A 115,343-nucleotide genomic window follows, 5' to 3' on the forward strand; every position below is an offset into this window, starting at 1 on the left:
TGGATTTATAGCCATTGATAAACAGGTCCACCGAAGACGGCACCGCCGCCTCCCCGGCAAACTGCGGCAGCGGGTAGGTGACCAGGTCCGGGCGCACGCCAAAGTCCCGCGACAGCTGCACACCGCCCAGGCGCACCGAGGTGCTCCAGGGCAAGGCGCCGCTGATCACATCGCCGGCTTCATAGGTCAACAGGCGCTCATCGTCGGAGAACCGCCAGGTGGTGTCATAGCGCCGATAGCCGTTGTCGAGCGAACTGCCAGCGGTTTCCCGGCCAATGGTGGTGCGGTATTGGCCAGTGTTGGACAACGTGCCCCAGGTATCGAATAGCCGCACTTCGTTGAAGATACCGAGGTAGGTGCCCGCATCGTCCGTGTTGTTCAGGTAGGCGTCATAGTTGAGCAACGCGCCGAAGCTGGTCAGCGCCTGGGTGCGTGGGTAGTTGTTGCGGCTGCCGATAAATTGCTCCGGCAGCCAGGCCGGCGGCACGCTCAGTACCAGGCGCTGGCCCTGGCTGTCGTAATCGGTGTGCAGGCCGGGAAAGCTTTCCAGCGCGACTTCGCCAGGCACGGCACCAGGCAGCTTCACACCGACTTCCTGCAACACCGACGCAGGCAAAAATAACTGCCCGGCACGCTGATTGACGGCGACCACACGGCCGGTGTCCATCTGGTTGACCACCAGTTCCAGGAACAACTGCGCATCGGCAACAGCCTCCATACTGCTGGGCGGGGGCGGCAACGGCGCAGCGAAGCCCGGCGGCGCCAGCACCCAGCCAGACAAGCCGCCCACCACCCACACCGATCGCCATAGACATCGAGCCCGATCCTGGCTCACCAAGGCTTTGTGCCCATCAATGGACATCTCCATCCGTTTTTAACACCAGGGCCTACTCCATGCCCTGCCACACTGAGTTAGCGTCCTGGCGCGAGATTCTCCACTTGCGTTGCCCCATTGATGCGCACCTGCAGCGGCTGATCGGCCGGCAAACCATCCGGCACCGGCCAGCGCATGGTCGCGCCCGGCAGCACATAGCCCATCAAGCCCTCTACCAAGGGCCGCGGCTGGCCGCCCTGCTTGAAGGTGGCATCGGTGAGGCGCGCATGCACGGCGCCCTGGTTGCGCATCTCGACGTAGTTGCGCCCGCCCACGGTGACTTTTTTCCAGCTTAAATCCGGCTTGCCGGCGGTTTTCGGGTCACGGTCACGGGTGCCGTCGACCTTGCTCCACAGGCCTGGACCGTAGGCAAACAATGGCACCGAATAACGCATCTGGAAGCGGATAGCAGCGGCGGTCTTGCCATCCGCCGGAGCCGGCGGTGGTGTGGCCGAAGGGATCTCATCGATGATGATGCGATAGGCCAGCTCCTGGCCGGGCGGCACTTCTTTGGTTCGAGTCAGGCGCACCAATTGCTTTTGCCCAGGCTCGATTTTCGCCACCGGCGGGCTGCCAATCACATCGCGCTGGTTCTGGTATTGCTCATCAAAACCGCTCTGGGTCCAGGCAAACACGCGGATCTGCAGGTTGGCGGTCTCGGTGCCGCGGTTCTCCAGCCACAGCGCGCTGGCCTGTTGATCGGCTTCCAGCACCGGGTCAATCGGCCAGATCAGCACCGAGCTGGCCGCCTGGGCCTGCCCCGCCGCCAACATCAACAACCCGCTCAAACCCGCCGCCCACCCGTGCCGGGAAGCTGCACACATAGATCTCACTCCTTATACCGATCGCCTTACCACGACAGCTGCACCTGCAACGTGTCGCTGTACGTCCCCCCAGGCTGGTTACCCGGTAATTGCACTCGCCCATAAATCGGCAAGGTGATGTTGTTGGCGTCGCTGTAGGCCACGCTCACGCTTTGGCTGATCCCCAGGCTCTGGCTGAACGCCGCGTCCCGAAACAACTGATAAACCACCTGGGCGGTGCCGCTATTGAGCTGCATCCGCCGTCCGCTGTTGTTATGCAACCCGCCATCGACACTCATGCTCAGCGCCACCCCCGGCGTGCATTGCAGGGTCACGCCGCCCGTCAGCGCGACAGACGCCGTGCTGGTGGCCAACGCCGAATAGGTGCCGAACGCCAGGCTGCCGTAATTGGTACCGCCGCCGACCACCAGGCAACCTGGCGTGATCGTCGCGCTGACCTGGAACGACTGGCTGGTCACCGCCAACAGCGACAACGGCATTCCCCAGCCGATGCACACCGCCAACGCCGCACACCCTGCCCGGCCCATGGCACTTAGAACGTCAGGGTCACGTTAACCGTGTCGGTGTAAGTACCGGCCGGTAAGCCCGCCTTGCCATTGGCCTTGCCGTAGATATTCACGGCCTGGGCCACGCCAGTGCTCGGCGCCAGGTTGATCACCCCGCCGATGGCCAGCAGCGTCGAGTGGCCGCTGTCGGTGTACAGGTCATACGGCACGTAATTGGCCACCCCGTCATACAGCGCGCGACCACCGCCCACGGACTGGCCGTCGTGGGCACCGGCAGACACCGTCAACGTCGGTGAAGTACCCGCCGAACACAGGATCGACAACGCCCCGCCACCGCCGCCCAGCACCTGGCCGTCGGCTTCGGTGAACAGGCTGTTGGCGGTACCGAAGTTCAAGTTACCGAAGCTCATCCCGCCGGTGGCTGCGGCGCCGTTGACCTGGCAGCTGCTGGTGAGCACCAGGGTGGCGCTGACCGTACCGGCCACCGTCGCCGCCTGTGCGCCCGACACCCACGCCAACGCCATCAATGGAAAAACCGCCTTTGCTATAAGTGCATGCATGATGTCCATCCTCATCGTTTACCAATCCAGAGTCACCGTCAGGGTGTCTGTGTAGATGCCGGCCGGTAAGGCCCTGGTATTCGCCACCACCGAGCCGAATACCGGGATCGGTACTTGTGTGCCCTTGGTCACGACGAAATTGCGTTGCTCGCCAATGCTGTAGCTGCGCCGGCCGAGCGAGTCAGCCGACAGTTGATAGGGAATGGTCTGGCGCCCGTTACTCAGGCGCCTTGTGGTGCCATCACCATGAGCGCCGCCGTCGATGGTCACGGTGAAGCTGCTGACCACCGAGGGGTTGCAGGACACCGACAGCGGCGCCTTGCTGCCATCGGTAACACCCGCACCCAACGGGTGGCTCCATGTAGGCCCCTGGGTGCCGAAATCCAGTAGCGCACTACCGCCGGCGGGGCTCACCGGCGCGCTCTCGATGTCTTTGCTCACCTGGCAACTGGCGGTGATGACCAGCCGAGCGTGGATCTGCCCGGCGACCGCCGCTTGGGCGTCATCGGCCAGCAGCAACAGGCCGCCCATGGCCGCCAGGACCAAGCTGCGGCTTACCATGTGACGGTGACCTTGAGCAGGTCGGTGTAGCGACCGACCGCCGGGATGTCCTTGAGCGGCTCAATGCGCCCATACAGCGGCAGGTCGACACTGCCGGAGTCGGGCACACGCCCGCTCAGCGGTTCATTGACCGGCAAGGCGATACGCCGCGCGGCATCGGCATAGATACGATAGGGAATCGGTTTGCTCGAGGGCGTCGCAGCACTCAGGTAGCGCACTTCGCCGCTGCCGCCATGCAGGCCGCCGTCAACGCGCAGTTGGTAAGGGGTGTCGGGGTTGCACTCCAGGCGCGGTTGGCGCTGGCTGATAAGCGCCGCACTCAGAGGCCCGGCCGGGTCATCCAGACGCGGGCCGCTGCCAAAATCCAATACGCCAAGTTGCTCGATGCCCGCACTGCGGGTAGTGCCCACCAACTGGCAGCCCCGTTGCACGTCGATGCGCACCTCCACCTGGAGTTGCGCAGCGTAAACCGTGCTGCAGAGCATCGTGCCCATGACTGCCAAAACGCCTCGTCCCTTCACGGCCCCAAATCCTTGTACAGGGGTGATTGCTCTGTAAGAGGTTAGCCTCAAAGGGCGAAACTGCCAGTCTGGGCCGGGTGGCGGGCGTTACATGCCTTTTCGAGATAGCGGGGGGCGCCGTTCTGTATTGGTCAAATCGACGCGAGCGCCCTAAAGTGGGCAACCACCGACATACAGAGTGACGTGCATTGGTTGTGTTTTCCCTGATTCAGCGTCTGCTGGGTAAAAAAAACGCGCTGACAGGCGCCTCGCCTATCCCGGCGTTCTTTGAAAACAAGGCCCGAGACCAGGGCTATACCCTCAGCGCCGGCCAAACCCAGGCAATTACCGCCCTCGCCCGCGAAACCCGGCATCTGCTCGCCGGCCAGCCGACGCGCAGCCTGTACCTGCACGGCCCAGTGGGGCGTGGCAAAAGCTGGCTGCTCGATGGGTTCTTCCAGGCGCTGCCGATTGCACAAAAGCAACGCGTGCACTTCCATGCATTTTTCACCCGCCTGCACCAAGGCATGTTCCAGCACCGCGAACAGGACGACGCCCTGGGCGTGACGTTGGACGAGCTGCTGGCCGATTGCCGGGTGCTGTGTTTCGACGAATTCCACGTCCACGATATCGGCGATGCCATGCTCATCAGCCGCCTGTTCCAGGCCTTGTTCCAGCGTGGCGTGCTGGTGCTGGTGACCTCAAACTACGCCCCCGACGGCCTGCTGCCCAACCCGCTGTACCACCAGCGCTTCAAGCCGGTGATCGACTTGATCGCCACGCGCATGCAGGTGCTGGAAGTCAGCTCGCCCGAGGATTTTCGCAGCTTGCCCCAGGCCCATGCCGAACAGCGTTTCACCGGCGGCCAGTATGTATGGCCCGGTAGCGCCGCCCAGCGCGAAGTCCTCGGGCTGCCCGCCACACCTGGCGCGGCGCAAACCCTGAAGGTCGGCAACCGCCGATTGCTCTGCCGCAGCCATCAGGCGCGCAGCATCGTGTTCACCTTCAACGACCTGTGTGAACAGCTCACCGCCGTGATGGATTACCTGTTGCTGTGCGAGGATTTCGACCACTGGGTCATCGACGGCCTGCCCTCCCTGGCTGACTGCCCGATCGCCGTGCAACAGCGTTTTATCAACCTGGTGGACGTACTCTACGACCAGGACAAACGCCTGACCCTGATCGGCCAGCAACCCCTGGCGCGTGCCCTGGAAGGCCAGGCCATCGACCTCGCCCGCACCGCCAGCCGGCTGAACCAATTACAAACGGTGTGCCCGCAACCCGCGCCCGACCCGGTATCATGAGCGCCTTTCACGCCCACCTTGCCGAGTGACCGCGCCGTTCATGAATACCCTCGCCCAACTCAAGGCTGGCCAATTGGCCGGTATCAAACGCCTGGACCTGTCTTGCGGGCTGACCGAATTTCCGCCGGAAATCTTCGAACTGGCCGACAGCCTGGAAATCCTCAACCTCACCGGCAACGCCCTGAGCAGCCTGCCCGACGACCTGTATCGGCTGGCGCACCTGCGCGTGCTGTTCTGCTCGGATAACGCCTTCACTGAGCTGCCCGCCTGCCTGGGCCAGTGCGCCAACCTGAGCATGATCGGCTTTAAAGCCAACCAGATCAGCCACGTACCCGCCGCCGCGCTGCCACCACAGTTACGCTGGCTGATCCTCACCGACAACTGCATCAGCCAGTTACCCGGCGAGCTGGGCGAGCGCCCACTCCTGCAAAAGCTGATGCTGGCCGGCAACCACCTGACGGACCTGCCGCATAGTCTGCTCAACTGCAAAAACCTCGAGCTGCTGCGTATCGCCTCCAACCGCTTCACCCAACTGCCGCCATGGCTGCTGACGCTGCCGAGCCTGACCTGGCTGGCCTATGCCGGTAACCCGGTGGAAATCGCCGTTGAAGTGGCGAGCGATGATGCAACGCCGAATATCCCTTGGGCTGAACTGGAACTGGGCGAGGTGTTGGGCGAAGGCGCTTCGGGGATCATCCGCAAGGCGTTGTGGAAGCCGCCAGCGTTGCCGGTCGCGGTCAAACTCTACAAAGGCACGATCACCAGCGACGGCTCGCCGCTGCATGAAATGCAGGCCTGCATCGCCGCCGGGCTGCACCCGAATCTGATCAAGGTGGAGGGGCGCGTGGTCGGCCACCCGGAGGACCAGGCAGCCCTGGTGATGGACCTGATCGACCCGAGTTACCGCAACCTCGCGGCCTTGCCGAGCCTGGCGTCATGCACCCGCGATATCTACGCACCGGGTACGCGTTTCAGTGCCGAAGTGGTTTTGCGCATGGCACGCGGCATCGCCTCGGTGGCGTCGCATCTGCACCGGCATGGCATTACCCATGGCGACCTGTACGGCCACAATATTCTGTGGAACGCCGCGGGTGATTGTTTGCTTGGGGATTTTGGCGCGGCGTCGTTCCATGTCACGGCAGACACGCAGGAAACCAGGGCGTTGCAACGCATTGAAGTGCGTGCATTCGGGGTGTTGCTGGGGGAGTTGTTGGAGCGGGTAGAAGAAGGCTTCAATAATGAAGCACTGGTGGCGCTGCAACAAAGCTGCTGCCAGCCCGATGTATTGGCGCGCCCGAGCTTCGAAGAAATCGAAGCATTGCTGCACGCTCTGCCACACCACTAAACCAATGTGGGAACTGGCTTGCCTGCGATAGCCATAGGTATCTACTCAACTTTTGAAGGCAGCCAATTTCTCCTGTGGCGAGCAGGCTTGTCGAATCGTCGCACCGCCTGCGTTGGGCTGCGAAGCAGCCCCAAACCCAGTCGCTGAGTTCTTTCAGGAAAATTGCAGTGCCTTTACTGGGGCCGCTTCGCAGCCCAACGCAGGGCAAGCCTGCTCGCCACAACAGCCCACCTGCCACAGACTTCGTGTTAACCGGTTGTGTAGAGACCTATGCTGCGATAGCGGTGGATCAGTCACTGAGTAGGTGAATGTTCCACCGCTATCGCAGCATAGGTCTCTACACAACTTTTGAAGCAGCCAACTTCTCCTGTGGCGAGCAGGCTTGTCGAATCGTCGCACCGCCTGCGTTGGGCTGCGAAGCAGCCCCAAAAACAGACGCTGAGTACTTTCAGCAAAATTGCCGTGCCTTTACTGGGGCCGCTTCGCAGCCCAACGCAGGGCAAGCCTGCTCGCCACAACAGCCCACCTGCCACAGACTTCGTGTTAACCGGTTGTGTAGAGACCTATGCTGCGATAGCGGTGGATCAGTCACTGAGTAGGTGAATGTTCCTCCGCTATCGCAGCATAGGAATCTACACAACTTTTAAAAGCAGCCTATTTCTCCTGTGGCGAGCAGGCTTGTCCTGCGTTGGGCTGCGAAGCAGCCCCAAACCCAGTCGCTGAGTTCTTTCAGGAGAATTGCAGTGCCTTTACTGGGGCCGCTTCGCAGCCCAACGCAGGGCAAGCCTGCTCGCCACAACAGCCCACCTGCCACAGACTTCGTGTTAACCGGTTGTGTAGATGCCTATGGCTATCGCAGGCAAGCCAGCTCCCACATTTTTTGCCGGCATTTATTCAGCGATAAATCAGCCAGCCAACCCGACGAACATATCCTGCACGTCATCATGGTTGTCCAAGCCTTCCAGGAAGGCTTCGACTTCAGCCATCTGCTCATCGGTCAAACCGCTGACCGGGTTCTTCGAGATGTAGCCCAGCTTGGCCGACAACACGGTGAAACCCTGCTCTGGCAGTGCTTTTTGCACCGCATCAAGATCGGTGGTTTCGGTGATGAACAAGGTGCTGCCTTCTTCTTCGCCGTCTTCAAAATCCTGTGCGCCGGCTTCAATGGCGGCCATTTCCGGGTCGGCGTCCGGGCTGTCCGGCGAGGCTTCGATCAGGCCGACGTGGTTGAAGTCCCACGCCACGGAACCCGAAGCGCCCAGTTGGCCCTTACGGAAGGCCACGCGGATTTCTGCCACGGTACGGTTGATGTTGTCGGTCACGCATTCAACGATCAGCGGCACCTGGTGCGGGGCAAAACCTTCGTAGGTCACGCGGTGGTACTGCACGGTTTCGCCGAGCAGACCGGCGCCCTTCTTGATCGCGCGTTCCAGGGTTTCCTTGGGCATCGAGGCCTTTTTGGCCTGTTCTACCACCAAACGCAGGTGGGCGTTGGTCGCGGTGTCCGCGCCGTTGCGGGCGGCGATGGTGATTTCTTTCACCAGCTTGCCGAAGATCTTGCCCTTGGCATTGGATGCCGCTTCTTTATGTTTGACTTTCCACTGTGCGCCCATGACTCACTCTCTTTTCGTCCATCGCGCCGAAACGTCTACTGGCCGGCGCTTTGGGGGCAGAGTTTATAGCGCAAAAACACTCTAATCCACCAAAAAACCGGCCAAGTGCCTCAGGTGCGCAAGGGTTTGATCGTGACGTTGCGGTCGGGCACAAAGTCGCCAACCTGCGCCAGCGCGGCGGGCCTGGCGTTCCAGTAAGGCATCAGCACCAGTGAAGAAAACAACGCCGCGCCGGCAAATACGATAAACACCGTGACCGTATCGAAGTAGCCCGGCAGCAGGCCGCCAAGGATCGCCCCCACCGAACCGCAACCGTTCACAAAGCCTGCGGCCGTGGCGCCGGCCTTGGCGGTGCCGAAGTCGATGGCCGCCGTGCTGCTGATCATCGAGTCAGGCCCATACAGCGTCAGGCCCATCACAAACAGCAGGGCCATCACCAGCATCACGCTACCGGTGTGCAGCGCGCCCATGAACAACGCCAGGGCCACGGTCAGCGCCAGCAGGCTGAGCACACAGGCCGGCATGCGCCGGGCGCCGAAGAGTTTGTCGGACGCCAGCCCGATCATGATCGGCCCCAGCAACCCGGCCAACTCGAACGCCGTGGGCACGATGGCCGCACCCACCTTGCCCACCGAGGGCATTTGCTCATAAACGATCACCGGCCCCCACAACAGGATCGCGTAACGCGCCGGTTTCAACAGAAAGTACGCCAGGCCCAAGACCAGCACCGTACGGTTACGCAGGATCGCGCGCAGCGGTTCCAGCACGCTGACTCGCTGTGTGTCGGCCGCCACGACCGGCTCCGGCTCAACAGCCGGCAAGCCGACATCCTGCGGTGTATTGCGCTGGAAGATAAAGAACAGCACAGCCACCACCGCCACCACCGCCGCGCTGGAAATAAACGCCGCATGCCACGTGCCGATCAGCGTGTAAGCCCACCAGCCGGCAAAGGGCGATGCCACCAGGCCACCAAAGGCGTAGCACGAACTCCACAACCCCAACACCCGCCCGCGTTGCTGCGCCGGGAAGAAACTGCCGAGGTTTTTGCACAGCCCCGACCAGCCGGTGGACTGCGCCAGCCCCTGGATCAACATGCAACTGATAAAAATCGGCAAGGTGGCAAAGGTGCCCATCACCAACGCCGCTGCGGCAGAAATCAACAATCCGCCCAGCACCACCACCCGTGGCCCGAAGCGGTCCGCCAGCATGCCCCAGGTGAATTGCCCCACGGCATAGGCCGCCAGGTACAGGCCATCAAGGTTGGCCATCATCATTTTGTCGAGGGGGAAACTGGGGTCATCGACGATGCCCAGCTTGGCCACCGAAAACGCTTTGCGAGTGAAATAGAACGCGGCGTACGCCAGCCAGGTGATGGCGAAAATCTGCACGCGCCAACGCTTGATGCTACCCGTTTGGATATTCATTGTGGTTCTGACCTCAGGTGAGTGTGCCGGCAGGATCTAGAAGCAAATGCCTGTTGTTTTTATGGTTGAGCACTGCAATGCCAAGCCCTGGAGGGCGCGGCATTGGTCAGATGGGTCCGGTTTGCCAGAACCCATGGCCGCCGCGGTTGTAGGACTCAGCCGTCGGCGGTTGGCGTATCAAAGCAATGGCTGACTAATAGGTAAAATCGATTTATCGTATTTCACCTATAAGCTCAGCTTGTAAGAGGATCTGCGATGTCGGTTTCCCACGCCCAGCTCAAAGCCTTCCACGCCGTGGCCGTACACGGCAGTTTCACTCAGGCCGCTGAACGCCTGTTCCTGACGCAACCGGCGATTTCCGACCAGGTGCGCAAGCTCGAAGAACGCTTCGGCGTGCTGCTGTTTCACCGCAACAAACGCGCCGTGCGCCTCACCGACCTGGGCGAGCGTCTGCTCGGCATCACCCAGCGCCTGTTTGTGATCGAGGCCGAAGCCGAAGAGCTGTTGCAAGACTCCCGCGCCCTGCTCACCGGCACCCTCACCCTGGCCGTGGACGCGCCCGTGCACGTGTTGCCGCAGATCGCACGCTTCTGCCAGTTGTATCCGGGGATCAGCGTGAAGATCGAAACCGGCAACACGGATGAATCGCTGTTTCGCCTGTACAACTACCAGGCCGACCTGGCCCTGCTGGGGCGCGATGTCGACGATGAACGCCTGCTGTCGTTGCCGCTGCCCGATGAGCAGCTACTCGCCTTTGTGGCGCGCAACCACCCGTGGGCCGGGCGTGAATCCATCTGCCTCGCCGACCTGGATGACACGCCGCTGGTACTGCGGGAAATCGGCTCGGTCACCCGTCAGCCCCTGGAGCAGGAAATGCGTCAGGCCGGGCTGCGCATCCGCCCGGCGATCCAGGTGGAAGGCCGCGAAGCCGCGCGGGAGGCGGTGGTGGTGGGGATTGGTGTGGGCGTGGTGTCGGCAGCGGAACTCGGCGCCGACTCGCGGGTGTATGCCCTGCCGATCCGCGATTGCAGCCAGCGCATGAAGGAAACGCTGGTGTGCCTCAAGGAGCAGAGTTCGCGGCGGGTGGTGGCGACGTTTCTCGATATTGTGCGGGACAGTTTGCGCTGAGTTTCAGGGCCTCATCGCGGGCAAGCCCGGCTCCCACAGTTGACCGAGTAGTACCTGAGTAACCGGACCAATGTGGGAGCCGGGCTTGCCCGCGATGGCCTCGACTCGGTCTTCAACTCAAGACGCCAACTCAAAGAACGCCTGAATCAGCCGCAACGAGCGGCGCCGCTCCATACAGCCGAGCATATGCCGGTTCAACAACCCATCGCCCTGAATCGTCACGGCCTGCACACGCGGGTCCTGGCTGACTTCCATTGACGACACCACGCCTACGCCCAACTCGGCCGCCACGGCTTCGGTCACCGCCTCGCGGCTGTCCAGTTCCAGCAGCACCTTGGGCTGCACACCCGCAGCTCCACACGCATCATCGAAGGTTCGCCGCGTGATGGAGCTGGGCTCGCGCAATACCATGATCACCTCGTTGAGCTGTTCCAGGCGAATGCCCTTGGGCAGTGCCGCCCACGGGTGGCTGGCCGGGACAAGCGCGCAAATCCGCGACTCACTCAACGGCTGCAGGTGCAGGCCATTGCGCGGCTCCACCTCCGTCAGCACCGCCACATCCGCATGCTCGGAGAGCAGCGCCGCCAGGGTTTCCTGGGCATTGCCCAGACGCAGGTTCACGGTGATGCCGGGGTAACGGGCACGCAGGCTGGCGATCATCGGCATCACCAGATGCGGGCCGTCCGCGGCCACTTCCAGGCGTCCGCTGAGCAACTGCCGATTGGCTTCGAGCAACGCCTGCGCTTCATCCACCAGGCCGAAAATTGCCCGGGTGATCGCGGCCAGACGCGTGCCCTCCTCGGTCAATTCCACCCGCCGGGCGGTACGGCGCAACAGCGCGATCTGGTAGTGCTCTTCCAGGGCCTTGATGTGCCCGGTCACCGCCGGCTGGCTGATGAACAGCCGTGCGGCGGCACGGGTAAAGCTGCCCTCGCGGGCCACGGCATCGAATGCACGCAGTTGAAACAAATTCATAGCTATCGGCCTCACTGATAGCTCGCATAACAACAAACAATTTGATTGATGACAAGCCAAACTGCAATTTAGGCGCCGTAGCTTCACCCCCCAATGACCTTGCGAGGACTTGAGATGAGCACTGCCGCGCCGATCCTGCTAACCCCTGGCCCCTTGACGACTTCGAACCGCACCCGTCAGGCAATGATGGTGGATTGGGGGTCATGGGATGACCGCTTCAACCAACTGACCGCCAGCGTCTGCACTCAATTGCTGGCGATCCTGCACGCCACCGACAGCCACCACTGCGTGCCCCTGCAAGGCAGCGGCACCTTTGCCGTCGAAGCGGCCATTGGCACCCTCGTGCCGCGCAACGGCAAGGTACTGGTGCTGATCAACGGCGCCTACGGCAAGCGCCTGGCGAAGATCTGCGAAGTGCTCGGCCTCGACTTCAGCACCTTCGAAACCGCTGAAGACGAACCCACTACCGCCGCCGACGTCGACCGCCTGCTGCACGCCGACTCGGCGATCACTCACGTCGCGTTGATCCACTGCGAAACCAGCACCGGCATTCTCAACCCGCTGCCGGACATCGCGCAGGTGGTTAAACAGCACGATAAACGCCTGATCATCGACGCCATGAGTTCCTTCGGCGCTCTGGCGATCGACGCCCGCGAAGTGCCGTTTGACGCGCTGATCGCCGCCTCGGGCAAGTGCCTGGAAGGCGTGCCGGGCATGGGCTTTGTCTTCGCCGACAAACAGGCACTGTCGGGCGCCCAAGGCAACTGCCATTCCCTGGCAATGGACTTGTTCGACCAGCACAGCTACATGGCCAAGACCGGCCAATGGCGCTTCACCCCGCCGACCCACGTGGTCGCCGCGCTGCACGAAGCCTTGCTGCAATACCAGGAAGAAGGCGGCCTGCCCGCACGCCATCAACGCTATGCCGACAACTGCCGGACGCTGCTCGACGGCATGGCCGCACTGGGCCTGCGCAGCTTCCTGCCAGCGGCCATCCAGGCGCCGATCATCGTCACCTTCCATGCGCCAAAAGACCCGCGCTACCAGTTCAAGGACTTCTACGAGCGGGTCAAGGCCAAGGGTTTCATTCTCTACCCCGGCAAATTGACCCAAGTAGAAACCTTCCGCGTCGGCTGCATCGGCCACGTTGACGCGCAGGGCATGCAGGCGGCGGTCGAGGCGATCGGCCAGGTGCTGCAAGAAATGGAAGTGCTGGACATCTGATTGCCCCCATTACCCACAGGATTTGAACCATGAACTATCAAAACCCCAACACCCTCCAGGCCGTGATCCTCGACTGGGCCGGCACCGTGGTCGACTTCGGCTCTTTCGCGCCCACGCAGATCTTTGTCGAGGCGTTTGCCGAGTTCGACGTGCAAGTCTCCATCGAAGAAGCCCGTGGCCCGATGGGCATGGGCAAGTGGGACCATATCCGCACGCTCTGCGACCAACCGCAGGTCGCCGAACGCTACCGCAAAGCCTTTGGCCGCACGCCGACCGATGACGACGTGACCTCGATCTACCAGCGTTTCATGCCCTTGCAGATCGAGAAAATCGCCGAGCACTCGGCCTTGATCCCCGGTGCCCTCGACACCATCGCCCGCCTGCGTGTGCAAGGCATCAAGATAGGCTCCTGCTCCGGCTACCCCAAACAGGTGATGGACAAGGTGGTCGCCCTGGCCGCCACCAACGGCTACATCGCCGACCACGTGGTCGCCACCGACGAAGTGCCCAACGGCCGCCCGTGGCCCGCCCAGGCACTGGCCAACGTGATCGCGCTGGGCATTGACGATGTGGCGGCGTGCGTGAAGGTCGACGATACCGTACCGGGCATCCTCGAAGGCCGTCGCGCCGGCATGTGGACCGTGGCACTGACCTGCTCCGGCAATGCGCTGGGCCTGACCTACGAGCAATTTCGTGACCTGGACGCCACCGCCCTGGCCAGCGAGCGCACACGCATCGAGAAGTTGTTCGAGGGTTCGCGACCGCACTACCTGATCGACACCATCAACGACCTGCCTGCGGTGATCACCGATATCAACCAGCGCCTGGCCCGCGGTGAAATGCCGCAAAGCGACTGATTGAGATCAAAACAACAGCATTTACGTCAGGCGCACCGCTCAAAACCGGCATACAGTTATAGGATTCCGTCGCGAAAGAACGGAAGTATGCCCTGATGAGTGAGGAACCAAGCGATGCCGTGGAAAAACTCCGATACCCGCTACAGCACCATGTCGATTGCGCTGCACTGGTTGATGGTGGTGCTGCTGGCGGTGGTTTACGCCTGCATTGAGTTTCGCGGGATCTTTCCCAAAGGCAGTGGCGGGCGGGCCCTGATTGTAGAAATGCACTACATGTTCGGCCTGACAGTGTTTGTGCTGGTATGGCTGCGCCTGTTTGCCCGCACCTTGGGCGTTGCACCAAAGATCGTGCCGGCACCGCCGCAATGGCAATCGGCACTGGCAACACTGATGCATCTGGCGCTGTACCTGTTCATGATCGGCATGCCGATTTTCGGCTGGCTGATCGTCAGTGCCCAGGGCCATTCCGTGATGTTTTACGGGATCGAGTTGCCGCCCTTGATTGGCGAAAACAAAGACCTGTCCAAACAGATCAAAGAATGGCACGAGCTGGGCGGCACCGTCGGTTATTGGCTGATCGGCCTGCATGCCGTGGCCGGCCTGTATCACCATTACTTCATGCGCGATAACACCGTGTTACGCATGATGCCCAAGCGCTAGCTCTCCATGCTCCGGCGGCCTTGCAGGCCGCCGGTGTGCACGAAGATCAAGCGAGTGCCGGGGGCGAAGCGTCCGGCCTCGATCTGTTGCTTCAACGCCAGCAAGGCCTTGCCAGTATAGAGCGGCTCCAACGGTAAGCCGCCTGCCTGTTCCGTCGCCTGGATAAAATCGAGCAATAACGGGTCGACCTTGGCGAAGCCGCCTCGGCTCGCGTCCAGTAATTCATAGCCGTGCTGCACGATGGCCTGCACGTTCTGGGCAACCCCGTGATCATCCGGCACCGCCAAGGCGCCGAACACCGGATGCACGCCCGCCTCTGCCAGCGCCAACCCGGCCAGTGTGGTGCCGGTGCCCGCCGCCAACCACCACGCGTCGTAATCAGCCCAGCCGAGCCTGTTCAGTTGAGCGCGCACCTGCTCAACCAACACCCCGCAACCCATTGCCCCGGCCCTTCCACCGCCGCCCTCGGGCACGGGATAAAGATGGGGATACTGTTCGCGCCATGGCCGCCAGAAACCTGCGTCGTGACGCGCACGATAACCGCCGTACCCCAGCCAATGCAGGTGCATGCCGAAGGCTTTCAGATCAAGGATGGTGGGCGTGTCTTGAGGGTGGCCGCGCAACAGGCCGACGGTGGGGAAATCAAAATGTTTGCCGGCTGCCGCCAACGCGTGCAGATGGTTGGAATGAGCGCCGCCCAGGCTGATGATCCCATCGGCACCGGCCTGTTGCGCATTGGCCAGGTGCTGGGTGAGCTTGAACCACTTGTTGCCGCTGATCAGTGGATCGATGCAGTCCAGGCGCAGCACGGCCAACTCGACCCCGTTCAGCCAGTCGAGGGGCAACGGTTCAAGCGGTGCCTGGGGAAACCAGTCGAAGGGACCCATCGGGGGATATCTGAATGAAAAAGGGGCGGTAGTCTAACACCGCCCCTTGGGTCGTTTTACAGCGCGGCAGCCAGACGCGAACCCTGGTTGATGGCGCGCTTGGCATCCAGTTCGGCCGCCACATCGGCGCCGCCGATCAGGTGCACATTCTGGCCGGCTGCGACCAGCCCATCCTGCAGTTCGCGCAGTGGGTCTTGCCCGGCGCAGATGACGATATTGTCCACTGCCAGCACCTGCGGTTCGCCCTCGGCGCCGATGCGGATATGCAGGCCATCGTCATCAATCTTCAGGTACTCAACGCTGTTGAGCATCTGCACCTGCTTGTTCTTCAAGCCAGTGCGGTGGATCCAGCCGGTGGTCTTGCCCAGGCCGTCGCCGACCTTGGAGGTCTTGCGTTGCAGCAGGAACACTTCACGTGCCGGTGCGTGGGGTTGCGGCTTGATGCCGGCCACACCGCCACGGGCTTGCAGTTGGGTGTCGATGCCCCACTCTTTCCAGAACGCCTCGCGGTCCAGGCTGGTGGACACGCCCTCGTGCACGAGGAACTCGCAGACGTCGAAGCCGATGCCGCCGGCGCCGATCACCGCCACGCGCTTGCCCACCCGCTTGCGCTCCAGAATCACATCCAGGTAGCTCAGCACCTTGGCGTTGTCGACGCCCGGAATCGCCGGCGTGCGCGGCGCAATGCCGGTGGCCAGGATGATCTCGTCGTAACCGCCCGCCGCCAGTTGCGCCACATCCACACGGGTGTTGAGGCACAGCTCGACGTGGGTGGTCTGCAATTTGCGCTTGAAGTAGCGCAGGGTTTCGAAGAACTCTTCTTTGCCCGGCACGCGCTTGGCGATATTGAACTGGCCGCCGATCTCGCTGGCCGAATCGAACAGGGTCACCTGGTGGCCGCGCTCAGCCGCCACGGTGGCCGCCGCCAGCCCCGCAGGCCCGGCACCGACCACCGCAATTTTCTTGATCTGCTTGACCGGCAGGTAGTTCAGCTCGGTCTCGTAGCAGGCACGCGGGTTGACCAGGCAGGTGGTCAGCTTGCCGCCAAAGGTGTGATCCAGGCAGGCCTGGTTGCAGCCGATGCAGGTGTTGATTTCATCCGCGCGGCCGGCAGCGGCCTTGTTGACGAACTCCGGGTCGGCCAGGAACGGGCGCGCCATCGAGACCATGTCCGCATCGCCTTCAGCCAGAATCTGCTCGGCTATTTCCGGGGTGTTGATGCGGTTGGTGGTGATCAACGGAATCTGCACCGCGCCACGCAGCTTGGCGGTGACCTTGCTGAACGCACCACGTGGCACCTTGGTGGCGATGGTGGGGATACGCGCTTCGTGCCAGCCGATACCGGTGTTGATAATGCTCGCACCCGCGCCTTCGATGGCCTTGGCCAGTTGCACGATCTCTTCCCAGGTGCTGCCGCCTTCCACCAGGTCGAGCATCGACAGGCGGAAGATAATGATGAAGTTCGGACCTACTGCTTCGCGTACCCGGCGCACGATGTCCACGGCCAGGCGCATGCGGTTTTCGTAGCTGCCACCCCAACGGTCGGTGCGATGGTTGGTGTGGGCGGCGAGGAACTGGTTAATGAAGTAGCCTTCGGACCCCATGATTTCCACGCCGTCGTACTCGGCCACCTGGGCCAGCAGCGAGCAGGTGACGAAATCCTGGATCTGCTTCTCGATGCCCTCCTCGTCCAGCTCCTTGGGCTTGAACGGGTTGATCGGCGCCTGGATCGCGCTCGGCGCCACCTGCTTGGGGCTGTAGGCATAACGACCGGCGTGGAGGATCTGCATGCAGATCTTGCCGCCCGCTGCGTGCACGGCCTGGGTCACAATCTTGTGCTTTTGCGCTTCTTCGTCGGTGGTCAGTTTGGCGGCACCGGCATATACGCCGCCTTCATCGTTCGGGCCGATGCCGCCGGTGACCATCAGGCCAACGCCGCCACGGGCGCGCTCGGCAAAATAGGCGGCCATGCGTTCGAAGCCGCCGGGCTTTTCTTCCAGGCCGGTGTGCATCGAGCCCATCAGGGTGCGGTTGCGCAAGGTGGTAAAACCCAGGTCCAACGGGGCCAGCAGGTGCGGGTAGGCAGCAGCGGTCATGGTACAGCTCCACAACGGATCATCACGGGACGTGGCAGGCTCGAACGGCTTGCCATCGGTTTATGTCCCACAGACTAAGAGGCGATGGACGACCGCTCAATGACCGTAACTGACAAGTTATTGATCCAAATGCACAGTGCCCCTTGGCAAGCCGGTGCATCAGCCCTACCCTAGTCGGCGAACCCTGCACACGGTCTGTTGTCTGTTGCCCCATGCGTAAACTTCTAGCGTTCACCGTCTCCATGGCCCTGGTTGCCGCCATCGCCGCGTATCTGGTCTGGACCCAGGAGCGCCCCGTGGCGCATTACCTGTCGGACCTGCGTATCACCCTGGCCGTCAATGAAGGCGAGCCCGCCGACCGTGGCAACCTGCTGGGCATCCAACCCGAGCTGTTCCCTGCTGATTACCAGAGCCTGGAACGCTTGCACCTGAAACTCTCGGCCTACCTGCAAAAGGCCCGCGACCAAGGTTTGATCAACGCCAAGACCGTCGTCGTGCTGCCGGAACATATCGGCACCTGGCTGATGCTCAGCGGCGAAAAGAATGAGCTGTACCAGGCCACTCACCTCAAGGACGCCATGAATTGGCTGTCCGCCAGCAACCCGTTGCAGTTTGCCCGCGCCTGGATCAGCGCCAAAGGCGATAACCGCATGGACGACGCCTACCTGCGTATGAAGGCACCGGCCATGGCACGCGACTATCAAGTGCTGTTCGGCGGCCTGGCCAAAGAATTCGGCGTGACCCTGGTGGCCGGCTCCATCGCGCTGCCCAACCCCAGTGTCAGCCAGGGCCAACTGCACATTGGCCATGGCGCGCTGTACAACGCCAGCGTGGTGTTTGCGGCCGATGGCCTGCCCATCGGCGAGCCACAGCGCCAGCTTTACCCGATTTACGATGAGCGCGGGTTTATCGCCCCGGGTGACGAAAATATCGTCAGCGTGGTCGACACCCCGGCCGGGCGCCTGGGCATCCTGATCGGCAGCGACAGCTGGTACCCGGACAATTACCGCAAGCTCAACGAGCAAGGTGCGCAACTGGTGGCCGTGCCGGCCTTCGTCACCGGCCGCGACACCTGGGACCGCCCATGGCGCGGCTTTAAAAGCGTGTCCACGCCGCCGGAAATCAGCCTCAAGCCCGAAGAACTCAGCGAAGGCGAAGCCTGGCGCCGCCTCACCCTGATCAGCCAGCAGCCCATCAGCCAGGCCAGCGCCGGCATGAGTGTGTTCCTGCGTGGGCAGTTCTGGGACTTGGGCACCGCCGGACACAGCTTCCTCAGCAACGACGGGCACGTCACGGCGGGCAACGACGCCCGTGGCGCGCGCCTGCTGAATATCTGGCTGTAACGCCGTGAAGCCGGTGCGCCTTGGGGACTTGTCGGTGGGCTTTGTTCAGTCCTTGGCCGACGCCGTCCACAGCCACGACCTGGACCCGCAGCCGCTGCTGCTGCAATACGGCCTGGACCCGGCGCGCCTTGCCGAAGCCGGGGCGCGCCTGTCGATCCCGCGCTATATGCGCCTGGGCCACGCCGCCATCCAACTGACCGGCGACCCCGGCCTGGGCTTGCGCATGGGTCAATTGAGCCGTCTGAGCCAGGCGGGATTGGCCGGCGTCACCGCCGCACAGGCGCCGAACGTACGCGAAGCAGCGCGCGCACTGACGCGGTTTGAAGCGCTGTACGGCTCCAACTATCGTGGCCAGTCGAGCTTTCATGAGGACGCCGAAGGCGCTTGGCTGCGCTTCTATTCCATCAGCCCATACAACGCCTACAACCGCTTTGTGGTGGACTCGATCATCGCCGGCTGGCTGCAGCAATTGTCGAGCCTGGCCCAACAACCGGTGCAGGCCCAGCGCATCGACATCGAGTTTGAAGCCCCTGAGTACAGCGACCAGTACCGCGTGCTGGGTGACAGCCCCGTGCATTTCGGTGCCGAGGCCAACCAACTGCGCCTCAACCAGCCAACCCTGAGTCTGCGTAACCCGCAGCATTGCCCCAGCACCTGGCATCTGTTGTTGAAGTTATGTGAACAGGAGTTGGAGCAGCTCACCCGCACCCGCAGCCTGCGCGAGCGCATCACAAGGTTGCTTGGGCCGATGCTCAATGGTGGCCGGGAACCCGACCTGGAAGAAGTGGCGGCACGCTTGAAGCTGCCTACCTGGACGCTGCGCCGCAAACTGGCCGACGAAGGCACGCAGTTTCGCGCAATTCTCAACGATACCCGCCGCGATCTGGCCATGACCTACATTCGCGACACGGAACTGGCGTTCGGCGAGATCGCCTACTTGCTCGGTTTTGCCTCAGCCCAAGCCTTTCAACGGGCATTCAGGCGGTGGAACAACCAGACCCCAGGGGAATTTCGCCGCAGTCAGCGGCATTCCGCCTGAAGTCGGTGTTACAGCTCGGTGGCGTCATCGGCCGGATCCAGCGGATCCAGTTCAAACGCGTGGTACTCCAGCAGTTCTTCCTGGTATTCGTCCATGGCGGACTCCTTCTTGGTTAAAAGCGCTTGCAGATAAATGACCTGCAAGCCCAGCCTAAAGTGCCGTGATGACGAAAAAATGTCGGCGCCATGACGTTCCTGCACTTCAAGATAAAACGTAGCAGGGTTGGATCGATTTAGCGCCGGAATCTTGAGGTGCTATTGCAATCATTGCATTTGCAATCAATAACAGATTTCCATTAGGGTACGAGACTTCGTAGCAAGGAGCCTCGACCATGCCTGTCTCTACCGCCCAAGCCGCGCAGCGCTGTATCGATGCGCTGAGCAGTGCCGCCCCGCCGCCCGGCTCGCCGCTGTACACGGTCATGAACATGGCCAATACCCTGGAATTCAGCCGACAGGCCTGGGTGATTCGTGGCCAGTCACGCAGCCGCCGTGTGGGCAACTGGCCCAGTTGGTTTGCGCGCAATACCGGCGAAAAACCCATGCTGTACCTGCACCGTGCAGCATCGTCGGCGCAGTTATGTGGGCTGTCGCAGGCCGCCACGCAGCGCGGCATCCTCTGCAACGACGTCGAGAACCAGCCCTCTGCCTGGCCCAGGGGCGCGCAACCGTCGCTGCCGTTGTGGCTGGCGACCAACCCGCACTGCACTCCGTATGACCCGGCGTCCGGCGAAGAAGCCCGGGCGATTGTGCTGGCCGGGATTCGCGCGCTGTATGTCGACGGCAAGCCGGGGTTTTATTACCTCGCGCTGCATGATCAACAGCGCACAGCGAGGCTGGATAAGCAGGATCGTGAAAACGCGCTCAAGGGCATGTACTCGCTCCAGCGTACTCACACTGGGGAGGTGCGCTTGCTGGGTGCAGGCCGAGCGCTCGAGGACGTGACCCACGCGGCGCAATTGCTTGAACAGGATTGGGGCGTGACGGCGCAGGTATGGAGCTGCCCAAGCTACACGCGGCTGGCCCGTGAGGCAGCGGCGGCCGAGCGCTGGAATCGCCTGCACCCGATGGCTGCCCGGCAAAGCTGCCATCTGCATGAGTGCCTGGCCGGGAGCAGCGCGCCGGTGATTGCCGTGACCGGCTATCCGCAGGCGATTGTCGATCAGTTGGCGGCGTATGTGCAGGCGCGGTTTGTCGGGTTGGGTGCGGGGTCGGTGCAGGTTTCTGCGCCCAGTCGGTATTGGATTGTGGTGTGTGCGCTGCGGGCGTTGGCCGATGAAGGCCGTATTGGTGTTGAGCAGGTCGAAACGGCGATGCGTCGGTATCCACTGTGATGCATGGGCACGCGGTCAAACATGTGGGAGCTGGCTTGCCTGCTCCCACATTGGATCTTCGTCAGCTATTAGATCTTGCGTCGACTGCGGGTTTGCACGCCCGCCTCCACCGCCAACCCCGCAGTGCGCTCCAAGGTATCGGCAAACAGCTGGCGCTGCTCAGGCTCGATTTGCGACAGGAACAGCTCATCCACCGTGCTTTCGTAGATTTTCCACATCTTTTTACGCAACACCCGGCCGGCCTCAGTGATCGAGGCAAACGCTGCGCGGCCATCGCCGTCGGAGCGTGAACGCACTACCAGGCCGTCCTTTTCCAGGCGGTCTACCAGGCGTGTGAGGTTGTAGCGCTCAATCGCCAGCACATCGGCCAATTCGTGCATGCGCCGTGTGCCGTCGGGGCCGCTTTCCAGGCCCCATAACGCGTCATACCAGGCATAGGGCGGCAGGTCTGCTGCAGCCAGGCGGCGTTCGATTTCTCGGATGACCGTCCTGTGGGCCCTGACAAAACGGAACCATACATCTGGCTCTTTCGACGACATGCAACACCATCCGGGGAGTTTCAAGAAGGTTGCAATAGTAGCTCATCCCGCGCTAGATTCAGTCATGTAGTTGCAATTGCAATTACATTTGCGCAACTCCCACAAGGAGCCCGCTGCTTGAAATCCGCCTACCCTGGAGCCTCACATGACCCCCAATAACGCAGTAAGACTGGACGACGATCCACAGGAAACCCGCGAGTGGCTGGAGTCCATCGAATCGGTGCTGTCCACCGAAGGCCGCCCGCGTGCCCACTACCTGATTGATCAGTTGCTGGATTTCGACGTTGCGCGCCATGGTGACTTCTACGGGCGGGTGACCACGCCTTACGTCAACACCATCGCGGTTGACCGCCAATTGCCCTACCCCGGCAACCTGGCCATCGAGCGGCGCACCAATGCGTTTATTCGCTGGAATGCCATGGCGATGGTGCTGCGTGCGGGTAAACACTCGGGTGTTGGTGGGCATATTGCGACCTACGCGTCGGCCGCCGTCCTGTACGACGTAGGCTTCGACCACTTCTTCCGTGGCCGAACCGATACCTTCGACGGCGACCTGGTGTACATCCAGGGCCACTCCTCCCCGGGCATTTACGGCCGCGCCTACCTCGAAGGCCGCATCAGCGAAGCGCAGCTGGACAACTTCCGCCGCGAGGCCGGTGGCGAGGGCTTGTCCTCTTACCCGCACCCACGGCTGATGCCGGACTTCTGGCAGTTCCCGACAGTATCGATGGGCCTGGGCCCGATTACCGCCGCCTACCAGGCGCGCTTTATGCGCTACCTGGAGTTCCGTGACCTCAAGCAACACCAAGGCCGCAAGGTGTGGGCGTTTCTGGGCGACGGCGAAATGGACCAGCCGGAATCCCTGGCGGCCATCTCCCTGGCCGGCCGCGAGAAGCTCGACAACCTGATCTTTGTGGTCAACTGCAACCTGCAGCGCCTGGATGGCCCGGTGCGTGGCAATGCCAAGGTGATCCAGGAGTTCGAAAGCCTGTACCGCGCCGCCGGCTGGAATGTGATCAAGGTGATCTGGGGCGGCGGCTGGGATGCGCTGCTGGAAAAGGACCAGAGCGGCCTGTTGCGACAACGCATGATGGAGTGCGTGGACGGCGACTACCAGAACTACAAATCCCAGAACGGCGCCTATGTGCGTGAACATTTCTTCGGCAAATACCCGCAATTACTGGCGCTGGTTGCCGACATGTCCGACGACGATATCTGGAAACTCTCACGCGGTGGCCACGACCCGGACAAGGTCTACAATGCCTACGCCGCTGCCGTGCGCCACAAGGGCCAACCGACGGTGATCCTGGCCAAAACCGTCAAGGGCTTTGGCATGGGCGAAGCGGGCGAAGGCCAGAACATCAATCACCAGTTGAAGAAGATGGGCGCTGATGCAGTAAAAGCCTTTCGCGACCGCTTCGGCCTGGAAGTGGCCGATGACCAGCTCGACGAAATCCCTTACCTCAAGCCCGCCGCCGACAGCGAAGAAGCCCGCTACTTCGCTGCCCGTCGCCAGGCGTTGGGCGGCTATGTGCCAGCACGACACACTGCAGTCGAGGCCTTGCAGATTCCCGAACTGAGCGCCTTTGCCACCCAACTCAAAGACACCGGCGAGCGTGCCATCTCCACCACCATGGCGTTTGTGCGCATCCTCGGCACGCTGCTGAAAGACCCGCACCTGGGCAAGCTGATCGTACCCATCGTGCCGGACGAGTCGCGCACCTTCGGCATGGAGAGCCTGTTCCGCCAGATCGGCATTCATTCCGCCGTCGGCCAGCTCTACACCCCACAAGACGCCGGGCAATTGAGCTACTACAAAGAGAGCAAAGACGGACAGATCATGCAGGAAGGCCTGAATGAATCCGGGGCTATTTCTTCGTGGATTGCGGCGAGTACGTCCTACAGCAATCACGGCTTGATGACCGTGCCGTTCTACATTTTCTATTCGATGTTCGGTTTCCAGCGCGTCGGCGACCTGGCCTGGGCCGCCGGCGATGCCCGCGCTCGCGGCTTTCTGCTGGGCGCCACGGCCGGCCGCACCACGCTGATGGGCGAAGGCTTGCAGCATGACGACGGCCACAGCCACATCCTGGCGTCGGTGATCCCCTGCTGCGTCGCCTATGACCCGACCTTTGCCTACGAGCTGGCTGTGATCATTCGCGAAGGCATGCGGCGCATGTACGTCGAACAAGAGGACATTTACTACTACATCACCCTGCTCAACGAGAACTACCCGCACCCGGCCATGCCCGAAGGCGTGGAGGACGGGATTCTCAAAGGCTTGTATCCGCTGAGCACGTCCCCCCAGGCGCAGGTGCAATTGATGGGCAGCGGCTCGATCCTGCGCGAAGTAATTGGCGCAGCGCAACTGCTCGACAAGGACTTTGGCGTAGCCAGTAATGTCTGGAGCGCCACCAGCCTGACCGAATTGCGCCGCGACGGGCACGCCGTGGAGCGCTGGAACCTGTTGCATCCGCAGGACGAACCGCGTGCGAGCTACGTGGAAACCAGCCTGGCCGGACACAGCGGGCCGGTGGTGGTGGCGACGGACCATATGAAGTTATTCGCCGACCAGATCCGCCCGTTTGTACACGGCCGCCGTTTTGTGGCGCTGGGCACCGATGGCTTTGGGCAATCGGACACCCGCGAAACCCTGCGCGAGTTCTTTGAGGTGGACCGCCACTTCATCGTGCTGGCGGCGCTGAAGGCGCTGGCCGATGACGGCGTGATCGGGCGTGACAAGGTGAGCGAGGCCATCAGCCGCTACGGGATAAACGTCGACAAGACGAACCCCGTAGCCGTCTGAGTTACCGCCCAGGCGTTGGCAGCGGTGGAATCGCCTCTGTCGGCGCCGGCAGGTTCGGGTTGGTCGGCGATGGGGCTGGTTCCGCAGCCGGTGCAGGTGTTGGCGCAGTGGTCGGCGCCGGCTCGGCCTGTGGCGCAATCGGTGCCGCCTCCGGCGGCGGTGCCAGCGGTTCCGACACGGCGGGCGCTACCGGAGCGTCTTTGGGCGCGTCTATCTTATCGGCGGGCGCTACCTTATCGGCAGGCGCTACCTTATCGGCAGGCGCAGGCTTATCGGCAGGCGCAGCCGCTTTCGGCTCCGGCATGCCCAGCTCAGCCTTGGGCTTCTCTGGAATATGCTCGGCCGCCTTCACGTCCTGGGGCAGGAACACATCCACCAGCGAGAAGTAGCGATCGTAAAACTTCGGTGCCGTCACTGTCTCGCTGGCCACCTTGACCATCGAATCATCGGTTGAGCCGATCGGCATCGACACCGAGCCCAACACACCCACGCCGAGGCTGGCGGAGTTGTTGACCTTCTTCAGCGCGTAGCGGTCCTGCAAGGCATTGGCAAACATGGTCGAATGCTTGGCGCCTTTGCCATCATCGGCACATACCACGTTGAAGCTGATTTGCAGATGGGTTTCGCCGGTTTGCTGGAAACTCTTGTTACCCACCACCAGCTTGGGGTCGCTGCTGGTGATGATGTAACCCTGGCTCAACAGCGCACGTCGCGCCGCTTCACAGGCCGCCACATCGCTGACCGGGTAATCACGGGAGAACGTACCGGAGTCGTCGAAATTCTCATGTTCATAAATAGCGGTCTTGGGTGACGAGCAGCCCGCAGCGCCCGCCAGCACGAGCGCCAACCCGAGGCTACGCAAGTGAAATGATGTCGACATCGAAAATCCTGAGGAAAACAGTCAGGGCGCTATTGTGCAACAGAACGCAGGGTTGGCGCGCACATTCCTGTCGGTAAAACGTCACAGCGTTATTACACCGCCTGCGCAGGGAAAAGCCCGGCAGACATATGGTCGATAAACACCCGCAGCTTGGCCGAGGCAAAGCGACTCGAGGGCCACAGCATCCAGAAACTGCCACGGTGGACCAGGTGCTCATCCAGCACCCGTTGCAGACGCCCCTGGCGCACCGCCTCCTTGACCATGAAGTCCGGCAGGCAGGCGATGCCCAAACCTTCGTGCACCACATAGTTGAGGGACTCGATGGTGGTGCTGATCAGCGGCGCACGTAACACCGGCTCCGCCACGCCGGGCACATGGCGCAGTGGCCAGGGTTCCAGCTTGCCGGTGGCGCAGAATTTGTGGCGCAGGCAGGCATGGTCGCTCAAGTCCTGCGGGTGTTGCGGGGTGCCGTATTGCGCCAGGTAGCCTGGCGAGGCCACCAACACCAGTTGGTAATGCCCCAGATGACGTGCCATCAGCCGCGAATCTTCCGGCTTGCCGGTACGAATCACCGCATCAAAACCTTCCTCGATCACGTCCACCATGCGGTCAGAAAAATCCACATCCAGCTCGATGTCCGGGTAGGCGCGCATAAAATCGCTGAGCACCGGCATCAACAGCCCACGCACCTGCGGCAAGCTGATGCGCAGCGTGCCTCGGGGCGTGGCGCCGGCCTCAGTCAGCTCCTGCTCGGCCGCCTCCACCTCGGCCAGAATCCGCCGCGAGCGCTCGAGGAACAACGCGCCTTCGCCGGTCAGGGTGACGCTGCGTGTGCTGCGATGAAACAGCCGCACGCCCAGGCGTTCTTCCATGCGCGCGATGCTTTTGCCCACCGCCGAAGATGACACCCCCAAAACGCGGCCAGCTGCGGTGAAGCTGCGGGTTTCCGCAACCTGCACGAACACCGAAAGGCCGCTCAGACTGTCCATTGCCCTACCCTTTTTTATTGCGGACGTTGACGTCCGATAAGTTCGGAACCTTAGCCTGTTTTTCCGCAACCCGCAGCCCCCTACTCTGCCTCCTGACCTTTTGCATGGAGACGCAACATGAGCGACTGCCCTTCGATTACCGGCCCGGCCGCCACGGCCGTAAAGGACGCACTGCCTCTCGCCGGCTTACTGGCGTTGGCGTGCGCAGGGTTTATCACGATTCTCACCGAGGCCATGCCGGCCGGGCTGCTGCCTCAGATGGGCGAAGGGCTGCAGGTTTCACAGGCGTTAGTCGGCCAACTGGTGACCCTGTATGCCCTTGGCTCGTTACTCGCGGCCATCCCCCTCACCCTACTGACCCGAGGCTGGCGGCGGCGCCCTTTGCTGCTGATTGCCATCGGCGGCTTTGCCTTGGTCAACAGCGTGACGGCACTGTCCACCCATTACGGGCTGACCCTGGCCGCGCGCTTTTTTGCCGGGGTGTTCGCCGGGTTGCTCTGGGCACTGCTGGCCGGGTACGCCAGCCGAATGGTGGCCCCGCACCTGCAAGGCCGGGCGATTGCGGTCGCCATGCTCGGCGCACCGCTGGCCTTGTCACTGGGTGTACCTGCCGGCACGTTCCTCGGCGCTGCGGTGGGCTGGCGCCTGAGCTTTGCAATCATGACCGGGCTGACGCTGTTGCTGTTGGTGTGGGCGCGCTGGCAACTGCCGGACTTCGCCGGCCAGCCGGAACAAAAGCGCCTGGGCTTGCGCCAGGTACTGAGCCTGCCAGGTATTCGTCCAGTGTTGTGGGTGACCTTTACCTACGTGCTGGCGCACAACATTCTCTACACCTACATCGCGCCGTTACTGGTGCCTGCCGGAATAGCCGCCGACATCGACCGGATACTGCTGGTATTCGGCTTGGCGGCCCTGTTGAGCATCTGGCTGACGGGCATGCTGATTGATCAACACTTGCGGCGCCTGCTGATCATCAGTTGCGTGATGTTCGCCGTATCGGCCCTGGCACTGGGCGTGTGGATGACCTCCACCCGTGCGGTGTATGCCAGCGTGGCGCTGTGGGGCCTGGCCTTTGGTGGCTTGCCGGCGCTGTTGCAAACGGCACTGGCCAAGTCTGCCGGCGACTCGGCTGACGCAGCGCAGTCAATGCTGGTGACGGTGTGGAACCTGGGAATTGCCGGCGGCGGGCTAGCAGGCGGTATGTTGCTACAAACATCGGGGGTGGCGTTGTTCCCGTGGGCGGTTGCCGGGTTGGTGCTTTTGGCATTGGCCGCGACACGGCGCATCGCGAGGACAAGCGCTTGATATACGGTTAATCTTGAAACACCCTGAAACTTATTCGGAATTCACCTGGGTGATCAAACCGTTCATTTCACTGCGCCGCCGCTTTACCTCGCTGCGTTGGCGCACCCGGATCACCCTGTGGGCCGGCGCCACCATCGCCGGGCTGATGGTGGTGATGTTTGCGCGCCTGGCTGACGTGGCGCTCACTCAGTTCGCCGAGCAATCCAGCGCCCATCCGTGGCTGCCCTTCCTCTACACACCGCTGGTGGGCATGCTGGTGGTGTGGCTGACCACACGTTTTTTTGCCGGAGCGCAAGGCAGTGGCATTCCCCAGGTCATCGCCGCTACTCGCCTGGCCAACAAAGGACAGGACGTCAGCAAGCTGGTGTCATTGCGCATCGCATTGGCCAAGATAGGCCTCGGAACACTGGCGTTGACCGGCGGTTTCTCTGCCGGGCGCGAAGGGCCGTCCGTGCAAGTGGCGGCATCGATCATGCATTTCTTTCATCGCTACCTGCCCAATGCACGCATCATCCGCAGCGAAGACTTGATCCTGGCCGGCGGCGCCGCCGGTATCGCCGCCGCGTTCAATACGCCGCTGGCCGGCGTCGCCTTCGCAGTAGAAGAATTGGGGCGCAAGCTAGAAACCCGCACCAGCGGGGTATTGCTCAGCACCATTATTTTGTCGGGGATGGTCGCCATCGCCCTGCAGGGCAATTACAACTATTTTGGCCACCTGGACGTTGAAGGGATCAAGCTCGACATCATTGTTCCGGTATTGGCGGCAGGCATCGGCTGTGGCGTGCTCGGCGGGCTGTTCAGTCGCATGCTGCTGTGGCCCCAGCGCTACCACAGGTTTGTGGTCTGGGAATGGCGGCGCGCCCACCCGGTTTGGTTCGCCGGGGCGTGTGGGCTGGTGGTCGCAATCCTGGGCTGGCTCAGCGGCGGGATGTCCTTCGGCAGCGGCTACGGGATTACTTCGCAGATCATTGCCGCCGATGTCGGCCTGCCGTGGCATGCGCCTGTCACGCGTTTTCTGGCGACGGTCGTGACGTATTTTTCCGGAATTCCGGGCGGCATTTTTGCCCCGTCGCTGGCCGTCGGCGCGGCCGTGGGCGCCAACGCAGCCGAGTTTTTCGCGCTGGCAGCGCAACCGATCATTGCGCTGTGCATGGTGGGCTTCCTGGCTGCCGTGACGCAATCGCCGATCACCTCGGCGATCATCGTAATGGAGATGATCGACAGCCACGGGATGGTGATCAGCCTGATGGCGGTGGCGCTGATTGCCAAAGCCGTCAGTTCGCGGATGGGGCCGGAGTTGTACCAGCAATTGGCGCGCGGGTTTCTGCACCCACCGACAAAAAGCCCTTAACCCTGACAACATTGTTTACAACTTATTCATCAACTTCCTATCATCACCCTGGGTGCGTGACTGCATAGGGCACAACGCAGGTTAAAGCAAAGCATTGGTCGGGCCGCCAATGGAGACTTGTCGTGCCCAAAAAACACCCTGCCATCCCTCGCCCCCAGGCATTGACCGAGGGCGCACTGTCGGCCCTTGAGCGGTTTTCACGCATCGAAGCCGTCAGCGGCATCGTCCTGTTGCTGGCGGCCATTGCAGCGTTGATCTGGGCCAACAGCCCGGCCGCCGCGTCCTACGAACACTTCTGGAACACCCCGATTACCCTCGGGCTGGGCGATTTCAGTGTGTCGCGCTCCCTGCACTTTCTGGTCAATGACGGCCTGATGACCATTTTCTTCCTGGTGGTAGGTGCGGAGATACGTCAGGAAATAAAGGACGGCGCACTCGCCAACCTGAAACTCGCGACCCTGCCGCTGGGCGCCGCACTGGGTGGCGTAGTGATGCCGGCCATTATCTACACCGCGCTCAACCATGGCACCGCCGCCGCGAGTGGCTGGGCCGTGCCCACCGCCACCGACATTGCCTTTGCCGTCGGCGTGCTGGCGCTGTTGGGCAAATCCATCCCCAGCGGTGTACGCGTCCTGCTGCTGGCACTGGCCATTATCGACGACATCGTTGCGATCCTGATCATTGCGGTGTTTTTCACTGCAAGCCTGGACTACATGGGTCTGGTGGTTGCCGCAGGTGGGTTAGCCCTGGTGTTGGTGTTCCAACGAATGGGCATCAGCAAGGCGGCGATCTATCTGCTGCCGGGGGCGATTGTCTGGTTCGGCCTGCTCAAGACCGGCGTGCACCCGACCCTCGCCGGGGTGATCCTGGGCCTGATGACGCCGGTCAGCTCCAAACCGACCACCGAACGCCCACTGGACACCATCGGCCGCACCTTCAACGAGCTGATGGATCGCCTCTCGCGACCGGCCGAAGACTCGCACCAGGTCGCCAAGCCGCTCAAGCAACTGCGCGAAGCCCAGCGCGAACTGATGCCGCCGGTGCAGCGCGTGCAGTCGGCGTTGCATCCGTGGGTCGCATTCGGTGTGATGCCGTTGTTCGCCCTGGCCAATGCCGGTGTCAGCTTGCAAGGCTTGAACCTTGAGCATCCGCTGCCCCATGGCGTGTTTATGGGCGTGATCTTCGCCCTGGTGATCGGCAAACCGTTGGGCGTGATGCTGGCGAGCATCACGCTGGTCAAACTCAATATCTGCAAGCTGCCCGACGGAGTCACCTGGAGCGGTGTCGGCCTGGTCGGCCTGCTGGCGGGGATTGGTTTTACCATGTCGATCTTTATCTCGTCCCTGGCCTTCTCCGACCCGGAACTGTTGGCAGCGGCCAAACTGAGTGTGCTGACGGCCTCGACCGTGGCAGCTGTGATTGGCTTGAGCTGGGGCAAACTGAAGTTCTGAGCCCGTCTGCGCGTCCCGCTTTCTGTACTTGCGTACGGGTGACGCAGAGAGTCACGGGATGCATTACCACGCAGAGTGTGGGAACGATCAGTTCTGAGCCGACAATTGCGCAAAAAAAAAGCCCCCGGTCCTTTCAGACCGGGGGCTTTTCTATTCAAACCAACATCAGAACTTCTTGATGTCAGCCTTGGTTTCCAACTGCTTGCGGTAGGCAGCAAAGTCCTGCTGGCCAATACGCGAGGCGAGGAAGCGGCGGTATTGCGCCTTTTCTTCGTCGGTAGGGGCTGCAGCTTCGTTGACGCCGTTCAAGCGCACGATCACCAGGCTACCGTCAGCCAGGGTCACGGTGGTGAAGGTCGGCTTGTCTTTGGCCGCAGGCTTAGGCATGCGGAACAGGGCTTGCAGCACGGCCGGCTCGATCGCTTCAGCGTTACGGGTCGCCGCTTCAGTGACCTTCCAGGCCTGGCCGTCGATCAGCTGGTTCAACGGGGTCTTGCCGTCACGCAGGCTGGCGATCAACTCGTCGGCATGGGTTTTGGCAGCCGCGATGGCGCGCTCTTTGGTCATCTGGGTGCGGATCGCAGCCGACACGCTTTCCAGCGGCAGTTGCGCAGGCTTCAGATGCTCTTTGGCACGCAGCACGATGATGGTTTCCGGGTCCAGCTCGATAGCGCTGCTGTTGGCACCTTCATCCAGCACTTCCGGGCTGAACGCTGCGGTGACCACGGCACGGTTGGCCGCAACACCTTCGCCACCTTCACGGCCAAACGGCGCGGACGTGTGCACGGTCAGCTTCAGGTCGGACGCCGGCTGAGCCAGGTCGGAGGCTTCGAATGCCGCGTCTTCCAATTGCTTGGTCGCTTCGACATAACGCTGCTCGACCTGCTGGGTCTTGAGCTCGCGGGTCAGCTTGTCTTTCAGGCTGGCAAACGATGGCACTTCAGGTGCTTCAACGCCCAACAGCTTGATCAAGTGCCAACCGAAAGTGGTGCGCACCGGCGCCGACACCTGGTCCTTGTTCAAGGCATACAGGGCGGTTTCGAAGTCCGGGTCGTAGACGCCAGGGCCGGCAAAGCCCAAGTCACCGCCATTGTTGGCCGAACCTGGATCCTGGGAGAACTCCTTGGCCAGGGCGTCGAACTTCTCGCCCTTGGCCAGGCGTGCCTGGATGTCTTCGATCTTGGCCTTGGCTTGCGCGTCGGTGGTCTTGTCGTTGACTTCGATCAGAATGTGCGCGGCACGACGCTGTTCAGCGAGGTTGGCGGTTTCTTTCTGATAGGCAGCCTGCAGCTCTTCGTCCTTGACGGTGACCTGGTCGAAGAAGGAAGACTTCTTCAGTTCCAGGTAATCGATGACCACTTGGTCCGGGGTCATGAACTCTTTGGCGTGCTTGTCGTAGTAAGCCTTGACCTCATCGTCGGTGAGCTTCACCGCCGCAGGGTCAGTCTTGATGTTGACGGTGGCAAAATCGCGGGTCTGTTTTTCCAGACGGGCGAAAGCCAGCACTTCGGCGTCGGTGACGAAACCGCTGCCGGCGATGCCTGCGCGAACCTGGCCGATCAGCATTTCCTGGGTCAGCATCTGACGGAATTGCATACGGGTGTAGCCCAGCTGACGGATCACCTGGTCAAAGCGTTCGGCACTGAACTTGCCGTCCACCTGGAATTCCGGCGTCTGCAGGATCACTTGGTCCAGCGCAGCTTCAGAGAAGCCGAACTTGGAATCAGCGGCGCCTTGCAGCAACAGCTTGCGATCGATCAGGCCCTTCAGAGCCGCTTCGCGCAGCAGTTTTTCGTCCAGCAGCGAAGCATCGAAATCCTTGCCCAGCTGTTGCATCAGCTGGCGACGTTGCATGTCAACGGCCTGGCCCAGTTCGGTCTGGGTGATTTCTTCACCGTTGACCTTGGCCACGTCCTGCTTGTTGTTACCCGAAGCCTGGAAAATGGCCTCGATACCGGTGAACGCCATCAATGCGACGATGATCCCGATAATGGTCTTGGCAATCCAGCCTTGTGAATTGTCCCTGATATTTTGCAGCATGCGTCCCCCAGAAACGGTTGATCTTCAAAAATTAGGCAACCGTGGAGCGTGGGTAGAGTCCGGATAGAAGAAAGGCGCATCCGAGGATGCGCCTTCTCGTAACTGGCGGAGCGGACGGGGTTTTGAACCAACACCCCAGGCCCTGGCGACCCGATGGATACGTGGGTCAGCTGCCGCTCCGCTGCCAGGCCAGACCTGCGTCTGACCCGGGTAGGCAAGGCTTGAACGAAGCTTAGTTAACCGCTTCTTTCAGGGCTTTACCGGCTTTGAAACCTGGTTTTTTGGCAGCAGCGATTTGCAGTGCTTTGCCAGTCTGTGGGTTACGGCCAGTGCGAGCTGGGCGGTCAGTCACAGAGAAAGTACCGAAGCCTACCAGTACCACGGAGTCGCCGGCCTTCAGAGCGCCAGTGACGGATTCGATTACTGCGTCCAGCGCACGGCCAGCAGCAGCTTTCGGGATATCAGCGGATGCGGCGATAGCATCAATCAGTTCCGACTTGTTCACTCTAAGTCCCCTTATATATCTATTGAGTATGATTCTAAGTTTTTTGGTGAAAGCAAAAACCAGTGCTGAATGGCCTACAGACACTTAAGAGCCGCTTTATAACAAGGGCTCTAAAAAGCTGTCAAGGAAGCCCCCAGGCTCATTCGCATTAATGCGTGCTAATTCTTTCCTTGGAATCGGACTCGCGTTTTTCGTCCTTCGCGACAATCTCCGGAGCCACATCCGGCAAGGGCTCCGGCGCGTATTGCAACGCAATTTGCAGGACCTCGTCAATCCATTTAACCGGTTTAATCTGAAGATCCTGCTTGATATTGTCAGGAATTTCCTTCAAGTCGCGAACATTCTCTTCCGGAATGATCACGGTCTTGATACCGCCTCGGTGTGCAGCGAGCAATTTCTCTTTCAGACCACCGATGGCCAATACCTGACCCCGCAGGGTAATTTCCCCGGTCATCGCCACATCGGCACGCACAGGAATGCCAGTCAGTGCCGACACCAGTGCCGTGCACATGCCTACACCGGCGCTAGGGCCGTCTTTGGGGGTCGCCCCTTCCGGCATGTGGATGTGGGTGTCGTGCTTCTCGTGGAAGTCCAGGGGGATCCCCAGGCTCTTGGCGCGGCTGCGCACCACGGTCTGCGCGGCGGTGATCGATTCGACCATCACATCACCCAACGAACCGGTCTTGATAAGCTGGCCTTTGCCCGGGATAACCGCCGCTTCGATGGTCAGCAGTTCGCCGCCCACCTGGGTCCACGCCAGGCCCGTCACCTGCCCTACCTGATCCTGCTGCTCAGCCAGGCCGTAACGGAATTTCTTCACGCCCAGGAAGTGCTCCAGGGAATCGGCAACCACCTTCACCGAGAAGCGTTTTTCCAGCGAGTGCTCCTTGACCGCTTTGCGGCAGATCTTCGCAATCTGACGCTCAAGGCCACGCACACCGGCTTCGCGGGTGTAGTAACGCACGATGTCGCGGATCGCTTCGACGTCAAATTCGATCTCGCCCTTTTTCAGGCCATTGGCCGAAATCTGCTTGGGCGCGAGGTATTTGACGGCGATGTTGATCTTCTCGTCTTCGGTGTAACCCGGCAGACGAATCACCTCCATCCGGTCCAGCAGGGCTGGCGGGATGTTCATGGAGTTGGAGGTGCACAGGAACATTACGTCGGACAAGTCGTAGTCGACTTCCAGGTAATGGTCGTTGAAATTGTGGTTCTGCTCGGGGTCGAGCACTTCGAGCAACGCCGAGGCCGGATCGCCACGCATGTCGCTGCCCATTTTGTCGATTTCATCGAGCAGGAACAGCGGGTTGCGCACACCCACCTTCGTCATCTTTTGAATCAATCTTCCTGGCATCGAACCGATGTACGTACGGCGATGGCCACGAATTTCCGCTTCATCACGCACACCGCCAAGGGCCATGCGCACAAATTTACGGTTGGTGGCACTGGCAATCGACTCGGCCAGGGAAGTTTTACCTACACCCGGAGGGCCGACCAGGCACAACACCGGGCCACGAATTTTCTTCACGCGCTTTTGCACGGCGAGGTATTCGAGGATGCGTTCTTTGACTTCTTCGAGGCCGTAGTGGTCGGCGTCAAGGATCTCTTCGGCACGGGCCAGGTCCAGGCGCACTTTGGTCTGAGCTTTCCACGGCACCTGCACCAGCCAGTCGATGTAGGAACGCACCACGGTGGCTTCGGCCGACATTGGCGACATTTGCTTGAGCTTGTTCAGCTCAGCCATGGCCTTGGTCAGGGCGTCTTTAGGCAGGCCGGCGGCGTCGATGCGCTTTTTCAGCTCTTCGACTTCGTTGTGGCCTTCTTCGCTGTCGCCGAGTTCTTTCTGAATGGCCTTCATCTGCTCATTCAGGTAGTACTCGCGCTGGCTGCGCTCCATTTGTTTCTTCACGCGACCACGGATGCGCTTCTCAACCTGCAGCAGGTCGATTTCACCATCCAGCAGCGCCAGCACGTGTTCAACACGGGCCGGCAGGTCGATGATTTCGAGGATGTCCTGCTTCTGCTCGATCTTGAGCGCCATGTGCGCGGCCATGGTGTCGACCAGGCGGCTTGGCTCATCGATGCTGTTGAGGGACGACAGCACTTCAGCCGGGACTTTCTTGCCCAGTTGCACATACTGCTCGAACTGCGAGAGCAGGCTGCGCACAAACACTTCGGATTCGCGCTCAGGGGCTTCGACTTCGTCGATCAGCGCCACTTCGGCGCGCAGGTGACCGTCCACCTCCATGAAGCGCTCGACCGCACCACGCTGCTCGCCTTCGACCAGCACCTTGACGGTGCCATCGGGCAACTTGAGCAATTGCAGAACAGTCGCAACGGTACCGACCCGATACAGGGCATCTTCGCCTGGATCATCATCAGCAGGATTCTTCTGGGCCAACAGCAGGATCTGCTTGTCGCCCGTCATCGCAGCCTCGAGGGCTTCGATAGACTTCTCGCGCCCCACGAACAGCGGGATAACCATGTGCGGATAGACGACGACATCACGCAACGGCAGGAGAGGCAATTCAATGGTTGTCTTCATGATTTCGCCTCTATGACAGTTGAAAAATTAGCTTGAAACCAAGATGGGGGCTGTACGCAAAAAAAACAAGCTCAATGCCAGCAGTTAAACGCATGAATAAACGCGAATTTAACCGCAAAACACAAACCGCCCCGAAAAACCGCCACATAAAAAGAAAGGGCCTCGAAAGGCCCTTGCTTGTACTGCGACGGCTTGACGCTTACGCGTCAGGTGCAACCTTGGCAGCCGGCTCACTGTTTTCGTAGATATACAGTGGCTTGGATTTGCCTTCGATAACGCTTTCGTCGATCACCACCTTGCTCACCTCGGATTGCGAGGGGATTTCGTACATGGTGTCGAGCAACACGCCTTCGAGGATCGAACGCAGGCCACGTGCACCGGTCTTGCGCTCCAGTGCCCGCTTGGCCACTGATTTGAGCGCGTCGGTACGGAACTCGAGGTCTACACCTTCCATCTCGAACAGCTTGGCGTATTGCTTGGTCAGGGCGTTTTTCGGCTCGGTGAGGATCTGAATCAGAGCAGCCTCATCCAGCTCGTCCAACGTGGCCAGGACCGGCAGACGGCCAACGAATTCCGGGATCAGACCGAACTTGACCAGATCGTCAGGCTCGACTTCACGCAGGGACTCGCCCACCTTCTTGCCTTCTTCCTTGCTGCGCACTTCTGCACCGAAGCCGATGCCGCCACGGGTGGAACGTTGCTGAATAACCTTTTCCAGCCCCGAGAAAGCACCGCCACAGATGAACAGGATGTTGCGCGTATCAACCTGAAGGAATTCCTGCTGCGGGTGCTTGCGGCCGCCTTGTGGCGGTACGGAAGCAACCGTGCCTTCGATCAGTTTCAACAGGGCTTGCTGCACGCCTTCACCGGAAACGTCCCGAGTGATCGACGGGTTGTCGGACTTGCGCGAAATCTTGTCGATTTCGTCGATGTAGACAATACCCATCTGGGCCTTCTCTACGTCGTAGTCGCACTTTTGCAGCAGCTTCTGAATGATGTTCTCGACATCTTCACCCACGTAGCCAGCCTCGGTGAGGGTGGTGGCGTCGGCGATGGTGAATGGAACGTTCAGCAGACGAGCGAGGGTTTCTGCAAGCAGGGTTTTACCCGAGCCTGTAGGACCGATCAGCAAGATGTTGCTCTTGCCGAGTTCGACTTCGTCGCCTTTCTTGTCACGCTGGTTCAAGCGCTTGTAGTGGTTGTACACCGCTACCGCCAAAACCTTTTTTGCACGCTCTTGACCAATCACATACTGATCAAGGATGCCGCTGATTTCTTTAGGCGAAGGCAATTTATGCGCGCTGCTCTCGGCCTGGGCTTCCTGCACCTCCTCGCGGATGATGTCATTGCACAGGTCGACGCACTCGTCGCAGATAAACACCGAGGGGCCGGCAATCAATTTGCGTACTTCATGCTGGCTTTTGCCGCAGAAGGAGCAATAGAGCAGCTTGCCGTTGTCCTCGCCGTTGCGGGTGTCAGTCATTCGTTCGATCCAAATCCGATAGGCTTGCAACACAAGATGAAGGCTTATGCGGGCTTTTTCAAGCCCGCCGGTGGTCGGACATGCCGACCAGCCTTATTTTGAGGTGCTTATATTAAGCGGGGCGCTTTTCGATCACTGCGTCGATCAACCCGTATTCACGAGCAGCTTCAGCGCTCATGAAATTGTCGCGGTTGGTATCACGCTCGATTTCTTCCAGGGTGTGCCCGCTGTGTTTGGCCATCAGCGTGTTCAGACGCTCACGAATAAACAGGATTTCCTTGGCGTGGATTTCGATGTCCGATGCCTGGCCCTGGAAACCGCCCAACGGCTGGTGAATCATCACGCGCGAGTTCGGCAGGCAGTAACGCTTGCCCTCGGCACCTGCGGTCAGCAGGAAAGCGCCCATGCTGCAGGCCTGGCCGATGCACGTGGTCGACACGTTTGGCTTGATGAACTGCATGGTGTCGTAGATCGACATGCCTGCAGTAACCGAGCCGCCCGGGGAGTTGATGTAAAGATGGATGTCCTTGTCCGGGTTTTCCGCTTCAAGGAACAGCAGTTGCGCGCAGATCAGGTTGGCCATGTAGTCCTCTACCGGGCCGACCAGAAAAATCACTCGCTCCTTGAGCAGGCGCGAGTAGATGTCATAGGCGCGTTCGCCACGAGCAGATTGCTCGACAACCATCGGGACCAAGCCGCCAGCGGCCTGGATATCAGAGTTCTGCTGAATATAGGAATTACGGAACATGCTCTGCAGTTACTCCCAAATAGTCATGTCTTGAAAACGCATAAGCCAGCGCGAGGCTGGCTTATGGTTATATTTCGAACGAGTTGGACAATCAGTCGGCTTGTGCTGCTTCCGCCGGTTTGACTGCTTCTTCGTAAGAGACCGCTTTGTCGGTCACCTTAGCCTTCTGCAGAACAGTATCCACAACTTGTTCTTCCAGCACAACCGAACGTACTTCGTTCAGTTGCTGGTCGTTCTTGTAGTACCAAGCCACGACCTGCTCAGGCTCCTGGTAGGCCGAAGCCATTTCCTGGATCATTTCGCGAACGCGATCTTCGTCAGGCTTGAGGTCGAATTGCTTGACCACTTCAGCCACGACCAGACCCAGCACAACGCGGCGCTTGGCTTGCTCTTCGAACAGCTCGGCCGGCAGCTGGTCAGGCTTGATGTTGCCACCGAACTGCTGAACCGCTTGAACGCGCAGGCGATCCACTTCGTTGGACAGCAGGGCCTTGGGCACTTCGATCGGGTTGGCGGCCAGCAGACCATCCATCACCTGGTTCTTGACCTTGGACTTGATGGCCTGACGCAGCTCACGCTCCATGTTCTTGCGAACTTCGGTACGGAAGCCGTCGATGCCGGTTTCCTTGATACCGAACTGGGCGAAGAATTCTTCGTTCAGCTCAGGCAGCTTAGGCTCGGAAACACTGTTGACGGTCACGGTGAACTCGGCGGCTTTGCCGGCCAGGTCCAGGTTCTGGTAGTCAGCAGGGAAAGTCAGGTTCAGAACGCGCTCTTCACCGGCCTTGGCGCCAACCAGGCCGTCTTCGAAGCCCGGGATCATGCGGTTGGAACCCAGCACCAGCTGGGTGCCCTTGGCGGAGCCGCCAGCGAATGCTTCGCCGTCAACCTTGCCAACGAAATCGATGTTCAGCTGGTCTTCGTTCTGGGCGGCACGGTCGGCCACTTCAAAACGGGTGTTCTGCTTGCGCAGGATTTCCAGCATGTTGTCCAGGTCGGCATCTGCCACGTCAGCGCTCAGGCGCTCAACGGCGATGTCTTCGAAACCGGCAACGGTGAATTCCGGGAACACTTCGAATACGGCAACGTATTCCAGGTCTTTACCGGCTTCCAGGGACTTAGGCTCGATCGAAGGCGAACCCGCTGGGTTCAGCTTGTGCTCGACAACGGCTTCGTAGAAGGAAGCCTGGATCACGTCACCAACAGCTTCCTGACGCGCATCGGCACCAAAACGACGCTTGATTTCACTCATTGGCACTTTGCCTGGACGGAAACCAGCGATCTTGGCCTTTTGGGCAGTCTGCTGCAGACGCTTGTTGACCGCAGTCTCAATACGCTCTGCCGGCACGGTGATGCTCAGGCGGCGCTCGATGGCAGTAGTATTTTCAACAGAAACTTGCATGGATATTCCTCGTTGCACAGACGTTAGCCGGCCGTTTCCGACCCCAGAATCAAGGGCATGCATTCTAGTGGGTCAAACTCAAGAAGTCACCCTACTGAAAACGGGTGGAAAAACAGCAGGCCATTTATAGGTTCAAGTGCACGCATGCACCTCATCCCGTTAGCAAATACAGCGCATCTCGCCAGGGCTCTAGCGCCAGCCCTTCTATATATATAGAAGAGGCTGGATGCACACCCCGGCGAGCGACCCTGCAAGCAAGGTCGAAGGGTGTGGCAGCAGCATCGAGAAACACAAATACGATGAAACGCCCTACCCTGGAAACTCAAAACACTCAAACAAAAACGGCACAGCCCTTTTTCAGGTACTGCGCCGTTATTCGCTATTAAATAGCTGTACCGACCCTTATATAGCCGCGGATCAGTTCTACACGCTCAAAACCGGCAACGATTCTAACGCCAAGGCATTGAGAATGCTTGTTTTTTCTTGACGTCAATCAACGCCACAGGCCTGATGCCGGTCGATGGCGGCAAAAACCCGACTGCGCGCCCGGTGCAGCAGCACCCGCGCATTGCACAGACTGACGCCCAGCAACTCGGCAATCTCCTCAAGCTCAAGCCCTACCCGCTCACGCAGCACAAGCGCAGCGCTCTGAAGCGTCGACAGTTCCTGCAACGCGCGCTCGATACAGGCGCGCAGTTCGTCTTCACTGACCAGCGCCTCGGGCGTATCTTCATGCCAGCCCGCCGGTGCCGACAGCCACTGGCCACTGGCGGCGCAAAAGCGCTCCTGACCCTGCGAGTCATCGAAAAACACTTCGCGCCGACTCCGACCATAGCGGCCCTTGGCTTTATTGGCCGTAATCGTCAGCACCCAGGTCTTGAGGCTGGAGCGCCCCTGAAAACCACTCAGCCCGCGCACAATCGCCAACCAGGCATCCTGCACCACATCATCGACATGCCGATGCCCGGCGATCGCCGAAGCCACCGCACGCATGGCGCCCTGATGAGTTTTGACCAGGTCGCAATAGGCCGATTGCTCCCCCAACAGCAGGCGCCCGAGCAAATGCGCCTCGCCAACCGCCATTCCCTGACTTTGATCCTGCTGTTGTGCCAACATTTTTCAGACCCTCCACGTAGCAGCGGATGAGGATCCAGGCCCATCCACGGCCATCCTCGTCAGTACATACGCGGCAGGGCATTTTTTGGATGCAAAAAAAAAGCGCCAGATCATTGATCTGGCGCTTTTTAAAATATGGGGTGGACGAAGGGGATCGAACCCTCGACAACGGGAGTCACAATCCCGTGCTCTACCAACTGAGCTACGCCCACCATATTGCTTCAACAAGGAACTCGAACACCTTCCTTGTCTGGCCTCACCCTGCCTGATGGCTGGGTGACGCTTAATTGGTGCGGATGAAGAGACTCGAACTCTTACGCCTCGCGGCGCTGGAACCTAAATCCAGTGTGTCTACCAATTCCACCACATCCGCGCTTGAAACTCTTAAAGCAAAGGCGCCAGATGATTAATCTGGCGCCTTTCTAAATATGGGGTGGACGAAGGGGATCGAACCCTCGACAACGGGAGTCACAATCCCGTGCTCTACCAACTGAGCTACGCCCACCATATAGCGCTACTTGTGCCAAAGCTGCCTAATGGCGCACCCGGCAGGACTCGAACCTGCGACCATCCGCTTAGAAGGCGGATGCTCTATCCAGCTGAGCTACGGGCGCCTTATTAATCTGTACTCGTTGAAGATTACAAACTAAGTGCTTCCAGCCTTGCAGAACAGCTCTATCTGCTCGACCTTCTTAACCAGTGCTAGGCTGTGCCCGACAAGTGCGACGAATAGTATAGACGGCCTTGATACCCGTCAAATCTTTTTTGAAAAAAACTGATTTTATTTAAGGGGTTAGGGCAATTTGCAGACCAAGCGCCTTTGCCCTCACGTCATGGCGTGCGAGAATGCGCGCACTTTTCTTCCCCCTCTCGATGGTTAATCACGCGTAATGACTGCACAACTTATCGACGGCAAATCAATCGCCGCCAGCCTGCGCCAGCAGATCGCCAAACGAGTCACCGAGCGCCGCCTGCAAGGTCTGCGCACGCCTGGCCTCGCGGTGATCCTGGTCGGCAGCGATCCTGCCTCTCAGGTTTATGTCTCGCACAAGCGTAAAGACTGTGAAGAGGTCGGCTTTATTTCCAAGGCCTACGACTTGCCTTCCGAGACCACCCAGCAGGCGCTTACCGACCTGATCGACGGCCTCAACGACGACCCGGCCATTGACGGTATCCTGCTGCAACTGCCACTGCCCGAGCACCTGGACGCCTCCAAACTGTTGGAGCGCATCCGCCCGGACAAAGACGTCGACGGCTTCCACCCCTATAACGTCGGCCGCCTGGCCCAACGCATCCCGCTGCTGCGCCCCTGCACCCCGAAGGGCATCATGACCCTGCTGGAGAGCACCGGCGTCGATCTGTACGGTCTGGATGCCGTAGTCGTTGGTGCCTCCAACATTGTTGGCCGCCCTATGGCCATGGAGCTGCTGCTGGCCGGCTGCACCGTGACTGTCACCCACCGTTTCACCAAAGACCTCGCCGGCCATGTTGGCCGTGCCGACCTGGTGGTGGTTGCCGCGGGCAAGCCGGGCCTGGTCAAGGGCGAGTGGATCAAGGAAGGCGCGATCGTGATCGATGTGGGCATCAACCGTCAGGACGACGGCAAGCTGGTCGGCGACGTGGTGTACGAAACCGCCCTGCCCCGTGCCGGCTGGATCACCCCGGTACCCGGCGGTGTCGGCCCGATGACCCGTGCGTGCCTGCTGGAAAACACCCTGTATGCCGCAGAAAGCCTGCACGGCTAATAACCTGCCGTACTGAAAAAGCCCTGCCTTATCGCAGGGCTTTTTATTGAATGGCTAAAAACCCTTTTTTCTTAGTTTTTAAGCACTTTCGTCTGGATCTAGAAGAACATTCGACAGTTCTTCGTCCATACTCCTAAAATGTAACGGCATTTATCAAAAAACCGTTCTCGAACGGCATTTTCCTTACTTTTTTAGCGAGTTCACCCGCGTGAAAATTCGTCTCTCTCTTGTCAGCCTATTTTTTGCATTTACAGGCACCTTCGCGCACGCCAGCGAAACCACCCTCGCCCCGCGTGATACTTCAAAACTGCAGATTGCTTCCGGCAGCGCCATCCTGGTCGACCTGCAGACCAACAAAGTCATCTATTCCAGCAACCCCGACGTGGTGGTGCCAATTGCCTCCGTCAGCAAGCTGATGACCGGCCTGATCGTGCTCGAAGCCAAACAGAACATGGATGAGTACATCGACATCAACATCAAGGACACGCCAGAAATGAAAGGCGTGTTCTCCCGGGTGAAAATCGGCAGCGAAATGCCGCGCAAGGAAATGCTGCTGATCGCCCTGATGTCCTCGGAAAACCGCGCCGCCGCCAGCCTGGCCCACCACTACCCGGGCGGCTACCCGGCGTTTATTGCAGCGATGAACGCCAAGGCCAAGGCACTGGGCATGACCAGCACGCACTACGTGGAGCCCACCGGCCTGTCGATTCACAACGTGTCCACCGCCCGCGACCTGAGCAAGCTGCTGGCCGCCGCGCGTAAATACCCGATGCTGAGCCAACTGAGCACCACCAAGGAAAAGACCGTGGCGTTCCGCAAGCCCAACTACACCTTGGGCTTCTCCAACACCGATCACCTGATCAACCGCGCCAACTGGGATATCAAGCTGACCAAGACCGGCTTCACCAACCAGGCCGGCCACTGCCTGGTGCTGGTGACCAGCATGGGCAACCGCCCGGTGTCGCTGGTGATCCTTGATGCGTTCGGCAAGTTCACCCACTTTGCCGATGCCACGCGTATCCGCAACTGGGTCGAAACGGGGCGCGGCGGTTCGGTGCCGGACGTGGCCTTGCGCTACAAGGCCGACAAGAACCTGAAGAATCGCCCGAACGCCGCTGAAGTACGCCGCTGAATAATGTGGGAGCTGGCTTGCCTGCGATAGCATCAACGCGGTGCAACAGATAAACCGAGTTGCCTGCATCGCAGGCAAGCCAGCTCCCACAGGCTATAGCCTTCAGCGTTTTTACTTTCTTTCCGCCAATACCTTGAGCGCCTGCGCAGCCGCCTGCTCCTGCCCGGCCTGCGCCGTGGCATTGGCAGAATCGCGCCAGCGCTGCACATCCACATTCGCCGGCAACTGGCTCGGGCGCTGGGTCAAAATCGCCCAGTGCCCCGCGCTCTTCCACGCCGACTCAAAATTACTGAAGCTCATCAACAGCCGTCGGTCCATGCCCGAGCGCAGCAGCACGGTGCTTTTCTGCTGATTGAACCCCACCACCACGACATAACGCGTGCCCGACCACATGCTCGGGTTGATCCGCGCCATCACCGGGTAACCCGCCGCCACTTGCGCCAGCACGGCCGTCAGCTGGCTGTCCAGCGGGTACACCATCAGCCCGTATTCACGCGCCAGCACCTGCATATTGCGCTCAAGGTTCGCCTCGCCACCCGGTAAGTGCAGCGGTTTGTCCAGCAAGCCGGGTGTCATGACAATGCCTTGTTGCGACAGCATGCTGGCTAAAGCTGAAGGACCGCTCTGATAGGCCTCGCTGCGATACGCCGGCACACCCGTGAGTTCAACGCGCTCCGGCAACCCCGCCAGTTTCGACGGGTGCCCGGAACACGCCGCCAGCCCGAGGGCGCACGCCAGCAGCAAGGAGGTTTTAACGTTCGAGCGTAAGCGCAATTTTTTACTCTCTTGATCAACGGCCGGTAAGGGCCCAGATCATAGCCCAATCGCGTTTAGGGAGTAGCGACAGGCTGCTGATATAGCCAACAAGTTGGACCGATTCGACCATTGGTCAATAGCACGCAACCGTCAGCTGGCTAGACTGTCCATTGAGAAGACTGTGTGTGCCCCCAGCGGGGCGAAAGGAGGCCAGAATGAGCCTTGCAACAACGATTTTCCTGTTGGTCTGCGGTTGGCTGTCAGTAGCCGCCGCCATGCTGTGGGGCGTGATGCGCGTAACGCGTCGGCATCACCACCCCCATGTCACACCGGCTGCACCCGCCAAGCCGCACAAGGCCGCGGTGCATCACGCCTAGCCAGGCATGCAACTGAAGTCTTGAGTCGCGGCCACTTCCTTGCCGCGACCGTCCTTGAGCACGGCACGCACGGTAGTGCCCAGGCTGGATTCCACCAGCGTGTAGTGCTCACCCGCCTTGAAGTTCTTGTACTCGACCCGGCCCTGGCAGTCTTGCTGGTTGTCGTCGCCCGGCTCTTCTTCAAACAGTGTCACATCCAAACGATGGCCCCCCGGCGTCACTTCAAAATAGCGACCGTCATCCACGCGGTGGCCGTCGACGCGCTCGGCCATCAGGTCATTTGGCGCTTCTTCCTTCAGACCAATCCATGCCTCGCTCGGGTCAGCTTTAGGGATGGGGCCGGCGCAGGCTGACAACAACAAAACAACACCAAGCGCGGGGATCAACAACAGAGGTTTGAATGACATGGCAGGGCTCCAAAGGGCATCAGTAAAAACGTTGAAGGCGATTCAAATGTATCGCCGCCGATGGGTTACAAGCTTGGAGAGCTGCCCTATGTAGAACAAATGAATACATATGAAACGATCTTCAGCCGTTAACTAAATGTTCCTTCACCTGGCTGAAAGGTACGTGTTAGGTGGGTCGGGCAAGACTGCCGGGGTTTGCAATCCTGCTCCCTCGGAGGTTCACGCATGCTCGGGCTGGTAAAGACCGCACTGCAAAAGCCCTACACGTTTATCGTGTTGGCCATATTCATCTGCATCATCGGGCCGATGGCGGCCCTGCGAACCCCCACGGATGTTTTTCCCGATATCGGCATCCCCGTCGTCGCTGTGGTTTGGCAGTACAACGGCCTGTCGCCGGACGCCATGGCCGGTCGGGTGATCTACACCTACGAACGCTCCTTGAGCACCACTGTCAACGACATCGAACACATCGAATCGCAATCGCTGCCCGGCATGGGCATCGTCAAAATCTTCTTCCAACCGGGTGTGGATATCCGCACCGCCAACGCCCAAGTCACGGCCGTGTCACAGACCGTGCTCAAGCAGATGCCACCGGGCATCACGCCGCCGCTGATCCTCAACTACAGCGCCTCCACGGTGCCGATCCTGCAACTGGCGTTTTCCAGCCCCAGCCTCTCGGAAGCCAAGATCCGCGACCTGGTACAGAACAATATCCGCCTGCCCTTGAGCGCCCTGCCCGGCCTGGCCATGCCCACGCCAATGGGTGGCAAGCAACGCCAGATCACCCTCGACCTCGACCCGCAGGCGCTGGCCGCCAAAGGCTTGTCGGCACAGGACGTGGGCAACGCCCTGGCGCTGCAAAACCAGATCATTCCAGTGGGTACCGCCAAACTCGGCCCCAACGAATACACGATCCTGCTCAACAACAGCCCCAAGGCGATTGATGAGCTCAACGACCTGCCGATCAAGACGGTCGACGGCGCAATCATCACCATCGGCCAAGTGGCCCACGTGCGTGACGGCTCGCCGCCGCAGACCAACATCGTGCGCGTCGACGGCCATCGCGCGGTGCTGATGCCAGCGTTGAAAAACGGCAGTATCTCTACTCTGTCGATCATCGACGGCATCCGCCAGATGCTGCCGCGCATCAACGAAACCCTGCCACCGTCGCTGAAGACCTCACTGCTGGGCGACGCCTCGGTGTTCGTCAAACAATCGGTGGGCAGCGTGGCCCAGGAAGGCATCATCGCGGCGCTGCTGACCAGTGCGATGATCCTGCTGTTCCTTGGCAGCTGGCGTTCCACCTTGATCATCGCCGCTTCGATTCCGTTGGCGGTGTTGTCGGCCATTGCATTGCTGGCGGCCACCGGGCAAACCCTCAACGTGATGACCCTCGGCGGGCTCGCGTTGGCGGTGGGGATTCTGGTGGATGACGCCACGGTGACCATCGAAAACATCAACTGGCACCTGGAACAAGGCAAGGCGGTGAAGACCGCGATCCTCGACGGCGCCGCGCAGATCGTCGGCCCGGCGTTTGTGTCGCTGCTGTGTATCTGCATCGTGTTTGTGCCGATGTTCCTGCTGCAAGGCATCGCCGGTTACCTGTTCCGGCCGATGGCGCTGGCGGTGATTTTCGCCATGGCCAGCTCGTTCATTCTTTCGCGGACCCTGGTGCCGACCCTGGCGATGTTTCTGCTCAAGCCGCACGCGCCGGAGCAAGGGCCTGGGCATCACCCAGAAGATGAGTTCATCAACCATCACGAAGGTGAACAGCACAAGAAACCGCGCAACCGTGTGCTGCAATCGGTGCTGAACTTCCAGCAGGGTTTCGAACGCCATTTCTCGAATATCCGTGACACCTACCACGGCCTGCTGACCCTGGCGCTGGGCGCACGCAAGCGCTTTATCGTCGGTTTCCTGGCCTGCGTGCTGGCCTCGTTCCTGCTGTTGCCGAGCCTGGGCCAGGACTTCTTCCCGGCCACCGACGCCGGAGCGCTTGCCCTGCATGTGCGCCTGCCATTGGGTACGCGTATTGAAGAAAGCGCGGCGGCGTTCGACCGCATTGAAGCGCGGATTCGCGAAGTGATCCCGGCCGAGCAACTCGACACCATCGTCGACAACATCGGCATCCCGCTCAGCGGCATCGACATGGCCTACAGCAGCAGCGGCACCATCGGCCCGCAGGACGGCGACATCCAGGTCAGCTTGAAAAAGGACCACGCGCCGACCGCCGACTACGTGAAAAAACTGCGTGAAGCCTTGCCGCAAAGCTTCCCCGGCAGCCACTTTGCGTTCCTCCCTGCCGACATCAGCAGCCAGATTCTCAACTTCGGTGCCCCGGCGCCGCTGGACGTGAAAATCTCCGGGCGCAGCGATGCGGAAAACCGCGCCTACGCCATCGAACTGGAGCGCCGCCTGCAACATATTCCGGGCATTGCCGACCTGCGCATCCAGCAGTCCACCGGCTACCCGTCGTTGCAAGTGAACGTCGACCGTATGCGTGCCAATGGCCTGGGCATCACCGAGCGTGACGTGACCAACAGCATGGTTGCCTCGCTCGCCGGCAGCTCACAGGTGGCGCCGACGTTCTGGCTTAACCCGGCCAACGGCGTGTCGTACTCCATCGTCGCCGCCACCCCGCAATACCGCCTCGACAGCTTGCCGTCACTGGAAGCCTTGCCGGTGACCGGTGCCGATGGGCAATCGCAAATCCTCGGCGGCGTGGCGAGCATCTCTCGCGTGCAAAGCCCGGCGGTGGTGACCCACTACAACATCGAGCCGACCCTGGACCTGTACGCCAACGTGCAAGGCCGCGACCTCGGCGGCGTGGCCCGTGACGTGCAAAAAGTGCTGGATGACACCGCCTCCATGCGCCCCAAAGGCGCGGTGATCAGCCTGCACGGGCAGATCGATGCGCTGCATGAAGCGTTCAGCGGGTTGAGCTTCGGCTTGCTCGGCGCCGTGGTGCTGATCTACCTGCTGATCGTGGTCAACTTCCAGTCGTGGGCTGACCCGTTTGTGATCATCACTGCACTGCCGGCGGCACTGGCGGGGATTGTGTGGATGCTGTTCCTCAGCGGCACCTCGCTGTCGGTGCCGGCACTCACCGGCGCCATCCTCTGTATGGGCGTGGCCACCGCCAACTCAATCCTTGTGGTGAGCTTCTGCCGTGAACGCCTGGCCGAACATGGCGACGCGCTGAAGGCGGCCATGGAAGCCGGTTACACGCGCTTCCGCCCGGTGTGCATGACCGCCCTGGCGATGATCATCGGCATGTTGCCGCTGGCGATTTCCGAGGAGCAGAACGCCCCGCTCGGTCGCGCCGTTATCGGTGGCTTGATCTTCGCCACCATCGCCACTTTGTTGTTTGTACCCGTGGTCTTCAGCCTGGTCCACGGTCGTCACCCTACTCGCGCAGTTGCTGGAGAAACTTCACATGTCGTCTGATCACAAACCCTCGCGCAAGCGTCTGATGCTCCTGGGTGTCGGCGGCCTCACCTTGGCCGCCCTGTTGGTCGCCAACGGCCTGCACGCCCGCACCACCCACGAAGAGGCGGTTACGGCCTGGACCGAAACCGCCGCCATCCCTCAGGTGATGGTGTTCCAGCCCAAGCAGAACGCGGCCGGCGATACCCTGCGCCTGCCCGCGCACCTCGACGCCTGGAGCAAGGCGCCGATCCATGCGCGGGTGAGCGGTTACTTGAAGGACTGGAAAGTCGACATCGGCAGCCAGGTCAAAGCCGGGCAAATCCTCGCTGAAATCGACAGCCCGGACCTCGACCAGCAACTGGCGCAAACCCACGCGCGCCTGCTCCAGGAACAGGCCAACGCACGCCTGGCCGCAACCACCGCCACACGCTGGCAGAACCTGCTCGCCAGCCATTCGGTGTCGCGTCAGGAGGCGGATGAAAAAACCTCCAACGCCGCTGCCGCCAAAGCCAACGCCGAGGCCGCCGCTGCCGACTATGCGCGGCTGTCGGCGCTGGAAAGCTACAAGACCATCCGCGCTCCGTTCGCCGGCACCATCACCGCGCGCAACACCGATATCGGCCAGTTGATCAAGGCCGACACCGACAGCGACCCGGAACTGTTCAACATCGCCGACACTCACCAACTGCGTCTGTATGTGCCGGTGCCGCAGAACTACGCGTCGGTGATCCACCCTGGGCTTGAGGCCGAGCTGACCGTACCCGAGCACCCTGGCGAGCACTTCAAGGCGCGCCTGATCGGCGACTCCACCGCCATCGACCGCCGTTCCGGCACCCTGCTTGCGCAGTTCGTCGCCGACAACCCCAACGGCGAGTTGCTGCCCGGTGACTACGCCGAAACCACGCTGCCAATCCCGGCCGACACCCACGGCGTGAGCATCCCGGCCAGCGCCTTGATCTTCCGCGCCCAAGGCACCCAAGTGGCGGTGCTGGACGCGCAGAACCATGTGCACCTGCAAGACATCCACATCGGCCTGGACCTGGGCGAGCGCCTGGTGATCGACCAAGGCCTCAAACCCGCCGACCGCGTGGTCGACAACCCGCCCGACGCCCTGCGCGAAGGCGACCCGGTAGAGCTTGCCCAAGCCGGAGGTGCGCATGCGCGCAAGGTTTAACCCCCTAGCGGCGTTGGTACTATTGGCCTTGCAGGGTTGCTCGATGGCGCCCACCTACAAGGTGCCCGCCGTTGACCTGCCGGCCGGCTACCGCGAACAGACCAGCGATGGCCCGTGGCACAGCGCACAACCGTCCGACCAACTGGCACCCGAATGGTGGAAGCTCTACAACGATTCGCACCTCAATGACCTGCAACAGCAACTGCTCAAGGCCAACCCGGACCTGGCGGCGGCACTGGCGCACTTTGATGCGTCCCAGGCGTATGCCAGCCAATTGCATGCCGGGCTGTTCCCGCAAATCACCGCCAGCGCGCAGCCATTGCGCCAGCGGCAATCGGATTCGCGGCCGCTGCGTGGCGATACGCAGCCATCGGTGTACAACAGCAATACCGCAGCGTTTTCGCTGAGCTACGACCTGGACCTGTGGGGCAAGATCCGCAACCAGGTCGCAGCGGGCGATGCGCAGGCACAAGCCTCCGGGGATGACCTGGCAGTGGCGCGCCTGAGCCTGCAGCATCAATTGGCGACCCTGTATGTGCAGCTCAATGGGCTGGATGCACAGAGTCGGATCCTCAATAGCTCGCTGGAGGATTTCAGCCAGGCGCTGCAACTGACCCGCAGCCGATACGAAGGCCAGATTGCTTCCGAACTCGACCTGACCCGTGCGCAAAACCAACTGGCCGAAGCCAAAGCCCAGCTGGATGAAGTGCGCGGGCAACGCAACCTTACCGAGCACGCCATTGGTGAATTGGTGGGTGTGGCAGCCAGCAACTTCACGTTGCCGCCAAGCCGGCAATTGATTGCCCTGCCGGGCATCCCATCGCAACTGCCGAGCCACCTGCTGCAACGTCGTCCGGACATTGCGGCGGCGGAACGGCGGGTGTTCGCGGCCAATGCCAATATTGGCGTGGCCAAGGCGGCGTGGTATCCGGATTTCAGTCTCACCGGGTTAATCGGTGGGCAGACCCAAGGGGTTGGCAACCTGCTGTCTGCCGGCAACCGCTACTGGGCGCTGGGGCCGTTGGTGAATCTGCCGATCTTTGATGGTGGGCGGCTGAGCGCCAATGAACGGCAGGCCAAGGCCGAGTTTGAAGAGGCGTCGGCGCAGTACCGTAGCCATGTGCTCAAAGCGGTGCGTGAGGTGGAAGATAACCTGGCGCAATTGCGGGACCTGCAGCAGGAAGCCCAGGATGAGCAAGCGGCAGCGGATGCGGCGCAGCATACGCAGGCATTGGCGATGAACAGCTATCAGGCCGGGGCCGTGAGCTATCTGGATGTGGTGACCGCGCAAACGGCAGCGTTGCAGGCGCAGCGGACCTTGCAGGCGGTGCAAACGCGGCAATTGCAGGCGAGTGTAGGGTTAGTCACGGCCCTCGGCGGTGGCTGGCAACCCGGCGCCTGACACTCCCCTGTAGATCGTCCCCACGCTCCGCGTGGGCATGCAGCCGGTGACGCTCCGCGTCACGACTTTAAGGGCGGACGCAGAGCGTCCAGAGCGGCATTCCCACGCAGAGCGTGGGAACGATCTGCAACTCTGCGTCTGTTTTTTGGGGCTGCTGCGCAGCCCAACGCAGGGCAAGCCTGCTCGCCACAACAGCCCGCTTGCCACAGACTTTGTATTCAACAGAAGTTGCTTAGAGACTCCCTGTAGATCGTCCCCACGCTCCGCGTGGGCATGCAGCCGGTGACGCTCCGCGTCACGACTTTAAGGGTGGACGCAGAGCGTCCAGAGCGGCATTCCCACGCAGAGCGTGGGAACGATCTGCAAAGCACAGCTGGGACTAAAGGTGGGAGCTGGCTTGCCTGCGATGAGCATAGGTATCTACCCACCTTTTTAAAGCTGCCACAACAGCCCGCTTGCCACAGACTTTGTATTCAACAGAAGTTGCTTAGATACCTGTACTGCGATAGCCCCCTATCAGGCAGCAAGCTTCCCACTGGCAATCGCCGCCGACGCGGCCAGCATCGCCCGCAGCAAGACGGCACACCCTGCCGCCAAATCATCCGGCGCGGCATTCTCGATTTCGTTATGGCTGATACCTCCTTCACATGGCACGAAGATCATCCCCGCCGGGCCCAGCTCAGCGACAAAGATCGCGTCGTGCCCTGCCCCGCTGACGATATCCATGTTCGACAAGCCCAACCCGTTCGCCGCATCGCGCACCGCGTCCACGCAGCCTTTGTCGAAGTACAACGGCGGGAAGTCAGCAGTGGGTTCCAGCTCGAACGTCAGCCCATGCTTGGCACAGGTCTCATCGATCACCTTGCGCACCTGCGCAATCATCGAATCCAGCCGCGCCGGTTCCAGGTGGCGGAAGTCCAGGGTCATGCGCACTTCACCGGGGATCACGTTGCGTGAGCCTGGGTAGGCTTGCAGGCAACCGACAGTGCCGCACGCATGGGGTTGATGCCCCAACGCCGCGGCATTCACCGCCGCCACCACGGCGGCCGCGCCCACAAGCGCATCCTTGCGCAGGTGCATCGGCGTCGGCCCTGCATGCGCCTCAACACCGCGCAGTTTCAGGTCGAACCACTTCTGCCCCAATGCCCCCAGCACCACGCCGATGGTTTTCTTCTCGTCCTCCAGAATCGGGCCTTGCTCGATATGCGCTTCGAAATACGCGCCCACCTTGTGTCCACTGACAGCACGCGTGCCCGCATAGCCAATCGCATTCAACGCATCGCCCACGCTGACGCCATCCACATCAACCTTGGCCAAGGTATCGGCCAAAGTGAATTTCTCGGCAAACACGCCCGAGCCCATCATGCACGGCGGGAAGCGTGAGCCTTCTTCGTTGGTCCACACCACCACTTCCAGCGGCGCTTCGGTTTCGATCTTGAGGTCATTGAGGGTGCGCAGCACTTCCACGCCCGCCAGCACGCCGAAGCAGCCGTCGAACTTGCCGCCCGTAGGCTGGGTGTCGATATGGCTGCCGGTCATCACCGGTGGAAGGTTGGGATTGCGGCCTGGGCGCCGGGCGAAAATATTGCCGATGCCATCGACGGTCACGGTGCAACCCGCGTCTTCACACCACTGCACAAACAGGTCGCGGGCCTTGCGGTCGAGATCGGTAAGGGCCAGGCGACAAACACCGCCCTTGGGCGTGGCGCCAAGTTTGGCCAGGTCCATCAGCGACTGCCACAGGCGGTCGCGGTTGATGTGCTGATGGGTCGATTGCAGAACGTCCAGGGCAGCGTTCATGGGGATCTCCTCAGGCTGTGTTTCTTATGATTTAACTCGATCCAATGTGAACCGAGCTTGTGTGGGAGCTGGCTTGTGTGGGAGCTGGCTTGCCTGCGATACAGGCGACTCGGTATTCCCGCCGAACCGTGGTGATGCAATCGCAGCGGTGCGACGACTCGACAAGCCAGCTCCCACATTAGCTGTATTTACACAGGTGATTTGGCGGCGACCGGTCTGATGCCACGCTTGGCATTCAGGCCGTAATACAGCACCCCACCCAACGCCGAGCCGGTGAACCAGCCGTAGCTGTAAAACCAACTGAACGCATCACTGCCCAGCGACAGCAAGGTCAGCACCACCGGCACGCCGAAGGCCACAAAGCCGCTCCAGTTCCATGCCGGGTACACGTCGTCGCGGTACAAACCGGCCAGGTCCAGTTGCTGTTTGCGCGTAATGAAATAGTCCACCACCATAATCCCGGCAATCGGGCCGAGCAGGCTGGAATAGCCCAGCAACCAGTTGGAATACACGGTTTCCAGGCTCACATCCGAGACAATCAGCCCGAGTTTTTTCAGCAGTTCGTGGGCCATCAATGCCAGCCCGACCAGGCCGGTGAGGATCACCGCCGTGGTGCGGTTGATCAGCTTGGGCGCGATGTTCTGGAAGTCGTTGGTGGGCGAGACGATGTTCGCGGCGGTGTTGGTGGACAAGGTGGCGATGATGATCAGCGCCATGGCGATGGCGACCCACACCGGACTCTGGATATGCCCGATCAAGGTGACGGGGTCGGAAACGCTCACACCCACCAGTTTCACCGAGGCAGCCGTCATGATCACGCCAAGGGCAGCGAACAGGAACATGGTCAGCGGCAGGCCGAAAATCTGCCCGAGAATCTGGTCCTTCTGGCTGTTGGCGTAGCGGCTGAAGTCGGGAATGTTCAGCGACAAGGTGGCCCAGAAGCCGACCATGGCTGTCAGCCCGGCCATGAAGTAACCGGTGAGGCTTGCGCCTTCGGGGCGCTTGGGTGGAATCGCCATCAGTTCACTCAGCGACACATTCGGCATCGCCCACACCAGCAAGCCTATTCCCACCGTCACCAGCAGCGGCGCCGACAAGGTTTCCAGGCGCTTGATCGACTCGGCGCCGCGCAGCACCACCCACAGGTTCAGGGTCCAGAAAATCATGAAGCCGATCACTTCACCGGTGCCACCAAGGGACTTCCAACCTTCGAAAATCGAGCCCAGGAACAGGTGAATCGCCAGCCCGCCGAACATCGTCTGGATGCCAAACCAGCCACAGGCCACCAGCGCGCGAATCAGGCACGGCACGTTGGAGCCGAGGATGCCGAAGGACGAACGCAACAGCACCGGAAACGGAATGCCGTACTTGGTACCCGGGAAGGCGTTAAGGGTCAGCGGGATCAGCACCACGATGTTGGCGAGCAAAATCGCGATCAGCGCCTCGCCCACCGACAGCCCGAAATAGGCGGTGAGCACCCCGCCCAGGGTGTAGGTCGGCACGCAGATCGACATACCGACCCACAGCGCAGTGATGTGCCACTTGTTCCAGGTGCGTTCATGCACCTTGGTCGGTGCCATGTCGTGGTTGTAGCGCGGGCTGTCGAGGACGTCGGGGCCGGCGTCGAGTTCATACAGGCCGTTGCGTTCAATGACTTGCGATCTGTTCTGTTGCATGGCCGCTCCACGGTTTTTTTTAAAATTATTGTTGCTCATCCAGCGCGTGGCGCCGGATGGCCGGAGTACCTCGTAAACAACATGACATCACGGGCTCGGCCAGCCGCCACTGCACTCAAAATCCGTGCCGACAACCGCATCTGAACCCGCACCGCTTATATAACTCGCTGATGTTTATCAGCTTTCCGATTGTGCCCTGGGTACTTGTCGCCTTACTCAGGCTAAATAACGCGAAAGTTGCCCGAACTGTCAGGACTCAATCTGGTGCAACACAATTATTTTTATTTACCCACGCCGTCAAGCGGCATGTCTCAAGCGCCTGATTTGCAATAAGAAATGTTGCTCAATTCAAGAACCTGTCAAGTGCGTCAAAATGGTGAAGGGGCGCTACATTTTGGTGATTTTTAGTTTTTATCCTTATAAATCAATAAATTAATAACGATATATGCTTATAAAAAATCTTCTTGCCCATTCGAAAAACTCGGGCTAGTTTCTATTCCTGTCACCGATGACAGGATTAAACCCTGCATCGGCAAGCAGCATTACAACACTTAGAACTGGCACAAGCCGGTCAAGCCTGTGAGGAACTCGACATGTCGCTGTTGATCCGTGGCGCCACCGTTATTACCCATGATGAAAGTTACCGCGCCGATGTGTTATGCGCAGGCGGTCTAATTCGCGCTATTGGCACTAATCTGGAGGTGCCCGCCGGCACTGAAACACTCGATGGCAGCGGCCAATACTTGATGCCCGGTGGCATCGACCCGCATACGCACATGCAACTGCCCTTCATGGGCACTGTGGCCAGTGAAGACTTTTTCAGTGGCACGGCGGCGGGTCTGGCAGGTGGCACCACCTCGATCATCGACTTCGTGATTCCCAACCCGCAGCAATCGCTGATGGAGGCTTTTCACCAGTGGCGCGGCTGGGCGGAAAAATCCGCCTCCGACTACGGTTTTCACGTGGCGATCACCTGGTGGAGCGAGCAGGTGCGCGAGGAGATGGCCGAGTTGGTCAGCCACCATGGCATCAACAGCTTCAAGCACTTCATGGCCTACAAGAACGCAATCATGGCGGCGGATGACACCTTGGTCGCCAGCTTCGAACGCTGCCTGGAACTGGGCGCGGTGCCGACGGTGCACGCAGAGAACGGTGAGCTGGTGTATCACCTGCAACGCAAGTTGATGGCCCAGGGCATTACCGGGCCGGAAGCGCATCCACTGTCGCGTCCGTCCCAGGTGGAAGGTGAGGCCGCCAGCCGCGCCATTCGCATCGCCGAGACCATCGGCACGCCGTTGTACCTGGTGCATGTGTCGACCCAGGAGGCACTGGATGAAATCACCTACGCCCGTGGCAAAGGCCAGCCGGTCTACGGCGAAGTGCTCGCCGGGCACTTGCTGCTGGATGACAGCGTGTACCAGCACCCCGACTGGCAAACCGCCGCAGGCTATGTGATGAGCCCGCCGTTCCGCCCTCGAGGGCATCAGGAAGCACTCTGGCACGGCTTGCAGTCCGGCAACCTGCACACCACCGCCACCGACCACTGCTGCTTCTGCGCCGAGCAAAAAGCTGCCGGCCGTGATGACTTCAGCAAGATCCCCAACGGCACCGCCGGTATCGAAGACCGCATGGCACTGCTGTGGCACGAGGGCGTGAACACCGGGCGGTTGTCGATGCAGGAGTTCGTCGCGCTGACGTCGACCAACACCGCGAAGATCTTCAATCTCTACCCGCGCAAAGGCGCGATCCGCGTGGGTGCCGATGCAGACCTGGTGCTGTGGGACCCCGAGGGCACGCGCACGATTTCGGCCAAGACCCACCATCAGAAAGTCGACTTCAACATCTTCGAAGGCAAGACCGTGCGCGGCGTGCCGAGCCACACCATCAGCCAGGGCAAGCTGGTATGGGCCGATGGTGATTTGCGCGCCGAGCGCGGTGCCGGGCGGTATGTGGAACGGCCGGCGTACCCGGCAGTGTTTGAGCAGTTGAGCAAGCGGGCAGAGCATTCCAGGCCCACTGCTGTAAAGCGCTGAGACCGCTATCGCAGGCAAGCCAGCTCCCACATGTTGATGTGCGAACACATTCAAATGTGGGAGCTGGCTTGCCTGCGATGAGGCCGGTACAGGCAACAAAAATGCCCGCCAGAGGCAATCCCAAAAAAACCGTGAGGCCAAAACCGTGATCCAGACCCTGACCCACCTCCCCCATCCCCATGAAGATGGGCCGACACTCGCCAGCCACTTCACCGACCTGGCGCCGCCCCTCAACGCCCGCCAGGCGCAGCTGGAAGCCTCGCGATGCCTGTATTGCTACGACGCGCCTTGCGTGAATGCGTGCCCCAGCGAAATCGACATCCCGTCGTTCATCCGCAATATCCACACCGAGAACGTGCAGGGCGCCGCGCAGAAAATCCTCTCGGCCAATATCCTCGGCGGCAGCTGCGCCCGCGTGTGCCCCACCGAGATTCTGTGCCAGCAAGCCTGCGTGCGTAATAACGCCGAAGAATGCGCGCCGGTGCTGATCGGCCTGTTGCAGCGCTACGCCATCGACAACGCGCACTTTCGCGAACACCCGTTCCAGCGCGCTGCACCGACCGGCAAACGCATCGCCGTGGTCGGCGCCGGGCCTGCGGGCCTGGCCTGCGCACACCGCGCGGCCCTGCATGGCCATGACGTGGTGATTTTCGAAGCACGGGAAAAAGCTGGCGGCCTGAACGAATACGGGATCGCCAAATACAAGCTGGTGGATGATTTTGCCCAAAAGGAGCTGGATTTCCTGTTGCAGATCGGCGGCATCGAGATCCGTCACGGCCAGCGCCTGGGTAGCAACCTGACGTTGAGCGAACTGCATCAGCAATTCGATTCGGTATTCTTGGGCCTCGGCCTTGCCGCCAGCAAACAGCTGGGCTTGCCCCATGAAGATGCGCCCGGCCTGCTCGCCGCCACCGACTATATCCGCGAACTGCGCCAGGCCGATGACTTGAGCCAACTGCCGCTGGCCGACCGCTGCATCGTGCTCGGCGCCGGCAATACCGCCATCGACATGGCCGTGCAAATGGCCCGCCTGGGCGCCCGCGATGTCAACCTGGTGTACCGCCGTGGCTTGGCCGACATGGGCGCCACTCACCATGAACAAGAGATTGCCAAGGCCAATCAGGTACGGCTGCTGACCTGGGCTCAACCGGATGAAGTGTTGCTGGATGATCAAGGCCGTGTGCGCGGCATGCGTTTTTTGCGCACGCACATGGAGAACGGTCGCCTGCTCCCCACTGGCGAGACCTTTGAACTGGCCTGCGACGCGATCTTCAAAGCCATCGGCCAGGGTTTTGACAACGAGGCGCTGCACGACCCGTTGGCTCAGCAACTGCACCGCGTGGGCGAACGCATCTTCGTCGACGAGCAGCTGCAAACCAGCATTCCAGGCGTCTATGCCGGTGGCGATTGCGTCAGCCTCGGCCAGGACCTCACCGTGCAGGCGGTGCAACACGGCAAGCTGGCCGCCGAAGCCATGCACGCCCAACTCATGCTGAACGTGGAGGCTGCGTAATGGCCGATCTCTCGATTGTATTTGCCGGTATCAAAGCCCCCAACCCGTTCTGGCTGGCCTCCGCGCCGCCCACCGACAAGGCCTACAACGTGGTCCGCGCCTTCGAAGCCGGCTGGGGCGGCGTGGTGTGGAAAACCCTCGGTGAAGACCCGGCGGCGGTCAACGTATCTTCCCGTTACTCGGCGCACTATGGCGCCAACCGCGAGGTACTGGGCATCAACAATATCGAGTTGATCACCGACCGCTCCCTGGAGATCAACCTCAAGGAAATCACCCAGGTGAAAAAGGATTGGCCCGACCGCGCATTGATCGTGTCGCTGATGGTGCCGTGCGTTGAAGAGTCCTGGAAGAACATCCTGCCGCTGGTGGAGGCCACCGGTTGCGATGGCATCGAGCTGAACTTCGGCTGCCCCCACGGCATGCCCGAGCGCGGCATGGGCGCAGCGGTCGGCCAGGTGCCGGAGTATGTGGAACAGGTGACGCGCTGGTGCAAGACCTACTGCTCGCTGCCGGTGATCGTCAAGCTCACGCCGAACATCACCGACATCCGCGTGGCGGCACGCGCGGCGTATCGCGGCGGCGCGGATGCGGTGTCGCTGATCAACACCATCAACTCCATCACCAGTGTGGACCTGGAGCGCATGGTCGCCCTGCCGGTGGTCGGCACGCAAAGTACCCATGGCGGTTATTGCGGCTCGGCGGTCAAGCCGATTGCGTTGAACATGGTCGCCGAAATCGCCCGCGACCCGCAGACCCAAGGGCTGCCGATCTGCGGCATCGGCGGCATTGGCAACTGGCGCGACGCGGCGGAATTTGTCGCCCTGGGCTGCGGCGCGGTGCAGGTGTGCACGGCGGCGATGCTGCATGGGTTTCGGATTGTGGAAGAGATGAAGGACGGGCTGTCGCGGTGGATGGACAGCCAGGGTTACGCCAGCCTGCAGGCGTTTTCCGGGCGGGCGGTGGGCAATACCACGGATTGGAAGTACCTGGATATCAACTATCAGGTAATTGCCAAGATCGATCAGGAGGCGTGTATCGGCTGCGGGCGTTGCCATATTGCCTGCGAGGACACCTCGCACCAGGCGATTGCCAGCTTGAAGCAGGCGGACGGCACGCACAAATACGAGGTGATTGATGATGAGTGTGTTGGCTGCAATTTGTGCCAGATCACTTGCCCGGTGGCCGATTGCATCGAGATGGTGCCGATAGAAACGGGCAAGCCGTTTTTGAACTGGACGCAGGATCCGCGTAACCCTTACCGCGAGGCTGTGTAAGTTACCTTTTGAAATGATCGTTCCCACGCTCCGCGTGGGAATGCAGCCAGGGACGCTCCGCGTCCCAAGAGCGGACGCAGAGCGTCCAGTGAGGCATTCCCACGCAGAGCGTGGGAACGATCATCAAGGCTCCAAGCCAATCCCACGCAAAATCACACTGGTCACCGTCTGGATTGCCTTCTCGAACTGCCTGTCCGACAACGGCTGGTGATCATTCAAGATCTTCACCTGGTGATCAAAGTCCGCATAGTGCTGGGTCGAGGCCCAAATCATATACAGCAGGCTCGACGGCTCCACCGGCAGGATGCGCTTGTCTTCCACCCACTGACGAATTTTCGCCTCCTTCATCTTGGCCCAGTCGTACAGGCTTTCGTCCAGCGCCTCACCGAGGGTCGGCGCGCCGTGGATGATTTCATTCGCCCAGACTTTCGAACCATGCGGCCGCGTGCGTGAGCGCTGCATCTTGGCGCGGATGTAACTGCTGAGCACCACGCGCGGGTCATCGAAGGTTTCAAAGCTCAGGGCGTCCTGCTTCCACAGGTCCAGCAGGTCGAACAGCACGGCGCTGTACAGCTCGCTTTTGGTGCTGAAGTAGTAATGCAGGTTGGAGCGCGGCAGTTGCACTTCTTCGGCAATATCGGCCATGGCGGTGCTGCCATAGCCCTTCTCGGCAAAGACTTTCTCTGCCGCCAGCAGGATTTTCTCGACGTTGCTGCGCCGGATACCGATCTTGTGATTGCCCATGGATGATGGAGCCCCAGTCACTTTTAAATACAATTCATTTTCAACCATCACATCATGAACCGCCTCATTAGGCTACACGCCATTGATCGCCAGATCGGCGCCAGCGCTTCAAAGCCCGCAGTATTCCAAGGCGTCAGCCTGCGTGATCGAGCTATGATCGGCGCATCTGAACCGGACACCCCTGACCTATGGCCGTTGACCTGCACGCCCTCTACCCGAAATTGATCCACTTGATGCTGGACACGGTCTTCGTGGTCGACAGTGACAACCTGATCGTGTTTGTCAGCGATGCCTGCGAAGCCCTGCTCGGTTACCGCGCCGATGAACTGACCGGCACGCCCATTACCGACTACATGCACCCCGAAGACCTGGCGCGCACGCGGGCTTCGATTGTGCGGGTCATGAATGGCCGGCCCCATGTGGATTTTCGCAACCGTTATCTGCGCAAGGATGGCAGCGTGGTGCACATCCTGTGGGCAGCGTTCTGGTCCGAAGAAGTCGGCGCGCGCATCGGCGTGGCGCGCGACGTGACGGCGCTCACCCAGGCCGAGGAGGAACTGCGCTTCCTCGCCCACCATGACCCGCTGACGGCGCTCACCAACCGCTCGTTGTTCAACGATGGCCTGGCGTCGGCCCTGCACACCGCACAGCGTCATAACACCCGGCTGGCGTTGCTGTTTCTGGACGTCAATGACTTCAAGGGCATCAACGATGTGCATGGCCACGCGGTGGGCGATCGCGTGCTCTGCGTGATTGCACGGCGGCTGGAACGCTGCGTGCGTGACAGCGACCTGGTGGCGCGCATGGGCGGCGACGAATTCACGGTGTTGCTGACCGATGTGCAGTCACACGAAACGGTTAGCGCCAAAGTCGCGCAAATTCTCGCGGCCATGGCCGAGCCGCTGGGCGCTGAGTTTGGCCCGGTCAAGATGCCGTCGTGCAGTGTGGGCGTGGCGTTTTATCCGGCCGACGGTGCAGACGCCGATACCCTGCTCAGCCACGCAGACAGCGATATGTACAGGATAAAAAGGCTGCGGTTGGCCGCCGAGTGATGAAACTTCCTACCCGAACCTTTCCCGCCAAAAACGGATTGGTTAGGATCGCGGTCCACTTGAAGGATCATTGCAATGACTATTCGACCTCGCGTGGCCGCCGACGACCCGGTGCTGGGCGCACTGTGGGAGCGCTCGGTGCGAGCCACCCATGACTTCCTCCCCGAGGACGACATCCAGCGTTTGCTGCCGCTGGTGCGCGACGCCTACCTGCCAATGCCGGCCCTCGACGTGTGGGTGTATGAAGACCACCACGGTATCGCCGGTTTTATCGGCACTGGCGGGCATAACGTCGAAATGCTGTTTATCGACCCCGAGCGCCGCGGCCAGGGCGTCGGCCGCCAATTGCTCGACCACGCCCGCGCCCGTCATGACACGCTGACCGTGGACGTCAACGAACAAAACCCGCAGGCCGTGGGTTTCTATCTGCATTATGGTTTTATCCAGGTCGCGCGCTCGCCGCTGGATGGCGAAGGCAAACCCTTTCCCTTGTTGCACATGGCATTACCGACTCACTCACTTGAAGGTACTGAACAATGCTGATCAAGAAAGCCCTCACCACTGTCACCCTGCTCGCTTCCCTGCTGGGCGCCTCTGCGGCATTTGCCCACGCCCATCTCAAAAGTTCGACACCGGCGGCAGACAGCACGGTTGCTGCGCCCGCCGACCTGCGCCTGACCTTCAGCGAAGGCGTCGAGGCCACCTTCACCAAAGTGTCCCTGAGCAAAGACGGCACCGAACTCGCCATCAAAGGCCTGGAAACCCCGGACGCCGACAAGAAAACCCTGGTGGTCACACCCGCCGCGCCGCTGGCCGCCGGCAACTACAAAGTGGTGTGGAACGCCGTCTCGGTCGACACCCACAAGAGCAACGGTGAGTACACCTTCAAGGTCGGCCAATAACCCATGGCAACCCTGCTGGTGCTGTGCCGCTTCGTGCATTTCATCGTCGTGCTGTTGATGTTCGGGGCCTGTGCCTTCAGGCCCTGGCTGCTGGGCAACGAAGTGCAACCGGTACTCGACCGACAACTGCTGCGCATCACCCGCGCCCTGGCCTGGCTGGGGTTGTTCTCCGGCGTGGCCTGGCTGCTGTTGATCACCGCCAGCATGGCGGGCAGCTGGGACGCGGCGCTGCAACCGGCCACCGTACAGTTGGTGCTGGGCAAAACCTTTTTCGGCCAGGTGTGGGTCTGGCATCTGTTGCTGAACCTGCTGCTGGTAGTGGTGTTGCTCAAACCCTGGCCGGCCTTGCGCCTGCCGTTGACCGCACTGCTGCTGGCGACGCTGGCACCGGTCGGCCATGGCGCCATGCTCAATGGGCTGAGCGGCCAATTGCTGATCCTCAATCAAGTGGTGCACCTGGTGTGCGTCGGCGCCTGGCTGGGCGGGTTGTTGCTGCTGGTGCTGATTCTGCGGCTGTCGCCAAAGCCTGCGCTGGAGCCGATCCTCAAGCGCTTCAGCGGCTTAGGTTATGGCCTGGTTGCCGGTTTGCTGGTTACGGGTTTGATCAATGTTCGCGTGCTGACCGGGCAGCTGTGGCCCACGCCGCTGTTTAACGGGTTTGCGCTGATTCTGTTGATCAAGGTGCTGCTGGTGCTGGGTATGTTGGCGCTGGCGCTCTTGAACCGGTTGCGTATCGAGCGCTGTGAGGAGCGAGTGGGCAGTTTGAAAGCCAGTGTGATGCTCGAATGGTTGCTGGGTATTGCAGCAGTAGCCGCGGTGTCCCTGCTGGGCACCTTGCCACCGATGGTGATGGCCGGCTGAAGATCTCTGTGGGAGCTGGCTTGCCTGCGATGCAGACACCGCGGCCCCACAGTTACACCGCGTCGATGCCATCGCAGGCAAGCCAGCTCCCACATGGACCGTGCCCGCTTTTCATCGATGCGCACTTGGTCATCGTATAACTTCTGCTTGACAGCCCCCGAAAACCCCGCAAATATCCCTCGCAATGTTGTACGACAACGTATAACAAATAATAAAAACAACAAAATGGAAGGGAGCTTCACTGTGCCTCAATTCGCCCGCAATTCCTCCTCGCGTCTCGGTCTTATCAGCCTCAGCAGCCTGGCACTCGCCCTGCCCCTCAGCGCCCAGGCAGAAGGCTTTATCGACGATGCCAAAGCCACGCTCAACCTGCGCAATGCCTACTTCAATCGCAATTTCACCAACCCCACGTACCCACAGGCCAAGGCCGAAGAATGGACGCAGAACTTCATTCTCGACGCCAAATCCGGCTTTACCCAAGGCACCGTGGGCTTCGGGATTGACGTACTCGGCCTGTATTCTCAGAAGCTCGATGGCGGTAAAGGCACCGGCGGCACCCAACTGTTGCCGCTCGACAGAGATGGCCGCCCTGCCGACAATTTCGGACGCCTGGGCGTGGCACTGAAAACCCGGCTGTCCAAAACCGAACTGAAAGTTGGCGAATGGATGCCCGTGCTGCCGATCCTGCGCTCGGACGACGGCCGCTCCTTGCCGCAGACCTTTCGTGGCGGCCAGGTAACCTCCAATGAAATCACCGGGCTGACGCTCTACGGCGGGCAATTTCGCGGCAATAGCCCACGCAACGATGGGAGCATGGAAGACATGTTCATGAACGGCAAAGCCGCGTTCACCTCGGACCGTTTCAACTTCGGCGGCGGCGAATACACCTTCAACGACAAACGCACCCAGGTCGGCGTGTGGTACGCCGAACTCACCGACATCTACCAGCAGCAATACCTGAACCTGACCCACAGCCAGCCGGTCGGCGACTGGACGTTTGGCGCCAACCTGGGGTTCTTCAATGGCAAGGAGGACGGCAGCGCCCTGGCCGGCAACCTCGATAACAAAACCTATTCCGCCCTGCTCTCGGCCAAATACAAAGGCAACGCCTTCTATGTCGGCCTGCAAAAACTCACCGGCGACAGCGTGTGGATGAGGGTCAACGGCACCAGCGGCGGCACCCTGGCCAACGATAGCTACAACGCCAGCTACGACAATGCCAAGGAAAAATCCTGGCAGATACGCCATGACTTCAACTTCGTGGTGCTCGGCATTCCGGGGCTGACCATGATGAATCGGTATATCAGCGGCAATAACGTACACACTGGCGCCATCACCGACGGCAAGGAATGGGGCCGCGAGTCGGAGCTGGCCTACACGGTGCAGAGCGGCACACTGAAGGATTTGAATGTGCGCTGGCGCAACTCGACCATGCGTCGGGATTTCAGCAACAACGAGTTTGATGAGAATCGGATCTTTGTCAGCTACCCGATCTCGTTGCTGTAACGCGCTCCCTGCAGGCACTGACATGTGTAGCAGCCCGCTTGTGTGGGAGCTGGCTTGCCTGCAAGGGCGTTGACAACCCAGGGAGTCCAAAACGATACTTCCACCAAGTCATACGACAACCTACAACAACAATGGAATTCCCATGACCACCACCACGCCTGTCCCCTTCAACCGCCTGCTGCTCACCGGCGCCGCCGGCGGCCTGGGCAAAGTCTTGCGCGAACGCATGCGCCCTTATGCCCAGGTATTGCGCCTGTCGGACATCGCCAACATGGCCCCGGCGGCCGGTGAGTTCGAAGAAGTGCAACCCTGTGACCTGGCCGACAAACAGGCTGTGCACCAACTGGTGGAAGGCGTCGATGCCATCCTGCACTTCGGCGGTGTGTCGGTGGAGCGCTCTTTCGAAGAAGTGCTGGGCGCCAACATCAGCGGTGTTTTCCATATCTACGAAGCCGCCCGCCGTCATGGCGTGAAACGCGTGATCTTCGCCAGTTCCAACCATGTGATCGGCTTTTACAAGCAAGACGAACAGATCGACGCCCACTCCCCGCGCCGCCCGGACAGCTACTACGGCCTGTCCAAATCCTATGGCGAAGACATGGCCAGCTTCTACTTCGACCGCTACGGCATCGAGACCGTGAGTATCCGCATCGGCTCCTCGTTCCCGGAACCCCAGAACCGCCGGATGATGCACACCTGGCTGAGTTTCGATGACCTGACCCAACTGCTCGAGCGCGCGCTGTACACGCCGAATGTCGGCCACACCGTGGTCTACGGCATGTCGGATAACCTCGACACCTGGTGGGACAACCGTTACGCCGCGCACCTGGGTTTTGTGCCCAAGGACAGCTCCGAGGTGTACCGCACCAAGGTCGAAGCCCAGCCGCCAGTGGCCGCCGATGACCCGGCCGCGGTCTACCAGGGCGGCGCGTTCTGCGCCGCGGGGCCGTTTGGTGACTGAACGCACATCAACCCAAGGGAATGAGTTGCCATGACCGCTGAACTGATCGTCGACGCCCGCAATGCCGTGGGCGAATGCCCGGTGTGGGTGCCGCAGGAAAACGCGCTGTACTGGGTGGACATCCCCAACGGCGGCCTGCAACGCTGGGACGCCGCCACCGGCCACGTCGCCGCCTGGAAAGCCCCGCAGATGCTCGCCTGTATTGCCCGCACCGACGCGGGCAATTGGGTCGCGGGCATGGAAAGCGGGTTTTTCCAACTCACCCCACATAACGACGGCAGCCTCGACACCACGCCTCTGGCGAGCATCGAGCACCCACGCCCGGACATGCGCCTCAACGATGGCCGCTGCGATCGCCAGGGCCGTTTCTGGGCTGGCAGCATGGTGCTGAACATGGGCCTGAATGCGGCCGAAGGCACCCTGTACCGCTATGCGTCAGGCGCCGCGCCGCATGCGCAACTGAACGGGTTCATCACCCTCAATGGCCTGGCGTTCAGCCCGGACGGCCGCACGATGTACGCCTCGGATTCACACCCGCTGGTGCAGCAGGTCTGGGCGTTCGATTACGACATCGACACCGGCACGCCATCCAACCGCCGCGTATTTATCGACATGCATCAATTCCTCGGGCGCCCCGATGGCGCGGCAGTCGACGCCGAGGGTTGCTACTGGATCTGCGCCAACGACGCGGGGCTGGTTCACCGCTTCACCCCGGATGGCCGTCTGGACCGCTCCCTCAGCGTGCCGGTAAAAAAACCCACCATGTGCGCCTTCGGCGGCAGCCGGCTGGACACCTTGTTCGTCACCTCGATTCGTGATGACCACAGTGAGCAGTCGGTCGCCGGCGGCGTGTTTGCCCTCAACCCCGGCGTCAGCGGATTGCCGGAGCCCACGTTCACCCTCTAGCTGCATCGCTGTGCCTTGAATACAACAACAATAAGACAGGAGTGACACCCTATGGACTTCAAACGCACTTTGCTCGCCGCTGCATTCTTTACCCTCAGTACCGCCGCCCACGCGCTGGAAATCAAATTCGCCGACATCCATCCCGCCGGCTATCCCACCGTCGTCGCTGAACAGAACATGGGCAAGGCCCTGACTCAGGCAAGTAACGGCGAACTGACCTTCAAATACTTCCCGGGCGGTGTCCTGGGTTCCGAAAAAGAAGTGGTCGAACAGGCCCAGGTCGGTGCGGTGCAGATGACCCGCGTCAGCCTCGGCATCGTCGGGCCGGTGGTGCCGGACGTGAACGTGTTCAACTTGCCGTTCGTGTTCCGCGACCAGGCGCATATGCGCAAAATCATCGACGGCGAGATCGGCGATGAAATCCTCGCAAAGATCACCGACTCCGAGTTCGGCCTGGTGGCCCTGGCCTGGATGGACGGTGGCACGCGCAACCTCTACACCAAGAAGCCGGTGCGCAAGATCGAAGACCTCAAGGGCATGAAAATTCGTGTACAGGGCAACCCGATCTTCATCGAAGCCTTCAACGCGATGGGCGCCAACGGTATTGCCATGGACACCGGCGAAATCTTCAGTGCCTTGCAGACCGGCGTGATCGACGGCGCGGAAAACAACCCGCCGACCATGCTGGAGCACAACCACTTCCAAAACGCCAAGTTCTACACCCTCACCGAGCACCTGATCCTGCCCGAACCCATCGTGATGTCGAAGATCACCTGGAACAAACTCACGCCCGCCCAGCAAGACCTGGTGAAAAAAGCCGCCAAGGCCGCCCAGGCCGATGAGCGCGCGCTGTGGGACGCCAAGTCCGCCAGCAGCGAGGAAAAGCTCAAGAAGGCCGGCGTCGAGTTCATCACCGTCGACAAAAAACCCTTCTATGACGCCACCGCAGCGGTTCGCGCCAAGTACGGTGCGGCTTACGCCGACATCATCAAGCGCATCGACGCGGTCGAGTAATCACCCTTTCCTATAGTCAGGCCCGGCGCGGTCGGCATCGACGCGCCCGGTTACGGTGAACGCCATGAAGAATTTAGTGCTGCGCATCAACGACCGCATTTACATGACCTGCATCTGGGTCGCCGGCCTCTCGGTCCTCGGGGTCGCGCTGATCATTCCTTGGGGCATCTTCGCCCGCTACATCCTCGGCACCGGCGCAAGCTGGCCGGAGCCCACCGCCATCCTGCTGATGCTGGTGTTCACCTTTATCGGCGCCGCCGCGAGTTACCGTGCCGGCGCGCATATGTCGGTGGCCGTGGTCACCGACCGCCTGCCAGCGCGCCAACGGCAAATCGTCGGCGTTATCACGCAACTGCTGATGGCCACCATCTGCCTGTTCATGACCGTCTGGGGCAGCAAGCTGTGCCTGTCCACCTGGAACCAGTTCATGAGTGCGATCCCCACCCTGCGCGTGGGCATCACCTATATGCCAATCCCGATCGGCGGGCTGCTGACGCTGGTGTTCGTGCTGGAAAAACTCTTGCTCGGTGACCAGAGCCAGCGCCGCGTGGTGCGCTTTGATCTGGTTGAAGAAAACGAAGGGGCTGCCTGATGGACGCATTGATGCTGCTGGGCAGTTTTATCGCCTTGATCCTGATCGGCATGCCGGTGGCCTACGCCCTCGGGCTGTCGGCGCTGATCGGCGCGTGGTGGATCGACATCCCGTTCCAGGCCTTGATGATTCAGGTTGCGGGCGGGGTGAACAAGTTTTCGCTGATGGCGATTCCGTTCTTTGTACTGGCCGGGGCGATCATGGCCGAAGGCGGCATGTCGCGGCGACTGGTTGCATTTGCCGGGGTGCTGGTGGGGTTTGTGCGCGGCGGCCTGTCGTTGGTGAACATCGTGGCGTCGACGTTTTTTGGCGCGATTTCCGGCTCGTCGGTGGCCGATACCGCCTCGGTCGGTTCGGTGTTGATCCCGGAAATGGAGCGCCGTGGCTACCCGCGTGAGTTCTCTACCGCCGTCACTGTCAGCGGCTCGGTGCAAGCCTTGCTGACGCCGCCCAGCCATAACTCGGTGCTCTACTCCCTGGCGGCCGGCGGCACGGTCTCGATTGCCTCATTGTTCATGGCCGGCGTGTTGCCGGGGCTGCTGATGAGTGCATGCCTGATGGTGTTGTGCCTGATCTTCGCGAAAAAGCGCAACTACCCCAAGGGCGAGGTCATCCCGCTTAAACAAGCGCTGAAGATCTGCGCCGACGCGCTCTGGGGCTTGATGGCTATGGTGATCATCCTGGGTGGCATCCTCTCGGGCATTTTCACTGCCACCGAGTCGGCCGCGATTGCGGTGTTGTGGGCATTTTTCGTGACCATGTTCATCTATCGCGACTACAAATGGCGTGAGCTGCCCAAGCTGATGCACCGCACGGTGCGCACCATTTCCATTGTGATGATCCTGATCGCCTTCGCCGCCAGCTTCGGCTACATCATGACCCTGATGCAGATCCCGGCAAAAATCACCACGCTGTTCCTGACCCTGTCGGACAACCGCTACGTGATCCTGATGTGCATCAACGTGATGCTGCTGTTGCTCGGCACGGTGATGGACATGGCGCCGCTGATCTTGATCCTCACCCCGATTCTGCTGCCGGTGATCCTCGGTATTGGCGTGGACCCGGTGCACTTCGGCATGATCATGCTGGTGAACCTCGGGATCGGCCTGATCACTCCACCCGTGGGTGCGGTGCTGTTTGTGGGTGCGGCGGTGGGCAAGGTCAGTATCGAGAAAACCGTGACGGCGCTGCTGCCGTTTTATGCGGTACTGTTCCTGATATTGATGGCAGTGACTTACATTCCCGCGTTGTCCCTGTGGCTTCCCGGGCTGGTGCTCTGATGATTGAACTGGAAGACAGCCTGACCCATCTCACCCTCGCCCCGGCCGTAGGTGGCAGCCTCGTCAACTGGACGGTGCGCGCGACCGGGCAGCCGCTGTTGCGCCATAGCGACGAAGCTGCGCTGAACACCGGGCTGCCGGGCAAGCTGGCGTGTTACCCGCTGGCGCCGTGGTCCAATCGAGTTGCCCACGGCGGTTTCGACAACCCCGGCGGCTGGCTGGCACTCACGCCCAACAGCCCGCTCGACCCGCTGCCGATTCACGGTTCGGCCTGGCAACAGGCGTGGCAGGTGGTCAGCCAGACGGCGGATGAAGTGGTGCTGGAGGTGGTGTGCGACACGCCGTTTGCCTATCGCGCCGAGCAGCGGTTTCGCTTACGTGGCGGCGAACTGAGTATCGAGTTGCGCGTAACGCATCTGGCCGAAAAAGCCGCGTGGCATGGCTTGGGATTGCATCCGTATTTGCCACGAAGGCCCGGCACGCGGTTGCAGGCCAAGGCTTCGCAGGTGTGGATGAGTGATGCGTCCAAGCTGCCAACCGGGCTGGCGCCGGTGCCTGCCGAATGGGATTTCACTCAGCTCAAAGGGCTGCCGCAAGGCCTGGTGGACAATGGGTTTTGCCAGTGGGACGGGCGTTGCCGCATCGAACAGCCGGAGCTGGGCTATGCATTGGAGTGCCAGGCGAGCGGCGCCGATTACTTCCTGCTGTTCTGCCCGCCGGGGTTGGGGTTCTTTTGCATCGAGCCGGTGAGTCATCCGGTGAATGCGCATCACCTGCCGGGCAGGCCCGGCCTGAAGCTGCTGGAAAAAGGCCAGTCAACTCACCTCAATTTCACCCTGAAATACCAACCTTTATAACCCCAAAAAACCCTGTGGGAGCCGGGCTCGCCCGCGATGGCGGTGTGTCAGCCTGCACACCTGGACCTGATAAACCGCTATCGCAGGCAAGCCAGCTCCCACATTTTTGATCCGCATGGTGTCAAGGTGGGCTGTTTTTCAGGCGGCCCGCCGTGTCGATACTCACCACCACCGACAACCCCGGCCGCAGGCGCTCGCTCTCGGCCTGATCCGGGTCCACCGTAATCCGCACCGGCACCCGCTGCGCGATCTTCACAAAGTTGCCGGTGGCGTTATCCGCCTGCAACAGGCTGAACTCCGAGCCGGTCGCCGGGGAAATATGCTGCACCGTGCCGTGAAACTTGCGGTGGTTGAGCGCGTCCACGGTGAACGTCACCGGCTGGCCGACCTGCACATTGTCCATCTGGGTTTCTTTCATATTGGCGATCACCCACAACTGCGGCGGCACCAGCGCCATCAACTGCGCGCCGGAGTTGACGTAGGCACCCAGGCGCACACCGATCTGCCCCAGCTGGCCGTCACGCGGCGCAATGATGCGGGTGTTGGACAGGTCGATACGCGCCAGCTCCACGGCCGCATCGGCACTGGCCACCGCCGCTTCGAGGGAGCCGCGATTGACGATCACGGTTTGCAGGTCCTGACGGGCGATTTCCAGGTTGGCCTGGGCCTGAGCCACCGCCGCGACGGTCTGCGCATTCGCGGCGCGGGTCACGTCCAACTCGCGCTTGGACACTGAACCGTCGCTGATCAACTCTTCATTGCGGCGCAAGTCGGCGGTGCTTTTGCGCGCCTGGGCCTGGCTGTCCACCAGCGCGGCCTGGCGCAGTTTGATGGTGGCTTCGGCGCTGTTGCGCTGCTGCACCACATTGGCCAAGGAGGCTTTCTGCACTGCCAATTGCGCCAGCGCCTGGTCAAGACGCTGCTTGTAGATGCGGTCATCCAGGCGCACCAGCAGGTCGCCGGCCTTGACGTACTGGAAGTCCTGCACCGGCACTTCATACACGTAGCCACTCAATTGAGGGCCGATAATCGTCACTTGGCCGCGCACCAGGGCGTTCTCGGTGGTTTCCACCGCACTGCTGAAGGGTGGCAATTGCCAGGCATACAGCACGATCAACACACCGACGATGGCAATCGCGGCAAAACCCAGCGATGAGATGATGCGCACTCGCAGCGAGCGCGGCTCCGTGACGGTCGAGCCCGGTGGTGGCGTGCCTTCCGGAGTGGAGGCGATGGCGTTGGTCGTGGTCGTGGTGGTGGTTTCGGTCATGAAGTAACGCCGCTGGGTTGAACGGGAGGGGCTGCTGCTTTGGTGGTACTCATCAGCCACAGGCTGCGGGTGAAGATCCAGAGCATGGTGAGGATCGCGATGATCGCGATCAGCATGAATACGTCGTTGTAGGCCATCACATTCGCCTCACGCGTGGCCGCCGTGGCCAGGCTGCGAATGCCCATGAGGTTGCGCAGTTCCGGGTCGGCGATCACGCCGCCATAGGCCGAGCCGCCGCTCTGCACCCGTGCCGCCACGCGTGGGTCCAGCAGGGTCAGGTGTTCGACGATCATGCTGGAGTGGTATTTCTCGCGCACGATCTGGAACGTACCCAGCAACGCCGCGCCAATCAGGCCGCCGAGGTTCTGGCAGATGCCGAACATCACCGAGAAGCTCACCAGGTTGCGCGGGTTGGTCAAAACGTTTTTTGTGCCCAGCACCATGGTTGGCCCCAGGAAGAATGTGCCGCCAAAGCCTAGCAGGAACTGGCTGATATACAGGTTTTGCGGGCGGGTCAGGTTGCTGGAGAAACTGTCCATCACGGAGCCTGTGGCCATCAACGCCAGGGAGATGATCAACGGCATCAGCAGGTGCGCCGGGTTGATCGTCAGCGCGCTGACCACCAGCCCGGCAATCGCCCCGGCCAGCATCACCACGTAGAGGGTGTGCATCTGCTGGTAGCTCATGTTCAACATCTGCATAAAGCCCACCGCACCGGTGGACTGCTCGGACAGCACCATGCGAATCAGCACCACCGCCAGCGCCAGGCGAATCATCGCCCCGCTGCCGAGCCAACGCGTCATCAACATGGGGTTGGCGCGGTTATGCTCAATGGCCAGGCCGGCCATGATCAGCACCAGCGAACAGGCCGAGGCCACGCCGATCCAGGGCGCTTCCAGCCACCAGTCGATACGCCCCAACGACAGCACCGCGCAGAGCAACGCCACGCCGCTGGCAAGGATGGCAAAGGTGAGAAAGTCGAGTTTTTCAAAGGTTTTAAAACGGTCGCCGGGCGGCAGTTTGAGCATGAACACACAGCCCAGGCAGATCAGCGCCATGCCCAGCTCGAACAGGTACAGCCCGCGCCATTCGGCAATTTGCAGCAAGTCTTCGGAGAACAAGCGCGCCAGTGGCAGCGCCAACTGCGCAGTGCCCAAGCCCAGCACCAGAGCTTTGAGCCGCCACTTGGCCGGGAACGCCTGGATCATGTAGTACAAGCCCAACGAACTCAGCGCCGCACCGACCATACCGTGAGCTGCCCGTACTGCAATCGCCGAACTCAAGTCGTTGACGAACAAATGGCCGAAGGTCACCAGCGCATACAGCACCAGAAACACCTCGGTAAACGCCCGCAGGCCGAACTGCTGACGAAACTTCACCAGCAGCAGGTTCATGCACACGTTGGTCATGACGTAAGCAGCCGGCAGCCAGGCCATTTCTGCGGTGGTGGCGCCCAGTGCGCCTTGCAGGTATTGCAGGTTGGCGATCACCAGGGCATTGCCGAGCCCGCCGGTAATTGCCACCAGGATCCCGACCAACGCAAACAGCCAACGCTTGTGCGTAGGGTGCAGCGGCGTCGACGGCGAGCCGGGCAAGCTCGGCCGCTCGTGGGGTTGCCAAGTGTGGGGGGTGTATTTATCCATCGCATGACCTTGATGAGCCGACGTGCAAGGTCGGTAAATCCGTTACTCAGGGACCAGTAAACCTGAGAGGCGTTCATCTTGCCATGTCTCGTGCGGGCACGGTCAAAACTGTGGGGGCGGGCTTGCTCGCTCCCACAATTGACCGCATCCAACCTTAAGCGGATTTGCATGCACTGAAGAACTGCTTTTCTGTGGGAGCTGGCTTGCCTGCGATACAGACACCTCGGTGTGTCAGGTACACCGAGTTGATGCCATCGCAGGCAAGCCAGCTCCCACATTAGACCGAGTATGGCTCTGCTGTTGCTGTTGCTGTTGCTCCGGCCCTTACATCCTTTTCGCTGACGAAGTCAGCGGTCTTTTGATCTGCGCTTGTGATCGTGATCTTGATCTGAAATCGCCCCGTCAAACACGATGGCCGGAATTCGACAGGGATTTGGGGGGTAAACCGGCAGGGATGCCGGTTTAGCCGCGCTGGGCCAAGGATGGCCCATCGCGGCGGCCCCCCAAATCACTGGCGGATTGCGGGCATGCCGAGCCATAGCGAGGCACCGAGTGTTGGGGCGAAGACTTTTTGGTTACTTTTGTGTCTTTATGTACGGACCGGACACATGGTTGACACATGTGCGGGGACATGGTGGACACATTATTGACCATAATCAGGCTTACTAATGTCGATTGTTCGCAAAAAGTGATGGCAGAAATAGACGTCGAACAGACCATCGCTTTCTGCGTTCGGGCGGATTGCTATGTGCTGTCCTACCAAGCCTTTTGCGATGCTGAAGTAGCGTTTTTGGAAGCGAAAACGGCTGTGATAAACCTTGGCTAACACGTCGTCTGGTCCGTATTCAAACTCAGGTAGCTTTTGCGGATAAGCCCAAGGACTGCTGCGATAGCGGTCCATGGGCACCTTGTATTCCAGCGCCTGATGAGGACGTTGCAGGTTGTATATTTCACGCCATTGATCGAATGCTGATTGAGCATCCGCTAGCGTAGAAAAGTGACGCCCGTTAAGGACTTCTGCCTTGAGTGATCGATGAAAACGCTCGATTTTCCCATTTGTTTGCGGATGGTAGGGACGACTGAAACTTATCCGAATTCCCAAACGCACCAGCCAAATACTCAACTCTGTGATCTCGCCAGGATTACGCGGTGAGCCCCATGGCGCGCCATTGTCGACGTTGATACGTGCCGGTAAACCGTAAGTTTCAAATACCTCGCTCATCTTCTGTTTTACGGTGGTGCCTCGCTCGTTATCACACGCTTGGATGGCCAGGTTGAACCGCGAATGATCGTCCAGGATGGTCAGGGGGTGGCATCGGCCTTGCTGCATTGCAAAGTGGCCTTTGAAATCCATCTGCCAAAGATCGTTGGGCTCAGGATGTTCAAATCTCAGCCGGGCCTCTGGTTCTTTCTCTGAAGGCTTAATCAAGCTGTGCCGGTGCAGGACATTAGTGACAGTACTGGGAGCAATTCGCTTGTCCAGCATGCTGCTAATTGTGCGTCCGCCCCATGCCGGATGATCTTGGCGAAGTGCAACGACCTCAGCCTCCAGCTCGGCCCGGGTCAGTTTGGGGCTGCTGGCGGGCCTGCGTGACTTCTCTTGCAAACCCGCAGAGCCGCCGGCCTCGTAACGCTTTAGCCACTTGTAGGCGGTTTGCGGACTTATACCAAATCGTCGACACAGCTCTCGCTTATTACTGCCGGGTTTCTTTGCTAAGGAAACAAACTCTTGTTTTAGGCTCATGGCGTCTCTCGTGTTCCAGGGCATGATGGCCTCCCGGCGAAGCTGGCTTCGCCGAGAAGTGTCCACCATGTCCCCGCACACCCGTCAACCATGTGTCCGGTCCGTACATGTCTTTACAAAAGTGACCCGCTGTAAGAGCGGAACCCTACTCAGCCGTTACCGCAGCAACGGATATGTACACCACCAAAAGACCGCCATCGCAGGCAACCCAGCTCCCACATGTAAATTGTGTTGCACATCAGCATCAAAGCGCAGCCTTGACCAGCATCCCCGCAGCCACCACCACACACAGACTGGCAAACCCCACCTGCAACGCCCGCGCCGGGATCACCGAACACAAACGCCGACCAGCCAACATGCCGACAATACTCGCACCGATAAACACCCAGCCCATCGGCTCAATGCTCACACCGGCCTGCATCGACCCAGCCACGCCGATCAGCGAAATCAGGCTGATCACCATCAAAGAGGTGGCGACAATCCCGCGCATCTGCACATCGGTCAGTTGCTTGAACGCCGGCACGATCAGGAAGCCACCACCCACGCCAAGCAAGCCCGATACCGCGCCAGTTACCGCACCCAACGCGGCCAGAGTGGCACTGCATTTGGCAGTCCAGGCCAGGCGCCCGGTCTGCTGGTTGAGCATGCAGTTTTTCTGGCCCCAGGACGCGGCGCCATGGTCGCTTGGCCCGGCCTCGACCTTTTCGCGTTGCAACATGCGCCACGCCACCAGCACCATCAAGGCGCTGAACAGGCCCATCAGCAGGTGTTCGGGCAACTGGTGCGCAATAAACACACCCAGTGGCGAAAACAGCGCACCGAGCAAGGCGATCAATAACGCGGCGCGGTAACGCACCAGGCCATGGCGCAACCCGTCAATGGCGCCGACCGCCGCCGCTGCGCCCACGGCGAGCAACGACACCGGGGCTGCCTGGGTCATGGTCAAGCCCAGCCCCAGCACCAACGCCGGCACTCCGAGGATGCCACCGCCCGCGCCGGTCAGGCCCATGACCAGGCCCATCAATAAACCCAACAGACTTGCCAGCAGCATTTAATCCACCTTGCTCAGGCGGGTCAGCCACTCGCGGCCCTTGAGCATGCCGTTCCAGTAGAACCACGGCAGCAGCGTGGCCTTGAGGAACCACATCGAGCGACGTGCCTGGGTCGGGTCCAGCGGGAAGGTCGGCAGCAGCTTGCCGCCATAGCCGAACTCGGCCAGCACCACCTTGCCCTTCTCCACCGTCAACGGGCAGGAACCATAGCCGTCGTACTTGAGCGGCAGCGGCGCCTGTTTGCGCAGGGCCAGCAGGTTTTCGGCCACCACCACGATCTGCTTGCGCACGGCGGCTGCGGTCTTGGCGTTGGTGGTGCCGCACACATCGCCGAGGCCGAAGATATGCGGGTAGCGCAGGTGTTGCAGGCTGTGCGGGTTCACCTCACACCAACCGGCGGGGTCGGCCAACGGGCTCTGGCGGATAAAATCCGGGGCAACCTGCGGCGGGACCACGTGCAACAGATCGAAGGATTTTTCTTCGACGGTGGCCTTGCCTTCGGCGTCTTTGACTTCAAACCAGGCTTTGCGCGCCGGGCCATCGACTTTGACCAGGTTGGCATTGAACGCCAGGCGGGCGTTGTATTTCTCCACGTACTTCATCAATGGCGGCACAAAGGTCGCCACGCCAAACAGCGCGGCGCCGGCCAGGTTGAATTCGACGTCGATGTTTTTCAGGTTACCCTGCTTGAGCCAGTGATCGCAGGACAGATACATGGCTTTTTGCGGCGCGCCTGCACATTTGATCGGCATGGCCGGCTGGGTAAAGATCGCCTTGCCGCCTTGCAACTGCTGCACAAGCTGCCAGGTGTAGGCCGCGTGCTCGTAGCTGTAGTTGGAGGTCACGCCGTTCTGCCCAAGGGTCTGTTCCAGGCCGTCGATTTTTTCCCAGGCCAGGCGCAGGCCGGGGCACACGATCAGGTTGTTCCAGCTCACGCGCTGGCCGTTGTCGAGCACCAGGGTTTGCTCGTCGGGCAGCAACTCGGCGACAGCGGCCTGCACCCAGGCGACGCCATTGGGCAGTACGTCGGCCAACGGCCGTCGGGTCTTTTTCAGGTCGTAGGCGCCGCCACCGACCAGCGTCCAGGCCGGCTGATAGCAGTGGTAGTCGTTAGGTTCGATGAGGGTGATGTTCAGCTGCGGGTCGCGTTTGAGCAGGCTGGCCAGCAGGCCGATGCCTGCCGAGCCGCCGCCGATGACTACGATGTCGCCACTGATGGTCGGTCCCCAGTGTTGCTCGGTCATGGTCTTTTGCCTTTTATCGTCAATGCACACAAGGGTCGCTGCCGTATGGCGTCACGCCCAGCTTTTTATGACCGCGCCGCAGTACAAGCCGGACAAGGTCTTCATCACTTGAATCACTTCGTGGCTGGCCAGCCCGTAGAAAATGTATTTACCTTCCCGACGGGTGGCGACCAACCCTTCGTCACGCAAAATGCCCAACTGTTGTGACAGTGTGGGCTGACGCACGCCGGTCATGGTTTCCAGCTCGCCGACGTTGCGCTCGCCCTGGGTCAACTGGCACAGGATCAACAGGCGGTCCTCATTGGCCAGTGCCTTGAGCAAGGAGCACGCCTTGGACGCCGATGCGCGCAACTGGGCGACTTCGCCCTCACTCAGAGTAGATTCCATTTGCCTCGGGTCCTTTATGTCACTTAAGCTCAAAACATTATGTGTAAACGTAAACTGATTGTAACCACTTTTTTCGCTTCCGGGGACCGCCGCCATGCCAGCGTTGATTCAAGCCTTTCTGGACGAGGCATCGTCGACCTTCACCTACGTCATTTATGAACACGATGGCGGCCCCTGCGCCATCGCCGATTCGGTACTCAATTACGACCCCGCGTCCGGGCGCACTGAAACCAACCAAGCCGATAAAGTCATCGCGTTCGTGCGTGAACACGGCTTGCAGGTGCAGTGGCTGCTGGAAACCCATGCGCATGCCGATCACTTGTCCGCTGCGCCTTACCTGCGCCGCACGCTCGGCGGCAAAATCGCCATCGGCCAATCCATCAGTAAGGTCCAGGATGTCTTCAAGAGCCTGTTCAACCTGGAGCCGGAATTCCGCGTCGATGGCTCGCAGTTCGACCACCTGTTTGCGCCGGATGAAATCTTTCATATCGGCAACTTGAAGGCCCAGGCGCTGCATGTGCCTGGCCACACCCCGGCCGACATGGCGTACCTGATCGACGGTCGTTTGATTCTGGTAGGCGACACGCTGTTCATGCCGGATGTAGGCACCGCGCGTTGCGACTTCCCTGGTGGTGACGCGCGACAGTTGTATGCGTCGATGCGCAAGCTGCTGGCCTTTCCATTGGAGACTGAACTGTACGTGTGCCATGACTACCCGCCTGAAAGCCGCGAGGCCAAGTGCCTGACCACGGTCGCCGAGCAGCGCGCGGGCAATATTCATGTGCATGACGGGGTGGATGAGGCGGCGTTTGTAGAGATGCGCACCCAGCGTGATGCCGGGTTGGGAATGCCGACGCTATTGCTGCCGGCGATTCAGGTGAATGTGCGGGCGGGGAATATGCCGCCGGCGGAAGCAAACGGGGTGACGTATCTGAAGATTCCGCTTAACCAACTGTAAAAAGCGCCGATTCCTTTGTGGGAGCTGGCTTGCCTGCGATAGCGATGCATCAGTAACCCGTGTGTCAACTGGCCCACCGCTATCGCAGGCAAGCCAGCTCCCACAATTGTCCTGTGTTGTGTCAGGAACCCAGGCTGATGCCATTAGCCGGCAACGGCAGCGCGGTCTTGTAGCGCACCTGCTTGAGCGCAAAGCTCGAGCGAATATTGGCCACGCCCGGCACCTTGGTCAGAAAGTCCATCATGAAACGCTCCAGCGACTGGATCGTCGGCACCAGCACCCGGATCAGATAATCCGGGTCGCCCGCCATCAGGTAACACTCCATCACTTCCGGCCGGTCAGAAATCGCGCCTTCGAACTGCTGCAATGCCAGTTCATTCTGCTTTTCCAGGCTCACATGAATGAACACATTCACGTGCAGCCCCAGCAGATCGGCGTCCAGCAACGTGACCTGATCACGGATAAGCCCCAATTCCTCCATGGCCTTCACCCGGTTAAAGCATGGCGTGGGCGACAGGTTGACCGAACGGGCCAGGTCGGCGTTGGTAATGCGGGCGTTCTCCTGCAGGGCATTGAGAATGCCGATATCGGTACGGTCCAGTTTGCGCATGAGACAAAATCACCTGTTTATTATGTTTATGCAGTTTTTTTATCCGCAAATGGTCTTGAGCGCAATGAAACACAGATAAATATTCTTCTACGCCACGCCTATGATGTTTGTAGGACAAGATTTCTCCTATCCGGAGACTGACTGTCAGCTAGCGCGCCCACTACAAGAAATTCACAAGATCGAGCGTAGAAAGCCATGAACCAGCCGTATGCACCACTGCGCCTGCACGTTCCCGAACCCTCGGGCCGCCCAGGCTGCAAGACCGACTTTACCTACCTGCGCCTGACTGACGCAGGTACGGTGCGCAAACCCGCCATCGACGTAGAACCCGCCGACACCGCTGACCTGGCCAAGGGCCTGATCCGCGTGCTTGACGACCAGGGCCAGGCTCTTGGCCCGTGGGCTGAAGGGGTATCCGCCGAGATCATGCGTAAAGGCATGCGCGCCATGCTCAAGACGCGCATCTTCGACAACCGCATGGTGGTCGCACAGCGTCAGAAAAAAATGTCGTTCTACATGCAAAGCCTTGGCGAAGAAGCCATCGGCAGCGCCCAGGCCCTGGCCTTGAATATCGACGACATGTGCTTCCCCACCTACCGCCAGCAAAGCATCCTGATGGCCCGCGAAGTGCCGCTGGTGGACCTGATCTGCCAACTGCTGTCCAACGAGCGCGACCCGCTCAAGGGCCGTCAGTTGCCAATCATGTATTCGGTCAAGGACGCCGGTTTCTTCACCATTTCCGGCAACCTCGCCACCCAATTCGTGCAAGGCGTGGGCTGGGGCATGGCCTCGGCGATCAAGGGCGACACCAAGATTGCCTCGGCCTGGATCGGCGACGGCGCCACCGCCGAATCGGACTTCCACACCGCCCTCACCTTCGCCCACGTTTACCGCGCGCCGGTGATTCTCAACGTGGTCAACAACCAGTGGGCCATCTCCACCTTCCAGGCTATCGCCGGCGGTGAAGCCACCACCTTCGCCGGACGCGGCGTGGGTTGCGGCATCGCCTCCCTGCGTGTGGACGGCAACGACTTTATCGCCGTGTATGCAGCGTCTGCCTGGGCCGCCGAGCGTGCGCGCCGCAACCTTGGGCCAACCCTCATCGAGTGGGTCACCTACCGCGCCGGCCCGCACTCCACCTCGGACGATCCGTCCAAATACCGCCCAGCCGATGACTGGAGCCACTTCCCGCTCGGCGACCCGATTGCGCGCCTCAAGCAGCACCTGATCAAGATTGGCCAGTGGTCCGAAGAAGAGCACACGGCAGTCAGTGCCGAGCTTGAGGCCGAAGTGGTCAAGGCGCAGAAAGAAGCCGAACAGTACGGCACCCTGGCCGGCGGCCAGATTCCAAGCGCCGCGACCATGTTCGAAGACGTTTATAAAGAGATGCCGGAGCACTTGAAGCGCCAGCGTCAAGAGTTGGGGGTCTGACATGAACGATCACAACAACAGCATCGAATTGGAAACCGCCATGACCACCACCACCATGACCATGATCCAGGCCCTGCGCTCGGCCATGGATGTGATGCTTGAGCGTGACGATAACGTGGTGGTGTTCGGCCAGGACGTCGGCTACTTCGGCGGCGTATTCCGTTGCACCGAAGGTTTGCAGAACAAGTACGGCAGCTCGCGGGTGTTTGACGCGCCGATCTCCGAAAGCGGCATCGTCGGCGTTGCCGTGGGCATGGGGGCCTACGGCCTGCGCCCGGTCGCCGAGATTCAATTCGCTGACTACGTGTACCCGGCCACCGACCAGATCATCTCCGAAGCCGCCCGCCTGCGTTATCGCTCGGCCGGCCAGTTCACCGCACCCTTGACCATGCGCATGCCGTGCGGCGGCGGCATCTACGGCGGCCAGACCCACAGCCAGAGTATTGAAGCGGTGTTCACCCAGGTCTGCGGCCTGCGCACGGTGATGCCGTCCAACCCGTATGACGCCAAGGGTCTGTTGATCGCCTCGATCGAAAACGACGACCCGGTGATCTTCCTCGAGCCTAAGCGCCTGTACAACGGCCCGTTCGATGGCCATCACGATCGCCCGGTCACACCCTGGTCCAAACACCCGCAAGCGCAAGTGCCGGACGGTTACTACACCGTGCCGCTGGACGTGGCCGCCATCGTGCGCCCGGGCTCGGCGGTGACGGTGCTGACCTACGGCACCACCGTATACGTGTCGCAAGTCGCCGCCGAAGAAACCGGCATCGACGCCGAGGTCATCGACCTGCGCAGCCTGTGGCCGCTGGACCTGGAAACCATCGTCAACTCGGTGAAAAAGACCGGCCGTTGCGTGGTGGTGCATGAAGCCACCCGCACCTGCGGCTTTGGTGCCGAACTGGTGTCGCTGGTGCAAGAGCATTGCTTCCATCACCTGGAAGCGCCGATCGAACGCGTCACCGGTTGGGACACGCCCTACCCGCACGCGCAAGAGTGGGCGTATTTCCCAGGGCCGTCCCGCGTGGGCGCGGCGTTGAAACGGGTCATGGAGGTCTGAATGGGCACGCACGTTATCAAGATGCCGGACATTGGCGAAGGCATTGCAGAAGTTGAACTGTCGGTATGGCATGTAAAAGTCGGCGACCTGGTGGTTGAAGACCAGGTGCTGGCGGATGTGATGACCGACAAGGCGATGGTGGACATTCCCTCGCCGGTGCACGGCAAAGTGATTTCTCTGGGCGGCGAGCCCGGCGAAGTCATGGCGGTGGGCAGTATTTTGATCAGCATTGAAGTCGAAGGCGCCGGGAATGCCAAGGATGCGCCGGTGGTGGCTGAGCCGGTGAAAGCTGCGCCAGCGCCGGTGGTTGAAGCCAAGCCAGCGCCTGCGCCTGTGGCTGAAGCAAAGCCAGTTGCCAAACCTGCTGCGGCACCGGTTGCGCGTGACGCGAACGAACGCCCGTTAGCTTCGCCTGCCGTGCGCAAACACGCGCTGGATGCCGGCATTCAGCTGCGTCTGGTGCAGGGCAGCGGCCCGGCAGGTCGGGTGCTGCACGAAGATCTGGACGCTTACCTGCAACAAGGTGCAACCCAGGCTTCGGCAACCGCCAACCCTTACGCCGAACGCAACAGCGAAGAACAGATCCCGGTGATCGGCATGCGCCGCAAGATCGCCCAGCGCATGCAGGACGCCACCCGCCGCGCCGCGCATTTCAGCTACGTGGAAGAAATCGACGTCACGGCGCTGGACGAGCTGCGCGTGCACCTTAATGAGAAGCACGGCGCCACCCGCGGCAAATTGACCTTGCTGCCGTTTATCGTGCGCGCCATGGTCGTGGCGTTGCGCGACTTCCCGCAGATCAACGCACGCTACGACGACGAAGCCCAAGTCATCACCCGCCTGGGCGCGGTGCATGTGGGCGTCGCTACCCAAAGCGATGTGGGCCTGATGGTGCCGGTGGTACGTCACGCCGAAGCCCGCAGCCTGTGGGGCAATGCCGAGGAAATTGCGCGTTTGGCCAGCGCCGCGCGCAATGGCAAGGCCAGTCGTGATGAACTGTCGGGCTCGACCATCACCCTGACCAGCCTCGGCGCGTTGGGCGGCATTGTCAGCACGCCGGTGCTGAACCTGCCGGAAGTCGCCATTGTCGGCGTCAACCGCATCGTTGAACGGCCGATGGTAATCAAAGGCCAGATCGTGGTGCGCAAGATGATGAACCTCTCCAGCTCCTTCGATCACCGTGTGGTCGACGGCATGGACGCGGCGCAATTCATCCAGGCCATTCGTGGCCTGCTCGAACAACCCGCCAGCCTGTTTTTGGAGTAAGGCATGCCTCAGACATTGAACACCACGCTGCTGATTATCGGCGGCGGCCCCGGCGGTTATGTGGCGGCGATCCGCGCCGGCCAGCTGGGCATCCCGACCATTCTGGTCGAGGGCCAGGCGCTCGGCGGCACGTGCCTGAACATCGGCTGCATTCCCTCCAAAGCCCTGATCCACGTGGCCGAGCAGTTCCAGCAAACCGTGCACCACAGCCAGGGTTCGCAGTTGGGTATTGAAGTGGATGTGCCGACCCTGGACATCCGCAAGAGCGTGGAATGGAAAGACGGCATTGTTGATCGCCTGACCACCGGCGTGGCCGCCTTGATCAAGAAGCATAAAGTGCAGGTGATCCACGGCTGGGCCAAGGTGGTGGACGGCAAGACCGTCGACGTCGGCGACCAGCGCATTCAGTGCGAGCACCTGCTGCTGGCCACCGGCTCGAAAAGCGTCAACCTGCCGATGCTGCCGATTGGCGGGCCGATCATCTCGTCAACCGAAGCACTGGCGCCGACCCGCGTGCCCAAGCGCCTGATTGTGGTGGGCGGCGGCTATATCGGCCTGGAGCTGGGCATTGCCTATCGCAAGCTCGGCGCCGAGGTCAGTGTGGTCGAGGCACAGGAGCGTATCCTGCCGGCCTACGATGGCGAACTGACGCTGCCGGTGGCCGAATCGCTCAAGCAGTTGGGGGTCAAGCTGTACCTCAGCCACAGCGTCACCGGTTTCGAAAACAACAGCCTGCAGGTACGTGACCCGAACGGCGACACGCTGTCGCTGCAAACCGATCAGGTGCTGGTGGCCGTGGGCCGCAAACCCAACACCCAGGGCTGGAACCTCGAAGCGCTGAACCTGGCGATGAACGGCGCGGCGATCAAGATCGACAACCGTTGCCAGACCAGCATGCGCAATGTGTACGCCATCGGCGACCTGAGCGGTGAGCCGATGCTGGCGCACCGGGCCATGGCCCAGGGCGAGATGGTCGCCGAACTGATCAGCGGCAAACACCGCGAATTCAACCCGGCCGCCATCCCGGCGGTGTGCTTCACCGACCCGGAACTGGTGGTGGTCGGCAAGACCCCGGACGAAGCCAAGGCGGCTGGCCTCGACTGCATCGTGTCGAGCTTCCCGTTTGCGGCCAATGGCCGGGCGATGACCCTGGAGTCTAAAACCGGCTTTGTGCGCGTGGTCGCGCGGCGTGACAACCACCTGATTGTCGGCTGGCAGGCGGTGGGGGTTGGTGTGTCCGAGCTGTCTACGGCCTTTGGCCTGTGCCTGGAGATGGGTTCGCGCCTGGAAGATGTGGCGGGCACGATCCATGCGCATCCGACCCTCGGCGAAGCGGTTCAGGAAGCGGCTTTAAGAGCATTGGGGCACGCGCTGCACCTGTAGGCCATCGCAGGCAAGCCAGCTCCCACAGGGCAATGTATTCCAAATGTGGGAGCTGGCTTGCCTGCGATAGCGGTGTATCAGCCAATACACACGCTCAATGGTCCGCCCACCTGCTCCCACACCGGCCAAGAATGAAGTATTGTTGCGCCCATCCAGTAAAAAACCGACAAGCCTGCCTTCGACCAGGCGGTTGACCAGAGATAGAGGGTGTCATGGGTAACGAAAGCATCAATTGGGACAAGCTGGGTTTTGACTACATCAAGACCGACAAACGGTTTCTCCAAACCTGGAAAAACGGCGAGTGGCAAGCGGGCACCCTGACCGACGACAACGTGCTGCACATCAGCGAGGGTTCCACCGCCCTGCACTATGGCCAGCAGTGCTTTGAAGGCCTCAAGGCCTACCGCTGCAAGGACGGCTCGATCAACCTGTTCCGTCCGGACCAGAACGCCGCCCGTATGCAACGCAGCTGCGCACGCTTGCTGATGCCGCATGTGACCACCGAAGACTTCATCGAAGCCTGCAAACAAGTGGTCAAGGCCAACGAGCGGTTCATCCCGCCGTACGGCAGTGGCGGCGCGCTGTACCTGCGCCCGTTCGTGATCGGCACCGGTGAAAACATCGGCGTGCGTAGCGCACCGGAGTTTATCTTCTCGGTATTCGCCATCCCGGTCGGCGCCTACTTCAAGGGCGGCCTGGTGCCACACAATTTCCAGATCTCCACGTTCGACCGCGCTGCGCCACAGGGCACCGGCGCCGCCAAGGTCGGTGGCAACTATGCCGCCAGCCTGATGCCGGGCGCTGAAGCAAGGAAATCCGGTTTCGCCGACGCGATCTACCTGGACCCGATGACCCACTCGAAAATCGAGGAAGTCGGTTCGGCCAACTTCTTTGGTATCACCCGCGACAACCAGTTCATCACGCCGAAGTCGCCTTCGGTGCTGCCAGGCATCACCCGCCTGTCGCTGATCGAACTGGCCGAGACCCGCCTGGGCCTGAAAGTGGTCGAGGGCGACGTGTTCATCGACAAACTGGACCAGTTCAAGGAAGCCGGCGCCTGCGGCACCGCTGCCGTGATCTCGCCAATCGGCGGCATCCAGTACGACGGCAAGCTGCACGTGTTCCACAGCGAAACCGAAGTGGGCCCGATCACCCAGGCGCTCTACAAAGAACTGACCGGCGTGCAGACCGGCGACGTTGAAGCGCCAGAGGGTTGGATCGTCAAGGTCTAACCCCAAAAAACGCAAAACCCAATGTGGGAGTGGGCTTGCCAGCTCCCACATTTGATTTCGGTGTGCTCACACGTCCTTGGGAATATTCACCGCAATCTTCTTGCCCATGCTGATCCTCGGCTCCACCCCATACCCCAACGCCTCGTAGAACCCCACCACCGCGTCATTGCCGCCCGTAATCTGCAGGTTGATTTTCATGCAACCCAACGCAGTCAACGCCTGCTCGGCATAGCGCACCAGCGAAGCACCCAGGCCCTGCCGACGATAATCGCGGTGCACCGCCACCGAATACAACCAGCCGCGATGCCCGTCATAGCCGGCCAGAATAGTGCCGATCACGGCCTTTTTATCCGTCGCCACAAAGAACAACCCATCGTTTACCGCCAGCTTTTTGTCGATTGCCAGGCTTGGCAGGTTGTGCGCGGTGTCATAGCCAAACGCCTGCTGCCAAAGCGCCACCACCTGGGATCGGTGCGGACGATCGCGATATGGCCCGATGGGATGGCGCGATAACAAGGCCTTCTCCATCACGAGCGTGCGCTCATTGCCATGGTAAACGTCGCGTACCGTGTGAAAGCCCAGCTTGGTATAAAACGGCTCGGCCGTCAGCGATGACGGCACGCTCAGGACCGTCACCCCGGCTTCAACGGCCCGCAGCTCAATCTCGATCATCAGCAGCCGGCCAATGCCCTGCCCTTGCAACGCCGGGTTGACGAATACCGAGCGCACCACATTGCCATCAAGGGCGGCGGTGGCGACGATCATCTGATCCTGGGTCGCCACCAGCACCACCCGGCGCTGGAGCAAGGCCAGCACGGCGTCGGGTGTGAAGTTGCTGGCAACCCGAGCAATCACATCTGCCGGGTAGTCCCGCGCATTGCTGCTGTGCAAGGCTGCCAGGATGACCTGGCTGATGCCCTCGGCATCGGTGGGTTGGGCAAGACGAACAGCGGTAGACATGCATTCTCCTTCCTGGCTCGGGTTTCGCGACCGCCACCATACTAATGTGGGAGCTGGCTTGCCTGCGATAGCGGTCTGTCAGTCAGCGCATCTGGCGCAGACAGACCGCCATCGCAGGCAAGCCAGCTCCAACAGTTTGATTGCATTTCAACTCGCCAGCCGATTCGGCTGCCCTACCCCACTTTTCAGCTTTCCCGGCTGAGCCGCCCCGCTATATCAGCCGGGATTCACCCGCCACAGCGCACAAAATAGCCCCACTGCTCAACCCATGGATTCGTGCCCCCATGCAAACCACCAACACCGTCTTGATGATTCGCCCGGCGCGCTTTGCCTTCAACCCGGATACCGCGATCAACAACCACTTCCAACGCCAGCCACTTGACCCGCTGAGCGCGCAGCAAAAAGCGCTGCAGGAGTTCGACGGCTATGTCGATACCCTGCGCCAACATGGCGTAGAGGTGCTGGTGGTGCAAGACACCCCGGCGCCCCACACGCCCGACTCGATCTTCCCCAACAACTGGTGGAGCAGCCACGCCGATGGCAGCCTGGTGCTGTACCCGATGGAAGGCCAGAACCGACGACTGGAGCGCAACAAAGGTGTGCTGCAAGTGCTGGAGCAGCGTTTTGCGATCCATAGCACCATCGACCTCAGCCCCCTCGAACAACAGAACATCTTCCTCGAAGGCACCGGCAGCATGGTGCTCGACCGCCAGCACCGTATCAGCTATGCCTGCCACTCCGGGCGCACCCACCAAGACGCCTTGCGCCAGTTCGCCGAACGCCTCGACTACCAACTCTGCGTCTTCCACGCCGTCGACCGCCACCACGCGCCGATCTACCACAGCAACGTGATGATGAGTGTCGGCCGCGACCTCTCGGTGGTGTGCCTGCAAGCCCTGCCCGATGCCAGCGAACGCCAGGCCCTGGAACGCTCGCTGCGCGACACCGGCAAAGACATCCTTGCCCTCGACTTCGACCAGCTCGAAGCCTTCGCCGGCAACATGCTTGAAGTCCACGACCGTGACGGCCAGCCGCTGCTGGTTATGTCGGCCAGCGCCTGGAGCGCCCTGCACCCGGCCCAGCGCACGCATGTAGAACGCCACACCCGCCCGGTGGTGGTGAACATCGACAACATCGAACGCATCGGCGGCGGCAGTGCCCGCTGCATGCTGGCGGAAGTGCACCTGCCCGCCCGCGCCTCATTTCAATAAGGAGTCTTGCCATGACCCGTTATATCGACGTCAACGACCTCAGCTACCTGGTTTCACAAAAAGGCCTGCAAACCTGCATCAGCGAAATGGCCGAATACATCCGCGCCGACTACCTGCGCTGGCAGGACTTCGAAAAGTGCGCGCGCCTGGCCAACCATTCGCCGGACGGCGTGATCGAGCTGATGCCGGTGTCCGACGCCTCGCTGTACGCCTTCAAGTACGTGAACGGCCACCCGAAGAACACCCTGGCCGGCATGCTCACAGTGATGGCCTTTGGCGCCCTGGGCGATGTCGACACCGGCAAGCCGGTGCTGCTGGCCGAAATGACCCTGACCACCGCGATCCGCACCGCGGCCACCTCTGCCCTGGTAGCCCGTTACCTGGCGCGCGACAACAGCCGCAGCATGGCGTTGATCGGCAACGGCTCGCAAAGCGAGTTCCAGGCCCTGGCCTTCCACGCCATGCTCGGTATCACCGAAATCCGCCTGTTCGATATCGACGCCAAGGCCACTGCCAAGCTGGCGGCCAACCTCAAGGCGTTCCCGGCGATCAAGGTGATCCTGGCCGCCAGCGTGGCCGAAGCGGTCAAAGGCGCGGACATCGTCACCACCGTCACGGCGGACAAGGCTTACGCCACCATCCTCACCGACGACATGATCGAACCGGGCATGCACCTGAATGCCGTGGGCGGCGACTGCCCCGGCAAAACCGAGCTGGACCGCCGCATCGTCGAGCGCGCCCGGGTGATCGTCGAGTACGAACCGCAAAGCCGTATCGAAGGTGAAATCCAGCACATGCCCGAAGATTCGCCGGTGACCGAGCTGTGGCAAGTGATCAATGGCCAGCAGCCCGGCCGCGAGAACGCGCGCCAAGTCACGCTGTTCGACTCGGTGGGTTTTGCCATCGAAGACTACTCGGCCCTGCGTTACGTGCTGGACGTGGCCAAGGCGCTGGATGTGGGCAGCACACTTGAGCTGGTGCCGGACCTCGCCGACCCGAAAGACCTGTTTGCACGCCTGGCCCAACAGCCACGCGTACAGCACAAAAAGCGCGCCTGAAACCGCTCTGGCCTGCCGCTTTGCGCCCAAGGCAGGCCGGATTTACATCAATCAAAAGCCGATTTTGCGCGTACCGCAGCCGATTCCGCTGCATTGCGCTTTTTAACAGCGCAATTTGCGCTTTATGCACGGGGTAAACGACACAAAAAACGCACCACCATGAAGCATTCTCTGCTCCCAGCGATTCACCGCCCTTACATCAATTACAAAATATAGGGACTGTCACATGACTCCATTGCGATCACTCTTCGCCGCGTTGCTGTTGCCACTGTGCGCCAGCGCCGCCCACGCCCAGGACTGGAAAGAAATCCGCTTCGGCGTATTCCCCGAGTACCCACCCTTTGAGTCCGTCGCCGCCGACGGCAGCCTGCAAGGTTTTGATATCGAGTTGGGCAACGCCATCTGCGCCAAGCTCGAAGTCAAATGCACCTGGGTGCACAACGAATTCGACGGCATGATCCCGGCCCTGCGCGCGCGCAAGTTCGACGCGATCATGTCGTCCATGGCGGTCACACCGGCTCGCAAAAAAGTCATCGACTTCAGCGACCGCCTGTTCCTCAGCCCCACCTCGGTGATCACCCGTAAAAACGCCGAGTTCGGCGACACGCCGGAGTCGCTCAAAGGCAAGCAGGTGGGCGTGCTGCAAGGTTCACTGCAAGAAGCCTATGCACGTGCGCACCTGGCCAGGCTCGGCGCGCAGATCAAGGCGTACCAGTCCCAGGAGCAGAACTACGCCGACCTGCAAAACGGCCGCCTCGACGCCACCCTGACCGACAAGCTCGAAGCCCAGCTCAACTTCCTGTCCAAGCCTGAAGGCGCCGACTACAAGACGGGCCCGGCCTTCAAGGACCCGACCTTGCCGCTGGATATCGCCATGGGCTTGCGCAAGAACGACGCCGAACTGCGTGCGCTGATCAATAAGGGCATCGCCGCCGTGCAGGCCGATGGCACCTACGCACAGATCCAGAAGAAGTACTTCGGCGATCAGGATATCTACAACGAATAGGCCCACCTCGGCCCCTGTGGGAGCTGGCTTTTGTGGCGAGCAAGCTTGCTTGCGCTGGAGTGCGAAGCGCTCCAAAAAAAGCCGGCGCCAGCTGCGCTGTCGAACGGGAGCAAGCTCCCTCGCCACAAAAGCCCGCTCCCACAGGGGTATATCTACGCCCATTTGAGACCCCCTCAATGAACGAACTCCTCAACCTGCAAGGCTACGGCCCGATGCTGGCCCAGGGTGCCTGGATGACGCTCAAGCTGGCGTTGCTGGCGCTGACCCTGAGCCTCGCCCTGGGCCTGATCGCCGCCGGCGCCAAGCTTTCGAGCGCCAAATGGCTGCGCGTGCCCGCCACCCTGTACACCACGCTGATACGCAGCGTGCCGGACCTGGTGCTGATCCTGCTGATTTTCTACAGCCTGCAACTATGGCTCAACGACCTGAGCGAAGTGTTCGGCTGGGATTACTTTGAAATCGATCCGTTTACCGCCGGGGTGATCACCCTGGGGTTTATCTACGGCGCGTATTTCACCGAAAACTTTCGCGGCGCCATTCTCAGTGTGCCGGCCGGGCAACTGGAAGCCGCCACCGCCTACGGCCTGAGCCGCTGGCAGCGCTTTCACCTGGTGCTGTTCCCGCAACTGATGCGCTTTGCCCTGCCGGGCCTGGGCAACAACTGGCTGGTGCTGCTCAAGTCCACGGCGCTGGTGTCGATCATCGGCCTGTCGGACCTGGTCAAGGCTGCGCAAAACGCGGGCAAGACCACCAATGAGCCACTGTACTTCCTGATCCTCGCGGGCCTGGTGTACCTGGTGATCACCACCCTCTCCAACCGCATCTTCAAGCGCCTCGAACGGCGCTACAACCTCGGCATCAAGGGGATGGCGCGATGATCGAACTGTTCCAGCAATACGGCCTGGCCTACCTGTTCAGCGATGGCACAGGGTTGTCCGGAGTCGCCATGACCTTGTGGCTGTTTATCATCTCGGTGGTCGCAGGTTTTGTCCTGTCGATCCCGCTGGCGCTGGCGCGCGTCTCGCAGCACGTCTGGCTGCGCTGGCCGGTGGAGGTCTACACCTATCTGTTTCGTGGCACGCCGCTGTATATCCAATTGCTGATTTGCTACACCGGGCTTTACAGCCTGGAAGTGGTGCAGAACAACGCGCTACTTAATCAGTTTTTCCGTAATGCGCTCAACTGCACGTTGCTGGCGTTTGTGCTCAACACCTGCGCCTATACCGTGGAAATCTTCGCCGGGGCGATCCGCAACATTCCCCACGGCGAAATCGAAGCTGCGCGTGCCTATGGCCTGCACGGCTGGCGCCTCAACCTGTTTGTGGTGGTGCCCGCCGCGCTGCGCCGTGCGCTGCCAGCCTACAGCAATGAAATGATCCTGATGTTGCACGCTACCTCGCTGGCCTTTACCGCCACCGTCGCCGATATCCTCAAGGTCGCCCGCGACGCCAACGCCGAGACGTTCCTGACGTTCCAGGCTTTCGGCATCGCCGCCCTGCTCTACATGCTGCTGTCCTTTGCACTGGTGGGCCTGTTCCGACTGGCCGAACGTCGCTGGATGCGTTTTCTTGTTCCTACCCGAGGCTAACTCATGAATCAGTCCGCGCAGGCCCTGGCCGCTTACCCTGTTGACGCCCCCGTTGCCAAACCGGCAACCGCTGCGATCAAGCTTCAAGTCGAAGGCATCCACAAACGTTACGGCGACCACGAAGTGCTCAAGGGCGTGTCCCTCAATGCACGCAACGGCGACGTCATCAGCCTGATCGGCGCCAGCGGTTCGGGCAAAAGCACGATGCTGCGCTGCATCAACTTTCTCGAACAGCCGGACGCCGGGGTCATCACCCTCGATGGCATCAGCATCGAAATGCGCCAGGGCCGCGCCGGCACCCGCGCGCCGCACCAGGAACAACTGCAAAACCTGCGCACACGCCTGGCCATGGTGTTCCAGCACTTCAACCTGTGGAGCCACATGACCGTGCTGGAAAACATCACCATGGCCCCGCGCCGGGTGTTGGACGTGAGCGCGGCAGAGGCGGAAAAACGCGCACGCCTGTACCTGGACAAGGTCGGCCTGCCCGGCCGCGTGGCCGATCAATACCCGGCGTTTCTGTCCGGCGGCCAGCAACAACGCGTGGCCATCGCAAGGGCATTGGCGATGGAGCCGGAAATTATTCTGTTCGATGAACCGACCTCAGCGCTGGACCCGGAACTTGTAGGAGAAGTCCTCAAAGTCATACAGACGTTGGCCGAGGAAGGTCGTACCATGCTGATGGTCACCCACGAAATGGGCTTTGCCCGCCAGGTGTCCAGCCAAGTGCTGTTTTTGCACCAGGGCCGAGTCGAGGAACAAGGCGGCGCCGAGATCCTCGACCATCCCAACAGCGAACGCTTGCAGCAATTTCTTTCCAACCGTTTGAAGTGAACTCATGGATACCAAGGCCAACGGACCCCACTCTTCGCCCACGCTGGACCGCATCGATGAGGCGATCATCGACGTGTTGCGCCACCAGGGGCGTATCACCTACGAAAAGCTTTCCTCGCTTGTACACCTGACACCCAGGCCGTGCCTGGAACGGGTGCGCAAGCTGGAGCGACGCGGGGTGATCCGTGGCTATGGGGCGATCATCGATGTGCAGATGGTCTCGCCAGGGCTGTCGCTGCTGGTGCTGGTGGCCTTGTCCAATCAGAGCGGGCGCTCGGCGCAGAAGGCCTTTGAGGCCTGCGTCAAAGCCTGCCCGCAGGTGTTCGAGTGCCAACTGATCAGCGGGCCGTTCGACTACAGCTTGCGCATGCGCTGCCGGGATATGGAGCATTACCGGGTGCTGACGGAGACCTGGTTGAACAACGATGAGCTGCACATCGATAAGTTGGTGGCGCACCCGGAGTTGGCGGTGGTCAAAAACACCGCGACCGAACTGGCCTGAAACCCACGCTAGATCGTTCCCACGCTCCGCGTGGGAATGCATCCTGTGACGCTCCGCGTCACGACCTCAAAGCGGACGCGGAGCGTCCAGGGCGGCACTCCCACGCAGAGCGTGGGAACGATCATCGAGCCAGCTCCCACATTTTTAACTGTGCCCGCTTGAGATTTTCTTGCCCGGCCTGGCCCCGATCAGCTTCGCCTGCCCATAGATCGTTCCCACGCTCCGCGTGGGAATGCATCCAGTGACGCTCCGCGTCACGACCTCAAAGCGGACGCGGAGCGTCCAGGGCGGCATTCCCACGCAGAGCGTGGGAACGATCATCGAGCCAGCTCCCACATTTTTAACTGTGCCCGCTTGAGATTTTCTTGCCCGGCCTGGCGCCAATAAGCTTCGCCTGCCCATAGATCGTTCCCACGCTCCGCGTGGGAATGCATCCAGTGACGCTCCGCATCACGACCTCAAAGCAGACGCGGAGCGTCCAGGGCGGCATTCCCACGCAGAGCGTGGGAACGATCATCGAGCCAGCTCCCACATTTTTAACTGTGCCCGCTTGAGATTTTCTTGCCCGGCCTGGCCCCGATCAGCTTCGCCTGCCCATCCTTCTGCTTGCCCGTGCGCGCCTCGCTGATCAACCCCGGTATCAGCTTGCCCTCCGGCAGATTCTTCCAGAACCGGCTGGGCAAATGCCCTTCCATCACTTTGGGGTTCAACCGCGCCGGGTTGAAGATATGGCTGTAATAGGTCAGCCACATCGCGCTGTGTGGGTCTTCGATATTCTGCGCCAATTGTTGCCATGCTTCAGGGCACTGGCGTTGATGAATCAACTGCTCACCGTCGTAATACACACCGTCCAAGGGCGTTGCGATCATCCAGCGATGGCGGCCCATGCGCCCGACAAAATGCTGGCTGGCGGACTTCAAGATGTCATGGGCCGGCTCATGCCACGCCACATACTCCGGCAGTTGCGGCCCAGCCTCTGCTGGCAAGGCAATAAACCGTACAAACGCATGCAGGTGATGGGCCTCGCGGCTGACCTGTTTGATGCGCCGCTGTAACTCACTGCCCAACTTGTCCCCGGCCAGCATCGCGGTGCGGTCGCCATGGCTGACACGCCACAACACCTCATACAACAGGCTCCAACGCTGATCACCGTGGTAACACGCGGCCGATTCCAACAACTCCAGCAACGCCTTGGGGATTCGTGCCTGAAACGGCCCGAGCTGCTCAGGCACAGGCACGTCCGTGGCAAACAGGTCCGCCACTTCGGCCTCGCCCCAGCTCACCTGGCTGGGGTCGACCTGATGGCTGAGCAGCCAGCGCGCCTGCTCGCGCCAGGTGCTGAAGAGGTTGTCGCATTCCAGGCTGATCATCCCCACAGCCCCATCTGTTGCGGCTGCGGGCGGTCGCGCAGTTGCTCGCGCAGCAACACGCTGGTGCTGTCCGCCTGTTGCGGGTGGTAGTCGCTGGTGATGAAAAACGGCTTGGCCTTGGCCAGCACGCAACGCATGCGCGCCAGGTCTTCAAAGCGAATTTTGCGTTCGCGGCGCAGGTCGACCAGGCGCTGGGTGGTACGCAGACCAATGCCGGGGATACGCGCGATCAGCGTGGGTTCGGCGCGGTTCAGGTCCAGCGGGAACACCTCGCGGTGCTCCAGCGCCCAAGCCAGCTTGGGGTCGATATCCAGCGCCAGATGGCCTGGGCCTTCGAACAGCTCATTGGCGCTGAAACCGTAACTGCGCAGCAGAAAGTCGGCCTGGTACAGGCGGTGTTCACGCATCAGCGGCGGCGCGGCCAGCGGCACACTTTTGGGGCTGTTGGGGATGGGGCTGAACGCCGAGTAATACACGCGCCGCAGCTTGTAGTTGCCATACAGTGCCTCGGCACCGTGCAGGATGGTGCTGTCGTCGGTGTCATCGGCGCCGACGATCATCTGCGTGCTCTGCCCCGCTGGCGCAAAACGCGGTGCGCGCGGTTCGTTGAACACCGTCTGCTCGCCGGTGTAGATGGTCTGCATGGCTTGCTTGATCGAGCCGATCTGCTTCTCCGGCGCCAGGGTTTGCAGGCTGGCGTCGGTGGGCAACTCGATGTTCACGCTGAGGCGATCGGCATAACGCCCGGCTTCGACGATCAGCGCAGGGTCGGCTTCGGGAATGGTCTTGAGGTGGATGTAACCGCGAAAGTCATGCTCTTCGCGCAACAGTTTGGCGACTCGAACCAGTTGCTCCATGGTGTAGTCGGCCGAGCGGATGATGCCGGAGCTGAGAAACAGCCCGCTGACGCAATTGCGTTTGTAGAAGTCCAGGGTCAGGGTAACCACCTCCTCCGGGCTGAAACGCGCACGGGGCACGTCGCTGGAGCGGCGGTTGACGCAGTATTGGCAGTCGTACAGGCAGAAATTGGTGAGCAACACCTTGAGCAACGACACACAACGCCCGTCCGGCGTGTAGCTGTGGCAAATGCCCATGCCATCGGTAGAACCCAGCCCGGCCTTGCCCTCGGAGCTGCGCTTGGGCGCGCCACTGCTGGCGCAGGAAGCGTCGTACTTGGCGGCGTCGGCGAGGATGCTGAGTTTTTCGATCAACTGCATGAAGGGCTACCGATACTGGTTTTTTGTACAGTACCAATAGCCCGACGTTGTCACAAGTGCCGTCTGTAGGAGCGCGCCTTTTGTGGCGAGGGAGCTTGCTCCCGCTGGGCTGCGAAGCGGCCCCAAAAACGTGCGGGCGCTACGCACCCGAGCGGGAGCAAGCTCCCTCGCCACAGTAATCAGCTGGCAGTGGCCAGCAGTAAATCCTGCACCGAGCGCGCCTTGCCACGGTGACGATCGTTTTCATACAACGAGGCGGCAATCTCATCGGCCCGAATCGGCAGTACCGACAGCAAGGTGTCGCTCAAACCATGGCTGGCCTGGCTGAACCCCTGGATATAGATACCGGCCTTGCAGCGCTCGTCGGTGACGATCCGATAGTCGCGGGCCACTTCGAAGTCGCCCATATAGGCTTGCAGGGGCGCCAGCAGTTCGCGGTGCATCTGGCGCTCATAGCCGGTGGCCAGGATCACCGCATCGTAATGGCTCACGCTGGTGTCGCCGTTGGCGTTGTTGCGCAGCACCAGTTCGATGCCCAGCGGCCCGGCCGTGGCTTGCTCGACCACGGTCATGGTGCGGAAGGCCTGGCGGTTGATACCGGAGACTTTCTGGCGGTAAAAAATCCCGTAGATGCGCTCGATCAGGTCCAGGTCGACCACCGAATAGTTGGTGTTCTGGTACTCGGCCACCAGGCGCTCACGCTCGGCGCCGACTTGCTGGAACACCAGGTCGGTAAAGGCCGGCGAGAACACTTCGTTGACGAATGGGCTGTCGTCCGCCGGTTTGAGCGCCGAACCGCGCAGGATCATGTCCACCTGCACCGACGGGAAGCTGTCGTTGAGGTCGATAAAGGCTTCGGCCGCGCTCTGCCCGCCGCCGATGATGGCAATGCGCATAGGCTTGCCGTCCACGCACGGCTGCTGGGCCATGCGCTCGAGGTATTGGGAATGGTGAAACACCCGGCCGTCGTCCTTGAGCGCCTTGAACGCCTCCGGCACACGTGGCGTGCCGCCGGCGCTGACCACCACCGAACGGGTGGTGCGCACATGCTGTTCGCCCTGGGCATCACGGGAAATTACGCGCAACGCTTCAACCTGCTGCTGGTGCAGGATCGGCTCGATGGCCAGCACTTCCTCGCCATACCGCGCCTGGGCCTGGAACTGCCCGGCGACCCAGCGCAGGTAGTCGTTGTACTCCATGCGGCACGGATAGAAAGTGCCCAGGTTGATGAAGTCCACCAAACGGTCGTGGGCCTTCAGGTAGTTGACGAACGAGTACGGGCTGGTGGGGTTGCGCAGCGTCACCAGATCCTTGAGGAACGAAATCTGCAGTTCGCTCTGGGTGACCAGGGTATTGCCGTGCCAGCGGTAGTCGGCCTGCTTGTCGAGAAACACCACGTCCAGTTTGCCCTGGGCTTTTTCACGCTCCTGCAGGGCGATGGCCAGCGCCAGGTTCGAAGGGCCGAAACCGATCCCGATCAGATCGTGAACCGCGGGCGAAGCAATTGCCTGTGTCATTCCAGTGTCCTCTGGATAAGCCCCTTGGCGGTGGGGCGGGAATACCTGCAAAGCCTGAACAACAGGCCATGTGTTGATAGGAAACGAGGACAATGAAATAAAATTTAACTGATCTGTGATCAGTGCGCGTCCCACTCACGCATGCGCACCCGGCAATGCTTCATGGCGTTGACGATATGTTTTTCCACCAGGCTGCGGGAAATGCTCAGGCGCTCGGCGATCTGCGGGTGAGAAAGGCCGTCGAGCTTGCGCAGCAGGAAGCTGTCTCGGCAGGCGCTGGGCAGCTCGGCCAGGGCACGTTCGAGCAGGGCCAGGCGCTGGGCCTGATCGTGGCTGGCGTGGGGCGAACTGGTGGCGAAGCGTTCTTCGCTGTCCAGCACCTCCAGCGGCTCGGACTGGCGCAAGGCATTGCGCCGATGGCCGTCGATCACCAGGTTCAGCGCAGTACGGTACAAAAACGCGCGCGGCTGTTCGATCGGCGTGTCGCTGGCGCGCTCCAGTACTCGCACGTAGGCGTCATGCACCACATCTTCGGCCACCTGACGGTTGCCCAGCTTGGCGTTGAGGAAACACACCAGCTCGCGATAGTAGTTTTCCAACATGACTCCCGACCGTCTGGGGGGACGGCATCAGTTCCTTGAGTGCTTACGAAGACAGGCCATGGATGATGGCAGTTTGAGTGCGTGCAATTTATAGTAATTCTCATCTACTTTTAAAGAAGTCTTGCATCAACCGTCGATTTTTTTATTCGACAGAGCTGTTACTACCTATGTAAGCGCCTAAATCGTCGGGCAATTTTCTCGTATAACTGTCAGCCCTCCGCTAACTGCGGTCCACACTTCCCGGCTGGAACCAACGCATGAAACGCCCTCGCCCCGCCCGACGCGCCCTGCTGGTTGTCGCGTGCCTGATTCCCATCGTTGCCCTGGCGGCCTGGCAGATACTGCCGCCGGGCCGCGACAGCCTCGCCACTGTCACCGTCACTCGCGGCAATATCGAAAACAGCGTCACGGCGCTGGGCACCCTGCAACCACGCCGGTATGTCGATGTGGGCGCACAGGCATCCGGGCAGATCCGCAAGATCCATGTCGAGGCCGGTGACCAGGTCAAAGAAGGCCAGTTGCTGGTCGAAATCGACCCGGCCACGCAGCAGGCCAAGCTCGATGCCAGCCGCTATGCCATCGACAACCTCAAGGCCCAGTTGCAGGAGCAGAAAGCCCAGCACCAACTGGCGCGCCAGAAATACCAGCGCCAGCAACGCCTGGTGGCCGGCAACGCCACCCGCGAAGAAGACGTGCAAACCGCCAAGGCCGAGCTGAGTGCCACCCAGGCACGGGTCGACATGTTTCAGGCGCAGATCCGCCAGGCCCAGGCCAGCTTGCGCAGCGACGAGGCCGAATTGGGCTATACACGCATCTTCGCGCCGATGAGCGGCACGGTGGTGGCGGTGGATGCGCGGGTCGGCCAGACCCTCAACGCCCAGCAGCAGACCCCGTTGATCCTGCGTATCGCCAAGTTGTCGCCGATGACCGTATGGGCCGAGGTCTCCGAAGCCGACATCGGCCACGTCAAACCCGGCATGACCGCCTATTTCACCACGCTCAGCGGCGGCGGCCGGCGCTGGACCAGTACCGTGCGCCAGATCCTGCCGATCCCGCCCAAGCCCCTGAATGAAACCAGCCAGGGCAACGGCAGCCCCAGCAGCACCAGCAAAAGCGGGAGCGGTCGCGTGGTGCTCTACACCGTGCTGCTGGATGTGGACAACGCCGACAATGCCCTGATGGCCGAAATGACCACCCAAGTTTTTTTCGTCGCCAGCCAGGTCAAGGATGTGCTCACCGTGCCGGTTGCGGCCTTGCTCGGCAGCCACGGCAGCGACACGCAAACGGCCCGCGTGGTGGCCAAAAATGGCGCCATTGAGGAACGCGAGGTGCGCCTGGGCATCAGTGACCGTTTGCGCGTCGAAGTGTTGGACGGCCTCAGCGAGGGCGACCACGTGTTGATCGGCCCAGCCGACGGCAATGGGGGTTGAGTTGACCACGCCGCTGATCGAACTCAAGAACATCCGCAAATCCTACGGCGGCGGTGACAGCCCGCAGGTCGACGTGTTGCGCGGCATCGACCTGTCGATCCACGCCGGGGAATTCGTCGCCATTGTCGGCGCCTCCGGCTCCGGCAAGTCCACGCTGATGAATATCCTCGGCTGTCTCGACCGCCCTTCCGAGGGCGACTACCTGTTCGCCGGCGAAAACGTCGCGCACCTGGGCAGCGACGAACTGGCCTGGCTGCGCCGCGAGGCCTTTGGGTTTGTGTTCCAGGGCTACCACCTGATTCCGTCCGGTTCGGCCCAGGAAAACGTCGAGATGCCGGCGATCTATGCCGGCATCAGCGCCACCGAGCGGCATGCCCGCGCCAAGGCCCTGCTCACGCGCCTGGGCCTGGCCGACCGCACCGCCAACCGCCCGCACCAACTCTCCGGCGGCCAGCAGCAACGGGTGTCGATCGCCCGCGCACTGATGAACGGCGGGCATATCATCCTCGCCGACGAACCCACCGGCGCCCTCGACAGCCACAGCGGCGCCGAGGTGATGACGCTACTGGACGAACTGGCGAGCCAGGGCCATGTGGTGATCCTGATTACCCACGACCGCGAAGTCGCGGCGCGGGCCAACCGCATCATCGAGATTCGTGACGGCCAGATCATCAGCGACTCGGCGCACAGTGACACCCATGTACCGGTCACGGCCAACAGCGACGCGCTGCAAGCCGTCGACCTGCGCCAGCGCCTGGCCGACGGTGCCGAGCACAACGGTGCCTGGAAAGCCGAACTGCTCGATGCGGTCCGCGCGGCCTGGCGAGTGATGTGGATCAATCGTTTTCGCACCGCGCTGACGCTGCTGGGGATCGTGATTGGCGTGGCGTCCGTGGTGGTGATGCTGGCCGTCGGCGAAGGCAGCAAGCGCCAGGTGATGGCGCAGATGGGCGCGTTCGGCTCCAATATCATTTACCTCAGCGGCTCCTCGCCCAACCCGCGCACGCCGCCGGGTATCGTGACCCTCAACGATGTCGCGGCACTGGCGATGTTGCCCCAGGTCAAGCGCATCATGCCGGTCAACGGCAACGACGCGGGGGTTCGCTTTGGCAACCTGGATTACCTGGCCTATGTGGGTGGCAACGACGTCAACTTCCCCGAGATTTTCAACTGGCCGGTGGTCGAGGGCAGCTATTTCACCCAGGAAGACGAGCGCGCCGGCGCCACCGTCGCGGTCATCGGCCACCGTATCCGCGAAAAGCTGTTCAAAAACGTCGCCAGCCCGATCGGCCAATACATCCTGATCGAAAACGTGCCTTTCCAGGTCATCGGCGTCCTCGCCGAAAAAGGCTCCGCCTCCGGCAATAAAGACAGCGATGACCGGGTCGCCATCCCGTATACCGCCGCCAGCGTGCGCCTGTTCGGCACTTATAACCCCGAATACGTGGCGATTGCCGCCGCCGATGCGCGCAAGGTCCATGAGGCTGAAATGGCCATTGATCAACTGATGCTCAAGCTGCACAACGGTAAACGTGACTACCAGTTGACCAACAACGCCGCGATGATCCAGGCCGAAGCCCGCACGGCCAACACGCTGTCGCTGATGCTCGGTTCGATTGCGGCGATTTCCCTGCTGGTGGGCGGGATCGGTGTAATGAACATCATGCTGATGACCGTGCGTGAACGCACCCGCGAAATAGGCATTCGCATGGCCACCGGCGCGCGCCAGCGCGACATCCTGCGCCAGTTCCTCACCGAGGCGGTGATGCTCTCGGTAGTCGGCGGCCTGTTCGGCATCGCCCTCGCGCTGCTGGTGGGCGGCGTGCTGGTACTGGCCGAGGTGGCGGTGCAATTTTCCCTGGTGGCGGTGTTTGGCGCGTTTGGCTGTGCGCTGGTCACCGGTGTCGTATTCGGCTTTATGCCGGCCCGTAAAGCTGCCCGGCTCGATCCGGTTAAGGCGTTGACCAGTGAATAAACGATCTTCCCTGCTGGGCGTGTGCCTGTTGCTCAACGCCTGTACCGGCAACCCGCCGAGCGTCGACAGCGGCCTCGCGCCGCCGCCCGCCTGGCAGTACGCCGAACGCGATGCCACGCAGGCGACCAACCAACGCTGGTGGACACACTTCGGCAGCCAGCCGCTCAACCGCCTGATCGACCAGGCGCGACGCGACAGTTATGACGTGGCCGCCGCCATGGCACGCGTGCGCCAGGCCCAGGCGAGTGCGGTAATTGCCGGGGCGCCGTTGTTACCTGAGGTCAAGTTCAACCTCACCGCCAGCCGTGAAAAACTGCTGCGCGGCAGCGGCAATGCCTCCTTGGACGCCACCGACAGCAACAAGACCGTCGACAGTTTCGGTGCCAACCTCTCAGCCAGCTATGAACTGGACTTCTGGGGCGGCCGCGTTGCCGCCCGCGACAGCGCCCTGCAAAGCCTGCGCGCCAGTAAGTTCGACCAGGCCACCGTGGAGCTGACCCTGCTCAGCAACGTCGCCGACCGCTACGCGCAAACCCTCGCCGCGCAGCAACGCCAGCAGATCGCCGAGCTGAACCTGGCCAATGCGCGCAACGTGCTGGACCTGGTGCAAACCCGCTACAGCGCAGGCTCCGCCACCGCCCTGGAGCTGGCCCAACAGAAAAGCCTGGTGGCCGGCCAACAACGGCAATTGCCGCTGATTGCGCAAGTGGCCGAAGAATCGCGGATCACCCTCGCCGCCCTGCTCGGTCAACCCGTACAAGCCCTGGACCTGGGCACCGAGCCGTTCCAGGCGCTGACCTGGCCAAGCATTGGCCCGGGCGTGCCGAGCCAATTGCTCAGTCGTCGCCCCGACCTGGCCCGCGCCGAGGCGCAACTGGCGGCGGCCAGTGCCGACGTCACGGTGGCACGCGCAGCGATGCTGCCCAGCGTAACCTTGGGCGCGACAGTTGGCTCCGGTGCCTATAAGGCCGAAGACATCCTGCGCAGCCCGTTCTACAACCTGACCTCGGGGCTGGTCGCGCCGATCTTCAACAATGGCCGATTAAGCGCCGAGCGCGACAAGGCTCGCGCCCGCCAGGATGAACTGCTGCAAACCTATCGCGGTGCGATCATCAACGGCTTTGCCGATGTGGAGAAAGCCCTCAGCAGCATCACGCGCCTGGACCAGCAACGCCAATGGCAGGCCGAGGAGCTGCAACAGGCCCAGGCCGCCTTCCAGATCTCCGAGAGCCGCTATCAGGCAGGCGCCGAGGACTTGCTGACGGTGCTGGAAACCCAACGCACCTTGTATGCGGCCCAAGACTCGAACGTGCAACTGCGGCTGTCGCGTCTGCAAGCCAGCATTGCCTTGTACAAAGCGCTGGGCGGCGGCTGGGATACGCAGATCCGACAATAAAACTGTAAACTCCTACACAAAGCGTTTATTCGCCCTACATTCTTCGACCCTGGGTCCTTGGTAAAAAAGCCGTCCTCATACGGCAGCCCGGACCCTCCTGATGAAACCCAGCGTTCTGGTAAAAAACCTGGCGTGTATCGGCCTCTGGCTGATCGCCGGCCAGGCGTTGCCCGAGCCGCTGATCGCGCCGACCGCGATTGACTGGCTGCTGGATTGCCCCTTCCCCGCCCAGGAGCGGCCGGACCCCGAAGTGCTGGAACGCACCCAATGCGCCAGTGTGAATGTGCCCCGCGACTATGCCGCGCCCAAACGCGGCAGTGTGCGCCTGGCCCTGACCCGCGTGGGCGCCCGCCAGCCGCTCAGCCGTGAAGGTGTGGTGTTTATCCAGGGTGGCGAGCCGCCAAAGGGCCAAGGCGCAACCTTCGCCCTGCACCTGACCAGCCGTTGGGAGTCCTATGCTACACAGGCCTATCGCACCTTGACCAACCGCTATGACGTGATCGAACTGAGCCCCCGTGACCTGAGCCAGCCCAGCGGCGTAGAGCAAGCGGCGCGTGATATGGAGTATGTGCGCGCCCAACTCGGCGAGGCCCAGCTCAATTACCTCGGCAACGCGCAGGCCACCCGCCTCGGCAGCCGCTATGCCGCGCTGTTTCCCGAGCGCGTCGCACGCATGGTGCTGGTCAATGCCGAGCAGGCCGAGCCGGTCGCTGCCGGCATCGAGCAATTGCTGCTCAAAGAGCCAGCCCGGCCTGGCACCGCCGCCGGGTGCATTAACCGCTGGGTTGGCGATTTTCTCGTATTCGGCAAACAGCCGCCCGCGTCCACACGCTGCCTCGACCTCGGCAGCTGGGAATAACCCGCGCATTTGCGACCACTTCAGGCCGAAAACGACACCTTGCGTTGACGCTCCGGCTCAATCGTTATTAAGTGCTATTAATCCGCATTAATAGGATCAATAGAACAGCATGCTCAGCCGCCCGCTACGACGCAAACGCCAGAAGCTTTCCGATGTGATTGTCGAGTCGGTCAAACGCTCGATCGTCACCGACGCGCTCAAGCCCGGCGACCGCCTGCCTACCGAGCGCGAGCTGATGGAAAGCTTCCAGTGCTCCAAAGGCTCGGCCCGTGAAGCACTCAAGGCCCTGGAAGTGGAAGGCCTGGTGAGTACACGCACCGGCCCCAGTGGTGGCGCCTACCTGAACCAGGCCGGCACTGAACCGGCCAGCCGCGCGTTGCGTAACTACCTGCACTTCCAGCACCTGGATGGCGAGCAGGTGTACCAACTGCGCAAGGTCATCGAGGTAGAACTGGCAGTATCGGTGCTGGGTCGCTTGAGCGAAGACGACTATCAAGCCCTGCAAGACAACGTGGATTTTTGCAGCGCCCCCGAAGACAGCGAAGCCGGCCAACGCGAACAGCGCCTGGCGGAACTGGAATTCCATAACCTTTTGGCCAAGGCCTGCCCCAACCCGCTGCTGAGCTTTATGGCGCAGTTTCTCAACGACCTGTTGCGCGACCTGGTGGTGCTGAAAAAAGCCTACAAACCCAAGCGCAAACAGTTTGACGCGGCCAACCTGGACTATCACAAGCAGTTGCTGCTGGCCTTTCGCGCCGGTGATGAAACGGCCGTGCGCAACCTGATGCATGAACATATGTGCGACGCCGAACACCACATGACGGCGCTGGAAGGCGAGGTCAGCCCGCACTTTTTGCTGGAGTTTGATCACTCCTAAAAACACCCAGGATCCAAACTGCAAACCCATTCAATGTGGGAGCTGGCTTGCCTGCGATGCAGACACCTCGGTGTTTCTGTCAAACCGGGTCGATTCCATCGCAGGCAAGCCAGCTCCCACACTTGAGCCGGTTCCAACCGTTACACCGTTTCACCCAATTCAATAACAGGCCTGCCCACAGGCCCTTGCTCCACCGTATCGCCCTTGCCGCTCCTGCCAATAACTAAACCAGGGAGTCACCCCATGCAGCGTCGTACGTTGTTGAAAGCCAGTCTTACCGCCGCAGCCGCGCTCAGCCTTCCGCTGAGTGTGCGCTCTGCATTCGCCGCCGAGCCTTTTACCTTTTACGGCCTCAAGTCCATGTCCGGCGCGTTTGCCAGCTATGGCAAGTTTGCCGACATGGGTTCGCGCCTGGCGGTGGAACAGCACCCCGAGTTACTCGGCCGCCCGCTCAACTACAAGGTCATCGACACCGAAGGCAATGCCGGCAAAGCCGTGCGCAAGGTCCAGGAAGCGATCCAGCAGGACGGCGCGCGGTTCTTCCAGGGCTGCACGTTGTCGTCCTCCGCGCTGGCGGTGGCCAAGGAAGTCGACAAAGTCGGCGGCGTGTTCATGACCCCGGTGGGCGCCGATGAAGTCACCGGCAAAGACTGCAACAAGGCGACCTTCCGCTGGTCGGTGCCCACCTACGGCGCCATCCGCGAAACCATGCTGCCGCTGATCAAGCTGCTGCCCAACGCCAAGCGCTGGTACACCATCACCCCGCAGTACGTGTTTGGCGAAGCCTTGCTCGAAGGCGCGAAAACCGTGCTCAAAGACAACGGGCTGGAACACGTCGGCAACAGCTACCACTCATTGCAGGAACAGGAATTCTCCGGCTACCTGACCAACGCCATCGCCGCCAAACCCGATGTGCTGGTACTGCTCAACTTCGGCAGCCAGTCGTCCAACACCCTGCGCCAGGCGGTGAACTTCGGTATCAAGGAGCGCATGAAAGTGCTGCTGGTATGGTCTGCCGGGCTCGACCAGTTCCAGGAACTGGGCAGCGACGTGCTCGAAGGCGTGTACCTCGGCGCCCAGTATTGGCACCAGGTCGACACCCCGCTCAACCGTGAACTGGTCAAGCTCACTCAAGCCAAATACGGCATCAACCCCACCTACCCGCTGGCGGCTGATTACATCAGCACCAAAGTCATGCTGGAAACCATCATCAGCACCGGCAGCTTCGACGGCCCGACCGTGGCCAAAGCCCTGCAAGGCTTGAGCTACGAAGGCCCGACCGGCAAGGAGTCGATCCGCGCCGGCGACCATCAGGTGATCAAGGATTACTACCTGCTGATCGGCAAAGCCACCGGCGACATGGCCGACAAGGACGACCTGGCCAAGGTGCTCAGCGCCGGGCAATCGTTCCCGCCGGTCGAGGCGACGGGCTGCACGCTCGCCTGATCCCCTGAATTGCTTAGCGCAGGGCCGCGCGAGCGGCTGCCTGCCGAGGGTTTCTGCATGCTTAATCTTTACCTGTTCCAGATCCTCAACGGCCTTGGGTTGGGGATGATCTACTTCCTGATCGCGGTCGGGCTGACGATCATTTTCGGCCTGCTCAACTTCGTCAACTTCGCCCACGGCGCGTTCTTTCTGCTGGGTGCGTACATCTGCTACACCGCCGTAAGCCTCACCGGCAACTTCTGGCTGGCGCTGCTGATCGCGCCGCTGGTGGTGGCCGCACTGGCGTGGGTGATCGAGCGATTGTTGATCCAGCGGATTTATCACTTGCCACACATGTTCCAGATTCTGGTGACCCTGGGGATCGCGCTGATCATCCAGGAAGCCAGCGTGATGATCTGGGGCCCGGTGGGCAAAAGTGTCGCCGTGCCTGAACTGCTGCGCGGCGTGCTGGTGGTGGGCGACTTCGTCTACCCCTACTACCGCTTGTTCCTCATCGTGTTTTCCGCGCTGATCGGCCTGGCCTTGTGGCTGCTGCTGGAGCGCACGCGCTTCGGCGCCCTGGTACGCGCCGGCAGTGAAAGCACCGAAACCGTGTCGCTGCTGGGCACCAATATCTTCCGTCTGTTTTCCATGACCTTTGCCCTTGGCGTGGCCCTGGCCGGTGTCGCGGGTGTGCTGTTTGCACCGTTGCGCGGCGCGCAACCCTTTGTCGGCCCGGAGATCCTCGGCGTGGCCTTCGTGGTGGTGGTGATCGGCGGCATGGGTTCGTTCAGCGGCGCGCTGGTCGGCGGTTTACTGGTGGGCGTGGTGCAAAGCCTGATGACCACATTCTGGCCCCAAGGCGCGAGCCTGATGATCTACGGCGCGATGGCCGTGGTGATTCTGGTGCGCCCTTACGGCCTGTTCGGGAGAGCCTGACATGAGCGAGAAAAACCCCCTGCCGTTTGCCAAAACCCAATCCAAAGCCATGTTGCTGTGGGTGCTGGCGGTGCTGATCGGCTTGCCGTTGATTCTGCCCTCGGCCACCCTGGCCACCGAGATCCTGATCTTTGCCCTGGCCGCGCTGGCCTGCAACCTGTTGCTGGGCTACACCGGGCTGTTGTCGTTTGGCCAAGGCATCTTCTTTGGTGCCGGTGCGTATTGCGCGGCGCTGCTGATGATCCACCTGCAACTAGGCTTGTTCACGGCATTACTCGGCGCCGCCTTTGCCGGAGGGTTCCTGGCCTTGCTGGTCGGCGCGCTGGCAATCCGGCGCACCGGCATTTACTTCGTGATGCTCACATTGGCGTTCAGCCAGATGGCCTACTTCGTCGCCTACACCTTGAGCGACTGGACCGGCGGCGACAACGGCCTGCTCAGCGTGCCGCGCCCGGAGATCCGTCTCGGTGACACCGTGCTGCTGTCGCTGGCCGATGCCCGGGTGTTCTATGGCTTTGTCGCGGTGCTGTTCCTGCTGATCTTTATCGGCGCGCGCCGAGTGATCGCCTCGCCATTCGGCAGCACCTTGATGGCGATCCGCGAAAACGAAACCCGCGCCTCGGCCATCGGCTATGACACGCGCCACTTCAAGATCCTGGTGTTCGTGCTGTCCGGCGCGGTCACCGGCATCGCCGGGGCGCTGTACGCGATGCTGCTGCACTTTGTGCCGCTGTCGAACATCGACCTGGCGATGTCCGAGAACATCCTGATCATGACCATCGTCGGCGGCACCGGCTCGCTGTTCGGCTCATTGCTGGGCGCAGGCTCCATCGTGCTGTTGGGGGACTTCCTCTCCGACCTGTGGCCACGCTGGCTGATGCTGCTGGGTGTGATCCTGATCTTTGTGGTGATCTTCATGCGCGGCGGCTTGTGGGGCGGCCTCGCGTCGTTGTTCGAACGGGTACGCGGCAGCCGCAAGACCGCCGTCGTCGCCAAGGAGGAAGGGCTATGAGCATCCTGCTGGAAACCAAAGACCTGGAACTGGCCTATGGCGCGTTCCATGCGGTCAACGGCGTCAACCTCAAGGTCGAAGCCGGCACCATTCACACCATTATCGGCCCCAACGGCGCGGGCAAGACCAGCCTGTTTCACTGCCTCACCGGCGAGCGCCAGGCCACCGCCGGGGCGATTCATTTTGACGGCAAGAACCTGATACGCAAACCGGCCCACGGCCGTGTGGGCCTGGGCATGGCGCGCTCGTTCCAGCTCACCAGCCTGTTCCAGAACCTCAGCGTGCGCGAAAACCTGCGCCTGGCCGCCCAAGGCCGCGACGGTGCGCGGGCGCTGAACTTCTGGCGCCGCGTCGACAGCAAGCGCGAGCACCTGGAGATGGCCGATCAAGTGTTGGAGCGTCTGCAACTCACCCGTCGCGCCGACACCCTGGCGGGCGAGTTGTCCCACGGCCAGCAACGGGTGCTGGAAGTCGGCATGTCGATTTGCTCCAAACCCAAACTGCTGATGCTCGACGAACCGACGTCGGGCATGGGCATCGATGACATTCCGATCATGACCCAGCTGATCAGCGACCTCGGCCGCGACCACACGGTGCTGTTGATCGAACACAACATGAGCATTGTCATGTCCATCAGCCAACGCATCACCGTGATGAGTCACGGGCAGATTCTGGTGGAAGGCACGCCGGAATTCGTGCGTGCCGATGAGCGTGTGCGTACGGCTTATCTTGGGGAGGCTGCCTGATGCTGATTGTCGAGAATATCCATTCCTACTATGACAAGAGCCATGTGTTGGAAGGCGTGTCGCTGACCGTCAACCCCGGTGAACTGGTGACGCTGCTGGGCCGAAATGGCGCGGGCAAGACCACCACGCTGCGCAGCATCCTCGGGATTATTTGCCCGCGCCAGGGCCAGATTCACTTCAACGGCCAGGCGTTGGTGGGCCAGAAGATCTTTGAAATCGCCCGTCAGGGCTTGGCGCTGGTGCCGGAGAACCGCGGGATTTTCCGCCTGCTGACGGTCGAGGAAAACCTGCGTATCGCCGTGCGCAAGACCAGCCGCTGGCAACTCGAAGACGTGTACGGCATGTTCCCGCGCCTCAAGGAACGGCGTAAAAACGCCGGCCACGCACTGTCCGGCGGCGAGCAACAGATGCTCGCCATCGCCCGCGCGCTGCTCAACGACCCCAAGCTGCTGATCCTCGACGAACCCACCGAAGGCCTGGCGCCGGTGATCGTTGACGAGCTGGTGAAAATCCTGCGCAAGGTCAAGGACGACGGCCTGCCGGTGTTGCTGGTGGAACAGAACCTGATGGTCTGCGACAAGCTCGCCGACCGCCATTACGTGCTCGAACAGGGCCGCGTCGTATACGAGGGCAGCGCCGCTGACTTCCGCGCCGACCCGACCATCAAGAACCGCTACCTGGCCCTGAGTGCCTGACCGGAGATTTGCACATGAATAGTTTTGCGCAACCGCTCAAGAGCAATGCCCCGTTGATCAACCGCGACCGCTTGTGGCAATCGTTGATGGACCTGGCTCAGCTCGGCGCTACGGTCAAAGGCGGCGTGTGCCGCCTGGCGCTCACCGACCTCGACCGCCAGGCCCGCGACCTGTTTGTGCAATGGTGCGAGGCCGCCGGGTGCAGTGTCAGTGTCGATGCCATTGGCAATATCTTTGCGCGGCGTGCCGGACGCAATCCCGCCCTGCCCCCGGTGATGACCGGCAGCCATATCGACACGCAGCCCACCGGCGGCAAGTTCGATGGCTGCTACGGCGTGATGGCCGGGCTGGAAGTGATCCGCACCTTGAATGACCTGAATATCCAGACCCTGGCCCCCATCGAGGTGGTGGTGTGGACCAACGAAGAAGGCTCGCGCTTCCCGCCGTGCATGATGGGTTCCGGGGTGTTTGCCGGCAAGTTCGACTTGCAGGACACCCTCGACAAACTCGATGACCAAGGCCTGTCCGTGGGCGCCGAATTGCAGCGCATCGGCTACGCCGGCTCCCGCGCGGTGCTTGGCCACCCGGTCGGCGCATATTTCGAGGCGCATATCGAGCAAGGCCCGGTGCTGGAAGACCGCGCCACCACCATCGGCGTGGTCATGGGCTGCCTCGGCCAGAAGTGGTTCGACCTGACCCTTACCGGCGTCGAAGCCCACGCCGGCCCAACGCCCATGCACCTGCGCAAGGACGCCCTGGTGGGCGCCGCCGAAGTGGTCAGCGCGGTCAACCGCATCGCCCATCAACAGCAACCGCACGCCTGCGGCACGGTCGGTTGCCTGAACCTGCACCCCGGCTCGCGCAATGTGATTCCAGGCCAGGTGCACATGACCATCGACCTGCGCCACCTGCATGCCGACAAACTGCAAGCCATGGTCGATGAAGTGCGCGGCGTGATCGAAGCCACCTGCGCCCGGCATGGCCTGACCTTTGAACTGACGCCCACCGCCGACTTCCCGCCGCTGGACTTCAACCCAGCCTGCGTCAACGCCGTGCGTGACGGTGCGCAGGCATTGGGCTTGAGCCACATGGACATCGTCAGTGGCGCCGGGCATGACGCGATTTTCGTCGCCAAACTCGGCCCGGCCGGGATGATCTTTGTGCCGTGCGAAGGCGGCATCAGCCATAACGAAATCGAAAACGCCGCGCCGGATGACCTGGCAGCGGGCTGCGCGGTGCTGTTGCGCGCCATGGTCAACGCGGCGCAGGGAGAGGTGGCATGAGTGAGATTGGCCAACTGACGGCGGTGCAACTGCTGCAGCATTTTCGCGACAAGACCCTGTCACCGGTAGACGTCACTGAAGACGCTCTGCTGCGGATCGAGCGCTATAACCCGGTGGTGAACGCCTATTGTCACGTAGACCCTGAAGGCGCATTGAACGCTGCGCGGGCCTCGGAACAACGCTGGTTGAAAGGTGAACCCTGCGGCGCACTGGACGGCGTGCCTGCCTCGATCAAAGACCTGACGCTGACCATTGGCATGCCCACCCGCAAGGGTTCGCGCACCTCCTCTGCCGACGGGCCGTGGGATGTGGATGCGCCCTTCTCGGCTTTTATGCGCAAAGCCGGCGCGGTGCTGCTAGGTAAAACCACCACGCCGGAATTCGGTTGGAAAGGCGTCACCGACAACCCGCTGTACGGCATCACGCGCAACCCGTGGGACACGCGCACCACAGCGGGCGGTTCGTCGGGTGGCGCCGGTGCGGCGGCGGCGCTGAACCTGGGCGTGCTGCACCAGGGCAGCGATGCCGGTGGCTCGATCCGCATTCCCTGTGCGTTCACCGGTACGTTCGGCATCAAGCCAACTTTCGGGTATGTGCCGCAGTGGCCGGCCAGTTCCATGACGATTTTGTCGCACCTGGGGCCGATGACCCGCACGGTGGAAGACACGGTGCTGATGCTGCAAACCGTGGCCCAACCGGATGCGCGTGATGGCCTGATCGGGGCGCCGCGCCATACGCCGTGGTTGCCGGGCGCTACGGATTTGAAGGGTTTACGCGTGGCCTACAGTCCCACGTTCGGGTATGTGGACGTGGCCCCACAGGTGGCCAAAGTGGTCGCCCAGGCGGTTGAGGGTTTGGTACAGCTGGGGGCGCATGTCGAGCAGATCGACCCAGGTTTCAGCGATCCGCTGGAGGTATTCAGCACCTTGTGGGCAGCCGGTGCGGCTCGCCTCACGGGTTCCATGAGTGATGCGCAAAAACAATTGCTGGACCCTGGTTTGCTGCGTATTGCCGAACACGGCCAGCAGTTGAGCCTCGGCGATTTTAACGACGCCCTTGAAGCCCGTGCGGCGTTGGTGGCGAGGATGGCGGCGTTTCATGAGCATTACGATGTGCTGGTCTCGCCGATGATGCCGATTACAGCGTTTGCAGCTGGGCATAATGTGCCGCCGGGTTCGTCGATGAAAGCGTGGATGGAGTGGACGCCGTTTACTTATCCCTTCAATTTGACGCAGCAACCGGCAGCTTCGGTGCCCTGCGGGTTGGCAGCGAATGGTTTGCCGGTGGGCTTGCATGTGGTGGGTGCGCGGTTTGCGGATGAGCAGGTGTTGAGGGTGTGTCAGGCCTATGCCAAAGCCTTCCCTACTGAACACCTTGAAGCACCGCGGGTGCTCTGAACACTGCATGTGCGGTCGCATCCGGCTTATAATCCGCGCTTCATTTTTTGTTGCGCGGGTTGTTTTAGATGCTATTTACAAGGACTTTTATGGCGAGTGCAGTGCTCGCCGTCCTGCCGGTTATGGTCCATGCCACAGCGTTGGACTTGAGCTACGAAGCGCCTGTGCTTGAGGCGGTGCCACACGATGCACCGGCGACGGCCAAATCGTTGTTCCCGGTTCAGACCCAGGCGCCGGTGACGTTTGAGTACAAGTGCAAGGGGCCGCGTTGTCAGTATGAGGATGACCTGGAGCAGCGGCACGAAGACCAGACCACGCAAAGCTGGTCCATCGGTATTCACTAGGGTTCGGCCTGCCTTGGGCTGAAATGCAATCATCAACTGTGGGAGCTGGCTTGCCTGCGGTAGCGGTTTGGCGGGGTGTTTGGTCGGGGTACATATCCATTGCTGCGGTAACGGCGGCCTATGGTTTCGCTCTTACAGCGACTCACTTTTCGAAGGACCGAAAAGTAAGCAAAAGGTCCTCGCCCCAACACTCGGTGCCTCGCTGTGGCTCGGCATGCCCGCAATCCGCCAGTGATTTGGGGGGCCGCCGCGATGGGCCATCCTTGGCCCAGCGCGGCTAAACCGGCATCCCTGCCGGTTTACCCCCCAAATCCCTGTCGAATTCCGGCCATCGTGTTTGACGGGGCGATTTCAGATCAAGATCAAAAGCGCAGATCAAAAGACCGCTGACTTCGTCATCGAAAAGGATGTAAGGGCCAGAGCAACAGCAACAGCAACAGCAACAGCAACAGCAACAGCAACAGCAACAGCAACAGCAACAGCAACAGCAGAGCCATACTCGGTCAAAGGTGGGAGCTGGCTTGCCTGCGATGGCATCAACTCGGTGTGCCTGATGTACCGAGGTGTCTGCATCGCAGGCAAGCCAGCTCCCACAGAAAAGCAGATCCCAGGTGTATGCAAATCCGCTTTTCGCTTTTGATCTGAGGCGCCCCATCAACCACAATGGTCGAACGCAGGCTTGAATCCGTGGGTAACCCGGCAGGACGCCGGGTTAGCCGCTGTAAGAGCGGAACCATAAGCCGCCGTTACCTAAATAACGGATATACACCCAACAACCCCACACACACGCCAGCTTCGAGCACATTCCATTACACTGTCCCCCATTCATCCCCGGGGGCTTCATGGACATCGAACTGGCACGCACCTTCCTCGAAATCACCCGCTGCGGCAGCCTGGCCGCGGCAGCCGAGAAACTGCACGTCACCCAGACCGCCATCACCGCACGGGTCAAAAGCCTGGAAAGCCAGTTGGGCAGCACACTGTTTGTGCGTAACCGCGCAGGCGCCAGGCTCACCGCCGATGGCGAAGCGTTTGTGGTCTACGCCAACCAATTGCTGCAAACCTGGGAAGCCGCCAAGCGCGACCTCCCGCTGCCCGATGGCTACCGCAATGTGCTGCATATCGGCGGCGAAGTCAGCCTGTGCAACCCGTTGATGCTCGGCTGGGCCAAGGCCTTGCGCGAACAGATCCCCGGCCATGCGCTGCGCACCGAAGTGCGTGAAGGTGAATACCTCTTGCGCCAACTGGAACTGGGCGTGCTCGATGCCGCGCTGGTATTCCAGCCGCAATACTGGCCTGGCCTGCAGGTCGAGCAAGTACTGGAAGAAAAACTGATCCTGGTGCAGTTAACAAGCAAACCCGCCCCTTACGTGTATATCGACTGGGGCCCAGGCTTTCGCCAGCAACACGACGCCGCGCTGCCCGACAAAGCCCGCGCCGCGTTGAGTTTCAACCTCGGGCCGCTGGCCCTGCAGTACATCCTGGAGAACGGTGGCGCCGGGTACTTCCGCACGCGGGTGGTGCAAAGCTACCTGGACAGCGGCGTCATGCAGCGCGTCCCGAAAGCGCCGGAATTCAGCTTCCCGACCTATCTGGTCTACTCACGGGCGCGGGATTCGGCGGTATTGCAGCAGGCGCTGGGGCTGCTGCGCGAGGTGGTCAAGGCCGAAAGCGACTGGTCACAACGCTGGGACCCGCTGATTTGAATCACCCTACGCCCGCGCGCATGCTAGCCTGCGGATGTTTCCCAGCGCAGCCTTACCGATGAACAAGAAAAAGTCCGTCACCATCAGCGACATCGCCGAACGGGTGGGCATGACCACCATCACGGTGTCCCGCGCACTGAGCAAGCCCGACCTGGTCAAGCCCGCCACCCTGGCGCGCATTCTCGAAGTGGCGCGCGAGCTGGACTACGTGCCCAATGCCTTCGCACGCGGGCTCAAGCGCAGTGAAAGCCTGATCATCGGCGTGATCACCGCCTCCGTCGACAACCCGTTCTACAGCGAGATGATCAAGGCGATTTCCCGCGAGGCGAAGAAGCACGGCTACACCATCATGCTGGTGGACACCGATGAGCTGGAAGAACTCGAAAGCAAAGCCGTCGATACCCTGCTGGGCTATCGCGTGGCGGGGATTATCTTGTCGCCGGTCTCGGACGAACCCAGCTACCAACCCGACTATCTGGAGCGCCTGGGCAACGGCAAAACTCCGGTGGTGTTGCTCGACCGCACGATCCACGACAGCCCGTTCAGCCGCGTGGTGCTCGACAACTACCACAGCGGTATCCAGGCGGCGCACTACCTGCTGCGCCAGACACCCGACCTTAAACGCCTGCTGGTGCTGACCGGCCCGGAGCACTCACGTATCACCGTGGAGCGCCTCAAAGGGTTGCGCGAAGTGCTGGCTGAACACCCCCATGTTCAGGTCGAAGTGCAGGCCGGTGACTACACGCTGATGCCGTCTTACCTGCACACTCTCGACTACCTGGCCGAGCACTCGGCGCCCGATGCAATCATGGGTTTCAACCAGTTGATCACCCTCGGCGCCCTGCGTGCCTTGCGCATGCACAACATCGCCCACGACAGCCTGACCATTTGCGGCATCGACCGCCTGCCCTTCGCCGATATCTTCGGCGTGCCGATCGCCTGCGTGGCCCACGACGCCTCACTGGCCGGCAGCAGCGCGGTACGCCTGCTGCTTGACCGCTTGCAAGACCCGTACAAGCCACGGGACAAAGTGGTGATCGCCGGCGTGCTGGAAAACGGCTAGCGGCTGGTGTAGCCGCCATCGATCGGCAGGCTCACGCCGCTGATCATGCTGGCGGCATCGCTGAGCAGGAACAGCACCGGCAATGCGACTTCCACGGTTTGTGCGAAACGCCCCAGCGGAATGGCCGCCAGCGCCGGGTCGCGTTTGGCCGGATCCGACCAGGCCTTTGTCGCCATTGGCGTAAGTGTGACCGTGGGGTTGACGCTGTTCACACGAATGCCAAAGCGCCCCCACTCGGCGCACTGCACGCGGGTGATCGCGTCCAGCGCGGCCTTTGAGGCGCAGTAGCCGAGGTGATCGTCCAGCGCCACCAGTGACGCCTGGCTTGAGACATTGACGATGCTGCCGGGGATTTTCGCTTCGATCATTTTTGCCGCCACTCGGCTGGCGACCTGTGCGGCGGCGCGGGCGTTGACCTGCATGACCTGATCGAACGCATCCGCGCTGATGGCGGCGGCGGGTTCCAGGCGTGAGATACCGGCGCAGTTGACCAGGCCGTTCAGCGGCGGCAAGTCTGACAGGGCTTTGTCCAGGGCGATGCTGTCGGCGATATCCACGCATAAGCTGTTGCAGCCCAGCTGTGCCAAGGCTTGCGCGTCGCGGCCGAGGGCGAACACTTCGGCACCGGCGGCAATCAGCTGTTGAGCGATTTCGCGACCGATGCCGCTGCTGGCGCCAGTGACGAGAATGCGCTGGCGGGTGAAGTTGAAGGTGGTGGTCATGGTCACTTCTCGATAAACACTGAAGATCCCTGTGGGAGCTGGCTTGCCTGCGATAACGGTGGGTCAGTCAGCACATTTTTCACTGATACACCGCTATCGCAGGCAAGCCAGCTCCCACATTTTTGATCTGTGTTGGGTCAGTTGGTTTGCAGGCTATGCATGATCGGCTTGAGGGCCGGATACAGCTTCAGGTACTCGGCAAACGCCCGGTCATACGTCATGACATTCTCGCGCTTGGGCTGCGCCCGCAGTTCCAGCTGCACCCAGCCTTTGTCCATCTCGTCATCACTCACCAAGCCCACCGTATGCGCCGCCAGCAACGCTGCGCCCAAGGCCGCTTCCACCTCCTGCACAATGGTGTAGACCGGGTAGCGCGTGACATCGGCAATAATCTGCATCCACAAATCCGAATGGCTCGCGCCTCCCACCACAATCAAGCGCGGGTCCAGCGAATGCGCGCCCTGGGTACCGGCTTCAATGTTGTGGCGCAGGGCAAAACTCACGCCTTCAAGCACCGCGCGGTACAGGTGAATACGGCTGTGATACAGGTTCAGCCCGACAAAGCTGCCGCTGGCGCGGTCGTCCCATACCGGGCTGCGTTCGCCCATCAGGTACGGCAAAAACAACAAACCTTCGCTGCCCGCCGGAACCTGGGTGGCGCTCTGCTCCAGCAACACCAGGCTGTCCTGGCCGGTGGCTTGGGCCTGCTGTTCTTCGGCCTGG

103 protein-coding genes and 4 tRNA genes (2 of these 107 cut by a window edge) are annotated in these 115,343 nt (G+C 61.3%); 62 read left to right on the forward strand and 45 right to left on the reverse strand.

All coding sequences use genetic code 11. From position 1 onward, the window contains the following. From HU759_RS19160 to HU759_RS19185, 6 genes are all read right to left on the reverse strand, one after another. On the reverse strand, positions 1–868 hold the 5' portion of the coding sequence (locus HU759_RS19160) for a fimbria/pilus outer membrane usher protein (protein WP_032865533.1). The gene continues 1,526 nt to the left of window position 1, outside the view; the window shows 868 of its 2,394 coding nt (coding positions 1–868); the start codon lies at positions 866–868; its stop codon lies beyond the left edge, outside the window. 44 nt (positions 869–912) lie between these two features. Then, entirely contained in the window at positions 913–1,647 is a 735-nt protein-coding gene (locus HU759_RS19165; RefSeq protein ID WP_017136493.1) for a molecular chaperone, read from the reverse strand. Positions 1,648–1,724: 77 nt separating this feature from the next. Next, positions 1,725–2,225, reverse strand: a complete 501-nt coding sequence (locus tag HU759_RS19170; protein WP_026013649.1) for a spore coat U domain-containing protein — start codon at positions 2,223–2,225, stop codon at positions 1,725–1,727. Between the two features lie 5 nt (positions 2,226–2,230). Next, positions 2,231–2,764 (reverse strand): spore coat U domain-containing protein, encoded by a 534-nt coding sequence (locus HU759_RS19175; RefSeq protein ID WP_026013648.1) that lies wholly within the window; start codon positions 2,762–2,764, stop codon positions 2,231–2,233. Positions 2,765–2,782: 18 nt separating this feature from the next. After that, positions 2,783–3,325, reverse strand: a complete 543-nt coding sequence (locus tag HU759_RS19180) for a spore coat U domain-containing protein (RefSeq protein ID WP_170040858.1) — start codon at positions 3,323–3,325, stop codon at positions 2,783–2,785. Then, positions 3,319–3,810: a spore coat U domain-containing protein gene (locus HU759_RS19185; RefSeq protein WP_169988243.1), complete on the reverse strand. Its 492-nt coding sequence runs from the start codon at positions 3,808–3,810 to the stop codon at positions 3,319–3,321. The genes HU759_RS19180 and HU759_RS19185 overlap by 7 nt, the downstream gene beginning before the upstream one ends. Positions 3,811–4,034: 224 nt before the next feature. On the opposite strand from HU759_RS19185, the gene zapE reads away from it, so the two are divergent. Together zapE and HU759_RS19195 are read left to right on the forward strand one after the other, a co-directional pair. Further along, entirely contained in the window at positions 4,035–5,129 is a 1,095-nt protein-coding gene (gene zapE, locus HU759_RS19190; protein WP_138452058.1) for a cell division protein ZapE, read from the forward strand. A gap of 40 nt (positions 5,130–5,169) precedes the next feature. Continuing rightward, positions 5,170–6,474: a protein kinase gene (locus HU759_RS19195; RefSeq protein WP_170040857.1), complete on the forward strand. Its 1,305-nt coding sequence runs from the start codon at positions 5,170–5,172 to the stop codon at positions 6,472–6,474. Positions 6,475–7,379: 905 nt separating this feature from the next. On the opposite strand, the gene HU759_RS19200 is transcribed toward HU759_RS19195, so the two are convergent. Together HU759_RS19200 and HU759_RS19205 are read right to left on the reverse strand one after the other, a co-directional pair. After that, positions 7,380–8,087 (reverse strand): YebC/PmpR family DNA-binding transcriptional regulator, encoded by a 708-nt coding sequence (locus HU759_RS19200; RefSeq protein WP_056858461.1) that lies wholly within the window; start codon positions 8,085–8,087, stop codon positions 7,380–7,382. Between the two features lie 110 nt (positions 8,088–8,197). After that, positions 8,198–9,511 (reverse strand): MFS transporter, encoded by a 1,314-nt coding sequence (locus HU759_RS19205; RefSeq protein WP_017136485.1) that lies wholly within the window; start codon positions 9,509–9,511, stop codon positions 8,198–8,200. Positions 9,512–9,766: 255 nt separating this feature from the next. Here HU759_RS19205 and HU759_RS19210 point away from each other — a divergent pair, with 255 nt between their 5' ends. After that, positions 9,767–10,639 carry a LysR substrate-binding domain-containing protein gene (locus tag HU759_RS19210; protein ID WP_186618088.1) on the forward strand — a complete coding sequence of 291 codons (873 nt, stop codon included), beginning with the start codon at positions 9,767–9,769 and terminating at the stop codon, positions 10,637–10,639. A 117-nt stretch (positions 10,640–10,756) separates the two neighbouring features. Here the strand turns inward: HU759_RS19210 and HU759_RS19215 are convergent, their stop codons facing one another. Continuing rightward, complete coding sequence (locus HU759_RS19215) at positions 10,757–11,614, reverse strand: LysR substrate-binding domain-containing protein (protein ID WP_017136483.1); 858 nt, start codon at positions 11,612–11,614, stop codon at positions 10,757–10,759. Positions 11,615–11,728: 114 nt separating this feature from the next. Between HU759_RS19215 and HU759_RS19220 the strand changes: the two genes are divergently transcribed. From HU759_RS19220 to HU759_RS19230, 3 genes are all read left to right on the forward strand, one after another. Continuing rightward, complete coding sequence (locus HU759_RS19220) at positions 11,729–12,838, forward strand: 2-aminoethylphosphonate--pyruvate transaminase (RefSeq protein WP_170040760.1); 1,110 nt, start codon at positions 11,729–11,731, stop codon at positions 12,836–12,838. A gap of 29 nt (positions 12,839–12,867) precedes the next feature. Then, entirely contained in the window at positions 12,868–13,695 is an 828-nt protein-coding gene (phnX, locus tag HU759_RS19225; RefSeq protein ID WP_099550031.1) for a phosphonoacetaldehyde hydrolase, read from the forward strand. Positions 13,696–13,809: 114 nt separating this feature from the next. Beyond that, positions 13,810–14,355, forward strand: a complete 546-nt coding sequence (locus HU759_RS19230; protein ID WP_017136480.1) for a cytochrome b — start codon at positions 13,810–13,812, stop codon at positions 14,353–14,355. On the opposite strand, the gene HU759_RS19235 is transcribed toward HU759_RS19230, so the two are convergent. Then, a complete protein-coding gene (locus HU759_RS19235; protein WP_169988179.1) occupies positions 14,352–15,242 on the reverse strand; it encodes a pyridoxal-phosphate dependent enzyme in 891 nt (296 codons plus the stop codon). The two genes, HU759_RS19230 and HU759_RS19235, sit on opposite strands and share 4 nt — an antisense overlap. 56 nt (positions 15,243–15,298) lie before the next feature. Continuing rightward, on the reverse strand, positions 15,299–17,338 hold the full coding sequence (locus tag HU759_RS19240) for an NADPH-dependent 2,4-dienoyl-CoA reductase (RefSeq protein WP_170040759.1): 2,040 nt from the start codon (positions 17,336–17,338) through the stop codon (positions 15,299–15,301). Positions 17,339–17,550: 212 nt separating this feature from the next. Between HU759_RS19240 and HU759_RS19245 the strand changes: the two genes are divergently transcribed. Together HU759_RS19245 and HU759_RS19250 are read left to right on the forward strand one after the other, a co-directional pair. Further along, a complete protein-coding gene (locus HU759_RS19245) occupies positions 17,551–18,681 on the forward strand; it encodes a carbon-nitrogen hydrolase family protein (RefSeq protein WP_017136477.1) in 1,131 nt (376 codons plus the stop codon). A 4-nt stretch (positions 18,682–18,685) separates the two neighbouring features. Continuing rightward, positions 18,686–19,720 carry an AraC family transcriptional regulator gene (locus tag HU759_RS19250; protein WP_170040758.1) on the forward strand — a complete coding sequence of 345 codons (1,035 nt, stop codon included), beginning with the start codon at positions 18,686–18,688 and terminating at the stop codon, positions 19,718–19,720. Positions 19,721–19,728: 8 nt separating this feature from the next. Here HU759_RS19250 and HU759_RS29990 read toward each other — a convergent pair whose 3' ends face one another. Next, a complete protein-coding gene (locus HU759_RS29990) occupies positions 19,729–19,863 on the reverse strand; it encodes a hypothetical protein (RefSeq protein ID WP_017136475.1) in 135 nt (44 codons plus the stop codon). Positions 19,864–20,051: 188 nt separating this feature from the next. Here HU759_RS29990 and HU759_RS19255 point away from each other — a divergent pair, with 188 nt between their 5' ends. Beyond that, on the forward strand, positions 20,052–21,053 hold the full coding sequence (locus tag HU759_RS19255; RefSeq protein WP_170040757.1) for a pyruvate dehydrogenase: 1,002 nt from the start codon (positions 20,052–20,054) through the stop codon (positions 21,051–21,053). Positions 21,054–21,121: 68 nt separating this feature from the next. On the opposite strand, the gene HU759_RS19260 is transcribed toward HU759_RS19255, so the two are convergent. After that, the gene (locus tag HU759_RS19260) at positions 21,122–21,592 is read right to left on the reverse strand and encodes a MarR family transcriptional regulator (RefSeq protein WP_058420905.1); all 471 of its coding nucleotides are present in this window, start codon (positions 21,590–21,592) and stop codon (positions 21,122–21,124) included. Positions 21,593–21,737: 145 nt separating this feature from the next. Between HU759_RS19260 and aceE the strand changes: the two genes are divergently transcribed. After that, positions 21,738–24,398: a pyruvate dehydrogenase (acetyl-transferring), homodimeric type gene (aceE, locus tag HU759_RS19265; RefSeq protein ID WP_170040756.1), complete on the forward strand. Its 2,661-nt coding sequence runs from the start codon at positions 21,738–21,740 to the stop codon at positions 24,396–24,398. 1 nt (position 24,399) lies between these two features. Here aceE and HU759_RS19270 read toward each other — a convergent pair whose 3' ends face one another. Both HU759_RS19270 and HU759_RS19275 read right to left on the reverse strand, forming a co-directional pair. Continuing rightward, on the reverse strand, positions 24,400–25,278 hold the full coding sequence (locus HU759_RS19270) for a DUF2242 domain-containing protein (protein ID WP_170040755.1): 879 nt from the start codon (positions 25,276–25,278) through the stop codon (positions 24,400–24,402). Positions 25,279–25,370: 92 nt separating this feature from the next. Continuing rightward, entirely contained in the window at positions 25,371–26,267 is an 897-nt protein-coding gene (locus HU759_RS19275) for a LysR family transcriptional regulator (protein WP_099550022.1), read from the reverse strand. Positions 26,268–26,384: 117 nt separating this feature from the next. On the opposite strand from HU759_RS19275, the gene HU759_RS19280 reads away from it, so the two are divergent. The 3 genes from HU759_RS19280 to nhaA all read left to right on the forward strand — a co-directional run bounded on the left by HU759_RS19280 (position 26,385) and on the right by nhaA (position 30,374). Then, positions 26,385–27,572: an MFS transporter gene (locus tag HU759_RS19280; RefSeq protein WP_170040754.1), complete on the forward strand. Its 1,188-nt coding sequence runs from the start codon at positions 26,385–26,387 to the stop codon at positions 27,570–27,572. 49 nt (positions 27,573–27,621) lie between these two features. Next, positions 27,622–28,923, forward strand: a complete 1,302-nt coding sequence (locus HU759_RS19285) for a chloride channel protein (RefSeq protein WP_026013645.1) — start codon at positions 27,622–27,624, stop codon at positions 28,921–28,923. A 122-nt stretch (positions 28,924–29,045) separates the two neighbouring features. Next, positions 29,046–30,374: a Na+/H+ antiporter NhaA gene (gene nhaA / locus HU759_RS19290; RefSeq protein ID WP_099550020.1), complete on the forward strand. Its 1,329-nt coding sequence runs from the start codon at positions 29,046–29,048 to the stop codon at positions 30,372–30,374. A gap of 165 nt (positions 30,375–30,539) precedes the next feature. Here nhaA and HU759_RS19295 read toward each other — a convergent pair whose 3' ends face one another. The 6 genes from HU759_RS19295 to tig form a co-directional block, all read right to left on the reverse strand. After that, complete coding sequence (locus tag HU759_RS19295; protein WP_169988169.1) at positions 30,540–32,414, reverse strand: SurA N-terminal domain-containing protein; 1,875 nt, start codon at positions 32,412–32,414, stop codon at positions 30,540–30,542. 232 nt (positions 32,415–32,646) lie between these two features. Next, a complete protein-coding gene (locus tag HU759_RS19300; RefSeq protein ID WP_003174819.1) occupies positions 32,647–32,919 on the reverse strand; it encodes an HU family DNA-binding protein in 273 nt (90 codons plus the stop codon). Between the two features lie 148 nt (positions 32,920–33,067). Next, entirely contained in the window at positions 33,068–35,464 is a 2,397-nt protein-coding gene (gene lon, locus HU759_RS19305; RefSeq protein WP_017136465.1) for an endopeptidase La, read from the reverse strand. A gap of 199 nt (positions 35,465–35,663) precedes the next feature. Continuing rightward, positions 35,664–36,947 carry an ATP-dependent Clp protease ATP-binding subunit ClpX gene (gene clpX, locus HU759_RS19310; RefSeq protein WP_169988167.1) on the reverse strand — a complete coding sequence of 428 codons (1,284 nt, stop codon included), beginning with the start codon at positions 36,945–36,947 and terminating at the stop codon, positions 35,664–35,666. A gap of 112 nt (positions 36,948–37,059) precedes the next feature. Then, positions 37,060–37,695, reverse strand: coding sequence for an ATP-dependent Clp endopeptidase proteolytic subunit ClpP (gene clpP / locus HU759_RS19315; protein WP_003174822.1), 636 nt, complete (start codon positions 37,693–37,695; stop codon positions 37,060–37,062). Between the two features lie 91 nt (positions 37,696–37,786). After that, positions 37,787–39,097 (reverse strand): trigger factor, encoded by a 1,311-nt coding sequence (gene tig, locus HU759_RS19320; protein ID WP_017136463.1) that lies wholly within the window; start codon positions 39,095–39,097, stop codon positions 37,787–37,789. Positions 39,098–39,323: 226 nt separating this feature from the next. On the opposite strand from tig, the gene HU759_RS19325 reads away from it, so the two are divergent. Beyond that, complete coding sequence (locus tag HU759_RS19325) at positions 39,324–39,584, forward strand: hypothetical protein (protein ID WP_032865532.1); 261 nt, start codon at positions 39,324–39,326, stop codon at positions 39,582–39,584. Positions 39,585–39,586: 2 nt separating this feature from the next. Here HU759_RS19325 and HU759_RS19330 read toward each other — a convergent pair whose 3' ends face one another. From HU759_RS19330 to HU759_RS19350, 5 genes are all read right to left on the reverse strand, one after another. Beyond that, complete coding sequence (locus HU759_RS19330) at positions 39,587–40,180, reverse strand: RNA polymerase sigma factor (protein ID WP_099550018.1); 594 nt, start codon at positions 40,178–40,180, stop codon at positions 39,587–39,589. A 169-nt stretch (positions 40,181–40,349) separates the two neighbouring features. Then, positions 40,350–40,425: transfer RNA gene (locus HU759_RS19335), tRNA-His, on the reverse strand. A gap of 76 nt (positions 40,426–40,501) precedes the next feature. Beyond that, positions 40,502–40,586, reverse strand: a tRNA-Leu gene (locus tag HU759_RS19340). A gap of 56 nt (positions 40,587–40,642) precedes the next feature. After that, a tRNA-His gene (locus HU759_RS19345) sits at positions 40,643–40,718 on the reverse strand. Between the two features lie 32 nt (positions 40,719–40,750). Further along, positions 40,751–40,827 (reverse strand) — tRNA-Arg (locus tag HU759_RS19350). Positions 40,828–41,103: 276 nt separating this feature from the next. Between HU759_RS19350 and folD the strand changes: the two genes are divergently transcribed. Together folD and pbpG are read left to right on the forward strand one after the other, a co-directional pair. Then, positions 41,104–41,958 carry a bifunctional methylenetetrahydrofolate dehydrogenase/methenyltetrahydrofolate cyclohydrolase FolD gene (gene folD, locus HU759_RS19355; RefSeq protein WP_017136461.1) on the forward strand — a complete coding sequence of 285 codons (855 nt, stop codon included), beginning with the start codon at positions 41,104–41,106 and terminating at the stop codon, positions 41,956–41,958. A 208-nt stretch (positions 41,959–42,166) separates the two neighbouring features. After that, positions 42,167–43,090, forward strand: a complete 924-nt coding sequence (pbpG, locus tag HU759_RS19360) for a D-alanyl-D-alanine endopeptidase (protein WP_017136460.1) — start codon at positions 42,167–42,169, stop codon at positions 43,088–43,090. 111 nt (positions 43,091–43,201) lie between these two features. On the opposite strand, the gene HU759_RS19365 is transcribed toward pbpG, so the two are convergent. Further along, positions 43,202–43,864 (reverse strand): peptidase C39 family protein, encoded by a 663-nt coding sequence (locus HU759_RS19365; RefSeq protein WP_017136459.1) that lies wholly within the window; start codon positions 43,862–43,864, stop codon positions 43,202–43,204. A gap of 197 nt (positions 43,865–44,061) precedes the next feature. On the opposite strand from HU759_RS19365, the gene HU759_RS19370 reads away from it, so the two are divergent. Further along, a complete protein-coding gene (locus HU759_RS19370) occupies positions 44,062–44,223 on the forward strand; it encodes a hypothetical protein (RefSeq protein ID WP_017136458.1) in 162 nt (53 codons plus the stop codon). Here HU759_RS19370 and HU759_RS19375 read toward each other — a convergent pair. Next, positions 44,220–44,630 (reverse strand): hypothetical protein, encoded by a 411-nt coding sequence (locus tag HU759_RS19375; RefSeq protein WP_017136457.1) that lies wholly within the window; start codon positions 44,628–44,630, stop codon positions 44,220–44,222. The genes HU759_RS19370 and HU759_RS19375 overlap by 4 nt on opposite strands. A 225-nt stretch (positions 44,631–44,855) precedes the next feature. On the opposite strand from HU759_RS19375, the gene HU759_RS19380 reads away from it, so the two are divergent. Genes HU759_RS19380 through HU759_RS19390 form a run of 3 tightly spaced genes read left to right on the forward strand, consistent with a single transcriptional unit; the run spans position 44,856 to position 50,635 of the window. Then, on the forward strand, positions 44,856–48,077 hold the full coding sequence (locus tag HU759_RS19380) for an efflux RND transporter permease subunit (protein ID WP_170040753.1): 3,222 nt from the start codon (positions 44,856–44,858) through the stop codon (positions 48,075–48,077). Beyond that, complete coding sequence (locus HU759_RS19385; RefSeq protein ID WP_170040752.1) at positions 48,067–49,233, forward strand: efflux RND transporter periplasmic adaptor subunit; 1,167 nt, start codon at positions 48,067–48,069, stop codon at positions 49,231–49,233. The genes HU759_RS19380 and HU759_RS19385 overlap by 11 nt, the downstream gene beginning before the upstream one ends. Further along, positions 49,217–50,635 carry an efflux transporter outer membrane subunit gene (locus tag HU759_RS19390; RefSeq protein WP_170040751.1) on the forward strand — a complete coding sequence of 473 codons (1,419 nt, stop codon included), beginning with the start codon at positions 49,217–49,219 and terminating at the stop codon, positions 50,633–50,635. Before HU759_RS19385 ends, HU759_RS19390 begins: the two co-directional genes overlap by 17 nt. Positions 50,636–51,151: 516 nt before the next feature. Here the strand turns inward: HU759_RS19390 and HU759_RS19395 are convergent. Next, positions 51,152–52,435, reverse strand: a complete 1,284-nt coding sequence (locus HU759_RS19395) for a Zn-dependent hydrolase (protein WP_170040750.1) — start codon at positions 52,433–52,435, stop codon at positions 51,152–51,154. A gap of 188 nt (positions 52,436–52,623) precedes the next feature. After that, complete coding sequence (locus HU759_RS19400; protein WP_186618086.1) at positions 52,624–54,111, reverse strand: NCS1 family nucleobase:cation symporter-1; 1,488 nt, start codon at positions 54,109–54,111, stop codon at positions 52,624–52,626. A gap of 593 nt (positions 54,112–54,704) precedes the next feature. Here HU759_RS19400 and hydA point away from each other — a divergent pair. The 3 genes from hydA to preA all read left to right on the forward strand — a co-directional run bounded on the left by hydA (position 54,705) and on the right by preA (position 58,931). Then, the gene (gene hydA / locus HU759_RS19405; RefSeq protein ID WP_170040748.1) at positions 54,705–56,144 is read left to right on the forward strand and encodes a dihydropyrimidinase; all 1,440 of its coding nucleotides are present in this window, start codon (positions 54,705–54,707) and stop codon (positions 56,142–56,144) included. A gap of 145 nt (positions 56,145–56,289) precedes the next feature. Next, the gene (locus HU759_RS19410) at positions 56,290–57,657 is read left to right on the forward strand and encodes an NAD(P)-dependent oxidoreductase (protein ID WP_099550009.1); all 1,368 of its coding nucleotides are present in this window, start codon (positions 56,290–56,292) and stop codon (positions 57,655–57,657) included. Then, positions 57,657–58,931 carry an NAD-dependent dihydropyrimidine dehydrogenase subunit PreA gene (gene preA / locus HU759_RS19415; protein WP_017136449.1) on the forward strand — a complete coding sequence of 425 codons (1,275 nt, stop codon included), beginning with the start codon at positions 57,657–57,659 and terminating at the stop codon, positions 58,929–58,931. Before HU759_RS19410 ends, preA begins: the two co-directional genes overlap by 1 nt. A 123-nt stretch (positions 58,932–59,054) precedes the next feature. Here preA and HU759_RS19420 read toward each other — a convergent pair whose 3' ends face one another. Beyond that, a complete protein-coding gene (locus HU759_RS19420) occupies positions 59,055–59,675 on the reverse strand; it encodes a TetR/AcrR family transcriptional regulator (RefSeq protein ID WP_017136448.1) in 621 nt (206 codons plus the stop codon). Positions 59,676–59,863: 188 nt separating this feature from the next. On the opposite strand from HU759_RS19420, the gene HU759_RS30020 reads away from it, so the two are divergent. From HU759_RS30020 to HU759_RS19475, 11 genes are all read left to right on the forward strand, one after another. Further along, positions 59,864–60,727: a GGDEF domain-containing protein gene (locus tag HU759_RS30020; RefSeq protein ID WP_017136447.1), complete on the forward strand. Its 864-nt coding sequence runs from the start codon at positions 59,864–59,866 to the stop codon at positions 60,725–60,727. A 75-nt stretch (positions 60,728–60,802) separates the two neighbouring features. Then, entirely contained in the window at positions 60,803–61,270 is a 468-nt protein-coding gene (locus HU759_RS19430; protein ID WP_017136446.1) for a GNAT family N-acetyltransferase, read from the forward strand. Continuing rightward, on the forward strand, positions 61,264–61,629 hold the full coding sequence (copC, locus tag HU759_RS19435) for a copper homeostasis periplasmic binding protein CopC (RefSeq protein WP_017136445.1): 366 nt from the start codon (positions 61,264–61,266) through the stop codon (positions 61,627–61,629). The genes HU759_RS19430 and copC overlap by 7 nt, the downstream gene beginning before the upstream one ends. A gap of 3 nt (positions 61,630–61,632) precedes the next feature. After that, on the forward strand, positions 61,633–62,490 hold the full coding sequence (gene copD, locus HU759_RS19440; protein ID WP_017136444.1) for a copper homeostasis membrane protein CopD: 858 nt from the start codon (positions 61,633–61,635) through the stop codon (positions 62,488–62,490). Positions 62,491–62,733: 243 nt separating this feature from the next. Further along, positions 62,734–63,996, forward strand: coding sequence for an OprD family porin (locus tag HU759_RS19445; protein ID WP_170040747.1), 1,263 nt, complete (start codon positions 62,734–62,736; stop codon positions 63,994–63,996). 142 nt (positions 63,997–64,138) lie between these two features. Further along, entirely contained in the window at positions 64,139–64,957 is an 819-nt protein-coding gene (locus HU759_RS19450; RefSeq protein ID WP_170040746.1) for an NAD(P)-dependent oxidoreductase, read from the forward strand. Positions 64,958–64,987: 30 nt separating this feature from the next. Then, positions 64,988–65,863 carry an SMP-30/gluconolactonase/LRE family protein gene (locus HU759_RS19455; RefSeq protein WP_170040745.1) on the forward strand — a complete coding sequence of 292 codons (876 nt, stop codon included), beginning with the start codon at positions 64,988–64,990 and terminating at the stop codon, positions 65,861–65,863. 51 nt (positions 65,864–65,914) lie between these two features. Then, complete coding sequence (locus HU759_RS19460) at positions 65,915–66,877, forward strand: TRAP transporter substrate-binding protein (RefSeq protein ID WP_170040744.1); 963 nt, start codon at positions 65,915–65,917, stop codon at positions 66,875–66,877. Positions 66,878–66,941: 64 nt separating this feature from the next. Further along, positions 66,942–67,469 carry a TRAP transporter small permease gene (locus tag HU759_RS19465; RefSeq protein WP_017136439.1) on the forward strand — a complete coding sequence of 176 codons (528 nt, stop codon included), beginning with the start codon at positions 66,942–66,944 and terminating at the stop codon, positions 67,467–67,469. Next, positions 67,469–68,749: a TRAP transporter large permease gene (locus HU759_RS19470; RefSeq protein ID WP_170040743.1), complete on the forward strand. Its 1,281-nt coding sequence runs from the start codon at positions 67,469–67,471 to the stop codon at positions 68,747–68,749. The genes HU759_RS19465 and HU759_RS19470 overlap by 1 nt, the downstream gene beginning before the upstream one ends. Beyond that, the gene (locus HU759_RS19475; protein WP_099550002.1) at positions 68,749–69,606 is read left to right on the forward strand and encodes an aldose 1-epimerase; all 858 of its coding nucleotides are present in this window, start codon (positions 68,749–68,751) and stop codon (positions 69,604–69,606) included. Before HU759_RS19470 ends, HU759_RS19475 begins: the two co-directional genes overlap by 1 nt. 121 nt (positions 69,607–69,727) lie before the next feature. Here the strand turns inward: HU759_RS19475 and HU759_RS19480 are convergent, their stop codons facing one another. The 6 genes from HU759_RS19480 to HU759_RS19505 form a co-directional block, all read right to left on the reverse strand. Continuing rightward, a complete protein-coding gene (locus HU759_RS19480; protein ID WP_017136436.1) occupies positions 69,728–70,876 on the reverse strand; it encodes an HlyD family secretion protein in 1,149 nt (382 codons plus the stop codon). Then, complete coding sequence (locus HU759_RS19485) at positions 70,873–72,519, reverse strand: MFS transporter (protein WP_017136435.1); 1,647 nt, start codon at positions 72,517–72,519, stop codon at positions 70,873–70,875. Before HU759_RS19485 ends, HU759_RS19480 begins: the two co-directional genes overlap by 4 nt. A gap of 643 nt (positions 72,520–73,162) precedes the next feature. Then, on the reverse strand, positions 73,163–74,287 hold the full coding sequence (locus tag HU759_RS19490; RefSeq protein WP_017135449.1) for an IS481 family transposase: 1,125 nt from the start codon (positions 74,285–74,287) through the stop codon (positions 73,163–73,165). A 220-nt stretch (positions 74,288–74,507) separates the two neighbouring features. Further along, positions 74,508–75,314, reverse strand: a complete 807-nt coding sequence (locus tag HU759_RS19495; protein WP_017136251.1) for a sulfite exporter TauE/SafE family protein — start codon at positions 75,312–75,314, stop codon at positions 74,508–74,510. Beyond that, positions 75,315–76,559 (reverse strand): FAD/NAD(P)-binding oxidoreductase, encoded by a 1,245-nt coding sequence (locus HU759_RS19500; RefSeq protein WP_170040872.1) that lies wholly within the window; start codon positions 76,557–76,559, stop codon positions 75,315–75,317. Positions 76,560–76,610: 51 nt separating this feature from the next. Then, on the reverse strand, positions 76,611–76,946 hold the full coding sequence (locus HU759_RS19505; RefSeq protein WP_017136253.1) for a metalloregulator ArsR/SmtB family transcription factor: 336 nt from the start codon (positions 76,944–76,946) through the stop codon (positions 76,611–76,613). Positions 76,947–77,040: 94 nt separating this feature from the next. On the opposite strand from HU759_RS19505, the gene HU759_RS19510 reads away from it, so the two are divergent. Next, positions 77,041–77,904, forward strand: coding sequence for an MBL fold metallo-hydrolase (locus HU759_RS19510; RefSeq protein WP_170040873.1), 864 nt, complete (start codon positions 77,041–77,043; stop codon positions 77,902–77,904). 121 nt (positions 77,905–78,025) lie between these two features. On the opposite strand, the gene bkdR is transcribed toward HU759_RS19510, so the two are convergent. Beyond that, on the reverse strand, positions 78,026–78,514 hold the full coding sequence (gene bkdR / locus HU759_RS19515; RefSeq protein WP_017136255.1) for a Bkd operon transcriptional regulator BkdR: 489 nt from the start codon (positions 78,512–78,514) through the stop codon (positions 78,026–78,028). Positions 78,515–78,709: 195 nt separating this feature from the next. Here bkdR and HU759_RS19520 point away from each other — a divergent pair, with 195 nt between their 5' ends. From HU759_RS19520 to HU759_RS19540, 5 genes are all read left to right on the forward strand, one after another. Continuing rightward, on the forward strand, positions 78,710–79,945 hold the full coding sequence (locus tag HU759_RS19520) for a 3-methyl-2-oxobutanoate dehydrogenase (2-methylpropanoyl-transferring) subunit alpha (protein WP_017136256.1): 1,236 nt from the start codon (positions 78,710–78,712) through the stop codon (positions 79,943–79,945). 1 nt (position 79,946) lies between these two features. Beyond that, positions 79,947–81,005: an alpha-ketoacid dehydrogenase subunit beta gene (locus tag HU759_RS19525; RefSeq protein WP_138450567.1), complete on the forward strand. Its 1,059-nt coding sequence runs from the start codon at positions 79,947–79,949 to the stop codon at positions 81,003–81,005. After that, entirely contained in the window at positions 81,006–82,271 is a 1,266-nt protein-coding gene (locus tag HU759_RS19530) for a dihydrolipoamide acetyltransferase family protein (protein ID WP_169988133.1), read from the forward strand. A gap of 3 nt (positions 82,272–82,274) precedes the next feature. After that, positions 82,275–83,654 carry a dihydrolipoyl dehydrogenase gene (gene lpdA, locus HU759_RS19535; protein WP_186618481.1) on the forward strand — a complete coding sequence of 460 codons (1,380 nt, stop codon included), beginning with the start codon at positions 82,275–82,277 and terminating at the stop codon, positions 83,652–83,654. 212 nt (positions 83,655–83,866) lie between these two features. Further along, positions 83,867–84,886 carry a branched-chain amino acid aminotransferase gene (locus HU759_RS19540; protein WP_017136260.1) on the forward strand — a complete coding sequence of 340 codons (1,020 nt, stop codon included), beginning with the start codon at positions 83,867–83,869 and terminating at the stop codon, positions 84,884–84,886. A 66-nt stretch (positions 84,887–84,952) separates the two neighbouring features. Here HU759_RS19540 and HU759_RS19545 read toward each other — a convergent pair whose 3' ends face one another. Next, entirely contained in the window at positions 84,953–85,846 is an 894-nt protein-coding gene (locus HU759_RS19545; RefSeq protein WP_080593749.1) for a GNAT family acetyltransferase, read from the reverse strand. A gap of 284 nt (positions 85,847–86,130) precedes the next feature. Between HU759_RS19545 and HU759_RS19550 the strand changes: the two genes are divergently transcribed. The 7 genes from HU759_RS19550 to HU759_RS19580 all read left to right on the forward strand — a co-directional run bounded on the left by HU759_RS19550 (position 86,131) and on the right by HU759_RS19580 (position 92,045). Further along, positions 86,131–87,057 (forward strand): arginine deiminase-related protein, encoded by a 927-nt coding sequence (locus tag HU759_RS19550; RefSeq protein WP_186618483.1) that lies wholly within the window; start codon positions 86,131–86,133, stop codon positions 87,055–87,057. An 11-nt stretch (positions 87,058–87,068) separates the two neighbouring features. Beyond that, a complete protein-coding gene (locus tag HU759_RS19555; RefSeq protein ID WP_170040874.1) occupies positions 87,069–88,115 on the forward strand; it encodes an ornithine cyclodeaminase in 1,047 nt (348 codons plus the stop codon). A gap of 226 nt (positions 88,116–88,341) precedes the next feature. Then, positions 88,342–89,121, forward strand: a complete 780-nt coding sequence (locus HU759_RS19560) for an ABC transporter substrate-binding protein (RefSeq protein ID WP_186618485.1) — start codon at positions 88,342–88,344, stop codon at positions 89,119–89,121. A gap of 176 nt (positions 89,122–89,297) precedes the next feature. Next, entirely contained in the window at positions 89,298–89,999 is a 702-nt protein-coding gene (locus tag HU759_RS19565) for an ABC transporter permease (protein ID WP_017136263.1), read from the forward strand. Continuing rightward, positions 89,996–90,709, forward strand: a complete 714-nt coding sequence (locus HU759_RS19570; protein ID WP_017136264.1) for an ABC transporter permease — start codon at positions 89,996–89,998, stop codon at positions 90,707–90,709. Before HU759_RS19565 ends, HU759_RS19570 begins: the two co-directional genes overlap by 4 nt. Before the next feature lie 3 nt (positions 90,710–90,712). Then, positions 90,713–91,543 (forward strand): ATP-binding cassette domain-containing protein, encoded by an 831-nt coding sequence (locus HU759_RS19575; RefSeq protein ID WP_178111031.1) that lies wholly within the window; start codon positions 90,713–90,715, stop codon positions 91,541–91,543. Between the two features lie 4 nt (positions 91,544–91,547). Further along, positions 91,548–92,045 (forward strand): Lrp/AsnC family transcriptional regulator, encoded by a 498-nt coding sequence (locus tag HU759_RS19580; RefSeq protein WP_003192319.1) that lies wholly within the window; start codon positions 91,548–91,550, stop codon positions 92,043–92,045. Between the two features lie 536 nt (positions 92,046–92,581). Here the strand turns inward: HU759_RS19580 and HU759_RS19585 are convergent. From HU759_RS19585 to HU759_RS19600, 4 genes are all read right to left on the reverse strand, one after another. Then, complete coding sequence (locus tag HU759_RS19585; RefSeq protein ID WP_178929350.1) at positions 92,582–93,415, reverse strand: TIGR03915 family putative DNA repair protein; 834 nt, start codon at positions 93,413–93,415, stop codon at positions 92,582–92,584. Continuing rightward, positions 93,412–94,632 carry a putative DNA modification/repair radical SAM protein gene (locus HU759_RS19590; RefSeq protein WP_017136266.1) on the reverse strand — a complete coding sequence of 407 codons (1,221 nt, stop codon included), beginning with the start codon at positions 94,630–94,632 and terminating at the stop codon, positions 93,412–93,414. Before HU759_RS19590 ends, HU759_RS19585 begins: the two co-directional genes overlap by 4 nt. 179 nt (positions 94,633–94,811) lie before the next feature. Continuing rightward, entirely contained in the window at positions 94,812–96,149 is a 1,338-nt protein-coding gene (locus HU759_RS19595; RefSeq protein WP_017136267.1) for a SidA/IucD/PvdA family monooxygenase, read from the reverse strand. Positions 96,150–96,268: 119 nt separating this feature from the next. Beyond that, positions 96,269–96,751, reverse strand: coding sequence for a sigma-70 family RNA polymerase sigma factor (locus tag HU759_RS19600; RefSeq protein ID WP_017136268.1), 483 nt, complete (start codon positions 96,749–96,751; stop codon positions 96,269–96,271). Between the two features lie 257 nt (positions 96,752–97,008). Between HU759_RS19600 and HU759_RS19605 the strand changes: the two genes are divergently transcribed. From HU759_RS19605 to HU759_RS19675, 15 genes are all read left to right on the forward strand, one after another. Further along, positions 97,009–98,181, forward strand: coding sequence for an efflux RND transporter periplasmic adaptor subunit (locus tag HU759_RS19605; RefSeq protein WP_186618473.1), 1,173 nt, complete (start codon positions 97,009–97,011; stop codon positions 98,179–98,181). Continuing rightward, positions 98,171–100,156 (forward strand): MacB family efflux pump subunit, encoded by a 1,986-nt coding sequence (locus HU759_RS19610; protein ID WP_143521907.1) that lies wholly within the window; start codon positions 98,171–98,173, stop codon positions 100,154–100,156. The genes HU759_RS19605 and HU759_RS19610 overlap by 11 nt, the downstream gene beginning before the upstream one ends. Continuing rightward, complete coding sequence (locus HU759_RS19615; RefSeq protein ID WP_186618475.1) at positions 100,149–101,552, forward strand: efflux transporter outer membrane subunit; 1,404 nt, start codon at positions 100,149–100,151, stop codon at positions 101,550–101,552. Before HU759_RS19610 ends, HU759_RS19615 begins: the two co-directional genes overlap by 8 nt. 100 nt (positions 101,553–101,652) lie before the next feature. Beyond that, the gene (locus HU759_RS19620; protein ID WP_017136272.1) at positions 101,653–102,411 is read left to right on the forward strand and encodes an alpha/beta hydrolase; all 759 of its coding nucleotides are present in this window, start codon (positions 101,653–101,655) and stop codon (positions 102,409–102,411) included. Positions 102,412–102,520: 109 nt separating this feature from the next. Continuing rightward, complete coding sequence (locus HU759_RS19625) at positions 102,521–103,288, forward strand: FCD domain-containing protein (protein WP_017136273.1); 768 nt, start codon at positions 102,521–102,523, stop codon at positions 103,286–103,288. Positions 103,289–103,531: 243 nt separating this feature from the next. Then, positions 103,532–104,734: an ABC transporter substrate-binding protein gene (locus tag HU759_RS19630; protein WP_176992528.1), complete on the forward strand. Its 1,203-nt coding sequence runs from the start codon at positions 103,532–103,534 to the stop codon at positions 104,732–104,734. 57 nt (positions 104,735–104,791) lie between these two features. After that, positions 104,792–105,652: a branched-chain amino acid ABC transporter permease gene (locus HU759_RS19635; RefSeq protein ID WP_017136275.1), complete on the forward strand. Its 861-nt coding sequence runs from the start codon at positions 104,792–104,794 to the stop codon at positions 105,650–105,652. Between the two features lies 1 nt (position 105,653). Continuing rightward, positions 105,654–106,664: a branched-chain amino acid ABC transporter permease gene (locus tag HU759_RS19640; protein WP_177034283.1), complete on the forward strand. Its 1,011-nt coding sequence runs from the start codon at positions 105,654–105,656 to the stop codon at positions 106,662–106,664. Continuing rightward, complete coding sequence (locus tag HU759_RS19645; protein WP_017136277.1) at positions 106,661–107,410, forward strand: ABC transporter ATP-binding protein; 750 nt, start codon at positions 106,661–106,663, stop codon at positions 107,408–107,410. Before HU759_RS19640 ends, HU759_RS19645 begins: the two co-directional genes overlap by 4 nt. Further along, entirely contained in the window at positions 107,410–108,105 is a 696-nt protein-coding gene (locus tag HU759_RS19650; RefSeq protein WP_017136278.1) for an ABC transporter ATP-binding protein, read from the forward strand. The genes HU759_RS19645 and HU759_RS19650 overlap by 1 nt, the downstream gene beginning before the upstream one ends. A gap of 14 nt (positions 108,106–108,119) precedes the next feature. Continuing rightward, positions 108,120–109,388 carry a Zn-dependent hydrolase gene (locus HU759_RS19655; protein WP_186618477.1) on the forward strand — a complete coding sequence of 423 codons (1,269 nt, stop codon included), beginning with the start codon at positions 108,120–108,122 and terminating at the stop codon, positions 109,386–109,388. Further along, the gene (locus HU759_RS19660; RefSeq protein ID WP_186618479.1) at positions 109,385–110,785 is read left to right on the forward strand and encodes an amidase; all 1,401 of its coding nucleotides are present in this window, start codon (positions 109,385–109,387) and stop codon (positions 110,783–110,785) included. The genes HU759_RS19655 and HU759_RS19660 overlap by 4 nt, the downstream gene beginning before the upstream one ends. A gap of 89 nt (positions 110,786–110,874) precedes the next feature. Further along, positions 110,875–111,129, forward strand: coding sequence for a hypothetical protein (locus tag HU759_RS19665; protein WP_017136281.1), 255 nt, complete (start codon positions 110,875–110,877; stop codon positions 111,127–111,129). 842 nt (positions 111,130–111,971) lie between these two features. After that, a complete protein-coding gene (locus HU759_RS19670; protein ID WP_099549979.1) occupies positions 111,972–112,835 on the forward strand; it encodes a LysR family transcriptional regulator in 864 nt (287 codons plus the stop codon). Between the two features lie 58 nt (positions 112,836–112,893). Next, positions 112,894–113,898, forward strand: a complete 1,005-nt coding sequence (locus HU759_RS19675; protein WP_026013875.1) for a LacI family DNA-binding transcriptional regulator — start codon at positions 112,894–112,896, stop codon at positions 113,896–113,898. On the opposite strand, the gene HU759_RS19680 is transcribed toward HU759_RS19675, so the two are convergent. Beyond that, positions 113,895–114,620, reverse strand: a complete 726-nt coding sequence (locus tag HU759_RS19680; protein WP_186617593.1) for an SDR family oxidoreductase — start codon at positions 114,618–114,620, stop codon at positions 113,895–113,897. The genes HU759_RS19675 and HU759_RS19680 overlap by 4 nt on opposite strands. A gap of 137 nt (positions 114,621–114,757) precedes the next feature. Continuing rightward, on the reverse strand, positions 114,758–115,343 hold the end of the coding sequence (locus HU759_RS19685; protein ID WP_170040462.1) for an FGGY-family carbohydrate kinase. 947 nt of this gene lie beyond the right edge of the window; the window shows 586 of its 1,533 coding nt (coding positions 948–1,533); the start codon falls outside the window, past its right edge — the gene reads right to left on this strand; the stop codon is at positions 114,758–114,760.

It is taken from the genome of Pseudomonas sp. OE 28.3 (genome assembly GCF_014268205.2).
Lineage (GTDB): Bacteria > Pseudomonadota > Gammaproteobacteria > Pseudomonadales > Pseudomonadaceae > Aquipseudomonas > Aquipseudomonas edaphica.

Bases quoted from the DNA above. Each gene is read 5' to 3' on its own strand.
- HU759_RS19330 (WP_099550018.1), bottom strand. From the start codon at position 40,180: ATGGCGGTTGGCGAGGCGCATTTGCTCGGGCGCCTGCTGTTGGGGGAG.
- HU759_RS19175 (WP_026013648.1), bottom strand. From the start codon at position 2,764: ATGCATGCACTTATAGCAAAGGCGGTTTTTCCATTGATGGCGTTGGCG.
- HU759_RS19395 (WP_170040750.1), bottom strand. From the start codon at position 52,435: ATGAACGCTGCCCTGGACGTTCTGCAATCGACCCATCAGCACATCAAC.
- HU759_RS19620 (WP_017136272.1), top strand. From the start codon at position 101,653: ATGAAACCCAGCGTTCTGGTAAAAAACCTGGCGTGTATCGGCCTCTGG.
- HU759_RS19625 (WP_017136273.1), top strand. From the start codon at position 102,521: ATGCTCAGCCGCCCGCTACGACGCAAACGCCAGAAGCTTTCCGATGTG.
- HU759_RS19585 (WP_178929350.1), bottom strand. From the start codon at position 93,415: ATGATCAGCCTGGAATGCGACAACCTCTTCAGCACCTGGCGCGAGCAG.
- HU759_RS19565 (WP_017136263.1), top strand. From the start codon at position 89,298: ATGAACGAACTCCTCAACCTGCAAGGCTACGGCCCGATGCTGGCCCAG.
- HU759_RS19680 (WP_186617593.1), bottom strand. From the start codon at position 114,620: ATGACCACCACCTTCAACTTCACCCGCCAGCGCATTCTCGTCACTGGC.
- HU759_RS19325 (WP_032865532.1), top strand. From the start codon at position 39,324: ATGCACACCCCGGCGAGCGACCCTGCAAGCAAGGTCGAAGGGTGTGGC.
- HU759_RS19455 (WP_170040745.1), top strand. From the start codon at position 64,988: ATGACCGCTGAACTGATCGTCGACGCCCGCAATGCCGTGGGCGAATGC.
- HU759_RS19375 (WP_017136457.1), bottom strand. From the start codon at position 44,630: ATGTCATTCAAACCTCTGTTGTTGATCCCCGCGCTTGGTGTTGTTTTG.
- folD (WP_017136461.1), top strand. From the start codon at position 41,104: ATGACTGCACAACTTATCGACGGCAAATCAATCGCCGCCAGCCTGCGC.
- HU759_RS19545 (WP_080593749.1), bottom strand. From the start codon at position 85,846: ATGTCTACCGCTGTTCGTCTTGCCCAACCCACCGATGCCGAGGGCATC.
- HU759_RS19570 (WP_017136264.1), top strand. From the start codon at position 89,996: ATGATCGAACTGTTCCAGCAATACGGCCTGGCCTACCTGTTCAGCGAT.
- tig (WP_017136463.1), bottom strand. From the start codon at position 39,097: ATGCAAGTTTCTGTTGAAAATACTACTGCCATCGAGCGCCGCCTGAGC.
- HU759_RS19485 (WP_017136435.1), bottom strand. From the start codon at position 72,519: ATGGATAAATACACCCCCCACACTTGGCAACCCCACGAGCGGCCGAGC.
- clpP (WP_003174822.1), bottom strand. From the start codon at position 37,695: ATGTTCCGTAATTCCTATATTCAGCAGAACTCTGATATCCAGGCCGCT.
- HU759_RS19230 (WP_017136480.1), top strand. From the start codon at position 13,810: ATGCCGTGGAAAAACTCCGATACCCGCTACAGCACCATGTCGATTGCG.
- HU759_RS19630 (WP_176992528.1), top strand. From the start codon at position 103,532: ATGCAGCGTCGTACGTTGTTGAAAGCCAGTCTTACCGCCGCAGCCGCG.
- HU759_RS19590 (WP_017136266.1), bottom strand. From the start codon at position 94,632: ATGCAGTTGATCGAAAAACTCAGCATCCTCGCCGACGCCGCCAAGTAC.
- HU759_RS19650 (WP_017136278.1), top strand. From the start codon at position 107,410: ATGCTGATTGTCGAGAATATCCATTCCTACTATGACAAGAGCCATGTG.
- HU759_RS19600 (WP_017136268.1), bottom strand. From the start codon at position 96,751: ATGTTGGAAAACTACTATCGCGAGCTGGTGTGTTTCCTCAACGCCAAG.
- clpX (WP_169988167.1), bottom strand. From the start codon at position 36,947: ATGACTGACACCCGCAACGGCGAGGACAACGGCAAGCTGCTCTATTGC.
- HU759_RS19555 (WP_170040874.1), top strand. From the start codon at position 87,069: ATGACCCGTTATATCGACGTCAACGACCTCAGCTACCTGGTTTCACAA.
- HU759_RS19595 (WP_017136267.1), bottom strand. From the start codon at position 96,149: ATGACACAGGCAATTGCTTCGCCCGCGGTTCACGATCTGATCGGGATC.
- HU759_RS19660 (WP_186618479.1), top strand. From the start codon at position 109,385: ATGAGTGAGATTGGCCAACTGACGGCGGTGCAACTGCTGCAGCATTTT.
- lon (WP_017136465.1), bottom strand. From the start codon at position 35,464: ATGAAGACAACCATTGAATTGCCTCTCCTGCCGTTGCGTGATGTCGTC.
- HU759_RS19550 (WP_186618483.1), top strand. From the start codon at position 86,131: ATGCAAACCACCAACACCGTCTTGATGATTCGCCCGGCGCGCTTTGCC.
- HU759_RS19245 (WP_017136477.1), top strand. From the start codon at position 17,551: ATGCGTAAACTTCTAGCGTTCACCGTCTCCATGGCCCTGGTTGCCGCC.
- HU759_RS19640 (WP_177034283.1), top strand. From the start codon at position 105,654: ATGAGCGAGAAAAACCCCCTGCCGTTTGCCAAAACCCAATCCAAAGCC.
- HU759_RS19185 (WP_169988243.1), bottom strand. From the start codon at position 3,810: ATGCTCTGCAGCACGGTTTACGCTGCGCAACTCCAGGTGGAGGTGCGC.
- hydA (WP_170040748.1), top strand. From the start codon at position 54,705: ATGTCGCTGTTGATCCGTGGCGCCACCGTTATTACCCATGATGAAAGT.
- HU759_RS19645 (WP_017136277.1), top strand. From the start codon at position 106,661: ATGAGCATCCTGCTGGAAACCAAAGACCTGGAACTGGCCTATGGCGCG.
- HU759_RS19465 (WP_017136439.1), top strand. From the start codon at position 66,942: ATGAAGAATTTAGTGCTGCGCATCAACGACCGCATTTACATGACCTGC.
- HU759_RS19215 (WP_017136483.1), bottom strand. From the start codon at position 11,614: ATGAATTTGTTTCAACTGCGTGCATTCGATGCCGTGGCCCGCGAGGGC.
- HU759_RS19385 (WP_170040752.1), top strand. From the start codon at position 48,067: ATGTCGTCTGATCACAAACCCTCGCGCAAGCGTCTGATGCTCCTGGGT.
- HU759_RS19610 (WP_143521907.1), top strand. From the start codon at position 98,171: ATGGGGGTTGAGTTGACCACGCCGCTGATCGAACTCAAGAACATCCGC.
- HU759_RS19530 (WP_169988133.1), top strand. From the start codon at position 81,006: ATGGGCACGCACGTTATCAAGATGCCGGACATTGGCGAAGGCATTGCA.
- HU759_RS19255 (WP_170040757.1), top strand. From the start codon at position 20,052: ATGCCTGTCTCTACCGCCCAAGCCGCGCAGCGCTGTATCGATGCGCTG.
- HU759_RS19420 (WP_017136448.1), bottom strand. From the start codon at position 59,675: ATGGGCAATCACAAGATCGGTATCCGGCGCAGCAACGTCGAGAAAATC.
- HU759_RS19560 (WP_186618485.1), top strand. From the start codon at position 88,342: ATGACTCCATTGCGATCACTCTTCGCCGCGTTGCTGTTGCCACTGTGC.
- HU759_RS19370 (WP_017136458.1), top strand. From the start codon at position 44,062: ATGAGCCTTGCAACAACGATTTTCCTGTTGGTCTGCGGTTGGCTGTCA.
- HU759_RS19490 (WP_017135449.1), bottom strand. From the start codon at position 74,287: ATGCCCTGGAACACGAGAGACGCCATGAGCCTAAAACAAGAGTTTGTT.
- HU759_RS19475 (WP_099550002.1), top strand. From the start codon at position 68,749: ATGATTGAACTGGAAGACAGCCTGACCCATCTCACCCTCGCCCCGGCC.
- HU759_RS19575 (WP_178111031.1), top strand. From the start codon at position 90,713: ATGAATCAGTCCGCGCAGGCCCTGGCCGCTTACCCTGTTGACGCCCCC.
- HU759_RS19295 (WP_169988169.1), bottom strand. From the start codon at position 32,414: ATGCTGCAAAATATCAGGGACAATTCACAAGGCTGGATTGCCAAGACC.
- bkdR (WP_017136255.1), bottom strand. From the start codon at position 78,514: ATGCGCAAACTGGACCGTACCGATATCGGCATTCTCAATGCCCTGCAG.
- HU759_RS19505 (WP_017136253.1), bottom strand. From the start codon at position 76,946: ATGGAATCTACTCTGAGTGAGGGCGAAGTCGCCCAGTTGCGCGCATCG.
- HU759_RS19390 (WP_170040751.1), top strand. From the start codon at position 49,217: ATGCGCGCAAGGTTTAACCCCCTAGCGGCGTTGGTACTATTGGCCTTG.
- HU759_RS19220 (WP_170040760.1), top strand. From the start codon at position 11,729: ATGAGCACTGCCGCGCCGATCCTGCTAACCCCTGGCCCCTTGACGACT.
- HU759_RS19180 (WP_170040858.1), bottom strand. From the start codon at position 3,325: ATGGTAAGCCGCAGCTTGGTCCTGGCGGCCATGGGCGGCCTGTTGCTG.
- HU759_RS19495 (WP_017136251.1), bottom strand. From the start codon at position 75,314: ATGCTGCTGGCAAGTCTGTTGGGTTTATTGATGGGCCTGGTCATGGGC.
- HU759_RS19510 (WP_170040873.1), top strand. From the start codon at position 77,041: ATGCCAGCGTTGATTCAAGCCTTTCTGGACGAGGCATCGTCGACCTTC.
- HU759_RS19400 (WP_186618086.1), bottom strand. From the start codon at position 54,111: ATGCAACAGAACAGATCGCAAGTCATTGAACGCAACGGCCTGTATGAA.
- HU759_RS19500 (WP_170040872.1), bottom strand. From the start codon at position 76,559: ATGACCGAGCAACACTGGGGACCGACCATCAGTGGCGACATCGTAGTC.
- phnX (WP_099550031.1), top strand. From the start codon at position 12,868: ATGAACTATCAAAACCCCAACACCCTCCAGGCCGTGATCCTCGACTGG.
- copC (WP_017136445.1), top strand. From the start codon at position 61,264: ATGCTGATCAAGAAAGCCCTCACCACTGTCACCCTGCTCGCTTCCCTG.
- HU759_RS19240 (WP_170040759.1), bottom strand. From the start codon at position 17,338: ATGACCGCTGCTGCCTACCCGCACCTGCTGGCCCCGTTGGACCTGGGT.
- HU759_RS19470 (WP_170040743.1), top strand. From the start codon at position 67,469: ATGGACGCATTGATGCTGCTGGGCAGTTTTATCGCCTTGATCCTGATC.
- HU759_RS19275 (WP_099550022.1), bottom strand. From the start codon at position 26,267: ATGGACAGTCTGAGCGGCCTTTCGGTGTTCGTGCAGGTTGCGGAAACC.
- HU759_RS19235 (WP_169988179.1), bottom strand. From the start codon at position 15,242: ATGGGTCCCTTCGACTGGTTTCCCCAGGCACCGCTTGAACCGTTGCCC.
- HU759_RS19480 (WP_017136436.1), bottom strand. From the start codon at position 70,876: ATGACCGAAACCACCACCACGACCACGACCAACGCCATCGCCTCCACT.
- HU759_RS19260 (WP_058420905.1), bottom strand. From the start codon at position 21,592: ATGTCGTCGAAAGAGCCAGATGTATGGTTCCGTTTTGTCAGGGCCCAC.
- HU759_RS19205 (WP_017136485.1), bottom strand. From the start codon at position 9,511: ATGAATATCCAAACGGGTAGCATCAAGCGTTGGCGCGTGCAGATTTTC.
- HU759_RS19675 (WP_026013875.1), top strand. From the start codon at position 112,894: ATGAACAAGAAAAAGTCCGTCACCATCAGCGACATCGCCGAACGGGTG.
- HU759_RS19670 (WP_099549979.1), top strand. From the start codon at position 111,972: ATGGACATCGAACTGGCACGCACCTTCCTCGAAATCACCCGCTGCGGC.
- HU759_RS19520 (WP_017136256.1), top strand. From the start codon at position 78,710: ATGAACCAGCCGTATGCACCACTGCGCCTGCACGTTCCCGAACCCTCG.
- HU759_RS19170 (WP_026013649.1), bottom strand. From the start codon at position 2,225: ATGGGCCGGGCAGGGTGTGCGGCGTTGGCGGTGTGCATCGGCTGGGGA.
- HU759_RS19165 (WP_017136493.1), bottom strand. From the start codon at position 1,647: ATGTTGGCGGCGGGGCAGGCCCAGGCGGCCAGCTCGGTGCTGATCTGG.
- HU759_RS19195 (WP_170040857.1), top strand. From the start codon at position 5,170: ATGAATACCCTCGCCCAACTCAAGGCTGGCCAATTGGCCGGTATCAAA.
- HU759_RS19525 (WP_138450567.1), top strand. From the start codon at position 79,947: ATGAACGATCACAACAACAGCATCGAATTGGAAACCGCCATGACCACC.
- HU759_RS19430 (WP_017136446.1), top strand. From the start codon at position 60,803: ATGACTATTCGACCTCGCGTGGCCGCCGACGACCCGGTGCTGGGCGCA.
- HU759_RS19380 (WP_170040753.1), top strand. From the start codon at position 44,856: ATGCTCGGGCTGGTAAAGACCGCACTGCAAAAGCCCTACACGTTTATC.
- lpdA (WP_186618481.1), top strand. From the start codon at position 82,275: ATGCCTCAGACATTGAACACCACGCTGCTGATTATCGGCGGCGGCCCC.
- HU759_RS19460 (WP_170040744.1), top strand. From the start codon at position 65,915: ATGGACTTCAAACGCACTTTGCTCGCCGCTGCATTCTTTACCCTCAGT.
- HU759_RS19280 (WP_170040754.1), top strand. From the start codon at position 26,385: ATGAGCGACTGCCCTTCGATTACCGGCCCGGCCGCCACGGCCGTAAAG.
- HU759_RS19580 (WP_003192319.1), top strand. From the start codon at position 91,548: ATGGATACCAAGGCCAACGGACCCCACTCTTCGCCCACGCTGGACCGC.
- HU759_RS19655 (WP_186618477.1), top strand. From the start codon at position 108,120: ATGAATAGTTTTGCGCAACCGCTCAAGAGCAATGCCCCGTTGATCAAC.
- HU759_RS19270 (WP_170040755.1), bottom strand. From the start codon at position 25,278: ATGTCGACATCATTTCACTTGCGTAGCCTCGGGTTGGCGCTCGTGCTG.
- HU759_RS19665 (WP_017136281.1), top strand. From the start codon at position 110,875: ATGGCGAGTGCAGTGCTCGCCGTCCTGCCGGTTATGGTCCATGCCACA.
- HU759_RS19635 (WP_017136275.1), top strand. From the start codon at position 104,792: ATGCTTAATCTTTACCTGTTCCAGATCCTCAACGGCCTTGGGTTGGGG.
- HU759_RS19450 (WP_170040746.1), top strand. From the start codon at position 64,139: ATGACCACCACCACGCCTGTCCCCTTCAACCGCCTGCTGCTCACCGGC.
- HU759_RS30020 (WP_017136447.1), top strand. From the start codon at position 59,864: ATGGCCGTTGACCTGCACGCCCTCTACCCGAAATTGATCCACTTGATG.
- aceE (WP_170040756.1), top strand. From the start codon at position 21,738: ATGACCCCCAATAACGCAGTAAGACTGGACGACGATCCACAGGAAACC.
- HU759_RS19605 (WP_186618473.1), top strand. From the start codon at position 97,009: ATGAAACGCCCTCGCCCCGCCCGACGCGCCCTGCTGGTTGTCGCGTGC.
- preA (WP_017136449.1), top strand. From the start codon at position 57,657: ATGGCCGATCTCTCGATTGTATTTGCCGGTATCAAAGCCCCCAACCCG.
- HU759_RS19210 (WP_186618088.1), top strand. From the start codon at position 9,767: ATGTCGGTTTCCCACGCCCAGCTCAAAGCCTTCCACGCCGTGGCCGTA.
- HU759_RS19540 (WP_017136260.1), top strand. From the start codon at position 83,867: ATGGGTAACGAAAGCATCAATTGGGACAAGCTGGGTTTTGACTACATC.
- HU759_RS19200 (WP_056858461.1), bottom strand. From the start codon at position 8,087: ATGGGCGCACAGTGGAAAGTCAAACATAAAGAAGCGGCATCCAATGCC.
- copD (WP_017136444.1), top strand. From the start codon at position 61,633: ATGGCAACCCTGCTGGTGCTGTGCCGCTTCGTGCATTTCATCGTCGTG.